Annotated in this window: 93 protein-coding genes and 1 tRNA gene (2 of these 94 cut by a window edge); 43 read left to right on the top strand and 51 right to left on the bottom strand. The window is 51.5% G+C overall.

Annotation, left to right across the window (positions count from 1 at the left end; all coding sequences use genetic code 11):
- Both BUF15_RS10250 and BUF15_RS10245 read left to right on the top strand, forming a co-directional pair.
- A protein-coding gene (locus tag BUF15_RS10250) for a cytochrome-c peroxidase (RefSeq protein ID WP_073613370.1) crosses the window boundary here: on the top strand, positions 1–1,038 show its 3' portion. It extends 33 nt beyond the left edge of the window; 1,038 of the gene's 1,071 nt are visible here — the last part of the coding sequence; the start codon falls outside the window, past its left edge; the stop codon is at positions 1,036–1,038.
- A gap of 77 nt (positions 1,039–1,115) precedes the next feature.
- Positions 1,116–1,886, top strand: a complete 771-nt coding sequence (locus BUF15_RS10245; protein ID WP_073613369.1) for a formate dehydrogenase accessory protein FdhE — start codon at positions 1,116–1,118, stop codon at positions 1,884–1,886.
- A gap of 56 nt (positions 1,887–1,942) precedes the next feature.
- Here BUF15_RS10245 and BUF15_RS10240 read toward each other — a convergent pair whose 3' ends face one another.
- Positions 1,943–4,168 carry a hypothetical protein gene (locus tag BUF15_RS10240; RefSeq protein ID WP_073613368.1) on the bottom strand — a complete coding sequence of 742 codons (2,226 nt, stop codon included), beginning with the start codon at positions 4,166–4,168 and terminating at the stop codon, positions 1,943–1,945.
- Positions 4,169–4,763: 595 nt separating this feature from the next.
- Here BUF15_RS10240 and BUF15_RS10235 point away from each other — a divergent pair.
- From BUF15_RS10235 to BUF15_RS10195, 9 genes are all read left to right on the top strand, one after another.
- Positions 4,764–6,650 (top strand): hybrid sensor histidine kinase/response regulator, encoded by a 1,887-nt coding sequence (locus tag BUF15_RS10235; RefSeq protein ID WP_159441280.1) that lies wholly within the window; start codon positions 4,764–4,766, stop codon positions 6,648–6,650.
- A gap of 496 nt (positions 6,651–7,146) precedes the next feature.
- A complete protein-coding gene (locus tag BUF15_RS10230; RefSeq protein WP_159441279.1) occupies positions 7,147–10,095 on the top strand; it encodes a PAS domain-containing protein in 2,949 nt (982 codons plus the stop codon).
- On the top strand, positions 10,088–11,464 hold the full coding sequence (locus tag BUF15_RS10225; protein ID WP_073613365.1) for a sigma-54-dependent transcriptional regulator: 1,377 nt from the start codon (positions 10,088–10,090) through the stop codon (positions 11,462–11,464). Before BUF15_RS10230 ends, BUF15_RS10225 begins: the two co-directional genes overlap by 8 nt.
- 391 nt (positions 11,465–11,855) lie before the next feature.
- Positions 11,856–12,275 (top strand): hypothetical protein, encoded by a 420-nt coding sequence (locus BUF15_RS10220; protein WP_143170685.1) that lies wholly within the window; start codon positions 11,856–11,858, stop codon positions 12,273–12,275.
- A gap of 5 nt (positions 12,276–12,280) precedes the next feature.
- Positions 12,281–13,777 carry a chemotaxis protein CheW gene (locus tag BUF15_RS10215; RefSeq protein ID WP_073613363.1) on the top strand — a complete coding sequence of 499 codons (1,497 nt, stop codon included), beginning with the start codon at positions 12,281–12,283 and terminating at the stop codon, positions 13,775–13,777.
- A gap of 52 nt (positions 13,778–13,829) precedes the next feature.
- Positions 13,830–16,553 (top strand): PAS domain-containing protein, encoded by a 2,724-nt coding sequence (locus BUF15_RS10210; RefSeq protein WP_073613362.1) that lies wholly within the window; start codon positions 13,830–13,832, stop codon positions 16,551–16,553.
- Positions 16,554–16,586: 33 nt separating this feature from the next.
- Positions 16,587–17,168 carry a GNAT family N-acetyltransferase gene (locus BUF15_RS10205; RefSeq protein ID WP_234981154.1) on the top strand — a complete coding sequence of 194 codons (582 nt, stop codon included), beginning with the start codon at positions 16,587–16,589 and terminating at the stop codon, positions 17,166–17,168.
- The gene (locus BUF15_RS10200; RefSeq protein ID WP_073613361.1) at positions 17,161–18,192 is read left to right on the top strand and encodes a histone deacetylase family protein; all 1,032 of its coding nucleotides are present in this window, start codon (positions 17,161–17,163) and stop codon (positions 18,190–18,192) included. Before BUF15_RS10205 ends, BUF15_RS10200 begins: the two co-directional genes overlap by 8 nt.
- A gap of 7 nt (positions 18,193–18,199) precedes the next feature.
- On the top strand, positions 18,200–18,637 hold the full coding sequence (locus tag BUF15_RS10195; RefSeq protein WP_073613360.1) for a YkgJ family cysteine cluster protein: 438 nt from the start codon (positions 18,200–18,202) through the stop codon (positions 18,635–18,637).
- A 122-nt stretch (positions 18,638–18,759) separates the two neighbouring features.
- On the opposite strand, the gene BUF15_RS10190 is transcribed toward BUF15_RS10195, so the two are convergent.
- The 4 genes from BUF15_RS10190 to BUF15_RS10175 form a co-directional block, all read right to left on the bottom strand.
- Complete coding sequence (locus tag BUF15_RS10190) at positions 18,760–19,410, bottom strand: response regulator (RefSeq protein WP_084553834.1); 651 nt, start codon at positions 19,408–19,410, stop codon at positions 18,760–18,762.
- Positions 19,407–21,605 (bottom strand): ATP-binding protein, encoded by a 2,199-nt coding sequence (locus BUF15_RS10185; protein WP_073613359.1) that lies wholly within the window; start codon positions 21,603–21,605, stop codon positions 19,407–19,409. The genes BUF15_RS10190 and BUF15_RS10185 overlap by 4 nt, the downstream gene beginning before the upstream one ends.
- Positions 21,602–22,636 (bottom strand): BMP family lipoprotein, encoded by a 1,035-nt coding sequence (locus tag BUF15_RS10180; RefSeq protein ID WP_073613358.1) that lies wholly within the window; start codon positions 22,634–22,636, stop codon positions 21,602–21,604. Before BUF15_RS10180 ends, BUF15_RS10185 begins: the two co-directional genes overlap by 4 nt.
- Positions 22,637–22,699: 63 nt before the next feature.
- Positions 22,700–23,725 carry a BMP family lipoprotein gene (locus BUF15_RS10175; protein WP_084553832.1) on the bottom strand — a complete coding sequence of 342 codons (1,026 nt, stop codon included), beginning with the start codon at positions 23,723–23,725 and terminating at the stop codon, positions 22,700–22,702.
- A 1,100-nt stretch (positions 23,726–24,825) separates the two neighbouring features.
- Here BUF15_RS10175 and fusA point away from each other — a divergent pair.
- The 6 genes from fusA (at position 24,826) to BUF15_RS10145 (ending at position 32,009) form a co-directional block, all read left to right on the top strand.
- On the top strand, positions 24,826–26,907 hold the full coding sequence (gene fusA, locus BUF15_RS10170; RefSeq protein ID WP_073613357.1) for an elongation factor G: 2,082 nt from the start codon (positions 24,826–24,828) through the stop codon (positions 26,905–26,907).
- A gap of 114 nt (positions 26,908–27,021) precedes the next feature.
- Complete coding sequence (locus BUF15_RS10165) at positions 27,022–27,717, top strand: P-loop NTPase family protein (protein WP_073613356.1); 696 nt, start codon at positions 27,022–27,024, stop codon at positions 27,715–27,717.
- A gap of 101 nt (positions 27,718–27,818) precedes the next feature.
- Complete coding sequence (gene hisA, locus BUF15_RS10160) at positions 27,819–28,583, top strand: phosphoribosylformimino-5-aminoimidazole carboxamide ribotide isomerase (protein ID WP_073613355.1); 765 nt, start codon at positions 27,819–27,821, stop codon at positions 28,581–28,583.
- A gap of 216 nt (positions 28,584–28,799) precedes the next feature.
- Positions 28,800–29,660 (top strand): HDOD domain-containing protein, encoded by an 861-nt coding sequence (locus tag BUF15_RS10155; RefSeq protein WP_073613411.1) that lies wholly within the window; start codon positions 28,800–28,802, stop codon positions 29,658–29,660.
- A gap of 118 nt (positions 29,661–29,778) precedes the next feature.
- Positions 29,779–30,699, top strand: a complete 921-nt coding sequence (locus tag BUF15_RS10150) for an MBL fold metallo-hydrolase (protein WP_073613354.1) — start codon at positions 29,779–29,781, stop codon at positions 30,697–30,699.
- A gap of 149 nt (positions 30,700–30,848) precedes the next feature.
- Positions 30,849–32,009: an MFS transporter gene (locus BUF15_RS10145; RefSeq protein ID WP_073613353.1), complete on the top strand. Its 1,161-nt coding sequence runs from the start codon at positions 30,849–30,851 to the stop codon at positions 32,007–32,009.
- A gap of 12 nt (positions 32,010–32,021) precedes the next feature.
- Here BUF15_RS10145 and BUF15_RS10140 read toward each other — a convergent pair whose 3' ends face one another.
- Positions 32,022–32,912 (bottom strand): ribonuclease H-like domain-containing protein, encoded by an 891-nt coding sequence (locus BUF15_RS10140; protein WP_234981153.1) that lies wholly within the window; start codon positions 32,910–32,912, stop codon positions 32,022–32,024.
- Between the two features lie 99 nt (positions 32,913–33,011).
- On the bottom strand, positions 33,012–34,829 hold the full coding sequence (locus BUF15_RS10135) for a DEAD/DEAH box helicase (protein WP_073613352.1): 1,818 nt from the start codon (positions 34,827–34,829) through the stop codon (positions 33,012–33,014).
- Positions 34,830–35,687: 858 nt separating this feature from the next.
- On the opposite strand from BUF15_RS10135, the gene BUF15_RS10130 reads away from it, so the two are divergent.
- Positions 35,688–36,104: a nuclear transport factor 2 family protein gene (locus tag BUF15_RS10130; RefSeq protein ID WP_073613409.1), complete on the top strand. Its 417-nt coding sequence runs from the start codon at positions 35,688–35,690 to the stop codon at positions 36,102–36,104.
- An 86-nt stretch (positions 36,105–36,190) separates the two neighbouring features.
- On the opposite strand, the gene arfB is transcribed toward BUF15_RS10130, so the two are convergent.
- Positions 36,191–36,601: an alternative ribosome rescue aminoacyl-tRNA hydrolase ArfB gene (gene arfB, locus BUF15_RS10125; protein WP_073613351.1), complete on the bottom strand. Its 411-nt coding sequence runs from the start codon at positions 36,599–36,601 to the stop codon at positions 36,191–36,193.
- A 294-nt stretch (positions 36,602–36,895) separates the two neighbouring features.
- On the opposite strand from arfB, the gene BUF15_RS10120 reads away from it, so the two are divergent.
- On the top strand, positions 36,896–38,056 hold the full coding sequence (locus BUF15_RS10120; protein WP_073613350.1) for a S1C family serine protease: 1,161 nt from the start codon (positions 36,896–36,898) through the stop codon (positions 38,054–38,056).
- 90 nt (positions 38,057–38,146) lie between these two features.
- On the opposite strand, the gene pyk is transcribed toward BUF15_RS10120, so the two are convergent.
- The gene (gene pyk, locus BUF15_RS10115) at positions 38,147–39,892 is read right to left on the bottom strand and encodes a pyruvate kinase (protein ID WP_073613349.1); all 1,746 of its coding nucleotides are present in this window, start codon (positions 39,890–39,892) and stop codon (positions 38,147–38,149) included.
- Positions 39,893–40,387: 495 nt separating this feature from the next.
- Here pyk and BUF15_RS10105 point away from each other — a divergent pair, with 495 nt between their 5' ends.
- Positions 40,388–40,816: an FKBP-type peptidyl-prolyl cis-trans isomerase gene (locus BUF15_RS10105; protein ID WP_073613347.1), complete on the top strand. Its 429-nt coding sequence runs from the start codon at positions 40,388–40,390 to the stop codon at positions 40,814–40,816.
- A gap of 88 nt (positions 40,817–40,904) precedes the next feature.
- Here BUF15_RS10105 and BUF15_RS10100 read toward each other — a convergent pair whose 3' ends face one another.
- Positions 40,905–42,434 (bottom strand): B12-binding domain-containing radical SAM protein, encoded by a 1,530-nt coding sequence (locus tag BUF15_RS10100; protein WP_200802365.1) that lies wholly within the window; start codon positions 42,432–42,434, stop codon positions 40,905–40,907.
- Positions 42,435–42,854: 420 nt separating this feature from the next.
- Here BUF15_RS10100 and BUF15_RS10095 point away from each other — a divergent pair, with 420 nt between their 5' ends.
- The 3 genes from BUF15_RS10095 (at position 42,855) to pdxH (ending at position 46,885) form a co-directional block, all read left to right on the top strand.
- Positions 42,855–44,954, top strand: coding sequence for a response regulator (locus tag BUF15_RS10095; protein WP_073613346.1), 2,100 nt, complete (start codon positions 42,855–42,857; stop codon positions 44,952–44,954).
- A gap of 291 nt (positions 44,955–45,245) precedes the next feature.
- Positions 45,246–46,175, top strand: coding sequence for a Tim44 domain-containing protein (locus tag BUF15_RS10090; protein WP_073613407.1), 930 nt, complete (start codon positions 45,246–45,248; stop codon positions 46,173–46,175).
- A 62-nt stretch (positions 46,176–46,237) separates the two neighbouring features.
- The gene (pdxH, locus tag BUF15_RS10085; protein WP_073613345.1) at positions 46,238–46,885 is read left to right on the top strand and encodes a pyridoxamine 5'-phosphate oxidase; all 648 of its coding nucleotides are present in this window, start codon (positions 46,238–46,240) and stop codon (positions 46,883–46,885) included.
- A 122-nt stretch (positions 46,886–47,007) separates the two neighbouring features.
- Here pdxH and BUF15_RS10080 read toward each other — a convergent pair whose 3' ends face one another.
- The 5 genes from BUF15_RS10080 to BUF15_RS10060 form a co-directional block, all read right to left on the bottom strand.
- Complete coding sequence (locus BUF15_RS10080; RefSeq protein WP_073613344.1) at positions 47,008–49,809, bottom strand: hybrid sensor histidine kinase/response regulator; 2,802 nt, start codon at positions 49,807–49,809, stop codon at positions 47,008–47,010.
- Entirely contained in the window at positions 49,799–50,395 is a 597-nt protein-coding gene (locus tag BUF15_RS10075) for a DUF1638 domain-containing protein (protein WP_073613343.1), read from the bottom strand. The genes BUF15_RS10080 and BUF15_RS10075 overlap by 11 nt, the downstream gene beginning before the upstream one ends.
- Positions 50,392–51,414, bottom strand: a complete 1,023-nt coding sequence (locus tag BUF15_RS10070; RefSeq protein ID WP_073613342.1) for a uroporphyrinogen decarboxylase family protein — start codon at positions 51,412–51,414, stop codon at positions 50,392–50,394. Before BUF15_RS10070 ends, BUF15_RS10075 begins: the two co-directional genes overlap by 4 nt.
- The gene (locus BUF15_RS10065) at positions 51,411–52,112 is read right to left on the bottom strand and encodes a cobalamin B12-binding domain-containing protein (protein WP_200802364.1); all 702 of its coding nucleotides are present in this window, start codon (positions 52,110–52,112) and stop codon (positions 51,411–51,413) included. Before BUF15_RS10065 ends, BUF15_RS10070 begins: the two co-directional genes overlap by 4 nt.
- Positions 52,113–52,225: 113 nt before the next feature.
- On the bottom strand, positions 52,226–53,401 hold the full coding sequence (locus BUF15_RS10060; RefSeq protein WP_073613341.1) for an RtcB family protein: 1,176 nt from the start codon (positions 53,399–53,401) through the stop codon (positions 52,226–52,228).
- 209 nt (positions 53,402–53,610) lie between these two features.
- On the opposite strand from BUF15_RS10060, the gene BUF15_RS10055 reads away from it, so the two are divergent.
- On the top strand, positions 53,611–54,141 hold the full coding sequence (locus BUF15_RS10055) for a hypothetical protein (RefSeq protein ID WP_073613340.1): 531 nt from the start codon (positions 53,611–53,613) through the stop codon (positions 54,139–54,141).
- A 179-nt stretch (positions 54,142–54,320) separates the two neighbouring features.
- Here BUF15_RS10055 and BUF15_RS10050 read toward each other — a convergent pair whose 3' ends face one another.
- Positions 54,321–55,331: an undecaprenyl-diphosphate phosphatase gene (locus BUF15_RS10050; protein ID WP_234981151.1), complete on the bottom strand. Its 1,011-nt coding sequence runs from the start codon at positions 55,329–55,331 to the stop codon at positions 54,321–54,323.
- Between the two features lie 355 nt (positions 55,332–55,686).
- Between BUF15_RS10050 and BUF15_RS10045 the strand changes: the two genes are divergently transcribed.
- Positions 55,687–56,625: an ornithine carbamoyltransferase gene (locus tag BUF15_RS10045; protein ID WP_073613339.1), complete on the top strand. Its 939-nt coding sequence runs from the start codon at positions 55,687–55,689 to the stop codon at positions 56,623–56,625.
- A 177-nt stretch (positions 56,626–56,802) separates the two neighbouring features.
- Here the strand turns inward: BUF15_RS10045 and BUF15_RS10040 are convergent, their stop codons facing one another.
- Together BUF15_RS10040 and BUF15_RS10035 are read right to left on the bottom strand one after the other, a co-directional pair.
- Positions 56,803–58,215 carry a GTPase/DUF3482 domain-containing protein gene (locus BUF15_RS10040; protein ID WP_073613338.1) on the bottom strand — a complete coding sequence of 471 codons (1,413 nt, stop codon included), beginning with the start codon at positions 58,213–58,215 and terminating at the stop codon, positions 56,803–56,805.
- Positions 58,212–59,777, bottom strand: a complete 1,566-nt coding sequence (locus tag BUF15_RS10035) for a DUF2868 domain-containing protein (protein ID WP_073613337.1) — start codon at positions 59,775–59,777, stop codon at positions 58,212–58,214. Before BUF15_RS10035 ends, BUF15_RS10040 begins: the two co-directional genes overlap by 4 nt.
- Positions 59,778–59,896: 119 nt before the next feature.
- Between BUF15_RS10035 and BUF15_RS10030 the strand changes: the two genes are divergently transcribed.
- A complete protein-coding gene (locus BUF15_RS10030) occupies positions 59,897–60,679 on the top strand; it encodes an MBOAT family protein (RefSeq protein WP_073613336.1) in 783 nt (260 codons plus the stop codon).
- A gap of 443 nt (positions 60,680–61,122) precedes the next feature.
- Positions 61,123–62,883, top strand: a complete 1,761-nt coding sequence (locus BUF15_RS10025) for a sulfatase-like hydrolase/transferase (protein ID WP_159441278.1) — start codon at positions 61,123–61,125, stop codon at positions 62,881–62,883.
- A 261-nt stretch (positions 62,884–63,144) separates the two neighbouring features.
- Here the strand turns inward: BUF15_RS10025 and BUF15_RS10020 are convergent, their stop codons facing one another.
- The 3 genes from BUF15_RS10020 to BUF15_RS10010 all read right to left on the bottom strand — a co-directional run bounded on the left by BUF15_RS10020 (position 63,145) and on the right by BUF15_RS10010 (position 65,442).
- Positions 63,145–63,720: a uridine kinase family protein gene (locus tag BUF15_RS10020; protein WP_073613335.1), complete on the bottom strand. Its 576-nt coding sequence runs from the start codon at positions 63,718–63,720 to the stop codon at positions 63,145–63,147.
- Positions 63,721–64,006: 286 nt separating this feature from the next.
- Positions 64,007–64,654: an RluA family pseudouridine synthase gene (locus BUF15_RS10015; protein WP_234981150.1), complete on the bottom strand. Its 648-nt coding sequence runs from the start codon at positions 64,652–64,654 to the stop codon at positions 64,007–64,009.
- Complete coding sequence (locus tag BUF15_RS10010) at positions 64,645–65,442, bottom strand: hypothetical protein (RefSeq protein ID WP_073613334.1); 798 nt, start codon at positions 65,440–65,442, stop codon at positions 64,645–64,647. Before BUF15_RS10010 ends, BUF15_RS10015 begins: the two co-directional genes overlap by 10 nt.
- A 135-nt stretch (positions 65,443–65,577) precedes the next feature.
- Between BUF15_RS10010 and BUF15_RS10005 the strand changes: the two genes are divergently transcribed.
- Positions 65,578–66,585 carry a serine/threonine protein kinase gene (locus BUF15_RS10005; RefSeq protein ID WP_073613333.1) on the top strand — a complete coding sequence of 336 codons (1,008 nt, stop codon included), beginning with the start codon at positions 65,578–65,580 and terminating at the stop codon, positions 66,583–66,585.
- A gap of 239 nt (positions 66,586–66,824) precedes the next feature.
- Here the strand turns inward: BUF15_RS10005 and BUF15_RS10000 are convergent, their stop codons facing one another.
- Entirely contained in the window at positions 66,825–67,628 is an 804-nt protein-coding gene (locus tag BUF15_RS10000) for a spermine/spermidine synthase domain-containing protein (RefSeq protein ID WP_073613332.1), read from the bottom strand.
- 209 nt (positions 67,629–67,837) lie between these two features.
- On the opposite strand from BUF15_RS10000, the gene BUF15_RS09995 reads away from it, so the two are divergent.
- Complete coding sequence (locus tag BUF15_RS09995) at positions 67,838–68,227, top strand: response regulator (protein WP_143170681.1); 390 nt, start codon at positions 67,838–67,840, stop codon at positions 68,225–68,227.
- 64 nt (positions 68,228–68,291) lie between these two features.
- On the opposite strand, the gene BUF15_RS09990 is transcribed toward BUF15_RS09995, so the two are convergent.
- Positions 68,292–69,698, bottom strand: coding sequence for an MATE family efflux transporter (locus BUF15_RS09990; protein WP_073613330.1), 1,407 nt, complete (start codon positions 69,696–69,698; stop codon positions 68,292–68,294).
- 194 nt (positions 69,699–69,892) lie between these two features.
- Here BUF15_RS09990 and BUF15_RS09985 point away from each other — a divergent pair, with 194 nt between their 5' ends.
- Positions 69,893–70,825: a nitroreductase family protein gene (locus tag BUF15_RS09985; protein WP_073613402.1), complete on the top strand. Its 933-nt coding sequence runs from the start codon at positions 69,893–69,895 to the stop codon at positions 70,823–70,825.
- Positions 70,825–71,223, top strand: coding sequence for a RapZ C-terminal domain-containing protein (locus BUF15_RS09980; RefSeq protein ID WP_073613329.1), 399 nt, complete (start codon positions 70,825–70,827; stop codon positions 71,221–71,223). Before BUF15_RS09985 ends, BUF15_RS09980 begins: the two co-directional genes overlap by 1 nt.
- Positions 71,224–71,306: 83 nt before the next feature.
- On the opposite strand, the gene BUF15_RS09975 is transcribed toward BUF15_RS09980, so the two are convergent.
- Entirely contained in the window at positions 71,307–72,155 is an 849-nt protein-coding gene (locus tag BUF15_RS09975; protein ID WP_073613328.1) for a GGDEF domain-containing protein, read from the bottom strand.
- 495 nt (positions 72,156–72,650) lie between these two features.
- Here BUF15_RS09975 and BUF15_RS09970 point away from each other — a divergent pair, with 495 nt between their 5' ends.
- A complete protein-coding gene (locus BUF15_RS09970; RefSeq protein WP_073613327.1) occupies positions 72,651–73,109 on the top strand; it encodes a periplasmic heavy metal sensor in 459 nt (152 codons plus the stop codon).
- Between the two features lie 101 nt (positions 73,110–73,210).
- Here BUF15_RS09970 and BUF15_RS09965 read toward each other — a convergent pair whose 3' ends face one another.
- Positions 73,211–74,353, bottom strand: coding sequence for a glycerate kinase (locus tag BUF15_RS09965; RefSeq protein ID WP_073613326.1), 1,143 nt, complete (start codon positions 74,351–74,353; stop codon positions 73,211–73,213).
- Positions 74,354–74,677: 324 nt separating this feature from the next.
- Between BUF15_RS09965 and BUF15_RS09960 the strand changes: the two genes are divergently transcribed.
- Genes BUF15_RS09960 through BUF15_RS09945 form a run of 4 tightly spaced genes read left to right on the top strand, consistent with a single transcriptional unit; the run spans position 74,678 to position 77,847 of the window.
- On the top strand, positions 74,678–75,640 hold the full coding sequence (locus BUF15_RS09960; RefSeq protein ID WP_073613325.1) for an ABC transporter substrate-binding protein: 963 nt from the start codon (positions 74,678–74,680) through the stop codon (positions 75,638–75,640).
- Positions 75,641–75,655: 15 nt separating this feature from the next.
- Entirely contained in the window at positions 75,656–76,543 is an 888-nt protein-coding gene (locus BUF15_RS09955; RefSeq protein WP_073613324.1) for an ABC transporter permease, read from the top strand.
- The gene (locus tag BUF15_RS09950) at positions 76,540–77,334 is read left to right on the top strand and encodes an ABC transporter ATP-binding protein (protein ID WP_073613323.1); all 795 of its coding nucleotides are present in this window, start codon (positions 76,540–76,542) and stop codon (positions 77,332–77,334) included. Before BUF15_RS09955 ends, BUF15_RS09950 begins: the two co-directional genes overlap by 4 nt.
- 12 nt (positions 77,335–77,346) lie before the next feature.
- Entirely contained in the window at positions 77,347–77,847 is a 501-nt protein-coding gene (locus BUF15_RS09945; protein WP_073613322.1) for a YehS family protein, read from the top strand.
- Positions 77,848–77,912: 65 nt separating this feature from the next.
- Here BUF15_RS09945 and BUF15_RS09940 read toward each other — a convergent pair.
- The 13 genes from BUF15_RS09940 to BUF15_RS09880 all read right to left on the bottom strand — a co-directional run bounded on the left by BUF15_RS09940 (position 77,913) and on the right by BUF15_RS09880 (position 92,111).
- Positions 77,913–77,987: transfer RNA gene (locus BUF15_RS09940), tRNA-Gly, on the bottom strand.
- Positions 77,988–78,586: 599 nt separating this feature from the next.
- Positions 78,587–79,624, bottom strand: a complete 1,038-nt coding sequence (locus tag BUF15_RS09935; RefSeq protein ID WP_073613321.1) for an aldose epimerase family protein — start codon at positions 79,622–79,624, stop codon at positions 78,587–78,589.
- 311 nt (positions 79,625–79,935) lie between these two features.
- Complete coding sequence (locus BUF15_RS09930) at positions 79,936–82,068, bottom strand: FAD-dependent oxidoreductase (RefSeq protein WP_084553821.1); 2,133 nt, start codon at positions 82,066–82,068, stop codon at positions 79,936–79,938.
- A 20-nt stretch (positions 82,069–82,088) separates the two neighbouring features.
- Positions 82,089–82,664, bottom strand: a complete 576-nt coding sequence (locus tag BUF15_RS09925) for an electron transport complex protein RnfA (protein WP_073613319.1) — start codon at positions 82,662–82,664, stop codon at positions 82,089–82,091.
- 12 nt (positions 82,665–82,676) lie between these two features.
- On the bottom strand, positions 82,677–83,294 hold the full coding sequence (gene rsxE, locus BUF15_RS09920) for an electron transport complex subunit RsxE (RefSeq protein ID WP_073613318.1): 618 nt from the start codon (positions 83,292–83,294) through the stop codon (positions 82,677–82,679).
- Positions 83,295–83,309: 15 nt separating this feature from the next.
- The gene (locus tag BUF15_RS09915) at positions 83,310–83,897 is read right to left on the bottom strand and encodes an RnfABCDGE type electron transport complex subunit G (protein WP_073613317.1); all 588 of its coding nucleotides are present in this window, start codon (positions 83,895–83,897) and stop codon (positions 83,310–83,312) included.
- Positions 83,890–84,885 carry an RnfABCDGE type electron transport complex subunit D gene (locus BUF15_RS09910; RefSeq protein WP_084553819.1) on the bottom strand — a complete coding sequence of 332 codons (996 nt, stop codon included), beginning with the start codon at positions 84,883–84,885 and terminating at the stop codon, positions 83,890–83,892. The genes BUF15_RS09915 and BUF15_RS09910 overlap by 8 nt, the downstream gene beginning before the upstream one ends.
- On the bottom strand, positions 84,885–86,201 hold the full coding sequence (locus BUF15_RS09905; RefSeq protein WP_073613316.1) for a 4Fe-4S dicluster domain-containing protein: 1,317 nt from the start codon (positions 86,199–86,201) through the stop codon (positions 84,885–84,887). The genes BUF15_RS09910 and BUF15_RS09905 overlap by 1 nt, the downstream gene beginning before the upstream one ends.
- Positions 86,202–86,211: 10 nt before the next feature.
- Positions 86,212–86,841 (bottom strand): cytochrome c3 family protein, encoded by a 630-nt coding sequence (locus BUF15_RS09900; protein WP_073613315.1) that lies wholly within the window; start codon positions 86,839–86,841, stop codon positions 86,212–86,214.
- A complete protein-coding gene (locus BUF15_RS09895; protein ID WP_073613314.1) occupies positions 86,831–87,334 on the bottom strand; it encodes a hypothetical protein in 504 nt (167 codons plus the stop codon). Before BUF15_RS09895 ends, BUF15_RS09900 begins: the two co-directional genes overlap by 11 nt.
- 675 nt (positions 87,335–88,009) lie before the next feature.
- Positions 88,010–89,524 (bottom strand): xylulokinase, encoded by a 1,515-nt coding sequence (gene xylB, locus BUF15_RS09890; protein ID WP_200802363.1) that lies wholly within the window; start codon positions 89,522–89,524, stop codon positions 88,010–88,012.
- Positions 89,525–89,559: 35 nt separating this feature from the next.
- Entirely contained in the window at positions 89,560–90,867 is a 1,308-nt protein-coding gene (gene xylA / locus BUF15_RS09885) for a xylose isomerase (RefSeq protein WP_073613313.1), read from the bottom strand.
- 32 nt (positions 90,868–90,899) lie between these two features.
- Positions 90,900–92,111, bottom strand: coding sequence for an ROK family transcriptional regulator (locus BUF15_RS09880; protein WP_073613312.1), 1,212 nt, complete (start codon positions 92,109–92,111; stop codon positions 90,900–90,902).
- 376 nt (positions 92,112–92,487) lie between these two features.
- On the opposite strand from BUF15_RS09880, the gene BUF15_RS09875 reads away from it, so the two are divergent.
- From BUF15_RS09875 to BUF15_RS09865, 4 genes are read left to right on the top strand one after another with little or no spacing between them, the layout of a single operon-like run.
- Entirely contained in the window at positions 92,488–93,552 is a 1,065-nt protein-coding gene (locus tag BUF15_RS09875; RefSeq protein WP_073613311.1) for a substrate-binding domain-containing protein, read from the top strand.
- Positions 93,552–93,698, top strand: coding sequence for a hypothetical protein (locus BUF15_RS27105; protein WP_159441277.1), 147 nt, complete (start codon positions 93,552–93,554; stop codon positions 93,696–93,698). Before BUF15_RS09875 ends, BUF15_RS27105 begins: the two co-directional genes overlap by 1 nt.
- Positions 93,673–95,214 carry a sugar ABC transporter ATP-binding protein gene (locus BUF15_RS09870; RefSeq protein WP_073613310.1) on the top strand — a complete coding sequence of 514 codons (1,542 nt, stop codon included), beginning with the start codon at positions 93,673–93,675 and terminating at the stop codon, positions 95,212–95,214. The genes BUF15_RS27105 and BUF15_RS09870 overlap by 26 nt, the downstream gene beginning before the upstream one ends.
- Entirely contained in the window at positions 95,214–96,413 is a 1,200-nt protein-coding gene (locus BUF15_RS09865; protein WP_073613309.1) for a sugar ABC transporter permease, read from the top strand. The genes BUF15_RS09870 and BUF15_RS09865 overlap by 1 nt, the downstream gene beginning before the upstream one ends.
- A 159-nt stretch (positions 96,414–96,572) precedes the next feature.
- Here BUF15_RS09865 and BUF15_RS09860 read toward each other — a convergent pair whose 3' ends face one another.
- From BUF15_RS09860 to BUF15_RS09850, 3 genes are all read right to left on the bottom strand, one after another.
- Positions 96,573–97,100 carry a hypothetical protein gene (locus tag BUF15_RS09860; RefSeq protein ID WP_073613308.1) on the bottom strand — a complete coding sequence of 176 codons (528 nt, stop codon included), beginning with the start codon at positions 97,098–97,100 and terminating at the stop codon, positions 96,573–96,575.
- A gap of 178 nt (positions 97,101–97,278) precedes the next feature.
- Positions 97,279–97,956, bottom strand: coding sequence for a spermidine synthase (locus BUF15_RS09855; protein WP_073613307.1), 678 nt, complete (start codon positions 97,954–97,956; stop codon positions 97,279–97,281).
- Positions 97,957–98,011: 55 nt separating this feature from the next.
- A complete protein-coding gene (locus tag BUF15_RS09850; protein ID WP_073613306.1) occupies positions 98,012–99,367 on the bottom strand; it encodes a DEAD/DEAH box helicase in 1,356 nt (451 codons plus the stop codon).
- Between the two features lie 295 nt (positions 99,368–99,662).
- On the opposite strand from BUF15_RS09850, the gene BUF15_RS09845 reads away from it, so the two are divergent.
- Both BUF15_RS09845 and BUF15_RS09840 read left to right on the top strand, forming a co-directional pair.
- Positions 99,663–100,571, top strand: coding sequence for a radical SAM protein (locus BUF15_RS09845; RefSeq protein ID WP_073613305.1), 909 nt, complete (start codon positions 99,663–99,665; stop codon positions 100,569–100,571).
- A gap of 27 nt (positions 100,572–100,598) precedes the next feature.
- Entirely contained in the window at positions 100,599–102,176 is a 1,578-nt protein-coding gene (locus tag BUF15_RS09840; RefSeq protein WP_073613304.1) for an NAD(P)/FAD-dependent oxidoreductase, read from the top strand.
- Between the two features lie 19 nt (positions 102,177–102,195).
- Here the strand turns inward: BUF15_RS09840 and BUF15_RS09835 are convergent, their stop codons facing one another.
- The 6 genes from BUF15_RS09835 to BUF15_RS09810 form a co-directional block, all read right to left on the bottom strand.
- Positions 102,196–103,797, bottom strand: coding sequence for a 4Fe-4S binding protein (locus BUF15_RS09835; RefSeq protein ID WP_073613303.1), 1,602 nt, complete (start codon positions 103,795–103,797; stop codon positions 102,196–102,198).
- Positions 103,797–104,714: a DUF362 domain-containing protein gene (locus BUF15_RS09830; RefSeq protein ID WP_073613302.1), complete on the bottom strand. Its 918-nt coding sequence runs from the start codon at positions 104,712–104,714 to the stop codon at positions 103,797–103,799. Before BUF15_RS09830 ends, BUF15_RS09835 begins: the two co-directional genes overlap by 1 nt.
- A 231-nt stretch (positions 104,715–104,945) precedes the next feature.
- The gene (locus BUF15_RS09825; RefSeq protein ID WP_073613301.1) at positions 104,946–107,396 is read right to left on the bottom strand and encodes a PEP/pyruvate-binding domain-containing protein; all 2,451 of its coding nucleotides are present in this window, start codon (positions 107,394–107,396) and stop codon (positions 104,946–104,948) included.
- On the bottom strand, positions 107,396–107,953 hold the full coding sequence (locus BUF15_RS09820) for a hypothetical protein (RefSeq protein WP_073613300.1): 558 nt from the start codon (positions 107,951–107,953) through the stop codon (positions 107,396–107,398). Before BUF15_RS09820 ends, BUF15_RS09825 begins: the two co-directional genes overlap by 1 nt.
- Before the next feature lie 56 nt (positions 107,954–108,009).
- Positions 108,010–109,122: a sulfite exporter TauE/SafE family protein gene (locus BUF15_RS09815; protein WP_073613399.1), complete on the bottom strand. Its 1,113-nt coding sequence runs from the start codon at positions 109,120–109,122 to the stop codon at positions 108,010–108,012.
- Positions 109,123–109,757: 635 nt separating this feature from the next.
- Positions 109,758–111,626 (bottom strand): ATP-binding protein, encoded by a 1,869-nt coding sequence (locus BUF15_RS09810; protein ID WP_073613299.1) that lies wholly within the window; start codon positions 111,624–111,626, stop codon positions 109,758–109,760.
- A gap of 334 nt (positions 111,627–111,960) precedes the next feature.
- Between BUF15_RS09810 and BUF15_RS09805 the strand changes: the two genes are divergently transcribed.
- A complete protein-coding gene (locus BUF15_RS09805) occupies positions 111,961–112,722 on the top strand; it encodes a substrate-binding periplasmic protein (RefSeq protein WP_073613298.1) in 762 nt (253 codons plus the stop codon).
- Positions 112,723–112,872: 150 nt separating this feature from the next.
- Here the strand turns inward: BUF15_RS09805 and ppnP are convergent, their stop codons facing one another.
- The 4 genes from ppnP to BUF15_RS09785 all read right to left on the bottom strand — a co-directional run.
- Positions 112,873–113,184 carry a pyrimidine/purine nucleoside phosphorylase gene (gene ppnP, locus BUF15_RS09800; protein WP_073613297.1) on the bottom strand — a complete coding sequence of 104 codons (312 nt, stop codon included), beginning with the start codon at positions 113,182–113,184 and terminating at the stop codon, positions 112,873–112,875.
- 219 nt (positions 113,185–113,403) lie between these two features.
- Positions 113,404–113,742: a hypothetical protein gene (locus BUF15_RS09795; protein WP_073613296.1), complete on the bottom strand. Its 339-nt coding sequence runs from the start codon at positions 113,740–113,742 to the stop codon at positions 113,404–113,406.
- An 87-nt stretch (positions 113,743–113,829) separates the two neighbouring features.
- On the bottom strand, positions 113,830–115,230 hold the full coding sequence (locus tag BUF15_RS09790; RefSeq protein ID WP_073613295.1) for a hypothetical protein: 1,401 nt from the start codon (positions 115,228–115,230) through the stop codon (positions 113,830–113,832).
- A gap of 99 nt (positions 115,231–115,329) precedes the next feature.
- Positions 115,330–115,343, bottom strand: the 3' portion of a protein-coding gene (locus BUF15_RS09785; RefSeq protein WP_073613294.1) for a hypothetical protein. The gene runs 727 nt beyond the window's last position; only the last 14 of its 741 coding nucleotides appear in the window; the start codon falls outside the window, past its right edge; it ends in the stop codon at positions 115,330–115,332.

Genomic DNA, 115,343 nt, shown 5'->3' with positions numbered 1-115,343 from the left:
GCGACTATTTGTTCGATGCTAATGCCGATTTGCGGTGTGGCAGGTGAGCTGGAGCCGTTTTTCGGAATTGAGGCAGATGCGAAAAACCCGCAGCTATCTGCAAAAATCGAACTTGGCAGAAAGTTGTTCTTTGATCGGAGACTTTCGGGCGACGGTACCATGAGCTGTTCCACCTGCCATGATCCCAATCAGGGATTCAGTGACGGTCTGGCTATTTCGCTCAGTTATCCGACAACCCGCAATTGGCGCAATTCCCCCACCCTCTATAATGTTGGCTTGCAAAAGCTGCTTTTTCATGACGGCCGGGTTGCAACACTTGAAGAACAGGCACTTTTTCCAATGATGTCCGCCTTTGAAATGAACCAGAATCTGGACTTTCTGGAAGAGGAGATCCGTGCCGTCCCCGAGTATGTTGCCGACTTCAAGACTGTCTTCGGCGATGATGACACTTCGCGTGAGCGGATCGCCATGGCGATTGCCGCCTTTGAGCGGACCATTGTTTCCGGCAATGCGCCGCTCGACCGGTTTTTAACTGGTGAGAAAAATGCGCTTTCTCCAGAGGCGCAAAAAGGGTATGAGCTGTTTATCGGCAAGGGTAACTGCATCGAATGCCATAATGGTGTCAATCTTAGCGATGGTGGGTTCCATGTTCTGCAGGTGCCGGAAAATGTTGAGCAGGAAAGAGATCCGAGAGTCGCGGCTACCCGACGTTTTGTAGCAAAGCTCAATCATTATGAAGACTTTCGCAATCTTGAAGAAGATCCGGGCAGATACCTGATCACCAAAAACAAAGCCGACTGGAAGGCATTCAAGACCCCTACATTGAGGGAGATCGCAGCCACTGGCCCGTATATGCATAACGGCACTTTCGCCACCCTTGCCGAGGTGATTGAGTTTATTAATGCTGGCGGCGGCAATGATACGAGTGAACTTGAGCCTCTTCAGCTTACTGCGGATGAAAAAGAGCAGTTGAGACTCTTCCTGGAAGAAGGGTTGACCGGTGTACAGCAGAAATTTATTTATCCAAAAATCTATTGACTCGCGCGTTCACGGGATGTGCTGGTCAGGCTTTCGCCATATGGAGCCGTGTAAAATCGACACTATCAAGGAGCATTATGACTATTGATGTACAGAAACTTATAGAGGAACGACCGCATCTCAAAGACCCGCTGCAGTTGTACGCCAGATGGCAGCATTTTCAGGAATCAGTGGCTGAGTATCTGCCAAAAGAGCGATCAGCGTTGTCTGCCGAAGAGTCAAAGGCATATCCACGGGCGAACGCGAGTGATATTTTTCAATTGTTTGTCAAAATTTTCGAGTTGCCTGCTGAAGAATTCGTTCCTCTTCAGAAGGCACTGGAGAATGGGGATGTGGATTTCATGCGGTTACCTCTCGGCGATGTTCCGGAAATTCCCTCATTGGCATGCTCTGATGATGAACTGGCCAGAGTGCTGTTTCTTTTTGCCAGGCCCTTTTTCCAGAATTTGAGGACGAGTTACCCCTTGGATGGCGGGCAATGGGAGAATGGACGCTGTCCGCTCTGCTCGGCCCAGGCTGCACTGGCTTCCATTGTCGAGGGACCAAAACGGCATCTCCACTGCTCTTTCTGCTCCACTTTCGGTACATACCGGTTCACCGGTTGCCCGAACTGCGGAAACACTGACTCTACTCAGCTGACCACGATTGAATCGGAAGATGAGCCCGGTTGCCGGGTCATTACCTGCGATGGCTGTCACACCTACGTCAAAGTGATCGAGCATCCAATGTTGAAGAAAATGGGTATTGATCTGGCCGACATGGCGAGTCTGCCGCTTGATATTGTGGCCCAGGATAAAGGCTTTACCCGCACGGTACCTAATCCCATCAGCCTGATAAAAATGGCGTAGTTATCTTTCTTTACACAGCGCGCCATGCTTTTTCGCATGGCGCGCTGATGAGAGCATTACTTCTTTGCCGGTGGTGCTGGTGGCTGAGCTGGCTGCTCAATCGTTTTTTCTGCAGTTGATTGCTGCTGCAGCATAGAAATTCCTTTTATAATATAGCCTTTTTGCCAGGCGAAACCTACCGCGATGAAGAGTAGAAGAAGAAAGAGCCAGGACTTCCATCGGGGCTTCTTTTCGGCAAACGGATCGATTAATGATCGTTCGGAGCCTTTTGGCAGTTCGGCAAGCCGGGTGAGGGTGGCGCCGAAGGGGATGTTGATTCCCGCCTTGGTGTTCACTGCCCAACCGTTGGCATCGAGCATCGGTCCGAGGTTTCTCTGCCGTAGTTTCAGATAGGCGATGAGCATGGATGGCCCTGAGATGGCCAGTATCACCCCACCGATGGCCAGCGGCATCTGCCATATGGGGAGGGAGAGAAAGACTCCGAAGATTGAGGCGATGGCCGTGCCGATAGCGCCTATCGCAAGGCCGATTGCGGCAAAGATACCGGCAAATTTGGCCACATCAAAGGGAGCGGCCGGTGCTGCTTTCGGATCTTTTGCCTTGGCTCCCATATCGGTGATACCGGCTCCGGCCTGGCTATCCACGGCCTTGTCTTTGGCGGCGGCGAATTTCTCGATCTGCTCGCCGATCATACGGGTAATCCGTTTATAGGGGGACCAGAAAGCCTGTCTCACACTGATCGGATGGTCGACGATCTTGATGATGGTTGCATCCCAGTCATTACCCTGACAGTCATAAAACACGCCGTTCCGCCCGACCATCAGGTTATCGGAGTCACCGCCGGTAAAGGCGGCGGCGATGACCATCTTCTCGGCACTGTTCCGACGCTGGCAGTTCAGATAGGCCAGGTAGGTCCGGCCGAGGTTGGCCATGGCGCTGTGAGTGGTTGCATCCTGAACCTTGATACACAGTTCGCAGGCCCTGCCATCGATATAGAGGGTTCCCGCCTGGAAGACCGCTTTGTCACGTTTACTGTAGAAATCGGAAAACGAGACAAAATTGCGCAGTAGCCGGTAGAGGTCGCGGTTGAAGTGGACCAGCTGGACCACCTTGGCCATATCGGCAATTTGCTCGGCCGGAGCGAGATCTTCCTCTATCAGCTCTTTCAGTGCCTGACGGCCGGGACCTGCCAGAATTTCCTGCACTCGTTCGATACCTAAAGCGTCAACTTCGACACCCGCTTTGCTGCTCTGCCAGGACTCGTAAGGGGCAAAGGTTGTCTTTATTTTCTGCCATTGTTCTTTTTCGAGAGCGTCTATCGTACCGAAAAGTGGTTCAATCACCAATGCGCTCAGGGTGGCGATGTCTGCAGCCCAGGCCGGGTTGAGTCCATCCCGGAGCGGTAACGGCTGTGATGCCCTGATATGGGCAAGAGGAAAGCTCTCGATCTCTGAGGTCGCTTGGGTGAGGTCCCCGGCAGCAAGAGTCTCGTACGTTGAGAGTGACGGGTTCATCGGGGTGGCGGCGCCGGGATCAAAGGCGGCAAGCCCAGCACGGAGGAAATAATCGTCAATCTTGCTGCGAATTCGGGTAAAGACCGTTGCAGCTAGCTGGGTATTATCGCCAAAAGGTAGATTCTCTGCGTTACCAGTGCCTTCCACCCACCAGGCAGCATAGGCGCTGGCGGCAGAAAAAAAAGTCTCGATCCGTTCAAGAGATATGCCGGGTGTGTTGCTTCGGTCGGGCTCGCTGCCCACTGAGGACATTATTTCCTCAATCAGCTGACGTGTTGCGTCATCTGCGGCGGTGTCGGGGCTAATGATGCCGTCGCCGTTGAAGCGGGCAGCAATCAGCAGGCTATCACACTGAGCAACATCGTCTATGGAGATGCTGTCACCATCGCCTTTGCCGAGCATTGTAAGGAGCTTTCTGGCGGAGGCAAGCAAATGGCGCCCTTCATCATGCTGGTCATTGATGGCAGCAAGGGGCAGGGAATCCGTGCCGGCCATAAAGCTGCCCAGGTTGGCAAGTATGGTACTGATCCAGTTGACCGCGGCCAGAATTTCCTGGACCCGGACCCGGCCGTCACCGTCGCTGTCCAACATCGCAAGGGTCTTCGTATCGAACTCCAAACCATTCACCGGGCAGCTCAGTGCCGCCCAGAGCTTCTGGTCGAGTGTTCCCAGATTTCGTATATCTTCTTCTCTTTCAAGGCGGACCTGATCAAACCCACCCAGACGATGGAACCGCCATCGATGTGCAGTACCGGATGTTTTTTCCATGCACTAAATCTCCCATTGAGTATGAAACACCAGTCAGGCAAGATGAGTAGACGACTACCGATTGGCAGTTGCATAATAAAATCCTGCCAATAGTCATTCTTAAAATAACATTTGATATTGATTTTACGACAAAAAAGTATGCGGCGCGTCGTGTGGTCAGACGAAATTCCTCATTTTGTTCAGTCGGTGAGACGATTGTAATGGGGAAAGAAATATGGAGTGTATTGTCATTTCAGGCAGTCTGGGATTTTGGAGGGCTAAGGTCTGTTGCTGGTTGGAAAATGTCTGTTGTCCTCTTGCAGATTCTCTATAAACGAGTTCTGGCAGGGTGATTACCTCAGTGCTTGTGTCATACGACGGAATGCGGAGTTTCTCCTTGAAAAAACACGAGCGATCCTCCAAAATGAAGAGATTAAACATTAGGAAATGACGGCGATATTCTCATCATTGCTTAATGATCTGGAGGATTGCTGCCAAAGGGACTTATCATATGGTACAGCGACCGGGTTTTGGTGTGGTCTTATTGTTATTTTGCTTTGCAACCTTCTTCTGGCTATCCATATCAGTGTCAGGGGGAGTTTTGTGGACGGTTTTGTTGTCTCATCTTACGCCCGTTTTGGTAGCGTGGAGCGAGTTTTTTGGGGGGCTTGTCGATCGTGAGCTGTCGATCCACAGTGGTTTCGGCGCCATGGCAGTGCCGGTGGGGTCTTGTCTGTTCGTTTTTTTTTCCATAAGGGAAATGTTGCGGGCTGATACCGGCCCGGAAATATCTGCACCACTCTGTATTGAGAGCGGGGGGGAGGGTGCGGGTCAGAATGGACTGTCGTATTCCGTGGGCAGCGATAAAAATGATGGTGACCCAAAACGGCAAGAGGGGGTGAGCCAAAGAGAGGCAGAACTTGAGAAAAAGGTAGCGGAACTGGAGGCGCAGCTTGAAGAGCGTAAACAGGTGGAGATTGCACTGCGTGACAGTGAGTGGAAGTTCAGAACGCTCGTTGAAAACCTCAATATTGGTGTTTTCCGTAATACTGTCGAAGGGGGGCGCATTGTCCAGACCAACACAGCTATGGCCAAAATATTTGGCTATGACTCAGTGCAGGATTTCTATGGGATATCCGTAACCGAGCTCTATCTGGATATGGTGGACCGCCAGAAGTTTCTTGAGGAAATGCGGACCAATGGGTTTGTGAAGGACCGGCTTATCGCCATGCGCAAAAAAGATGGTACTCCTATCTGGTGTTCAGTGACGGCCGTGGCCCATTACGACAGTGAGGGCCGGATGGAGTGCAGCGACGGTGTTCTGGAGGATGTGACTGAGCGGAAACGGTTGGAAGAGCAATTGCGCCATTCACAGAAAATGGAAGCAATTGGGACGCTTACTGGCGGTATAGCTCACGATTTCAATAATATGCTCACCGCTATCCTGGGCTATGCCAACCTGCTCAAGCTGAAAGTTGTAGAAGATCCGATCCTGAATAACTACGTGGAGCAGATTCTGACCTCTTCGGAAAAAGCCGCTCATCTCACTAAAAGCCTGCTCGCTTTTTCCAGAAAACAGATCATCAATCCCCGACCAGTCAATCTCAACGAGGTAGTTAGCGGGGTAGAAAAACTGCTGATGCGGGTAATTGGTGAAGATATCGAGTTTAAGACCATCCTTGCCGATCGTGATTTGGTGGTAATGGCCGACAGTGGCCAGATGGAACAAATCCTTCTCAATCTGGCAACCAACGCTCGCGATGCTATGGATGATGGCGGTAGGCTGATTATAGAAACGAGCTTGGCCGGGGTGATCCCCCAGCGCGGTGGCCTTCCGAATACGCTCGAGCCCGGTAACTATGCTGTTATTTCTGTTTCCGATACGGGTGGTGGCATGGATGAGGCTATGTGCCAACGCATTTTTGAACCGTTCTATACCACCAAGGAGATGGGGCGCGGCACAGGGCTCGGCCTGTCAATTGTCTATGGTATTATCCGCCAGCATCGTGGAGACATCCAGGTCTACAGCGAACCTGGTGCTGGTACGACCTTCAAGATATACTTGCCGATCGCCGAACAATCGGCAGGAATATCTGATGAGGCAATGGTAGAAACACCGCTTGTTGGAGGAAATGAAACTATTCTCGTGGCTGAGGATAACGATGACGTCCGTAACCTGATGTGCTCGATGCTTCAACAGTTTGGTTATACTGTGATCGAGGCGGTTGATGGTGAGGACGCGGTCGAGAAGTTCAGCCGGCATATCGATGAGGTAGATCTGTTGCTGCTTGATGTGGTTATGCCCCGGATGAACGGCAAAGAGTGTCTGGATAAAATACGCGCGATGAACGACAGGGTGCCGGTGATATTCTCAAGCGGTTATACTGCGGATATTATCCATGCCAAAGGTATCCACGAGGAGGGTGCGGGTTTCATCCAGAAACCGGTTCAGCCCCAGGCTATGTTGTCGCTTATTCGTGAAATCCTGCAGGATGCGGGATAGCCTATATCGAGCAGCAAAACAACGTTTTCCTTCCAATAAATCGTATTTCTTCGGCAGCATAAGCAACCTTGCGGCTGCCTATTTTTTCCATGATATCGAGTACGTTCTCTCTTATGGAGGACATGTATTTTCTTTGCTGACCATCAGGGCTTTATGGGGGAGGTTGGCAATGGTGTCACTTTTTGTGATTCTGAGAGAAAATTTGCCTTTTCTAACTCGATTGGGATATCCTGAAAGATCATGTGGGCACGTGTGAAAAGCCAAAAGAAAATCCCACAGAGTAGTATGAATTTGTCAGCCGAGGTAGTATGTTCATGAGATCGAGGTCACATAGTTGCGTCCATTAATTTCCAGGAGAGCGCTGTGTAGATACTCAAGAAAATAATCGGATCTATAGTAGTTGGCAATTATGTTGAACGTTTCCCAAGCGGGTGCAGTGGTAGTTTCTCCAGATCACACTCGAAACCCCGCAGCCCATACTTGTCGAAGTGGCATTGTGCTACTGACAGCCGCAGGAAAAGTGTTTTGGTGCGATAAGCCCGCCGCAGATATCTTCGGTCGTGATGTGACTGGTTGTGTATGGGCTGAGCTGCTTGAGAAAATGATGATTGCCTCGCAGGAGGCAGAAATCGGCAGATGCCTCCCAAAAAATATCAGTGACGTCCTCCACCCACTTACTGCAAAGATACTATTATCTGGCAGATCTCTTCATCCTATGGATGTGGATATTTCGCTTGCTCCCATACCGGAAGAAAACGGTACGGTCAAGCAGGTAGTCCTGACACTTACTCCCGCCACATCGATGAGAGGCCTGGCCGTTTCCTCCCCCAATACTCCTGTTGGAAGAGAATTGGGCCGGTCCGATGCACATCGGAGCATTCTTTATGAGGGTATTCTTCGGATCACTGGCACAGGTGTGCTGAGCATTGATCGTGGGGGCTTTGTTATTTACCTCAACCGAGAGGCTGGTGAACTGCTGACGATCAGCCCGGATATTGAATTGCCCCGAAAATTGATGAACCTGTTGCCTGAGGACGTGGGACAGAAATGGCTGGAGGCGATAAGGTTTGTTTTTCATTACAGATGTGACAACAGTTTTATCGAGAGTTGGGGGGCACGGCACTTCCAGATTGATCTGGGGCCGGTATTCGGCCCGGATGGAAGCGTCGAAAGTGTTGTTGCAGCGGTCCGGGATGTAACGGGGCAGTGGCTATCGGAGATTCGGTATCGGGAACTATTCCGGCAAACGGAGCGCGGTGTACTGATCTGTGAGTCCCATGACGATGGTCTCACCTTCACAATCAAGGATTTGAACAGTGCAGCACAAAAAATCTGTGACACTACCAGGGAAAAAGGCGTGGGGCAGAGCGTTTTTGAGATTATGCCTGGTATTGAAAATTCCGGATTGCCTGAAGCAATGGGTCGGGTCTACAAAACAACGTCAGAAGAGCATATGCCGTCCTTTTTTGAGGGCGTTTCCGGCGGGCGAATGTGGCTGGATTTTTCGATCTTTACTCTGCCTAACAGGGAACTGGTTGTTACCTTCGAAGATATAACGGTCAAATACAAAACTGAGCAGATTCTTCGACGAAGCAAAGAAGAATGGGAAAAGACATTTGATGCCTTGAGCGATATTGTCACTATCCAGGATCGGCATATGCGGATAATCCGCGCCAACCGGGCGGCTCGAACGATGTTTGACCTGTCTTTCAACGATCTGATCGGGAACAGATGCTACGAGGTTTTTCAGGGCTATTCCCAGCCATGCGAGGGATGCCCGGTTCTCAATACCTGTGAGGATTGCAGCACACATAGTGGTCTCATCTATAATGAAAAACTCTCCAAGACGTTTGATGTTCATTCCTCACCGATATTTGATGAGCAGGGCCAACTCAAATGGCTGGTGCAGATAGCCCGGGATGTTACGCAGACCCTCCAGCAGGAAGCAGAACGCCGCCTGTTGTCGGCTGCTATTGAGCAGGCGTCGGAAAGTGTTGTCATAACTGACCTTGACGGTATGCAGCAGTACGTGAACCCCGCCTTTTGTGAAACAACGGGTTATACCCGGGAGGAGGCTATAGGGCAGACCGCCGGGATTTTGCAGAGCGGGGTCCATGACAGGGAGTTCTATTCCAAAATGTGGAATACCCTATTGGCTGGCAAGGTATGGCGCGGTCGTTTAACAAATCGGAAAAAAAATGGCATCCTTTTTAAGGAGGACGCGACAATATCCCCTGTTGTTGACGGTTCTGGAAAAATCACCAATTACATCGCCTTAAAGCGAGATATAACCAGGGAAGATTCTCTCGAAAAACAGCTCCAGCATGCGATGAAAATGGAGGCCATTGGTACTCTTGCTGGAGGTATTGCACATGATTTCAATAATATACTTTCAGCTGTTATCGGTTATGGGTATATCGCGAAGGGGAAACTGGAGAAAGACAACCCGGTTCAGGAAGATCTTGATCAGATACTGTTGGGTGGCGACCGGGCGACTGATCTGGTCAAGCAGATATTGACCTTTGCCCGTCAGGAAACCCAGGACCGGTTTCGTCCTCTTTTGCTGCAGTATATTGTCAAGGAAGTCCTGAAGCTGATGAGATCCTCCCTCCCTGCAACCATCAGGCTCAATCATTTTATTGATGGTTCCTGCGGGCCGATTATGGCTGACAGCAGTCAGGTGCACCAACTGCTGATGAACCTTTTAACCAACGCTAAACAGTCTATCGGTGCGGAGCACGGAGAGATTACAATCCGCTTGACACAGCATCAAAAAATAGTGGATGGGCTCGTTGGGATGACTGGGGCGTATCTGCATCTTTCTGTTGAGGATACCGGTTGCGGTATGGAGCCCAAACAGCTGGAACGAATTTTCGATCCGTTTTTTACTACACGTGCCAAGGAGCATGGGACCGGCCTGGGGCTCTCTGTCGTACATGGTATAGTAAAAAAACATAACGGCGAGATTGATGTTACAAGCACGCCGGGGAAGGGGACAGTATTTGATGTCTATTTCAATGTGGCTAAATCCGATCCTGCAGATATTCAGGAAATTCATGGGCCCGAGAGCCGCGGCAGTGAAAGGATCATGTTGATTGATGATGAGGAAGTGGTTGGTAAAGTGCATGAGCGGATGCTCAGTAAACTCGGTTACCGTGTAACGTTGTTCAATAGTAGTCTGGAGGCCGTCAAAACTTTTCGCGATAACCCCAAGTGCTGTGACCTGGTAGTTACGGATATGACCATGCCGAATATGACAGGAGCAGAACTCGCCCGTGAGATGCTGTCGTTACGGCCGGATCTGCCAATTATTGTTGTGACTGGCTACAGTGAAGCCATGGATACGGAAAAGGCTGCCCGGATAGGTATTCGTCATTTGTTAATGAAGCCTGTTGATAGGGTGGATTTTTCCTTAAGGGTTAAGGAGGCACTACGAGGTGGCTGACATTCTTATAGTCGATGACGACAAGTTCCTCGCTGATATGCTGGCCGGTCAGATGGTTGCTTCAAACCATACGGCTACGTGTGTACATACTTTGCAGGATGGCCTGGCAGAGGTGAGGGGTGGCTCATTTGATGTCGTTCTTCTGGATGTGCAGCTTCCTGACGGTAACGGCCTCGATGAGGTCGGTTACTTCAAGCATGCACGCTCAGAACCTGAGATTATTATTATCACGGGTCAGGGAGAAGCCGATGGCGCGGAGAAAGCGATTGTCAGCGGTGCCTGGTGTTATATAGAAAAGCCTCATGTGATAAGGGAGTTATCTCTTCATTTGACCCGGGCTCTGCAATACCGGCAGGAGAAACGCAAGGTGTTTGAGGTGCCGGTAGCGTTGAAGCGGAAAAACATCATAGGCAGCAGCCGTGCCATCAGCGAATGCCTGGATCAGGTGGCCAGGGCAGCATCATCTGATGTGAGCGTGCTGGTGAACGGTGCCACCGGTACGGGCAAGGAGTTGTTTGCCAAGGCTATTCATGAAAACAGTGCGCGGGCCGATAAAAATTTTGTGGTTGTCGACTGTGCCGCCTTACCCGAGTCACTCATCGAGAGCACTCTGTTTGGTCATGTGAAAGGCGCGTTCACCAATGCCGACCGTGATCAGGATGGTCTTGTCAAACACGCCGACGGGGGAACGCTTTTTCTCGATGAGGTAGGTGAGTTGCCGCTTGCTATGCAGAAAACATTTCTCAGATTACTGCAGGAGCACGAGTACCGGCCGATAGGCTCTTCGCGTCAGTTGTATAGTAACTTTCGGCTGGTGGCGGCTACGAATCGCGATCTTTCGCAGTGGGTGCGTGAAGGGAGGTTTCGGGAAGATCTGCTATTTCGGCTGCAGGCTTTTACTATCAAGCTTCCCTCACTTCTGGAGCGGCGAGAAGACATTCGTGAGCTTGTTCTCTATTATATAAGCCGGTTGTGTGATAGGTATGGGGTTGAAAATAAAGGGGTTGCTGCAGATTTTATTGAGGCACTCTCCTTATACGACTGGCCGGGAAACGTACGTGAACTGTTTCAGATAATCGAACAGGTTTTTCTCAATCCTTTTCTCGGGCCAACCTGTTTTGCCGTTCATCTTCCGGACAAATTCCGAGTTCTCCAGGCGCGAGCCGGCGTATCGGTGAAAAAGCCTCCCCATAGTGTGGCTGAGGCTATTCCATCCTGGCGTCAATATAAAGAAACATGCGAGAAGGAGTACCTTGTAAAGCTCAAGGAGTACTCGCATGGTAATATCTCGCAATCATGCAGAACCGCAGGTTTATCCCGGACACGTTATTATCAGTTGCTGCAGAAGCATGGCCTGAGTGTCGACTGAGCCAGCAATATCCTGATGAAAATGACTCGACGTTAGCCAGGAGAATTCCGGGCGAGTTTCCATTGCGTTATGTGGAAATTTTGCTGCAATCTGTCCTTAGTGCTCCTCTATTTCGTTTTACTCACTTTTCCCGTTTTTCCAGACGCTATCTCCTTCTGCATAACTGTCAACTTTTGTGGACATGTCCACAAAGGTTAACAATTTTTGTGGTACTCATTTGAGAGGTCTCAGTGGGATATTTCGCTGTGGCCATATGAAATACAGTGCTTTCTTGTTGAACTGACGCTGCTTTCCATTCTGGCATATTTTCTGCTTATTCTCTATTCCAAGACCCTGTTGTTCAAAATGTTATTCACGTTTGTGTGCAATCATTAACTATATAATCATTTTTATGAACGCATTTTTCTACTCACTCCATGAGGCTCTATGCCGGAACGACTGCAAGTATTTCACCTGTCCACAGCGTTGTCTGTCGGCGCTCAGAAATATTGAGTTGTTAAAGGATATGGTAGTTCTTCATGGCAGTATGTATTCGCTTCTGCCTATCAACTTTCGACCGCAGAGCGGTGATCTGATGATTCTCTTTGCCGCCAACTGGCATGAACTCGAGCAGATGATCGCTATGCAGGATATTTTCGATTCGTTCCGAGTTGTTTTGATTCTCGGAGGTGACGAGTATCTCAGTGATTCCAGGTATCATCAGCTCAGACCAAGGTTTACGTCTTCAATGGACATGAACTTTATTGAGCTTGAATCGGTAGTTAACAAAATGATGCTGGTGTCCCCGGATGCCAACACGCAACAGAGGTAAAACCCATGTCACAGGAACAACTCTTCGCTTCATTCATGCTTGACGTGGATTTGGGTTTGGAAATAGCCCTTCTTGCTGGAAATGTAGTGGAAGCAACACCCGTGCAGGGTGTCATCAGACCATTGCCGGGCAGTGTGCCGTTTGTTGAAGGTATCATGCAGTTGCGTGATAAATTTGTGCCTATCGTCAATCTGAAGAAACGGTTTGGTCTTGGCCAGACCGGTTACAGTGGCGAGCCAAAGATTGCTGTCGTACAGCTCTACGATCAGTTGCTCGGACTGATGGTAGACGATATTCGGGAGGTCTTCCGGGCTGAGCCAGAGGCTATCAGCCCTGTCAACCCGATTCTGCAAGGGGGTGACAAAGTCATATCTGCGATAATTCAGCTCGAAAAAGGAAAACGAACAGCAGAATTGCTCGATCTTAAAAACCTTTTCAGTAAAGGGATGGATGATCTTGAGCAGAGCGGGGTCGCTGACCAGACAGCTTTGCCGCGCAAAGAGATCACCTGGTCAAGGTTCGTTGTTTTTCGCTGCTGTGGGCAGGAGTATGGGGTGCCGGTGAAGTACGCGCAGGAAATTACCTTTCTGACAGATATTGATGAAATGTTCCGCAGTGGTCTTCTTGAAGGAGCACTCAATCTTCGTGGAAGAACTGTGCCGGTGATGAATGCAGCCCATCTGCTGGCACCAGACAAGGAGGCTGAAGCCCAAAATCTGGAGGATTGCCGGATACTGGTGATGGCGTCCGAGGAATGCTGTTTTGGTTTGATTGTTGAGGATGTTAGGGAAATTCTCTCCGTCGATAACGATGAAATTCTTGCTATGCCCCAAGGGCAGGAAAGTAATCTGACGGGCATTTATCAGCGACCATCGGGGAGTGATGTACTGTTGCTGGATATGCCAAGTCTCGTGTGTGCCCAGATAGACGATCTGAAGTCGATGTCGCGCCTGAAGAATGGCACTGAGGTCGGGGCAACCCAATTGCGGCAACCTTCCGCCACAACCCACCATCTCATTACGGAAAATTGTTATCTGATCTTCAATGTCGACAAGCATTTCGCTATTGAATTGAAAGACGTTCGGGAGATCATCGAAAATAGGAGATTGTTGAATATCCCTGGCAATGGCGGTTTCCGATCAGGCGTTATCAATCTGCGCGGGGAGATTGTGCCGGTGATCAACCTGAGAAAATTCTATAATTTTTCCGATGCCACTAACGGGCGTGATCAGGGCTCACGACTGATCATTTGCCGTGAGCACGACCGTACCGTGGCGTTGGAAGTCGACTCTATTGTCACAATCTACAAACAGGAGAAATACTACTCGACACCCTCATTGCATCCGAAAATGGCTCCTCGTGCGGATACGCTAGATCGCCTTATCGAATTTGAGGGAAGTGACTCGACAATCGAGCATGTATTGGTGGTCAATATTTACAATCTGATCCGCAATCATATGGGAATTGCGGATGATCACGAAACGAATTCCAAAAAACAGTAGCAGTTTTATTCTTTATTTAAAAAAAACAACTGGTTAAAACGCGAGGGAAAAGATGGAAAAAAATGGTTCAAATACTACCGATACGATAATGGGTAATTCATGTCTTAACCTGCTGATGGAGCCGAGTTTCATCGTTGATGACAGCCGCGTTATTTCCTGGGCAAACGCAGCATTTCTCAATACTTTTGGGCTTACTGAGGAGTCGACTGTCGGTCGGATGACCTGTGAGGAGGCTTGTCCTACCAATCTCTGCGGTACGAAAGACTGTCCGGTGGATAAGTCCGGTCGGATGAACAAGGCGGTTGAGACGGAGGTGGTATATAAAGACAGGAATGGTGCGATAAAATATCTCTCCTCAAAAGCCAAGCCGGTCAATGGAAAAGGAAGCGGGACTTTCGTTACCATGAGCGATATAACCGCGGTGAAAAAGACAGAGGCACATCTTCGGCAGCTCTCAAAAGATCTGGAGGTAATTCCAACCCCGATTCTGGAAATAGACACGACCTTTACCATTACCTTTATCAATGCAGCCGGTGCGGCAGTGGCGGGACTCTCGTCTGAAGAGCTCCTTGGCAAGAAGTGTTATGATATTTTCAGGACGCCTCATTGTCGCACGGAGAAGTGTGCCTGCGGGCGGGCGATGAAAACCGACTCGGTCGTTACGGAGCAGACCATTGCCAGGCCACGTGAAGGGCTGATCATTCCGATTAAATATACAGGTGCCCCCATTAAGGATGGCAAAGGCAACATCATGGGGGCGGTTGAATATGTCCTTGACATGAGCCAGGAAGTCCAGCAGAAGCAGGCTGCCGACGAAAAGATTGAAAATCTCAATACTATCCCGACGCCTATCATGGCAGTCGATACGGATTTCAACATCACGTTCATGAACCCGGCAGGGGCCGCTGTGGTTGGATCAACTCCGGATGAGGTGATGGGGAGAAAGTGTTATGACCTCTTTAAAACCCCCCATTGCCGTACGGAAAAATGTGCCTGTGGCCGGGCCATGAAAACCGATTCAGTGGTGACGGAACAGACAATTGCCCGCCCTGCCGATGGGGTGATTATCCCGATCAAATACACTGGAGCACCTATCAAGGATGCCAAGGGAAATATCAAGGGCGCGCTGGAATATGTTCTCGATATGACCGAAGAGCTCAAGCAGAAGCAAGCAGCTGATGAGAAGATTGAAAACCTCAATACCATCCCGACGCCGATCATGGCCGTGGATACCGAGTTCAACGTAACCTTCATGAACCCGGCTGGGGCTGCTGTAGTGGGTTCTACTCCGGATGAGGTAAAGGGCAGAAAGTGCTATGATCTTTTTAAAACTCCGCATTGCCGTACGGAAAAATGTGCGGTAGGCAGGGCAATGCGTACTGATTCGGTAGTGACCGAACAGACAATAGCCCGCCCGGCTGAAGGTGTGGTCATCCCGATCAAATATACCGGCGCCCCGATCAAGGACGCTAAAGGAAATATCAAGGGCGCTCTTGAGTATGTCCTTGATATGACAGAGGAGATAAAGCAAAAACAGGCCGCGGATGAGAAAATTGAGAATCTCAACACTATTCCGACACCCATCATGGCCATTGACACCGACCATACCATAACTTTCATGAATCCGGCCGGTGCCGCCGTTCTGGGTTCCACCCCTGATGAGGTGGTCGGCAGGAAATGCTACGACCTGTTTAAAACCGAACACTGCCGGACGGCAAATTGTGCCTGCACCCAGGCAATGCGTACCGATTCGGTGGTTACTGAACGCACGGTGGCGAACTTGAGTGGTGGCAAAGCTATCCCGATCAAATATACCGGCTCACCCATCAAGGATGCCAAGGGCAATATCAAGGGAGCGCTTGAATACATTATTGACGAAACCGCTGAAAAGGAGGTCGAGAATCTGATCTCCAAAGCGGTGAATGAGGTTGACGACCTGGTGTCTGTATCCAAGCGGCAGATGGACGAGGCTAATGGTCAGGTAGAGGCGATGAACCGGCTTATTGACGAGGAGGTGCGGCGTCTCGATGGTTCCATGAAAACAATAAGAAACATGGTGGATAGTTCAGGTGAGATGTTGACCCTTTCCACAGAATCGAGCCGGCTTGCGGCCAACCTGGCTCGAGAGGCGGAAACAGGCAAATCGGCAGGGAAAGATGCTGAGCAGAAACTTGTCGACATAAATGCCACCATGAAAAAGAATAACGAGATGGTGACCGAGCTGGTGAGTCAGCTCGAGAAGATTTCAGGTTTTGTTGATATTATCAAAGAAATAGCCTCCCAGACGAATCTGCTCGCCTTTAATGCGGCTATCGAGGCTGCCCGTGCCGGTGATGCGGGGCGCGGCTTTGCTGTGGTTGCTGATGAGGTTCGAAAACTTGCGGAGAACAGCTCGAGGTCTGCCATTGACATCTCCAACATCGTCAAGAATGTTGAACGGGAATCACGTCAGACCATTAATGCCATGCAGGATGGAATGAACAAGCTGAATGAAGGCGGGCGGGTTATCAACACCGCTCTGGAGGCGATGGAGACCATCTCAAAAGGGATCGTCTCCATCTCGGGCTCGGTTGAAAATCTGAGCAGCAAGGCGGACGGGTTGAGCCGAAGTGGTCGTGAGGTGATGGAAGAAATTGAAAGCATCGCTGTCTCGTCAAAAGAGAACCAGAAGTCGACGAAAGCCGTAGATACATCCCTTAGCAGCACAGTTCAGGCTCTTGACAGACTGGTGCAGTCAACGAGGAGCTTGCAGGAAACGGTCAGTAGTCTCTCATAATAAAAGAAGCATCATACGCCGCGTTCGCGGCGTATGATCATTAGAATATCCATGACAATTTTCGGTAATACCATAAAGACTCCAAGACTCGTTCTGCGCAAAGTGGATGAGGAGGATATTCCTCTTCTTGTCGACTGGAGCAACAGTGAGGTCGCTCACGGTGAGTATCTTACACCGGATCGCATAAGTGTGGAGCAATGCCGTAAGGAACATCTTGCTGGCATGCACTGGAATGAGCAGAAAAGAGCCTTTATAATCGAAGTAAAAAACGGGCTGCCGATCGGAACTATCCACTACTGGATTCGTCCGGAGCAGCACCACTGCGGGGTTATGGCTCTGAAAATCGCCGAGCAGCAATATCGCTCTAATGGATACGGCACCGAGGCTCAGAAATATATCATCATTCACCTTATGCAGCGGGTAAAGCTGGCGGCAGTAGAGATGTACACCGACATCGACAATATTTCCCAGCAGCGCTGTCTGCACAAGTTGGGTTTCGAGCTGGTAAAATCCCTTCAGTATGCAGATGGCGGGGTAAAACGTACCGGACATCTCTACCGGCTTGACGCTGAGCATTTCCGCAATACACCCATGTATCATTTTCATTATGAATAACCGCCTTGGCTTACTGTTTGATGAGCGCTACCTGCGCCATAAGACGGTAAAACGATCATTGGAGAATCCGGAACGGATCCGCTCGCTGAACGAGACCGTACAGCACCGGTATGATGGCAGGTTTGCTGTATTCACCCCTCGCGAGGCATCAAGGGAGGAGGTGGAAGCTGTGCATTCGCGCTTTTATCTTGATCAAATCCGTGAGCATGCGGCTAACCCAGATCCTTACTCGTATGATCCCGATACGTACCTGATGGAGGAATCGCTCTACATCGCCGGGCTGGCTGCGGGTGGCTGTCTTACCCTTGCCGATGAGATCCTGAGTGGCAATATCGACTGTGGTTACGCTCTGGTACGCCCTCCCGGGCACCATGCTGAAGCGGGTCGGGGGATGGGGTTTTGTGTCATGAACAATGTTGGCATAACGGCCAACTATCTGCGTTCAAAATACCAGTTACATCGCATATTGGTTCTCGATTTCGATGTGCATCATGGTAATGGAACCCAGGACATTTTTTATGAGACTGATGAGGTGCTGTTTGTTTCGCTCCATCAGCGAGACCTTTTTCCCTCAACAGGCAAAACACGAGAGACCGGACGCGACGCGGGTAGCGGATATACCTTTAATATTGAGGTGCATCCTCAATTTGGCGATTCGGAATATATCTATCTGGTCGGCCGTTTGCTGCAAGGGATTGTCGAGCAGTACATGCCGCAGATAATTCTGGTATCAGCGGGTTATGACGGTCATCGGGACGATCCGATTAGCGCGACATCCCTGACGACTGGTTGGTATGGGACTGTTGCGACGATGCTGCAGCAGTATGCGGCAGAGGTGTGCGATGGTCGCTTGCTGTTTGTTCTTGAAGGCGGTTATAATCCGGAAGCATTGCAGGATGGGGTGTTGGCCACTCTTGATAGCCTGCTTGCACCACGCATCTCAAGGGTTGGTGTTCCCTACTCTGAGCGGGCAGATGTCGTGTTGAGAGACCACCCACTAAAAAATCGCTGGAATATATTGTGAGAATATCATGACAAGCACCAGGCTTGAGCAGGGAATACTCAACACAATCTTTCATGAGTGCAGACAGTGCGGTACTTGCTGCCGGAAATACCGTAAAATCGCATTACGTGAAGAAGAGGTGCCATTTATCGAAAAAATGGGTGGGCATGTTGGGGTGGATTTGAATATGAAGGCAATCTTCGAGAAAGGTCTTGAGGAGGCGAGCCGTGAGGCAAGAGCAAGCGGCAAAATGTATATGATTCACCCGGATGATAAGGGGTGTGTTTTTCTTATGCGACTCAATGGGCAGTACCGTTGCAAAATCTATAATTATAGACCTAAGACATGCCGGGGATTTCGTTGCAATATGGCGGATGACAGCTTTCTTTCCCTCTTTGGTTCCGACGCTACTTCCTTGCTGGGTCAGGATTCGTTTGGACAGCCTGTAGACCGGAAGTCACGATAGGCGCGTTAATCTTGAACCTGTGGCATGCAATTGTTGTTATTGACATGCTGGAGTGTTGGCTCTTTTCTTCTTATAGAATTTCCCTACAGGCAGTGGATTATTTCCGACTTATTCCATCGTGTTTATGTGTCAGTCTGGAAGGCTTTTTCCAGGCACTCCGGGCAAATGCCATGGGAAAAATTGGCTTGGGTGTGGGTACGGATATAGGTCTCCAGTTTTTTCCAGGCACCTTTCTCATCCTTTATTTTCTTGCAATAGGAACAGATGGGCAGTAATCCCCGCAAGGTATCCACTTCGGCCAGGGCTCCATTCAATTTGGTAATGAGCCGCTCCTGGGCAACGACCAGTCGTCTCAGGCGGAGGTGAGTGGAGACCCGGGAAAGCACCTCTTCCTGACGAAAGGGTTTCGAAATATAATCGACACCACCACTCTGAAAGCCACTGACGATATCTTCCACCTCTTTTTTGGCCGTGACGAAAATAACGGGGATCTCCCTGGTCCTCTCGTCGGCTTTGAGCTCTCTACAGGTTTCAAACCCGTTCATACCGGGCATCATCACATCCAGGAGAATGAGATCGGGTCGACTGTGCCGAGCGATTTTAATGGCCGTCTCCCCGTTGGTGGCAATGCTGAGGTCATAGCCTTCCGCTTCGAGGAAAGCCAGCATGACGTCGATATTCGCGGTGTTGTCATCAACAACCAGAATTCTGGCAGACTCCAGATCCTCGAAGCCGAGAACCGTATCGCCAATGTGGTGCAGGTCATTTGTCATATGGTTTCCGTCGCCTGGAGAAGCGTTACGATTTCAGGCAGTTCATAGAGTTCAAGATGCCTGCGGAACTGCGCGGTGAAAGCACTGCTTACCCCGGGAGTTGCGGCGAGCTCTTTTGCGAGTTCTCTCAGTTGGCTGATTTTGCCAAATTCTGCAGCAGATAACAATCGATCGTGGAGGCCTTGAGGCAGTTGCAGCTTTTCTTTGTGGCTGATCTGGCTGTTTGCATGTTCCAGGCTGTCGCCGCCCAAGGCATCATATTGCAACGGTAGGCCCAAGACTGAGGCCATGCACTTGAAAACCTGACGGATATCGAGAGGTTTAATGATAATGCCCTCTATTCCCATCAGCTCCTGGGTTTCACTTGCCGAGTCAAAAGCTGCGGCGGTGATCATGACAATGGGCGGGGCTTGGTCGCCATAGATCCGTTGGATATTCTTGATGGTTTCTGCTCCATCCATTTTTGGCATATAGCGATCCATGAAGATGATGTCCGGTCGATTTTGCTGTAACGCTTTCAAGGCTTCCAGGCCGTTATCCGCTTCTGTAGTGGCAACATCGGCCTTGTTGAGCAGATGGGCCAACATGGCCCGGCTCAGTTTATCATCATCGACGATCAGGGCGGTAAGCGGTGTATCCGATAGCAATCCCTTGATTCTATCCTGCTGGGTTTCTGCCGGCAAGGACGATTTGTCGGCTGGTGGGAGTACCAGATCAAAGCAGAATCGGCAACCGTTTGGCTCGTTGGCGAGCACCTCAAGACGGCTGCCCATCATTTCCAGAAATTTGATGGTAATTGACAGGCCGAGACCGGTGCCCTCTTTACCACTGTTGCTGCTCATTTCCGAAAAGGGCTCGAAGATCTGTTCACGGTGAGCTTCTGGAATGCCCGGGCCTGTATCTTCGATACAGAACCGGTAGCGGTCGGCGTCTTCCCGAATCACGCGGAGCACAACGCCTCCTTTGTTGGTGAACTTCACCGCGTTTCCGAGCAGGTTGATGAGGATTTGCCGCAGTTTCCCTGCATCGGCGATAACAGGAATGGCCTGTTGGGTGTCGATGCCGACCACCTGCCAGGTGAGGCTCTTGTCGGTGCAACGCAGCTCGAAGAGGCTGGCCATATTCCGTAGCAAGAGGCAGAGATCGAAGCTTGCCGGTTTCAATTCCATTCTGCCCGCCTCGATCTTTGAGAGATCGAGGATGTCGTTGATGATCCCGAGAAGGTGACTGCCTCCCTTATCGATAGCCTCGACCGACTTTCGCACCTGGCCATCCAGATCATTGCGGCTCTGAAGAATCTGCGCATAGCCCAGGATAGCGTTTAGCGGGGTGCGGATTTCGTGGCTCATATTAGCGATAAAATTGCTTTTATACTGGTTAGCGCGCTCCGCAGCCTCTTTGGCTGTGTTAAGGTCTTCTTCAGCCTTTTCCCGGATGGCTATTTCCTGTTCCAGTCGGCGGTTGGTTCTGGCAAGGTCGGCGGTGCGTTCATCCACCTTGTTTTCGAGATCCTGATAGAGCTGTTTGAGGTTGTTACTCATGACGTTGAAACCCCTGGCCAGATCCCCGATCTCATCCCCTCGCTGTGCGATCTTCGTTTCGTGAAATTCACCCTTGGCTAGATGCTGCACCACTTCAGAAAGATGGATCACTGGCGAGACAAAGGCATAGGAGAGGTAAATGTTGATGCTTATGCCGACCAGCAGGAGCAGGACCAGAACCCCGATGCCCAACCGGATAATATAGGCTTGGATCTCTTTTTCGACGGATGCAAGCTCCAACCCTATCTCAACTTTGCCGAGGAGGTTGTCTTCGCTGACAATGGGCGTTTCGATGATGAGGATGTCGTCTCCGACTCGCCGTTTCTTTTTCTCTATTGGCTTGCCGCGTACGGTTGCATCGACCTGAACAAGAGATTTGCCGTTGGAATCATAAATTTCGCAGAATGCAACGCCTTCTGCCTCTTCCACGTTGCGGGCAACTTCCTGAACGATGAAAAAGCTGTACTTTTCAATGGGCGTCGCCGAGAACTGGGCCACCAGATTGGCCAGGGCCAGCCCCTGACTCTTAATCTCGTTTTCCAGCCGCTCTCGTTCGCGGGATAGGAAAAAAGCGCATACAATGACGATGCAGACAAGCAGCACAAGGAGGGTGCCGAGGATGATTCGTGGCTTGAGCCGGGCGCCAATGGTCATGTTCCGGTACCATTTTGAGTGGTCACGGTAGAGTCCAGATAGTTGAGGACCTTGATCCTGCCGGCGATTATTTCGGCTTTGATCTCATCAAGCCGTCGAAGCACGTTTGGCGGGATGAGATTACGGGTGAATTTCATGTCACTCAACCCGATGCCGTGTTCCTTTAATCCATAGGTTTTCACGCCTGGAATAAATTTGCCGGTTACTATTTTGTTGACCTCACTGTATGTGACGATGTCGAGCCGTTTCATCATACTGGTGAGAATGTGGCCTTTTGCCAGATGGTCCTGGTCGGAGTCGACGCCTATGGCGAATCGGTCTGAATCCTCGGCGGCCTGCAGGGCCCCGTTGCCGGTCAGACCTGCGGCGACATACAGGATGTCAACACCAGCACCGTAAGCGGCCATTGCACGTTCATGTCCGACAGATGGCTGTCGAAAACCAGAAAAATCAGGAGCCTTGGTGACGAATTCTTCCCTGACATCGACCTTCGGATTGATATACATTACTCCCTGCCGGTAGCCTTCCCGGAAAACGTGCATGATCGGAATGTCGACCCCGCCAAGAAAACCGACCTTTCCGGACTTGGTCATCATGCCGGCAAGCGCTCCTACCAGGAAGGAGCCTTCATGGACGGAATAGATAATGGAGGCCACGTTGGGCAGGTCCGGCAGCTCTGCGTCTTGCAGAATGAAATAGCGGTCCGGATAGCGGGTGGCGTATTTTTTCACCAGATCTTTCAGGTAGAAGCCGTTGGCCACAATAATTTTTGCCCCTTTATCGATCAGACGCTGCATGGAAAGTTCAAATCCGGTATCGGATTTTTCACTGTCCTCAAGGATGAGATTCAGATCAAACTCTTGTTTTGCCTTGATCATTCCTGCGTAGGTCATGTCGTTGAAGCTCTGGTCGCCAAGCCCTGATACCCCTATCAGCAGCCCAAGTGTTGGCTTCTCTTGTGCTGAAACGAAAATACCCGGCAGCACCATGATGAGAAGAAGGCTTACTATGAGAAAGAAAGTTCTATGCATTGAAAATTCCTATATATCAACTGGACAATTGTCCTGTGGTCTTCAGTTGGTCACCATCTTTATTTACATGGTATCTGGAATCTGTATCTTACCTGAGATGAGATCTTTTTCGGCTTGATGAAGTGTTGCCATGATCTCGTCACTTACCAGCTGCCTGGTAAAACGCATTGGGGAGAGACTCACCCCGCCATTTTTTAAACCGTAATGGGTGACTCCGGCGGTGAAGCTGTTGTTCATGATTTTCTCGATTTCCAGGTAGGTGGACTGGTCCAGTCGTTTCATCATGCTGGTCAGTACATATCCTTTGGCCATGTGATCTTGGTCAGCATCAACTCCGATCACCAGCTTTTTCTGCTCACGTGCAGCCTGGATAACACCGTTACCGGTGAGGCCCGCCACCGAAAAAATTATTTCAACACCGTTTTGGTACATTTCCGTGGCGAGTGCATATCCCTGGGATGGATTGGTAAAACCGGAGTAATCCCCGGCAGGGGAAACAAAGGTGTTGGTGATGGTGACCGTTTCCGAGACGCTTTTAGCGCCCCGGCTGAAGCCATCAAGAAAACTGTGGATGACCGGGAGGTCAACCCCGCCGATAAAACCTATTGAGCCAGTGGTGGCAACCGAAGCGGCCAGAATTCCGGCCAGATAGGAGCCTTCTTCATGGGCAAAGGATGTCGAGGCGACATTGGCAAAGCCTTCAATGGGGAAGTCATTGACGATAAACAGTATCTTGGGGAATTTCGGGCTATATTCCATTACCAGATTGCCGAGACCGGCCCCGTTGGCGACGATAACCTGGGCACCCAGATCAATCAGGCTTTGCATCCCTTTGATCTGGGATGCATGGGTTCCTTCGGTTTCCTGGACGATAAGATTGAAGTTATAGAGCTGCTGTGCTTTGCCGAGGCCGGCCATGGCCATGTCGTTGTAGGACTGATCACCGAGACCGCCAGCTCCTGCAAGTAGCCCAATGGTGTTGATTGTGGCGCTGCCAGCCGGAATTCCAGCCAAAAGAAACAGGAGAACGATGCCAATTCCAAGAGGTAGATTATTGGGTTTAGAAGAGCGGGTGGCAATGATGTTCACAGGACCTCCTGTACAAAAAGATCAATTGGTAGAGGGAGATGCAACACTCTGGTTGCTTTGTTGCAGAACTGATTGGAGTGACTAAAAAATGTTAATGAAAATTATAAATCTAAAGTTATCATGATACATCTGCTATCGCAAGGAACAGCAGGTGAAGCCAGCAAACTATTATCGGCAGCTTGCCTGGCTATGCTATTTCCGTAGGCGGCATTATCGGTAATGACCAGGGAAGATTCCTTGTAACAGACATGTGAAGGGATCAATTAGTCTTCAATATACTCAGCTGAGAAATATAGCTTTGATCCCTCCAGACTTCCTTCCGGCAAGGTCCGGGCTCTTTCTTATGCAGTCTCGATTTGGCAAAGCTAACCTGAAATAAGAAAAATGATTTTCTTTTCATGTTGATTTAGTGTGATTTTCTGCTTGCGTCCCTGATGGGGAATGGTTATCAAAATAGTACCGAAGATGATGGGCTTCTCCTGGCTGGCAGGGCTATTTGTCTGTCATGGCGGGACCTTATATAAGGGGTCCTGATAACGGAAGAATTGTGCGGGTCGGAATGGGCTTTTTTTTATTGGTTGTTACTAGCGATACAACATGCCTGATGCGGAGGAGAGAAAACGTCAGACGATGCGTTTTTTTTCTGGCTTTTCGGCTTGGTCTGATGTAATGTGCCCGGTTTTCTGAGGAACTTTTTATGTCTTGGGTGTGGAATGCAGCCCGAGATATGTGATTTTCTGAAGAGTATCCAGCTCCCTACCTGTGATTTGCAGTACATATTTCTTCGGTGCAGGTGGTGAGTGAGCGGGAACGTCCCCGGTAGAAAAGGGACATGATGAAAGTATTCAAATCCTGAAAGTGATACGCATTAAATTCAGTTGAATACGGAGTTGCAGGGAGCTGTGGCTCCTTATTTTTTTGTTGGGTTCGCAAAAAACCACGAGAACCGACGGTTCGGCAGTACAACGGGTTGATGTGGTGAGTCTCTCCTTTGGAGGTGTTAAGACTTTTTGCGTGATCACCATTTATTTCATTACCCAGGTTGAGTGACAGTGGGGCCGGGAAAATCCGGTGTGCAGAGTTGGTAGAGGAAAGCAACCATGAAAGATTTATCGAAAGTACGTAATATTGGTATCAGTGCCCATATCGATTCGGGAAAAACTACCCTGACCGAGCGTATCCTGTTTTATACCAACAGGATTCATGCTATCCATGAGGTTCGCGGCAAAGACGGTGTTGGCGCCAAGATGGACTCCATGGAGCTGGAAAAGGAGCGTGGCATTACTATCCAGTCAGCCGCCACGTACTGTTCCTGGAAAGATATCAATATCAATATCATCGACACCCCCGGCCACGTTGACTTCACCGTTGAGGTTGAGCGCGCCCTGCGGGTTCTGGACGGTGCTATCCTGGTACTCTGCTCTGTTGGCGGTGTTCAGTCCCAGTCCATTACCGTTAACCGGCAGATGACCCGGTACAACGTTCCGCGTATCGCCTTCATCAACAAGTGCGACCGTACCGGTGCCAATCCGTACAAAGTTACCAAGCAGCTGCGCGAAAAACTTGAGCTGAATGCTCACATGCTGCAGATGCCGATCGGTCTTGAGAGCGATCTGCAGGGCATGGTCGATTTGATCACCATGAAGGCCATTTATTTTGATGGCGATAACGGTGAGAAGATTCGTGAAGAAGCGATTCCGGCTGAGATGGCGGATGAGGCTCAGGAGAAACGTGAGGCCCTGCTCGAGGAAATCTCCATGTTCTCTGAGGAGCTGATGGAAGCTCTACTGGAAGGCGGCGATGTCGACATCCAGATTATCTACGACGCAATTCGTAAAGGCACCCTGGCTCTTGAGTTCACTCCGGTTATGATGGGTTCTGCCTACAAAAACAAGGGCGTTCAGAAGCTGCTTGATGCTGTTGAGCTTTTCCTGCCATGCCCGACTGACGTTACCAATCATGCACTTGACCTCAACAAGAGCGAGGAAGAGTTCGCAGTAACCAACAATCCGGCAGATCCGCTGGTCGCATTGGCGTTTAAATTGGAAGATGGCCGTTACGGTCAGCTGACCTATATCCGTACCTACCAGGGCACTCTCACCAAGGGTGACACCGTTTACAACAGCCGTACCGGCAAAAAAGTAAAGATCGGCCGTCTCTGCCGGATGCATTCGGACGAGATGGAAGAAATCGATTCTTGCGGATCCGGTGATATCGTGGCGTTGTTCGGCATCGACTGTGCTTCCGGTGATACCTTCTGCGACGAGAAGATTTCCTGCTCCATGACCTCCATGCATATCCCCGAGCCGGTTATCTCTCTGGCTATTATCCCGGTGGACAACAAGGCCCAGGTCAATATGTCGAAGGCGCTTAACCGCTTCACAAAAGAGGATCCGACCTTCCGTTCCTTTGTCGATAAGGAAACCGGTGAGACCATCATTTCGGGAATGGGTGAACTGCACCTTGAAGTGTATATCGAGAGGATGAAGCGTGAGTACAAGGCTGAGGTTGAAGCCGGTGCACCGCGGGTTGCCTATCGTGAAGCAATCTCCCAGCGGGCCGAGTTCAACTACACCCACAAGAAACAGACAGGTGGTTCCGGCCAGTACGGTCGTGTCGCCGGTTTCATGGAGCCGCTTGAAGAGGGTGAATTTGAATTTGTCGACGCCATCGTGGGCGGTGTCATTCCCCGCGAGTTTATCAGCTCCTGTGAAAAGGGCTTTCAGAAATCAGTTGCCAAGGGTTCTCTCATCGGTGCACCGATCACCGGGGTCAAGGTTACCATCAACGACGGTGCCTTCCATGCGGTCGACTCCTCCGATGTCGCTTTCCAGCTGGCCTCCATCGGTGCCTTCAAAGAGGGCTACATGAAGGCCAAGCCGCAGATTCTTGAGCCGATCATGAAGGTGGCAGTCGAAGGTCCTTCAGAGTTCCAGGGTGCCGTCATGGGTTCCATCAACCAGCGTCGTGGTATGATTATCGGTTCCATGGAAGAGGGGCTCTACACCGTGATCGAGGCAGAGGTACCGCTCTCAGAGATGTTCGGTTACTCCACCGTGCTCCGTTCCCTTACCCAGGGTAAAGCCGAATTCACCATGGAATTCGCGAGTTTCAAACCGGTTCCAAAGGGTGTTTCCGAAGAGCTTGTCAAAGCCTATCAGGCAGAGCAGAAGAACAACTAGTTGCTTCTCGCTTCGGAACATACTACAAAGAATATCACGGGCGCATATCTTGCGCCCGATGCGGGCAGCATCAATTGATGCTTGCCGACAAGACATATAATGAGGTGATTTGCCATGGCAGACAACGATTTGGTAGTCAATAACCCGCTGAAGGCGCTTGGTCTTGAGAAAAAGACCAAGGATGGAATCCGCAGCATGGGTCTGGTAATGTCCAGAGCCGGACTTGGCAAGACCGCGATACTGGTTCAGTTCGCATTGGACTGCATGCTGCTGGGCAACAAGGTGCTGCATGTCAGTATCGGCCAGTCCGTGGATAAGACCCGCAACTGGTATGATGACATCCTCTCACTCTTGACTGACGGTGAGAAAGTTGAGGCTATCCCTGAGGTCATGAAAAACAGGATGATCATGACTTTCAATGAGACCTCTTTTTCCAGGGCCAAGTTCCAGGAACGTCTTGATGATCTGGTCAAGCAGGAAATCTTCAAGCCTGAGTGTCTTATTATCGATGGGTTTGATTTTGCTTCTGCTGATCGTGCAGCCGTGAAAGAGATGCGCGAATTCATGGAGAACAGCGGTCTGAAAATGATCTGGTTTTCCGCGGTTCGTCACCGTGAAGACAACCGTAAGAGCGCCGATGGTGTTCCCGCTCCCTGTCATGAGATTGACGATCTGTTCGATACCATATTGCTGATTAATCCCCAGGGCGAAGAGATGAACCTGGAGATTCTTAAATGTGACGAGTGTACAGTCGATCCCGGCACCAAACTGAAACTCGATCCGTCCACCCTGCTTATCCAGAAAAAATAGGCAGCAGACGACACTTACCGGCGCATAGCATTACAAGCGGTCAGGTTGAAAACGGGATATCCACCTTGAGGTGGTTGTCCCGTTTTTTTTTGAAGGAAGCTATGAAATTTCGACCTTGTATTGATCTCCACGAAGGCAAAGTGAAGCAGATTGTCGGCTCGTCACTTTCTGATGAAAATCCCGGACAACTGCGAACAAATTTTACCGCCGAAAAACCCTCATCCTGGTTTGCGGAGTTGTACCGAAATGACAACCTGACCGGCGGCCATATCATTAAGCTCGGTCCTGGCAATGACGAGGCGGCGCGCGAGGCGCTTGCCGCCTGGCCGGGTGGTTTGCAACTCGGTGGAGGTATCACGGCAGAGAACGCTCGCGAGTGGCTTGCTGCCGGCGCTTCCCATGTCATTGTCACCTCCTATGTCTTTTCTGATGGCAAGATTGACCGAGGGCATCTGGGCAAGCTGGTGCAGGCGGTGGGTAAAGAGCGACTGGTACTCGATCTGAGTTGCCGACGGCGTGGCGACAGGTATTATATCGTCACCGACCGCTGGCAAAAATTTACTGAGGTGGAGATTGTTCCGGCTGTGCTCGAAGACCTGGCTCGCTGCTCTGATGAATTTCTTATTCATGCCGCTGATGTTGAGGGGAAATGTGCGGGCATCGAGGAGGAACTGGTGGTAAAACTGGCAGAGTGGTCACCATTGCCGACCACTTACGCAGGTGGAGTGCGTGACCTTGATGATCTTGCTTTGATCCGTGATCTTGGTAAAGGACGACTTGACGCAACCGTCGGCAGCGCCCTGGATATTTTTGGTGGTACGACCCTCTCTTATACGGATGCTGTGAATTTCTGTCGGGTCAGCTGATTGACTATTCACGATAATCATTGAGCAAGGGCCGGCGGCTTCTTGACCTGCCGTCCATCTTTCGATACAATGCGTATGAAGTGAAAAGGTTGGCTGGATGTTATTGAAATTTTAGTGCCTTACAGATTGTTTTGTTTGTGGAGAACATAGCAATAATCTGAGAAAGGAATGTCTTCCCCTTCGTTGGGGTTTTTGGCTCTTGAGGGATATGAATTGATGAGCTTTGATAAAGATAAACAGCGTAAGGATATTGAGCGGTTCATCCAGAAAATGCCGAGTCTCTCGACGACGGTCGGCAAGGTTATGGAGATTTGCAGCCGCACTGATGCTTCGCCAAACGAGTTGAACAAAGTTATTTCACTTGACCCGGTATTGACGGGTCAAGTGTTGAAACTGATTAACTCTGCCTACTACTCGCTGGTTACCAAAATTACCTCGCTGACCCGGGCCATTACGATGCTGGGGATGAATACAGTGAAGAATATGGCGTTGAGTACTGCCATTATCCGCACCGTGGCAGGTACCAAGAAATCTCGAGCCTTGCCAACCACCCGATTCTGGGCGCACACCATCGGGGCCGGGGTCAGTGCCAAGTTGCTTGCCGGAATTAAAGAAGTGCCGGTGATGGAGCGTGAAGAGCTGTTTGTGGCTGGTTTGCTCCATGATCTTGGCAAGATACCCTTCGGCGATGAGTATATCGAGGTGCTGACTATTGCTAAGAAAGAACAAGCGCCATTAATTGAGGTCGAAAGGGATATCATGGGCATAGATCATCAGGAAGTGGGGTTGATGATTGCCGAAAAGTGGAAGTTGAATGAGGTGATATCAACCTGCATTGGAAAGCATCACAATGTCGATGATTTGAGCGGTCCTCTGGCGAAGCAGGTGGCCTTTGTGGCACTCGGTAATATCTATACCAACATTCTTGATATCGGCTTTGCCGGAAACCCGTTTCCCTCAGAGGTGGAAATGGAGCATCTCCTTAAGGTGCTCGAGATCAGTGCCGAGGATTTCGGTCATATCGGTGAAGGTGTCCAGGCAGAAATCCATAAAGCTGAAATATTCTTACAGATTTGACCGATTCGTTCTGGGGGTGGAAGGGTATTGGAAACAGGAGGGCGAACTTACGGGCAGTCAATGGCCCGTCCGGCTCTGCCCTAATCGCATAACCAGCACTGATTGAAATGGGAGCAAGATGAAAGTCCGGTTTTGGGGCGTCCGCGGATCAATTCCCTGTCCGGGGCCGAACACCCAGAAGTATGGTGGGAACAGCGCCTGCATTGAGTTGCGGGTAGGTGAAAATGACCGGCTGATCATCGTTGATGCCGGCTCTGGTATACGCGATCTGGGAACTTTCCTCTTAAAAAATGATCTCCCCAAGGGGCCGATCAGCACCTCGATCTTTCTCTCCCATACTCATTGGGATCACATCATGGGATTTCCATACTTTACACCCATTTATATCCCCGGTACAAAACTGAAAGTTTACGGACCAGTTACCTTTGAGGATGACCCACTGGAAGACGTCGTGGGTGGCCAGATGAAGTATCGCTATTTCCCTGTAAATATGGGTGAATTGGCTTCTGATATCGAATATATCAGATTGAGCGAGGCCCCCAGTATCGATCTGGGCGATGGGCTTACGGTGGTCACCAAGCTGATCAATCACCCCATCACAGCCCTTGGCTATCGTTTTGAGCATGCTGGAAAAAAGGTGTGCACCTGTTACGATACCGAACCGTTCCGCAATCTCTTTATCACCGACCCGAATCATCCCGATTACGACGAGGCAATGGCCTATGAAGGGGAAGAGGTCGCAAAAGAGCAGAATATGATGTTAGAGGAGTTTTATCGGGATGCGGATCTCTTGGTGCACGACTGCCAGTATACCGAAGAAGAATACAATAACGGTAAAATCGGTTGGGGCCATTCCACGTTCGAACATGCCATCGCCTCGGCGAGTCGGGCCGGAGTGAAGAAACTGGCGATGTTCCATCACGATCCCGAGCGGACTGATGCCCAGATCGATGAGTTGGCCAAGGAATACTGTCAGCCTGGAAGATACGGGGATATCGAAGTGTTTTTTGCCCGCGAAGGCGAATTGATCACTCTGTAAATCTGTCGGGGCACGTGCTGCCCTGACAGATTTTCTGATTCATTATCCATTTACATGTACTGCGAACAGCACCTTTCTGAAGGTATTGCCCGGTGGGTTCCCCCTGGGAGATCCTGCTGTCTGGCCGCCGTTCTGGCTGGAATTCACTCATGTCACAGAACCTTAAGATTCTCTTTGGCTTAACCCTTGTTCATTTTATCGGGGACTTTTACGGATCTTTTGTCAGTCCCCTGTTTCCCGTCTTTGTCGACAAGCTTGGTCTCAGTCTGACCCAGATCGGTGTTATTGCCGGTGTCATGCGGCTGCTGGCCTTTATCGTTCAGCCGACAGTAGGCTATTTTGCTGACAGGTACCCAACCCGACGCTTTATTTTCACTGGGCTGTCACTGGTGGTAATCTGCATTCCGCTTTGCGGTGTGGCCCAGAACTTCTGGATGCTCCTGGCCTGCGTGGCCATGGGCTCGATTGGCTCCTCCATGTTTCACCCTTCGGTCACTGGTATGGTGCCAGTGTATGCCGGGAGTAGAGCCGGATTCGCCATGTCGGTGTTCAACACCGGAGGAACCCTTGCTTTTGGACTCGGACCACTCTTTATTACCTGGTATGTGGCAACTTTTGGTCTTGAGCGAATGCCTGCCACCATGCTGGTAGGCCTTCTGGGTCTTGGCTATCTGGCGCGAATTATCCCAAGACCTGAAAGCGAAGGGCTGCAACGTTTCGGTTTTCTGGGGGCATTGAAGGAAAGCCTTGGCGATGTCTGGAAGACGGTAGCCTTGATCTGGCTGGTGATGTTTTTGCGGGCTTTGGTTGGTCAGGCATTTCTGACCTTTATGCCGGTTCATTATGTCCAGCAAGGATTTACAGTGGTCGAGGCGGGAGTAATCTACTCCCTCTTTGTGGTGGCGGGCACCGCAAGCGGGCTTCTTGCCGGCCATATGTCGGATAGGATTGGCTTCAAGCCTGTCTTTCTCTTCTGCTATCTAGGAATGGCGCCGACCCTCTGGCTGCTGCTCCAGACAGGAGGTAACTGGGCCTATCCAGCTGCATTTCTGGCGGGTGCTTTCGTGCTGGCACCGTTGCCGCTGGGCGTGTCAATGGCGCAGAAACTTGCCCCGAAAGGACGATCAATGGTCGCCAGCCTGATGATGGGCTTTGCTTACGGCCTGGGTGGTATCGTTTCCCCTGTGGTCGGCCACTTTGCCGATATTTACGGTATACCCAGGGTGCTCGGGGTTCTTATCTTCATTCCTCTTCTGACCTTGCCGGTCATAGCACTCTTTCCCCGTGTCGGTCAGCGAACAGGCCGATGAGAGCGGGGGCACTTACACCCCATACCGCCGTTTCACCCGCTCCACGCACACCGGATCAGCCTGAAATGGTAATCTGGGTAACAATGGTCGGGGAAGTTTTAATTCCTTGGCAAAAGGTGTCTGAGCGATGTTGATATTGTAGGCCTCGATCATGAGCTGTTCGAGGTTTACAGTATCTTCGATGTTATAAGCGAGCAGTGTCTCCAACGCTTTATGGTCATTGTAGTTTTCATATTCCTTCCAGAGCAGTACGGCAAAATATCCATCCACGCCATCCAGATCGCCACGGTCGATGCCCAACATCTTCTCGCATCCTTTCAGGCCGCCTTTAAAACCAAGGCGAGCCAGGACATAGCGCAAATCGATTTGGGCCTGGTTCAGGGTGATGCGAAAATACCGCTCGAGAAACGGCACGTCAAAGGACTTGCCGTTATAGCTGACCAGAACAGTATAGTTGCAGATGTCGTCGACGAACTGCTCCAGATTGTCACCATTGACGTAGTATTTTACTTCCCTGCCGTCATAGAGGGCAATGGTGGTTAAGTCGGCATCTTCGCCAAGCCCAGTGGTCTCTATATCGATATATGCGGTTGTTTCGCGATACTGAGGGAATATCCTCCATTGCTCATGAGAGGGTAGGCGGCTGGTGAAGAAGGATGGGTCGTTATTCAGGGCTTTGCCAGACTCGGCCAACAGCTTTGTTATTTCGATCCGGCTACTGTTTGGCAGTCGCAGGGAGAGCAGTTCGTGCCATTTGTCCCAGCTGGTAATGCCTGCATCCCAGAGGCGCTTTTCGGTGGCGGCACCTATTCCGGGTATATGGCAGAAGGTGTTTTCGAGCATAGAAACAAGGGTGAAATTGAAGAGAATAGCAAAATTGTCTGAATAAACGTATTCCCTCAAAATATTATATTCTCAGGGTGAACACTTTTCAGGACATCTTCATTTAAAAAAAGCAGGGCGGGACGATGTTTTCCATCGCTCCGCCCTGTGATAGTTTGGTTACTTGTAGGCGGGTTGGGCAGAAGACCTGGACTTGCCCGGGCCTTTGCGCTGTACGCTTTTCATTGGTTTTTGCCCTTTTGATGCACCGTTTTTTCCTGAACGGTCGAATTTGCGCGGTGTGTCCTGCGTCGCCTCTTCGTCTCTTCGGACTCGCATCGGTCGTCCATTGATACGGGCACCATGGAGCAGGCGCAGGACCTGATGCGGCATGCCATAGGGGAGGTCAACCGTGCTGTATTCTTCAAAGATGTTGATTCGGCCAATATGGTCGCTGCTGATGTCTGCCTCATTGGCAATGGCGCCAACAATGTTGCCGGGCTTAACCCCGTGCACTTCGCCTACTTCAATGCGGTAGCGATCCATGCCTTCCTCTGGTGGCAAGCCAACATGGCGGCCTTTGCGCGGACGCTGTTCAGTACTCCGTTTTTGGCTTACGTCAGTTCTTTCAGTTCTTTCTCGACGAATCTGGCGACGAGGTTCCTCGGGCAACAGTAGCGGTGTCTTGCCTTGGGCCATCTTGGCCAGGGCAGCGGCGACCAATTCGGCAGAGGTGCCGTTTTCACTGCAATAGTCGTTGATTAACCCGGCAAAGAAAGAGCAGTCGGTGGATAGCGTCTCGCTGATGGTATTTTTGTATGCGGCAATTCGTTTGGCATTTATCTCGGCGACCGTAGGCAGTGCCATCTGCTCAATTTTCTGACGGGTGGCACGCTCGATGGATTTGAGCATGGTGCGTTCACGAGGGGTGAGGAAAAGAATGGCACGGCCCTGGCGGCCTGCCCGTCCTGTTCTACCGATTCGGTGAATATACGCCTCGGTATCAAACGGAATATCAAAGTTCACTACATGGCTTACCCGCTCAACATCAAGGCCGCGGGCTGCGACATCGGTGGCGATGAGAATGTCGAGTTTGCCGCTTTTCAGCTGTTCAACAGTGCGGAGACGCTGGCTTTGAGCGATGTCACCGTTTAAGGCGGCTACCGAGTGGCCGAGCTCTGAGATATATTCGGCCAGTTCTACAGTCTGCATTTTGGTGCGGACAAAGACCAGCATACCGTCAACGGTTTCCGCTTCGAGTATCTTGGCAAGTGCCTCACGCTTGGCATTGAAACCGTTGGTGGTGAGGTAATGTTGGCTGATGGTTGCGGCGGTGGCGGTTTTATTCTTTATGGTGATTTCAACCGGGTTGTTCAAATGGGTAGCGGCGATCCGGCGGATTGAATCTGGCATGGTGGCGGAAAAAAGAGCGATCTGACGTTCTTTCGGAGCCTGCTCAAGGACCCACTCAACGTCTTCGAGAAAGCCCATTTTCAGCATCTCATCTGCCTCGTCAAGGACGATGGAGCGGATGGTGGAGAGTTTGAGGCTGCCACGGCGGATATGATCCATTACTCTGCCCGGGGTGCCCACAACAACGTGGACACCGAGATGAAGTTGTTGCAACTGTCCGGCGTATTCCTGGCCACCGAAAATGGGCAGTACGCGAAGATTATTGAGATTGGCGCCGTAGCTTTTAAACGCCTCGCTTACCTGGATGGCGAGCTCGCGGGTCGGAGCAAGTACCAGAATCTGGGGCGTGGCTTTTTTTGTGGGTTTGAGCTGATTCAAGAGTGGCAGGGCAAAAGCGGCAGTTTTGCCGGTGCCGGTCTGGGCCTGGCCGACAACATCGTTTCCGGCCAGGACATGGGGAATCATTTTCGCCTGAATAGGCGTAGGCTCGGTGTAGCCGGCGCTATTCAGCGCACGAAGCAGGGGTTCGATCAGACCGAGTTCAGAGAAGTCGGTAACCATTTCGGCAACAAAATCTTGTGACATGATACATCCTGTAAAATACAACGGGTTGATCCCAGAGGAGAGACGAGCAAACGACATCTGCAAGGGGAAGGGGAGGCGGTCGTCCTGCTTTCAGGACAAGGCGAACGTGCGCGCATGTTCCGCCTAAATGTGTCTCTCCAGATCTCTGCAAGACAGTTTACAAAAAACAGTAAACTGACAATGGGGCAACCTGCAATCGGCTGATGGCTGTTTTTCCGGGACAAGCTGAAGTGGATAAAGCCGTATCAACGATGCAAGGGTGTTTCATGTTCCTGGTCCGACACTCACGATAAACATCATACAATACCAAATCATTGTTTTTGTGACAATCAAATTCTTTGGTGGAGGCAAAAGACCAGGGTCTTAAAGGTGTTTAAGGGGAAAACGGCGTGGATGCGGCGCGCCTGTCAACCATGAAAGTGATCGTTTATGGGATATTGTGGGCGAGTGAAGCAGCAATTTCAACAGGGGAAATGTCGGTTGGGGGGATGATACGTAAACCGACCTTCCTGCATGGAAAGCCAATGAGATACTGGCAAATGCTCATGTGTTTTTGTGGTTTTTCATGAAATCCGCAGAAAATACTTGCAAAGAAATGCCTGACATGTGAACTTTAACAGAGATTCATATGTAATGCAGGTATGATAGGCACTCATTCAGACGTTGATGGAGCGGGTTGTTTCGCGCATTATGAATGTGAGGCGATTCTCTTCAATTAAACAGTTGTTATAGTGTAGACAGGGTTGTCTTGATGCACGTTGTGCTCTGCAACTCTGAAACACAGGTATGGTTATGGGTACGAGCCACGAACACTGTCAGGATTGTGATCCGGCCGGGTTGACCAATGGGAGCCGGCATATGACTGGAGAGGAAAAACGCACCATAATTGAAGCGTATGTTCATGCCTTTAATGCGTTTGACGTTGAGGGAATGGTCGCTTATCTTCACCCTGATGCCCGATGTATTACCATTGTCGATGGCGTTGTGACCTGCAGCGTCGAAGGCATAGATTATGTCCGCTCGCACGAACTTGCCGAGAGTGCTCGTTGTTCTTCCAGAAAGAAAACGGTCATGGAATGTTATGAAAGGGGCGAGCAGGTTGTGCTGGAACTGAGCTATAGTTGTGTCCTGGCCGCCGATCAGGCCGGTGGTCTCAAGTCAGGCGACACCGTGACTCTGGAAGGGATTGCCGAAGTGACGTTTATCGACGAGAAAGTCTCAGAAGTGGCGGAAATATTTTCTGCCCCGCAACTGCAACGAAAAACCCGCAAGTAGTCCATCTTGTATTTTCTGTGCAGCGTGGTGTTCATCCTGCAATTTCGTTTCAGATTTCCACTTTCCCGAAGTTTACACAAGTAGGGTTAGTCGACCTTTTTTCGCATTGCCTTGATCATGCCGCGTTTGGTTTTGCTCTCCAGTCGTTTGGTTTTGGCGGCTCTTGAAGGTCGTGTCGGTCTTCTTTTTTTCTGCTCAACTGTGACACTGCGCACGATTTCAACAAGCCTTCGCAGGCCGTCCTCCCGATTCTGTTCCTGACTGCGAAACTGTTGGGCCTTGATGATGATGCAGCCTTCGGAGGTGAGTCGCGTGTCATGTAAGAGCAGCAGTCTTTCCTTGATATGTGGCGGCAGGGACGAGGCGCGGATGTCAAAACGCAAATGTATCGCGCTGGCAACTTTATTGACATTCTGGCCACCCGCACCCTGAGCCCGGATAGCGGTGATCTCCACTTCCTGCTCTGGGATGGTTATATGAGGCGTGATCTCTAACATTGTTGATACAATAATTCTCAAATTTGCATTGAGGTGAAGAACTGAGCTTCACCGTGTTGATAAATCGGTAAGCACAACATGTTGTTTTCGGCTAATGGATAAACAGTATGTAATGATAGTACTTCATTATAATTAATTAATGAACCTGAAAAGAGTTGGAGAGACATATCGGCTTCACATGAAATCAAAAGGTTAGAAAGCTTGTAATTGGGTTTTCGTTGCATTTTTAAAAAGCAACAATATATTCGGATAGGGAATGCACCAAATATCACGGCTTGGCTGACGGAGGAAATAATGGCTTTAAAAAAAATTCGATGTCCGAAATGTGGGCACGAACAGCATATGGGTAAAGAGTGTGAGGCATGTGGTGTCATCTATGCGCGTTATAAACTCGCCCAAAATCGATTGCAGGAAGAACAGGTAGCAAAAGAAGAGGCACGGAAAAAACAGTCCGGAAGGATGTGGTCCATCGTCCAGTCGCTGGTGTTGGTGCTGCTTACTGCTGGGGGCACGTATTACTACATGAATTCCAATCGTCAGCCCGCTGTCGCACCGGTCAGTTCTGAAAAGGTCGCTGTTGCGCCTGAGCCAGCTGCAGAAAGTCCGACCAGGGTGGAAACGGCGCAACGACCTCTCGCACCGAAAAATGTTGTCGAAAACGTGAAGAATAGTGGCCCCATGACCATTGAAGAGGCGCGTCAGGCCACGGTTTCCATCGAGACTCCATGGGGTTCTGGATCCGGTTTTTTCGTGAGCGATAACTTTATCGTCACCAATCGCCATGTGGTGCAGATGGACGAGAACCTGCTTGTCGAATTTCGCCATAAGGTGGAGAAAACGCGCGAACTGGTCGAGCTCGAAAAACAGAAGATTCGCGATATGCGGGCGCGTCTTCGTGAGACCAAGCATGTACCTACCCGCGGCCAGCTTGAAATTATAATCGGTGAGAGTGAGCGGAATCTCAACACCATTATGCCACAACTCGAAGACGCTGAGCGGCGATTGGCCAAACTTGAAGAGAAACTGAGGCCTGACGATGTCAAAATCATCCTGGCCGATGGTACAAGCCAAGTCGCTAATTTCCTGCTCATAAGTGACAGGCATGACCTTGCTCTGATGTCGATCTATGTCAATGATGTCAAGCATCTGAGCAGGCCACCGGAGAACTCCAGGATCCAGCAGGGAGATAAGGTTTTCACCATCGGCAGCCCGGTGGGTCTTCGCAATACTGTAACCTCGGGCGTTTTTTCCGGCTACCGAAAGGACTCGAAAGACGGCAGCCTTTTTCTCCAGACCGATGCGCCCATCAATCCCGGCAACAGCGGTGGGCCGCTTATTGATGAAAACGGCTATGTTCGCGGTGTGAACACCATGATCCTGCAAGATACCGAAGGCATTGGCTTTGCCATCCCCATTGATACGGTTTTTGAGGAGTTCGGTTCCGCAATCTATTAATTGAAACTAACAGAGTTTTTGGGGAGAATGAGTGAAGGCCGCAGACTGACAGTCTGCGGCCTTCACTGTTTTCAGGTGGGGAGGCGGCTTTTACTGTCCCCGCAAACTGCCGTAGCAGATCTGGCCAGTCGACCCGTCAATGGTAACGGTCTGACCGTTTTCAAAAATTTTCGTGGCATTGGTGACGTTGCAGATGACGGGAATTTCCAGCTCCCTGCCAATTATGGCGGCGTGCGAGGTCAGGCCTGGTTGTTCGGCAATAATGCCGCGTACCCTGGTCAGGTTGTCCAGCATGCTGTGGTCGGTACCATCCAGCACGACAATGGCGTTTTGGGGTATGTCTTTCCAGTCTTCTTCTGAGAGAATGACCCGCACCTCGCCATCTGTCATTGTTGTGCCGATACCCTGGCCGGTGAAGCAGACATCGGCAACTGTATGGACTTTGAGCATATTGGTAGTCCCCTTGGTCTGGATAGGCAGGCCAGCGGTAATAACCACCAGGTCGCCGTTCTGTACCAGCTCGGCCTGGGTCGCGGCATGAATGGACATGTCCAGTTGCTCGTCCATACTGGTGGCCGGGGCTGAAAGCAGCGGCATGACCCCGCGGACCAGCTGGAGCTGGCGAACGGTGGTGATATTGGGACTTACCGCAATGATTGGTGCCTTTGGCCGGTAGCGGGCGACCATCCTGGCAGTAGAGCCTGAGCTGGTGGTGGCGATAATTGCCGCCGCCTCAAGATCGGCGGCAGTAGCGCAGCTGGCATAGGAGATGGCGTCGGTGACCACGGCCCGGCGATGCCGCAACCCATTGGCGAGAATGTCGTCATAATCGAGTGATGATTCGGAAATAGCCGCGCAACGGGTCAGAAATCGGATGGCCGCCAGAGGATTGTGGCCCACGGCCGTTTCTGCCGAAAGCATTACTGCGTCGGTACCGTCGAAAATGGCATTGGTCACGTCGCTGGCCTCGGCCCGGGTGGGGGAGGGGTTGACGATCATCGACTCCAGCATCTGGGTGGCGGTGATGACCGGTTTTCCGGCGAGGTTGGCTGCACGGATCAATCGTTTCTGGATTACCGGTACCTCTTCGGCTGGCATCTCCACACCAAGATCGCCGCGGGCGACCATCAAACCATCGGCAGCTTTCAGAATCCTGTCAATATTTTCGACTCCCTGGCGGTTTTCAATCTTGGCGATAATTGCCTGTTGTCCGCCGTTGTCCTCGATAATCCTGCGTACTGCCCAGACATCGTCCGCCTGGCGGACAAAGGATGCGGCAATGAAGTCGACACCCTGCTGCACACCGAATGCGATATCCGCCTCATCCTCTTCAGAGAGAGAGGGCAGATTGACGGCCAGGCCGGGCAGGGCGACCCGCTTGCGACTGCTTAATTTGCCGCCTGCGACCACCCTGGTTTTTACCTCGTTGCCATCTATCGCGGTTACTTCAAGCAGAAGCTTGCCGTCGTCGAGCAGCACCTTGCAGCCGAGTGTGACATCTCTGGCAAAACCTGGATAATTGATGCCGATGCGGCCCGTTGCCGGGTCCTCTGGTGTGGGGCAGATGGTCAGCTCCTGGCCATTGACCAGGTCGACGGCTTCTTTCATCTCCTGTACTTGCATTTCCGGACCACGGGTATCGAGTAGAATGGCGGTGTCGGAGGAGGCATGCTGCCGTGCCTCCTTGACCAGCTGTATGAGGCGGAGATGACTGTCCCGGTCGCCATGGGAGAGGTTGATGCGGGCGACGTTCATGCCTGCGGCGATGAACTCCACCAGTTGATCGGCGGTCTGGCACTGGGGCCCGAGGGTGGCAATGATTTTCGTCTTGTTCATGGTGTCTCTGTTGCAAATGGCATAAAAAATGTCGGTCTCGAAAAAAACGAGGGATCGGTACGCTTAGCCGTTGGTATCGATGCGGCGGAAGGTGGGCAAACGGCCACGTTTCTGGATACTCAGAAAATTACTACAGTGGTCTCAAAAGAAAAAGGGGAAATATCGCTTTGTGGTTTTTGCCGAAAATGGTTTTTCAAGACATCTCTGTCTTTTCTGAAATATACAAGAAGGGCTATACGGAGAATGTTTGCGGTGAGGATGGATATCGATCTTTTCGTATGGTTTTGTTGCACGCAGGCTTCTCTGTGCTATAGTGCAAAGTTCATGTTTCTCTACAAACGAGTGTGTGAACATGAATCGGTTATCGCAGACAGTAAGCTGATCCTATTGGATGGTTTGCCGTAAGCATGGATTATGGACGAAACATTCGGGGTGCTGATGTGGGCAGCCCGTAAACCAATACAGCCGAGGAGATTCCCGGCAAGAGGAGTAACAATGGCGCAGGTAAAAAATGGAGATACAGTTAAGGTGCACTACACCGGAACCCTGGAAGACGGTTCTGTGTTCGACAGCTCGGAAGGTCGTGACCCTCTGGAGTTCAAGGTCGGTAGCGGACAGGTGATCGTTGGTTTTGATGAGGCTGTCACCGGTATGGCAGTGGGCGAGAAAAAAACGGTAATGATTCCCTGCAGCAAAGCCTATGGCGAACTTCAGGAAGATCTGGTTATGACCGTGCCGCAGGCCCAGGTACCGCCGGACCTCAAACTCGAGGTGGGCATGCTCCTTGAAGTGGGCGGGACAAACGGTGAGGTCTTGCGGGTTAAGGTGATCGACATAACTCCAGATTCTGTCATGCTCGATGCCAATCCTCCACTGGCCGGCAAGGACCTGACCTTTGCCCTGGAACTGGTGGGCATAAACTGATCTAATCAAGGCCGTGATGTGGTGAAAACCCCGGTTACGCAAACTGCGTTTCCGGGGTTTTGCTTTTTTACGCGAACAGAAATGGCTGTTACTGCCTGATCAGTCGGGGCATAAAGAAGGGCGCGTGATTAGAAGTGAAATGAATGGGATCATTTTGCAGAATGCTATGGATGACCGGCTCCCGCTTGAATTCACTCTCAAGAAAGCGGCGGATTTCTCTCCGGTTCCAACCGCGGGGGTGGTGAAAATCGCAGTAGATGGAAAGGTCTCCCTCATAAAAATCAGATATTTGCAGTTCATCAATCTCACGGCTGCCGATAGGCAGGTTGAAGATAGCAAGGTTGAGGAAATGGATTTCGTGGTGGTGTTGCCTGACGAAATCGAAGGTCTGGCGGGCCTCAGTCAGCGATTCTCCGGGAGTGCCAAAAAGCAGATAAATATAGGTGCCGATCCCCGCCTTGGCGAGCGCCTCCAGCACCTGGGCAACAAGTTGCAGATCAATACCCTTGTTCATCCGGTCGAGAATCTCCTGGCTCCCGGATTCCAGGCCCAGTTTTAACATAACGCAGCCGGATCGCCTGAGGCGTCGACAGAACTGCGGATCGGCCAGTTCCTTGGTGAAACGGACAAAACCGTACCATGGCACCCCCAGCGGTGAGTCGGCAAGTAGATGAAGCATTGCCGGACTGATGGCGTTATCCAGAAAGTGGACAAGTGATGGCTGGTTGTCACGAATCAGTTGCTCCAGTTCAGTCATTGCCATATCGGGGGTGACGGGATGGTAGCGGTTTCTTTCACTGGTTTCCGGGCAAAAGGAACATTTTCGCCAGAAACAGCCGGTCGAAGCGGCATAGGGGAGAATAAAACCTGGAGCCAGATAGCTGTAACGCCTGAAATCGGAATAGTCGGGGGATACGCGTCGTACTGGTAGCGAACCGGTCAGTAATTCAACGAGTTGTTCTTCGCCGGGGCCTGCTATCATGTAATCCACCAGCTCGTCGAACGGGTTGTGCCAACCGGGGCTCTGCAGCCAGGTGGTGACCAGTCCTCCCCCGAGAATCAGGATGATGTTGGGAAATTCTTTTCTTAGAAAACCGAGGATGGCAAAGGTACAGAGGGCCTGACTGAGGTAGTTGAGGGAGATACCGATATGGGTCGGCGAAGTTTCGGCAACTTCATCTCGCAGTCTTTTCTCGAAAAAGGAAAAAAAGAGGTTCTCCTGAAAATTTCTAGCCTGTTGCAGCAGATCATCACTTTTTAAGGGTGAGAGGTATGGATCCTGATAGTTGGCAAGTGAGATCTGGATATTTTGGGTATTGCCGCAATTTTCCAGAAAACGGTTGATATCGGCAACCGCTCGTATGTACTTGTCCGGGTTTTCGTAGGTTGCAGTTTCATTCAGACTTGCAAGATGGCGGTGGCGGTTTTTCGCAGCTCGCCGGGACCAGGTATCATTGGTCGCTATTTCTCGATCTATGAGGTACGAGAGTCCCTCGATGTTAAAGTCGCAGACACTGCAGGAACAGCCGTGGGCACGGAGAGTTGCAGCGAGAAGCGGAAGGCCGGCTGGCGGTTCCGCGGGCTTGGCTTGTGGTGGGTGAAGAAGGAGGATGTGCATGGTGTGTTCGGTCGGCGCGCGGGCTGGTTGGTTTGGCTGCGTACAATTTGCCGGATGTTTTGGGCGTTTCAACACTGTACATTTGATCGCAGCATCTTTTGTTACAGCAAAAACGTCCGGAAGAGAACCATAGGTAGCACCAGGAGAAGGGAAGCGCAAGCGCAATGCGAAATCCCTACCAGCGAAATGGCTTCAAGCAGAAGGCGGAATATGTTCTCTTTCAGGCCGAGTTTGACATTCGGAAGAATCGGACGATATACTGATGTTGAGTGTGTTTTACCAAATAAGAAGTGGATAGACCCGACTGTTTTGACGAAGGTTTTCAAGACAAGGGTATTAGAATTCACCGCGGACAGCTTTTTTCCCAAAAAAAAACGGGCGGCAGGTCGCAAGTGCGCTAACCTGCCGGAGCAATACTCTATGCAGCAAGACAAACCGGTTGTTCTGACCATTGACGATGATCCGGCGATCCGCCTTGGGTTTCGCTCCTATCTGGAGGATTGCGGTTATGTCGTGTTGGAAGCCGATAACGGCAGGGCCGGACTTGAGGTGTGGCGGAACAATCCTGTCGACCTGATCCTTGTCGATCTGCATATGGAAGAGCTGGATGGTTTATCGGTTTTATCTGAGGTGCGTAGACAGGATAATGATCTGCCGGTGCTGGTTGTCTCCGGTGGCGGAGGAATCAACGATGTTGTCGAGGCACTGCGCCTTGGCGCCAACGATTATATTTTAAAGCCGGTCTATGATATGTCGATCCTGCTCCATGCCATTGAAAAAGGGCTTGAGCGGGCGCGTCTCATTCGGGAAAACAAAAATTACCAGCAACGGCTTGAAGCAGAGGTTTCCGAAAAGACCGAAGCGCTCAGCAGTCTCTACAGCCGCCTCCAGAGCGTAGTTGAGTCGACAAAAAAACTGATTGGCTGTGGCGAGATCAATGAAAGCGGCCCAATGATCCTGCGGGAATTTGGCTACCATCTGAAAGCTGAGGGTGGTTCATTGTACGAAGTCGGTACAGATCAGCTCCGTTGTATATACAGTCTCGATAAGGGCCATGCGGCATCGACGCTGGTTATGCCTTTACCGAGCGGTACTGTCCTGTCCCAGGCCCTGGGAGCCAGTGAACCTTTTATCATCGAAAATACCGATTGCCAGGATTGGCCGAACAGCGGTTGGTCCGGGTATTCCAGCCCCTCCTGTATCGTCTTTCCACTCTGGGACAGAAAAGGTAGAATTTTCGCTATCATAACGCTCCATAATCCGGTACACGGTTCATTTGCCGCCCATGATCGGGAGATAGGCGCGATCCTCGCTTCGTATGTTTCGGAGGCCCTGCAGACGGGTGCCGCGGTGGCTACCATGAAACGGCAGGAAGAGCGAATGATCCAATCGCAGAAACTCGAAGCGATTGGCACGCTGGCTGGGGGCATTGCCCATGATTTTAATAATATTCTCTCGGCCATCGTCGGTTATACCGACTTGAGTCTTTTTTCAGAAGAACTGTCAGGCCCCCTGAAGCGAAACCTCGAACAGGTCAAAAAGGCCAGCCAGCGGGCACGCGATCTGGTTCACCAGATCCTCTCCTTTTCACGGCTTGAGGAATCGCAGGAGTCGGTCATCGATATTGTCCCCATCGTAAAAGAGGCGCTCAAGCTGCTGCGGGCTTCCATTCCGGCATCCATTACCATCGAACGGGACGTGGTCGAAGGAATTGGGCTGATCAAGGCCGATCCCAGCCGTATCCATCAGGTGTTGATGAACCTCTGTACCAATGCTGCCCACGCCATGCAGGAAAAGGGTGGAACATTACGGGTCGAGCTGGACAAGGTGGAGCCGAATGACCAGGGCTTTAGTCATTTAGGTGGTCAACGCTGTATACGGCTCAGGGTTGCCGATACCGGCACAGGAATACCTGCCGAGGCGCTAGCCAGAATTTTCGACCCCTATTACACCACCAAGCAGAAGGGGGAGGGTACCGGACTCGGGCTGGCCATGGTCCAGGGTATTGTCCGCGGAGCTGGAGGTGCGGTCAATGTGGAGAGCGAGGTCGGTCGTGGCAGCGTATTCGATGTCTACTTTCCGCTGGTCGAAACCCCGGCGGAGTCGGTTCAGCAGCCGGTCGATTTTGTTATGCCCATGGGCAACGAATGTATCCTTTTTGTGGACGACGAGGAGACTCTGGCGGAAATGGCTGGCGAAATGCTGAGAAAACTCGGGTACCAAGTAAAAATTATGACAAGCGGGATTGATGCTTTGCAATTGATCGAAGCGTCGCAGGAACACTATGATCTGGTAATCACCGACCAGACGATGCCGAATATTTCCGGGCTTGATCTGGCCCGTTCTATCGTGGCGCTCCATCCCGGGGTGCCGATAATCCTCTATTCCGGCTATTCAGCTGCTATCAGTGCAGATGAAGCAAGGGAAATCGGTATCAAAAAGGTACTGATGAAGCCACTCAGCATGACCTTGCTGAGTCAAACCGTTCGCCAGATTCTCGATGAAAAAAAGAGAGAATAGCCTGGATCACCATCATTTTCCCTTCCCGGCCTTGTCTGGCGGGTATTCATACTTACTGTGATTGACGTTGTCCGGCGAATACGTTGAGCCCTGATGAACAATCCGGGTTAATGCCGGGTGGCAATGGAGATCCTGGTCGATTTCCCATGACAAGGTTAACTCTGCCTGCTACATTCCCTTGTTTTCATGGGTTGATGCAGGCTCGGCAGTCCTTCCAGCAGTTGGAAAAGATTGACCCGCAACCTGCAGGTTGAAAACCGACACTACAAACTTTTGGACAAAAAACTCACAATGAACCTGTATCGAAAAATTACCCCTGTTCTGCTCATTCTGATTGCCCTCCTATTCTCTGGTGCGACTGTGCTCACTTATAGCGCAGATGCCCGGTCCATGGGTGGTGGCAAGTCGTTTCGCTCGACACCTTATAAAGCTCCGGCTCAGAAATCGACACCGTATAAGAGTACACCGTCACAGCAAAGCGGCAGCTTTGGCAGAGGGCTCGCCGGCGGGCTGCTCGGTGGCGCGCTCGGTGGTATGCTTTTTGGTTCCATGTTCGGTATGGGTGGCAGCGGTATGGGGATCCTGCCGCTTCTGCTGCTGGGCGGGGTAGGTTACTATCTCTATCGTAAGTTCACTCAGGGGGCGAGATCCGGCTATTCCCAACAGGGAGGTCAGTTTGGTGGTTTTCCAGGCCAGTCTCCCGGTCCCCGGCCGATGAATACCGACGTGATGAGAGATGTGCCGCCACCACCGCCAGGCTCGCCAATGTCTGTTGAAGAGGGATTTGCGGAGATTCGACACAATGATCCCGGTTTTGATCCGGCCTATTTCAAGGAAATTGCTTCCGATGTCTTCTTTCAGGTGCAGGCTGGTTGGATGCGACGGGACCTCGATTCCTATCGCCATCTGCTGGGCGACCAGCTGGCTGAAGAATATGCCGGTCATTTTGATGATATGCGAAAGAGAGGTGTGATCAATAAACTCGAATCAATCGCCATCCGTGGTGTAGAGATCAGCGATGCCGGCAGCACCGGAACCGAGGATTTTGTGACCGTCCGTTTTACTGCCAATCTACTTGACTATACTGTGAGCGATACAACCGGCGAACTGGTTGAAGGCTCCATGACCACCCCGGTTAAATTTGCCGAGGAGTGGACCTGGGCCCGTCCATTACGGACCGATGACTGGAAGCTGGAAGGGATCAAGGTGGTTAACGGCTGATTTTGTCGGCGTATGGTAGAGAGTCCATGCGCCGAAAGTTTTTGTGAAAGAAAGGTGCAGAAGTGGATTTAAGTCAGTTTCGCAGAGATTATCTGCTGGGCGGGTTATCGCGTAAGGATCTCAATCCCGATCCCCAGAAGCAGTTCAGCCTGTGGTTTGAGCAGGCCCGTAATACAACTGCCATTCCCGATCCTACCGCCATGACTCTGGCAACGGTGGGGCCAAACGGCCAGCCGAGTCAACGGACCGTGTTGCTCAAATATTACGATGAAAAAGGCTACGTGTTCTTCACCAATTTTGAGAGCAGAAAGGCGCGCGAGATGAAGGAAAACAGCCGTGTCAGTCTGCTGTTTGTCTGGCTGGACCTTGAGCGTCAGGTCCAGATCAACGGGATCTCAGAGCGGATCTCTACTGCCGAGTCGGCAAAGTATTTCATGACCCGACCAAAAGAGAGCCAGATTGCCGCCTGGGTATCAAGCCAAAGCCATACGCTCAGTTCCCGGCAGATTCTGTTGCAGAAATTCCAGGAGATGAAGACAAAAATCGGTGAAGGAAAGGTGCCGCTGCCCTCGTTCTGGGGCGGATACCGGGTTGTACCGGAAGAGATCGAATTCTGGCAGGGTCGAAAAAGCCGTCTGCATGACCGTTTTCTCTATACCCGGTCAGACAGCGCTCCATCGGGCTGGGCGATTGAACGTCTGGCTCCGTAAAGAGGCAGTGACGATTGAGAGCAAGCAGAGAGCCATGCCATTGCGGCATGGCTCTCGTCGTTTGTACAGGAAAATCTGTGGACAGCCCGGACAGGGTAAACAGCTGGTGCGTCTCCTGCCGATTATTTCAGTACATCACGTATTTTTTCAGCTAGCTCTTTTTTGGTAAACGGTTTCTGCAGAAAAGAGACGCCCTGGTCGAGAACGCCTTGATCGGCGATGATATTGGCCGTGTAGCCTGACATGAAAAAATATCGTATTTCCGGTCGCAGGCTGAGGATTCGTTCAGCCAGCTCCCGTCCATTCATCTCGGGCATGATCAGGTCGGTCAGCAGCAGATCAATTTTCTGATCCGAATTTTCCACGAGGCTGATCGCTTCTTCGGGTGTTGTTGCGGCGATGACAGTATACCCAAGGCGCCCAAGGAGGATGGTGGTCATTTTCAGGATCGCTTCCTCGTTTTCTACCAGTAATATGGTTTCGTTACCTCCTACCACCTGCTCTTCTGTATTCAGGTTTGTTATCTTTGTGATGTCCGTAAACCTTGGCAGGTAGAGGGTGAAGGTGGTGCCTTTTCCTGGCTCGCTGTAGGCATTGATAAATCCCTCGTTCTGACGCACAGCGCCGTAAACCGTGGCAAGACCAAGGCCGGTTCCCTCGCCGACGAGCTTGGTGGTAAAGAACGGCTCAAAGATACGGGGAAGGATCTCTTTTGGGATGCCGCAACCGTTGTCGCTCACCGAGATCCGCACATAATCTCCTGGGGAAAACCCTGGAAATGAGTGACTGTAGGTATTGTCGAGAAATATGTTTTTTGTCTCCACGCTGATATTGCCGATACCGCCGATGGCATCTCTCGCGTTGACGCAGAGATTGGCCAATATCTGGTCAATCTGGGTCGGGTCTATTTTGATCGGCCAGAGATTGGCACCGGGCAGCCAGTGGAGGGCAATATTCTCGCCGATCAGTCTTCTGAGCATTTTTAACGTGCCTTCGATGGTCTCGTTGAGATCGACAACTTTAGGGGCAATGGTTTGTTTGCGGGCAAAGGCCAGCAGTTGTCTGGTAATATCGGCTGAGTGGAGCGACGCTTTGTAGATTTGCTGCATGGCATGATATAGCGGCAGGGTTGGATCCAGTTCCTCCAGGGCCATTTCTGTATAACCCTGGATCACGCTCAACATATTATTGAAATCGTGGGCCACACCTCCGGCCAACTGGCCGACAGCCTCCATTTTTTGGGATTGCCGCAATTGCCGCTCAAGCTCAAGTTTCTCGTTTTCGGCTTTTTTCTGTTGGGAGATGTCCTGAATGACGCCGTCGATTTTCAGGGCATTGCCTGCTGCATCCCGTTCTACTTCAGCAATCGATCTGATGATGCGGGAGGGTGGCCCTGATATTGGATGAATTTCAAACTCAAGATTGTACGGGATTCCCCGTTCGATCAGGTCTTCGAGCGCTTGATGAACCCGCTCCCTTTCAAGAATACAGCTTTCCACCTGATCAACGGTGAAGTCCTTGCTTTCCGGATCAAAACCATAGATACTTTTGGCCTGATCGGAGCCCCAGAAGGTCTGGGTGGCGATGTTATATTCCCAGTTGCCAACTTTACCGAGTCGCTGCGCGCTCTTATAACGCTTTTCGCTTTCTTTCAGGGAGTTTTCCGCCTGTTTTCGTTCTGTGATGTCACGGGCGATGCCGAGGACGCCGATTGGGACTCCATGAGCGTCATATACCGGGGTTTTGATGGTTTCCAGGAGACAGTGGTAGCCATCTTCCGCAAAAGTGACAGACTCCTCGTTGATGCACGGTCGCCCCTCGTACAGGGCGTTTTGGTCGTGGGCGCGAAAAAAATCTGCGAGATCCGCATCGACAAAATCGTAATCGGTCTTCCCGAGAATATCAGCTTCCCTGGCACCAAAAAAACGTTCAAAGGTCCGGTTACAGCTGAGGTAGACGCCATTGAGGTCTTTGAGCCAGATCAGATCCGGGATGGTGTCAATGAGCGTGCGATAATGGGCCAGCGCTTCAATAAGTGCTGTTTCTGTTCGTTTCCTCTCCGTGATATCTCGAAGGAAGACGATGATCTCTTTGTTCTCACTGTCGGGGCGTAGTTGCGCATTTATCTCAACTGCCAGCATGTCGCCATTCTTTTGCCGGTGAGTAGTTTCAAACCGGAGTCTTTTTCCAGCAAGAATGTTGCGCACATTGGCCTCAATTTCTTTCGGCGTTTGAGTGATATCGAGCTGGGCAATGTCAAGACCAATCAGTTCGTTGCGGGCAAAACCACTCATCTCACAGTAGGCGTCGTTGACCTCAATGAGCTGGCCTTTGGCATCGACGCACCAGAAGCCATCCATCGCTGTCTGCAGAATAATCTGGGAGCGCATCTCGCTCTCCTGCAACTGTCTGGTCCTCTGTTCGACAAGCTCCTCCATGTTTCTGTAGAGATAGGAGTTTTTCAGTACCAGCGACAAAATGCCTGAGATGTCCTGCAGGGCCTCGAGAATATGCCGGGAACCTGGTGCATCCATCAGATCAAGGAGCAGCAGTAGACCGACCGATTCACCACCTACCTGGAGCGGGACGGCGAAAGACTGCTGCAGATCCAGCTTTAACAGCCAGTAGCCGGCCTCTCCCTTGCCTTGTTCGATAAGCGTCGCCCTCTCGAATTGGCCAGCGCATTCAACCAGACGTGCTATTTCGTCTTGCTTGAAGAGTTCACCTTTTCGTTCCGGACAGGCAGCAAGAAACTGGTAGCTGCCATTATGATTTCTTTCACACAGGGCCACGATCCGGGTTCCGATGATTTCACGAATCTGGGTGGTGATATGCCTGGCGCATTGGTTGATATCCGAGGCGTATGCGAGAATGTTATTGATCAGGTCGTTTTTGAGTGTGAAAAGTGGCCAGTCAGGATTCATCGGTATCTCCTTGTGCCATCCGATTAATGGCGTCTTTCACAGCCTGTCTGAGCTGGCCAAGTGTCACAGGGAGAACACCTATCGGCATATCGAAAAATTCGGCTATATTATTGAGCGTATCCTGGGGAACCGGGATGAGTCCGGTATCGAGATAGAGAAGTTTTCGCTGATTTTCCTTCATGAATTCACGGGCCAGGTCCCGATCGGTAAATCCCAGTTCCTTTTCAAAAACCTCATGCCATCGCTCTGTCCACTCCGGCAGGAAAAGAAAGGTTTTACTGTTACGGCAGGTGCGGTACTCCTCTGTGCCAAGCAAAAGATGGCCGCAGTTGACACCGTTGACTTTTGCACAATGTGGCCCTTCGGCGGTTTCCCGCATATGGGCATGGCAATCACCATAGACCAGCAGGCAGGACCGGTCGGGCCTGTCTGCAATCTCTTTATCGATTGCTTCACGCATCTTTTCGGGATGCATATGGAGCATCGAGTCGAGAAAGACCAATTCGGCCTCTGGATAGTCTTTTGCGAGCAGCTCTTCAATTTCCCGGCGAAGGACCGAGCAGCAGATGACGGTGAGAGGCTTCATATCGTTGTATTGAAGTTGCGTATTGCCAGGGCGATGGCCTGAAGCAGTTCCGGTGGGGTGGCAAATGGGATATCAGCATTGGCGGTTGCGAAGATGAAACATGGGTCCTCTTTGCGGTCTTCGAGTATCTCGTGGACTTTTTTCATGATCGTTTCCGATTTGACACGTGCAAGGGTAATACCATTGAGATTGCCAAGGATGAGTCGCTCAGGACCAAGATGAGCACGGGCTTCGGTAAGGGAATCTCTATGGTCGAGGGCAAAACCCGCGACATGAGGTAATGAAGCATACTCGCTGAGGCCGGATGCCATGGGATTGCCGCCGTGATGAAAGACGATCGGTCCTTCAACCATGGAAAATGATCTGGCCAGCGCCGGCAGGATAATCTCTTTGATGAGGTGTGGGTAGAGTATCCTGGGGTTGGTAAACATCGTCGGTACACCGATAAACGATGCACCGTCAGCTAGCAGGGCATTGGCCATGGCCGCAAAATGGCTGGTTGTCTTCTCCATGATGTGTGCCGCTTTATCCGGTGCGAAAAGCAGGGTTTCCAACCACTGGTCGATACCGAGAATAATGGCCGGCAGATCGACGGGCGCGGTAAGCAGAGTGCAGATCGGGGTGCTGCCATCGTATTTGCCAGAGAGTAGTCTGGTGCTTTCCCGGAAGTAACAAAGGCTTGGATGGTTGTCGATATCCGGAGCCTGCTGCTCGATAAATTCGTCGGCAGATCGGAAGGCGGGCTTTTTGACGTTTGGTGGATTGTTCGGCAAAAAAATCAGCTCACTACCGAAGGCCTCGGCTTCCAGGGAAAGAGCGAAAGGGGCAAAGAGGATGTCCGGTGCACAAAGCGCCATGACCGCTTCCTGTCCCTCGACGTAGCGATATGGCTGTCGATAATATTCGGTGAGCGGGCAGCCGGTGAGTCGTGCGCCATACAGGCTCAGGGTGAGGGTGAATGGCCGTTGCTGTTGTGGTTGCTGCCGAAGGGCAAGGAGCACCCTTTCCTTGGAGTTCATGTATTCTCCAGGCCTGAAAGTTCTGCCATGAGTCGCGGGGTATCGACGGCACTTGAGGCGGTGCCGTCGCCTCCCAACTCTGCCACCAGTTCCGGCCTGATCCTGAAGATCGCGCCGCCAACTGCCAGCTTGATTTTCCCCGTAAGACCCCGCCGATCGATCTCCTTGCGAATGGTAAGAATGTTCTCGGCGGTGGTGAGCATCATGGCCGATACTCCGATGATCTTCGCCTGGTGCTTGACTGCGACATCGACAAAGGTTTCTGCTGGTACGTCGTTGCCAAGATCGATCACTTTCCAGCCGCTGGTCTTCAGAAAAATAGCCACAAGTTTTCTTCCCAGGGAATGGTAATCGTCCTCGACATTGCCGAGCACGACTGGTCCCAGAGTCTCCGGTACGACTTCTTCGGCCTGGGCTGCCTTTAAAAGGACGTCTTCAGCGATTTTACCGGCCATATAACCGGCGGCGAGACTGATTTCCTCTGCCATCCAGAGCTTGCCGATCTCATCGAGAGTGGGTTCAAGCAGATGGCGAATGGTCTCCCGCCAATGAAAGCGGCCGGCCCAGTCTTCAAGGAGAACCATTGCCTGCTGGCGATTGCCGGCGAGGATGTGTCGGAGGAGTTCTTCGCGGGTGCTGACGATATCCATAATTAGAGGCGTGAACTTGAAGATTATCGGTGAGGCACTACCTGACACATGAAGTATCTCATGGGATCCTTTATGGAGTCAAGGTACGGTGAGAAAAGAGTGGTACAAAAGACAAGATGGCCGCTCACGTCATATCACACGAGCGGCCATTTGATGTGGTCTTACCCTTTTATCACGGCGAGGGGGCGGAGGGTGGTGACCGGAGTGATGAGGTCTGTCTGGCGAGATATGACTTCTTCGATGTTTTTATAGGCTCCTGAGGCTTCTTCGAGATCTCTTTTACCGCGAATGGCGTGGATGATTTTCTGCTTCTCCAACAGAGCGATCTCCTTTTGCAGATCGAGCTGGCGCTGGGCTTGTTTGCGGCCCAGTGTTCGGCCGGCGCCATGTGAACAGGATGAAAAGCTTTCTTCATTTCCTTTTCCCCGAACTATATAGCTGGTGGTACCCTGTGAACCGGGAATGATACCTATCTGATCTCTGCCTGCTCGGGTGGCACCTTTACGGTGAACCATCACCTCTTTGCCGAAATGGTATTCGAGTGCGGCATAATTATGGGCCACATTGATCATCTCACCAAAACTGACCGGGGCACAACACTGCTGCACTGCATCAATGACCCGCGCCATCATCAGGGCCCGATTCGCCAGGGCAAAATCGACGCAATACTGCATCTCAGCAAGATAGAGGCCGCCTTCGGGGGAGTCGACGGGCAGATAGGCCAGCTGCCACTGGGAGGGGATGAGCATGCCCAACCGTTTGTTGCGCTCTTCGGCAACCTTATTGTAGTGGTTGGCCACCTTGTAGCCGATATTGCGGCTACCCGAGTGGATCATCAGCCATATATAACCATGTTCATCCTGCTGGATTTCAATGAAATGGTTGCCGCCGCCAAGCGTTCCCACCTGATACCTGCCGCTTTCGTACTCTCGGGAGACAATTGGCAGATCGCGCACTGTCATGCCGTCTGGTGGCTTCGGCATATGGGCGGGTGACTGGGCTTTTTTGTGATGCTTGAAACCAAGGGGTATTTGTAAGCGAATAGCGGCCAGGATGTTTTTCAAGGTGTTGCGATCCACCTCGGTGAGTGACGTCCTCACCGAGCACATCCCGCAACCGATATCAACTCCGACCGCATTGGGAATGACGATTCCGTCAGTGGCGGCGACGCCGCCGATGGGCATACCATAGCCGACATGGGCGTCGGGCATAATCGCGACATGGCTGTGGATACCCGGCAGATTAGCAAGATTCTTTGCCTGCTGGAGGGTGTCCGGATCAAGATCTGGCAACCAGAGTTTGATCGGTTTCTTTTCGGTTTTGATGGTCTTTTCCATGGTTGCAGCAGATATCGGCAAGAGTGATGTTGTGATGTTGACGCATGACCGTGATGATGTAATCGTACACCAAAGTGGTGGATGGATGAAGCAACTATTATTGCCGAGAGGTACACGTTTATAAAAAGCAGTTTCACTTACTTAGTAAAAAGCGATAAACTCTCAACAGGACCTGAGCATTCTGGACATACAACGGGATGGAGGGCAATATGCGAAAGATGAGAAGCGACCGAGGCGCCTTTTATAGGCGCTGGCCTTTGTTTATCGTGTTTGCGGTGTTGATGGCGGCTTTTACGCTGGTTGTCGTTGAGGCGGAAAGTGACATCATCCTAACCGTCGTCGGACCAAGAAACACCCCATCAATAAGCTATACCGGACTGCGGATCAAGGCTTTGCCACAGAATTCATTTTCCACCTTTGATCAGTGGGACAGGAAACATCGAAGGTACACCGGGGTAGGGGTACTGACACTCTTGGAAGATATCGGCTATGCCAGCGACTCCAGTCAGGTGGAAGTCATTAGCCGCAATAATCATAGGGTCAGTATTGATCTGAGCGATATTCGCCGATATGGGCATATCTTTTCCTACAGGATGGATGACAGCGATTATGCAGATATACCCGAAGATAACAAAGGGCCAGTGGCCATTGCCGTAAAAACTGATAACCTGGGTGAACGGGAGCGGCAACGGATAAGCGATCAGGTCGTATGGTGGATTGAGAAAATCATTGTCAGGTGATACTCCAAAGCAATTGTCAACGAAGCACTAGAAAATACAATCTGCGTAAATGTAAAAGCCGCTCTGTTCAAGGACTGGAACAGGCGGCTTTTTTTGTTGATGATATGTCTTTTCAGTTCGTCAGGAGCATTCGGTAACAGGTTGTTAACATGCTTGGTGGAATCTTGAACAATCTTCCATCAGATAACATTTGTGATTAAGAGGCCTCCAGCGACGAAGGCCAGAGCAACCCGGTAATAGCCGAAAATGGCCAGGCTGTGGTTGTTGAGGTAGGAAACCATCCATTTGATGGAAATTACTGCGGCGATAAAAGCAAAGACCAAGCCGATGGCAAGGGAATAGGGGTCAAAGGTCTGCAGCATAATCTCCCCGTGTTTGATACCGTCATAGCAGGTTGCAGCTCCCAGGGTGATAACTCCGAGAAGAAAGCTGAACTCGACCGCTGCAGGCAGACTCAAACCGACCAGCACACCCCCGACAATCGTCACGAGGCTGCGGCTGACTCCCGGCCACATGGCGATACATTGGGCTGTGCCGATGATAAGTGCCATTTTCCAGGTTAGCTCATCGAGGGTACAACCAACCCTCTGGGTCGTGGTTCTTTTTTGGCGAGAGGTGACAGCGAGAATCGCCACACCACCTGCCAGCCAGCCGGCCACTACCGGCCAGGGCCCAAAGAGGTAAGTCTTGATGATTGAATTGAACAGCAGGCCGATAACAGCAGCTGGCAGAAAGCCCACAACGACATTGATAAACATCCTTAACCCTGCAGGATTGCGGCCAAGCAGCCCTTGCACCATTTGCCTCACCCTGCCAAAATAGAGGCCAAGCACGGCAATTATCGCTCCCGCCTGGATGCAGATGGCATAAGCGTCTGCCGCTGTTTTGTTGTTTTCCTGCTCGACTGGTGAAAGCTTCGAGTTTTCTCCAATGCCCATGATCCGTTCAGCCATGAGCAGATGGCCGGTTGAACTGACCGGCAGGTATTCTGTTAAACCTTCCACCACTCCAAGGACAATTGCCTGGCCGATGGTCATGGTGTGTTTGGCAGGAATGCTGTCTTCGCTGAATGCGATCTTTGCAGTGAATGTTACGAGGAGAATGGCAAGCAGTAGATGGATAAGTGGCTGTCGTCGAAGAATCATCAGTTTGTGTAGATATTTGAAGTTGAAAAATGTTTTCAGACTCATACCTTCTTTTGGGCAAAAAAGTCTATTTAAAAATCGTTTTTTAAATCAGTTTGTGTCTGGTACGGATGTGTCTCATGCTTGGTTTTATCTCTGGTAGTTGTCGAGATGCATGTCTGTCTCAGAGAAAACCCTCCCACTGTATTGACGCTATTTGCCGCTTTGTCAAATCAGCCTGATGGGGCCAGCAAAGTACGGTCGCAACGTATAATTACAATTTGATATTCTCTGCTATGCATGGTTTATATATATTTTGTTGACGGGACGCGGAGGTTTCTAGCCATCCTATGGCACTGCTATTCCTCTAGTTTGACCGTGGAAATAACATCAACCTCTTTAAATATTTTTTTGTAGAGTTATGAATACGAATAAAAGAAACGTGAAGCACCTGATCGACTGGAATGACTGGAGTGATCAGGAAGTGAAGGAAGTTCTCGATTTTGCCAGCAGAATTAAGCACAACCGCTGGAGTTATCAGGGGTATATGACGGGAAAAACGCTGGTTATGCTCTTCCAGAAAACGTCTACCAGAACCAGGATTTCCTTTGAAGCCAGTATGACGGAAATGGGTGGGCATGCGATCTTTCTGGATTGGATGACCAGTAACTTCAAGCTCTCAAAAATCAGCTATGAGACCGCCTACCTTTCCAGAAATGCAGCCATCATCATGGCTCGTGTCAAGGAACATAAGGATTTACTGGAGATGAAGAGCACCGCATCCGTTCCCCTGATCAACGGGTGCTGCAATATGTATCATCCCTGTCAGGCGATGGCAGATATGCTGACGATTCATGAGGATCGGGGCAGTCTCGAAGGTGCAAAGCTTACCTATATCGGTGTTCATAATAACGTCGTGAATTCCCTGATGTCGGCCTCGGCAGCCTTGGGAGTTGAACTGACCCTGGTCTGCCCGATCTCTGATGAGAGTGAGGTGGATCAGACCAGCAAAGCAAAGCTGAAGTCGAAAGGACTCTTAATCGAAACCCTCGATGTGAAAGAGGCCGTGAGAACAGCTGAGTATGTGTATACCGACACCTGGATCAATATGGAATTCTTTGACAACCCTGAATACAAAGCATTCAAGGATGAAAGAATTGCCACCATGATGCCTTTTCAGATTAATCGGGAACTCTTAAAAGATTCGAAAGCCAAGATCATGCATGATATGCCGATCCATCCGGGCTTTGAAATCGCCGAAGATTGTGTGGATGATCCACGATCCATTATCTATGATCAGGCGGAAAATCGCCTGGAAGCACAAAAAGCGATCATGGTCTATTTATTGGAAAAAATGTGATTCCTTGAGGATCCAGGGGCTTTGATCTCTGGTTCCTCAATAAGCAAACCAAACCCTCTCCGGTGCTTGCTGCACATCGTTGGTGTGCAGCTATCTCTTTGACATCCCCTGAAATAGATCGGTTGTATCTCTTCGGCAATTTTTTCTCATCACACCAAAACACAGACCGCTAAAGCTCTACTCATGATGAGATATTTCCTTCAGGGTCTCTGAAAGGATTCTTGCAAGTTGTTCACCAGATTCACGTATGGCTTGTTCCCGTTGTTCGGTAACAGCGGAAAAATAGGCTTTGCAGATTCGCAGGTGACCCGCCGGCCACTTGCCGGTATAGACTTCCGATGTTGTCGCGGGTTCGGGCAAAAGGGTCTGGTAATCCCGTCGGCCGTGGGCCCAGTTGATGGTGTGGCGATAGAATAAGAGGCCACGATTGATGAGAATGAGCAGCAGGTTGATATTGGCGGCTGGGCCGATTTTCACATTCTCGCCGCCGATTTTCATACCGAGCAGATTCTTGGCGGATGTACTCAATTTTCTACCGCCCATGATGGCGCCCAGTGCTCCGGCCGCTCCGCCGATTCCGGTAAAAATTCCAAAAGAGAGACCGGCGGTGAGTAGATCAAGCTTGGCGCCTACCACCGCCCCGCCAAGGGCGCTGGCTATGGCCACCTGCGTCTGGCTGAGGCCGAGCAGGTGCCAGGTCCGTTCGCTGAACAGGTCTTCGTTCAGCAGCGATTGGGGTGGCAGGGTGTATTGAAAGATATGGTGCTTGTAGAGGGCCCTGATTCTCTCGTGCGCCTTTTGCTCCTTGTCCGCAAGGGTCTGGCGATAACTGGCGGCGAGTCGGGTTTCCAGGGCGGTGGCATCGCCTCCATCCGGTAGATCGCCACTCACCGAATACTGCAAACAGTCATTGATCATTGCCAGCAGAATATCGACCGTAGCGCTGTTGCGAGCCGCCCAGTCGGCCTTGAAGGCCCGGACCACCTCGTCTAAGGTTGACTGCCAGTCCTGGTCGATGGATTTCAGTGTTTCGAGCAGCAGGATTCGCTCGGCGTAGGTGGCACGGTGGGCATTAAAAACCCGATTGGAATTGAAATTTTTCCGGAATTCGACTTTCCAATTTTCCAGCTGGCTGCTCTCTTCTTCCTTGCAGTTGATGATCGCCATTCGTGGCCGGCCGGTCAGTCGTAAGATCTCCATTTCGGCTTTGTCCACGTTGCGCACTGGCCGTGATCCATCTACCACATAGATGATGCCCGCACCACGCTCGATGGGTAACAACAACTCAACATCGTCACGAAGCTCTTGAACATCCTTGAATTTTTCGCGGAAACGCTTGACGGGATCCCTGCCTTCCGCAGCGATCATCCGCATTTCTGCCACCACGCGAGAGGGATTTTGAAAGCCGGGAGTATCGGTGAAGCGCAGCATCTCACGGCCATCGATCACGACGGGGAAGGTACGGCACTCGGTAGTTTCACCCGGGATGGCGCTGACCCTGACCGAATCGTCCTCGGCAAGGGTCGATAGCACCGACGATTTCCCCTCATTGGGATGACCCAGTATGGCGATTTCCGGAACAGTCGTCATGATGTCCTCTCATGGATGAGTTCTCGGGTAGTGAGTTGCGGGTCACCTAAAGCAGCCATTTTCTCACGCCAGATCCGGCTTTGGGACGGGTCTGTGACCAGGGTGAGTGCATTTTCTGCATCTGGTTTGCCCACCAGCCGGAGCATGATCGGCAACTTGCCGATCCGCGAGCGCATCTCGCGTACAAAGGACTGGAAGCTGACAAGCGGTGGCATCCACGCTTCCATGATGATGACTATTGCCACGGCTTGTTCCACCTGCTCTGCAGCCAGCCGGGCCAGCAGCTGCTGGTCACTATCGTAGTCGATCATAAACCGATGGCTCTGTGTAATCCTGAAACCTTCAGAAGCCATAATTCTTGCAAGGGTTTCAGGCTGACAACTGTCGAAGATTTCATCTGGCAACAATGCGATCACCGGTTCTAAAGTAATATCCGTGGCATGATCCGAAGTGGCAGGGGAGTGAGGTGTCATCTTTCCTGCGGTCTGCGGAGTAGTTTCCGGTAACGCCTGACTGGAGACTGTTGGGGTCTGCATCCGTCGCAATACCTGCCTGGCCGCAAGCGAGCTGAAAATCGGATGGTTGTAAATCCGCCGCTCTTTTTGTAAACCCATGCCAAGCAGCAAGAGCCGCAGTAAAAGTCCGTAAAACACCACAGAGAGCAGCAGAAACGGCCACCAGGAGATGAGATCCGGGGTCTGCAGGCTACTGATCCCTTCTTTCAAAATGATATGTGAACCTTCGATTTCGGCAAGGGTCGGATAACCGGTTCCCTCGGGAAGAAGCCAGGACCAGGGCAGGGCCATCCAGGAGATGAAGCTGTGGAGTGACTGGGTAGAGAACTGCAGGGTCGATTGCCAGCCAAAGGCGATGTCGCTCACTGTTATCTTGAAAAAGGTCGCCGCAAGCAATCCCAGGTTGAAACAGATGGACGCCAGTTGAATGATTGTAAACAGCGGCCAGAAGAAAAGGGATGGGTATATTGCTGCAGCTGACCGCATCCGGCCAATGTTCGCCTCAGCTGCCAATCGCTTTTCTCCGGAGAGGTGACTGGTGGTGCGGCGAGAAAGCCTGACAATAAGACCAAGGGCAAAGGTGCCGAGGGCTCTGATAATAAGCGAATGTGGGATTGCGCGCAGACCGAGCTGGATGAGTCCGGCTCTGGCAAAAAGGAGAGCGGCGAGTATGAGCTGGCTGAAGACAAAAAGTACCAGAAAGTGGAGAACATTGACCGGGGTAGCTCCTGAATAACTGAAAAATGCCAGGCCAACGCCCGCACCGCTCATCAACCCAAAAAATATCAGCAGAAGGCAAAGCAGGGAGTGTGCTTCTTGGAAAAGCGCTCCAGGGAGAGGCTGTGGATCACCACCATGCTTTTTTCTGCGGGCTGCAAGCCAGAGAGCAAGCAGAGATGGTGCAGGTTGATCTTTTAATGTAGCTCCGCCCTCATCGAGGAGGATCTGCCGGTCACGCTCGTGCAGTTCTTCCCCGGCCATCTCACTGTCCTGCTGGAAAAAATATTCCAGGTCCATGATATCGTAATATTTCCATGTGCTGTTCATGGGGGCTACTATACCAGAACTGTTCGCACCTTTCCGCTGTTATTGCGCATTTGGTTGTTCCCTGTTACAGCTTGCAGAGGTCCGGCAGCCCGGGAAAACGAAATTTGAAATATGGAGGTATGATACAGATGAGCGGAGAATGGCAGATGACCTGCTGGTACCTGATTGTGCTGATACCAGTGGCGCAGCTGGCCAAGATGGGCAGTTTGTGGAGGGCAGGTGTTCGTCGTCCTTTTGCGATGGTTGGATGCTCATTTTTCTGGGCACCGTGGTTATCTCTGCCGAGTTGGGAGAAGCGGACGAGGCTGGAAGCGGGGCAGTCAAAACACCGGTTGCTCCTCGTGTCGTGCGGGCAGCTGGCAGCTATTACTGCGGTGTACGTTTTCTTTATCCCGATGATTCGCGCTTTCCCTTTATGGCTACAGTCGTATCTGGCTATTGTGCCGTTTTGGCTCCTGCTGGAAGCCCTTGGCGGACTTTGCCGCCTGCTGTGGCTCCCATCTGGTCGGCTGGTGCCAACCATCAATAACCGGCCCTGGCAGGCAAAGCATCTTGCAGATTTCTGGGGGAGACGCTGGAACCGGCTTATTGGCGACTGGCTGCATCAGGTGGTCTTTATGCCGTTGAGACGCCAACCAAATACTGCAATGTTTGCGACGTTTCTGGTTTCAGGCATCATTCATGAACTGCTGGTAAGTTTGCCGTTCATGCTCGTCTATGGAAAAAGTATATGGGGCTTGATGACCGGCTATTTCCTCATCCAGTATCTGGCAATACGCATTGAGCGCTGGTTGCAGCTCTCTGCGTTTGGCAAAAGGATGCTGCTGTGGATTGCGGTGCTATTGCCTGTGCCCCTGGTGCTGAATTGCGGCACATTACACATTTTTCACTTGGGCGGATGAGTGTGGATTGGGATGGCTTGTTACAACGTCGTGATCCGATGTTACAGATTCAGTTTTTCGGTTCAAGCGCGGCCTGGCAGTTTGTATGATTATGAATTTGTTACGCGGAGGAAAGCAGTATCGGACATCGTCAGCGTGAGAAATGGAGTAAATTTTCCTTCGCATGCCGATCCTAATACTGAAACACCTGCACGCATAACATCAGCTGCTCCAGCAGATTACTAGTGAAGCATTCAAGAACGCTCAATCTGGCAATCGATTTTCCTGGGATGCCTATCCCTTACTTGCCCCTGTACAATTGTTTGTTAACTGACATATAATATTGACACAAACCGTGCCGGAAGATGTGCTCATAGTTCTGAACAAAATGACCAGCAGAATTACTTGTTCACGGCGACGTAGTCGCCATGAGCTGGACCATCACAAACAAAGGAGCCAAGTCAATGACGCCTGAAGCGATGAAAAAGGATAACGCGACAAGTTGCAACCTGATAGGCGTCGCTTCGATTGCGGCGATCCTACTTACCGGCCTCCTGTCCGGCAACCAAAGTGCCTTCGCGCAAGCTGTCAAATCCAAGATCATCCATGACGCCGAGTATTACATCCTCGATGTGCAGCACGGCGAGCGTTGGGCGGTCGAAGACAAGGAACTCGATACCAAACTGGCCGAGCTTCGCAATAAATTCGGCACAACGCCCAATATCATTCATATCATGTGGGACGACACCGCGGTCGGTGAGGTCGGCATTCCCGCCCTTCAGAAGGTGCGCGGCTTCGAGACGCCGCAGATAAACCGCCTCGCCGCCGAAGGCATCAACTTCATGCGGATGTATACCGAGCCGTCCTGCACGCCCAGCCGCGGAGCAGTGTTGACCGGGCGGCACCCTGTACGCAATGGCATGTATAACGTGGGCTTCCCCTATGAATACGGCGGGCTGCCGGCCTCCGAAGTCACGATGGGAGACGTATTGTCTAAGGCGGGCTACGCAACGGCGTTTTTTGGCAAGTGGCACCTGGGTGACATTGAATCAAGCTACGCGACCAAGCGGGGCTTTGATGAGGCCCTATGGACGCCGTACAACCAGGTGCCGAGTCTGTACAACCCGCAGGGGCAGATGTTTGCGCTGGCGCCGGCGGTCTTGTACCCCGAGATGTTCGGCAAGGATCCTTATGACATAGACCCGGGTTGGCGGCCGACAGGGTTCGTTTTTGCCCTGGAGGGCATGAAGGGTGGTCCTGTGCGTGAATTCGGCCGAGCGCCGAATCACGACGACTACATGAAGATCGACGAAGAGTCCCAGAAGCGGACCATGGCCTTCATCCGGAAAAGTGTGGAGGCAAAGAAACCGTTCTATGTCGCCTACTGGCCGATGATGACTTCTTTCCTCGGCTTCCCGGACCGATTGACCGCCTCCGGCGGGGTACTACAGGAAGCCTTTGCCCATTTCGATGGCTGGATCGGCGAATTGATGGATGAGTTAAAAAAGCTTGGTATTGCGGAAAACACGCTCGTCGTTTTGATGGCTGACAATGGCCCCATGACGCACAACGGCCCCCCCGGCATGGTCGAGACCCTTTACCGGGGGGGAAAGGGCGACTACCTTGAAGGGGGCGTGCGCGTGCCGGCGATGGCCTGGTGGCCGGGCACGATTGCTCCCGGTCAGGTCGTCGGCGACATCATCCACGAGACCGACCTGTTCACGACATTTGCGCACCTGGGCGGCGCGATGGACAATATCCCGACCGACCGCATCATTGACGGCATCGATCAGACAGCGTTGTTGCTCAAGGGCGACACGTTCAGCCGGCGTGACTACGTCTTCATTTACACCGGCCCGATTCTGGCCGCGCAGGTAAAAGGACGCTACAAGCGCGCTTGGGTGGGCGAAAAACCGGGCCTGTCAGGGGCAGCCTTTTATGACCTCTACACCGACCCGCGCGAAGCAAGCCCCAAGATGATTCCCATGTTTCCCGCCAAGGGGATGTTCAACATTATGAGAGCGCGTCACGAACTGTGGATGATCAAGTACCCGAACACGCCGGAGGCCCGCGGCTTCCCGCTTACCGGCATCGAGAACGCACGCCCGGAAACCGAGGCAGCGGGACGGTGGCGTGTCGATCCGGCAAAGCTCCCATTCGATCCGCACGAGTTCATCAAACAGCTGAAGGGATGGGAGGGCATCGAGTTTGATAGGGCTGAATGACTTGAGGAATAATCGACAAGCTGATTAAGCTGATGGTCGCCATGCGGCACCCTCAGCTTATCGGCAGCGTCATTATTGCCACTTGCAATAGCGAATCTCTGTACTATCACCTCAGGGGTATCTTACTGCTGATATTCTTTCATTCACAACCGCATTTCAGGTTTCGACAAAGGATGCAGTGAGCCTGAACTTTTGTTAAGTCTGGTGGCCGACTACACGCCACTGTCAAACGGGCAGCAACGTGTTGACAAGAGAGTGGTTTCAGTCATTTCGACGGACAAACGAGTATTGCCATTTTCTCTTCAGGAACAAATGCCATGTGGCTTGTTCCTTATAGGGTTCGACAAATCGTTTGTATTTTACAAATTCAAAAGGTTCTATTTCTTCGGATACAGCAACTGACTGCTTTCTTTTTAATAGATCAGCTTCGCGCCGGATACACCTTAGGTAGCTATCATTGGTGTAAATAAACGCAGATAGCTGAGTATACGGTAGCAATGCTGCATGCATTGAGTGTAGCCCATCAAGTATTAAAACATCACAAAGGGGAAGCATTGTTGGCTCAATTGCTTTCCGGCCTGTGGAATGGTCATAAGGGAAGAAGGTGATATGTTGTCCTTTGCTGAACTTGGCTAATTGAACTTTGATCGCGTTAAAATCATAGGCTTCAGGTTGATATCCACTGATCCCACAAGCAATACGCTCGTCCCTGTTCATCATGAAAGAGTCAAGGGTAACATGATCTGAGGATACACCTCGTGATCTTAAAGCATTTGCTATGGATGCTGAAAGGTATGACTTTCCTAAATCGGCTGCACCGCAAATAGCCACAATCATGGGGGTATCGGTTTTCCGGCATTTTACTATTGCACGGGCAATTTCATGTTCTAGCGGCATCGCGTAGGCGTGGCATCAAAGAGTTCTAGGGATTTGCGGTTTCGATTTCCTCCGTATCATATTTTGGGAAATGTTGCTCCATTTTGGAGCTAAGGCTTGACTGATACCACGCCCCACTGTCAATACCCGTAGAGACATTCCCAACTCTGGTGATCTGCAAAAAATACGTTAAATCTGAAAACTCGTTGTGGATGGGCTTCTTTTCAAGTGAGGCACCTGGAAAGTATCAGAAAAGGGGGACGGAGGTAAACGTCAGGCGATCACCAGTTTGCGGATGGTTGAAGACCAGCTTGCTCGCATGGAGCAGCATCGGGTCGCCGTCTTTTCCGGAACCATAGAGGCTGTCGCCGACAATGGCACAGCCAAGGCCGAGTGGGTGCGATGCATGGAGTCGAAGTTGGTGGGTGCGGCCTGTGAGCGGCAGAAATCGGACTCTGGTGCGGTTGCCTTCGTGCGTTAGTCGTTGCCAGATTGTTGAGCCCATCTTGCCGTGAACTGGGTCATATACTTGGTACGGGCGATTGTCGATATCGAGCCGGAAGGGGAGATGGATCTCACCCTGTTCGTTTTCTATGACACCTTCAAGAAGGGCGATATATTCTTTTTTCACTTCGCGCCCGGCAAACTGCAACGAGAGGTGGCGATGGGCTTCGCGACTGATGGCAAAGACCATCAGTCCTGTGGTGAACATATCCAGCCTGTGCACCGATGGCTGGTCGATCATGGCCGGATAACGCTTTTGCAGCCTTTTGGTCACACAGTCCTGTTTGTCGGGTCCTCGTCCTGGCACGGAGAGTAATCCGCCTGGCTTGTTGATGACCACAATCTCGGCGTCGTCATAGACGATATCGATGTCTGAATCGTTCATTTGCATACATTACCACTTCTGGTCGCCCCGCAAAGCAGGTGGCCGAGTATTGGCTGGCATTTCTCCCGGCAGGAAGGGTAAAACCGGCCGTGGTGCCGACTCTCTGAACGATTGCTCTTGCCCCAGAAGAACTCGGCGATCGAAATCGGCGTAAGTTGCATGGTTGCGGCCTGGTGGAGCAGTTTCGGTGCGCAGCAATCACCGGTGCCGGTGGGAACACCTCCTTTTTCTATATAGGCCGAAAAAAGGGTGGTTGTCTGGCCGTGAAAGTTGGTCAGTCTGTAGATACCATGCAGTTTCTGCATCAGTCCGCGCGACATGGTTCGTCGTTTCTGCCTGAGTTCCAACCATTCCTGGCTGTGTGGTGTCAATGTATCAAGTTTTCGGCCGAGAGCCTTTATCGCTTTTTCTTCGCTATCATTGACGGCGGAAAATTCAGTCATGTCAAAGAGGGGTGGTGCCCAGCCGGAAACCCGCCAGATACTGTTATACTGGCCGGAAAAGGCGCGCAGAATGACAGGGGTGTCGTGTTTGTCGCGGCATTCAAGGACGCCAAACATCTTGCCACGGGCTGGTCCGAAGAGGTAGTCTGTCGAGAGTTGTGGATCTGGATCACCCTCCGGTTGCAGATCAATGGTTTCATGACGCTCGAAAAGGTGCATCAGTTCCAGGCAATGCGCATGGGCCGCGCCGGAGGGCAGGGCGTGAATACAGTTGCAGCGGCGGCAAAAGCCGGAGGCGGAAAACTGATTACCGTCGGAAAGGTTGTCGGCGTAAGGGCTAGGATCGCACATGAAAATCGTTGGTGTGAGGGTGTGGTTAGCCGTGTTTTTACCCTGTTTGCCGTGAAATAGCCAGTATAAGCGGTATGCAATAATAATTGTGGTCTTGCCCGGAAAAGTGGGAACAAAGGCCAGGAGCTATAGAAAATGCAGACAGACGATATAGATGAGGAAAATGTCTTTCAGGATCTTGGTCCGGATATGGTGCTCAGTCTGGTTGAGCGATCACTTAATGTTTCACTCACCAATCTCTTTCGGCCACTGAACAGCTATATTAATCGCGTCTATGAGCTGCAGAAGGATGATGGTGGTGGCCTGATCGTCAAATTTTATCGGCCCGGCCGCTGGACAGGCGATGCTCTTCAAGAGGAGCATGACTTTCTCTTGGAGCTGGCCGGGGAGGAAATCCCGGTCATTGCCCCGCTGAAATTCCCTGACAGTACCACTCTGGGGTTGTTCGAAGGGGTGCATTTCGCCGTATTTCCTAAGCGCGGCGGTCGTAGTGTCGATGAGTTCGATGAGGACCAGTGGCTGCAGCTTGGTCGTTTGTTGGGGCGGGTTCATCTTATCGGCGAAAACCGGTCAGCCACATATCGTCCGGTCATGTCTCCCAGCGCCTCAACCCGTCAACAGCTGGACTATCTGCTGGCCGGTTCAGTGGTGCCCGAAGAGGTGAAGAATCCTCTTAAGCGAGCGGTTGAGGAGATTATTGCCGAAACCGAACCGCTTTTTGCCGGTCAGCGACAAATCAGGATCCATGGTGATTGCCACTTTGCCAATATTATTTACCGGCCTGGGGAGTCTTTCTATCTCATCGACTTTGACGATATGGTGATGGGGCCGCCGGTGCAGGATATCTGGATGCTGCTGCCGGGCACGCTTGATGAGGCTTTCGTGGAGATGGATATTCTCCTTGAGGGCTACGAGACATTCCGGCCCTTTGATCGCCGAAGTTTTAAGCTGATTGAACCGCTTCGGGCCATGCGTTTTGTTCACTACATGGCCTGGTGTGCTCATCAGGTGGCCGCCGACGGTCATACCCGGGTGCTTGAGGATTTTGGTACCCAGTCCTACTGGCAAAAGGAAATTGCAGATCTTCACGATCAGCTGGAACGGATTCGCGAAGGCTACATGCCACTGGGCAATATGCTGTAAGTGGGAAGGGCGGTTGATGGAATTTTTTTTTGACTACCCCTGATTCTCAGCCTGATAAGGTTAGGTGAGAGGTGAGAGGCGTGACATATTGGGGAGTGGCCACTCAACAGAATCTCTCCTACTTTCATATTGCTGGAACGAGCACTAGCATTTCATGCAGGCGCTCCTCACTCCTTTCTCCTTATCCATCACTTCATGTAGCTGAGTTTTCGGGGTAATTAGATTTTTTTGAAGGTTTCCTATAAAGAAAAAAGACGTGCCAATCGCTGTCCAATACTCAGGTTGTGGCGCATCGCCACCTTGACCATCTGCGGAAAGTCGATGTGGTAGTGTTTTTCGAGCTGAAGCAGCTGTTCTTTGCCCCGACAGATGCGCCGCCAATCTGGTTGATGGTGTGAACGGATGGAAATAACATTGCCTCGTTCGGGCACTGGCAGCAGCAGCCCGCCGGGCAGAATGGGAGCGAGTTCCGCATCGAAGTCCTGGGCGGGACGCGTCCCACCGCTCCAAAGATTTGAGATGAGAAGTCCGCCGGACGCGAGGAATGTGGCGCAGCTCCGAATAAACGGTTCGGCGTAGATGTGGGTAGCCATGCCAGTTTCATCAAAGGCGTCCAGCAAAATCATATCATATTCGATTTCCGGTTCGGCTACTTCAAAAAAACGGTTGCCATCCAGGCAGTGGACACGAATCGCATGGCTTGTGGGTAGTTGAAAGTACCCCTTTGCCAGCTTGATGATTCTTTCGGAGTTATCGACCGCATCGATCACGCATGTTGGAAAATGGTGATGGAGAAAACGAACAAGTGATCCGGCTCCCAGCCCGATCAGCAGCACACGTTCGATTTTTCGGGCGAGCAGTAAGGAAAACATCATGTAGTGTGTGTAGGGCAGCAGCAGGAGATGCGGAGCGTGCAGGGCCATCCGTGACTGCAGGTATTGGCCGCCGAAATAGAGCGAGCGAGTGCCTTTCCCGTCAAGAATTTCCACCAGCCGGTTTTCACAGAACTCCCGGTAGACGGATATATGCTGGCTGTCGGTCATGGTGTTTGGTTCCATGGTCACGGTATTAAAGTTTCAGCACACCATAACATGCCGGGAAAAAAGAGCAAAGTGTACTGATTTCAGGGCGGCCAAGTTTTCCAAGCAATTCCCTTGACGTTGCTTTAAATTATCTGGCATACTTGAACATATAGAGATGGGCACAAGCTTGGCTGCTAACGAGTTCAAACACATTTCCGAGGTCACAGCGATTGTCTGAGAACGAAAGCAAAGGAAAAGTCCTTGTTATGGACGATGAGGACATGGTTGGTGAGATAGTCTGTCAGATGATGATGCATCTGGGCTATGACGCAACGCATGTGAAGGATGGCAAGGTCGCAGTGGATGAATATGTCCGCAGGTTCCAGAATGGAAATCCCTTTGATCTGGTCATCATGGATCTGACCATTCCGGGTGGCATGGGCGGCAAGGAGGCGGTGATGGAGATTCTGGCTGTTGATCCTTCAGCCAAAGTCCTGGTCTCAAGCGGCTACTCCACCGATCCCATCATGACCAATTTTGGCGAGTATGGTTTTGTTGGTGTTATTAACAAACCCTTTGATCTTGCTTCCATCCAACAAACACTCGAGTCGTTCTGCTGATATTCATTACAACCATAATCCGACCTGGGCGCGAGACAAACGCGTTCTGGCCGGATTATCTTTTTCAGGCCTCCCCTTCGGCCGTTATTTCCCGTTCAATCACCAGCATTTTCTGCCATTTACCTGTCCTGTAGCGTCCAGCGGAAAGTACAAACAAGATACCGACAAATAGCAGGACGCAGAGCCATGCGCCATTAATGCCCATGTGGAAACGGGTGATGCCGAAATAGACCGGCAGCACCAGAAATGTGAAGGACGACACACCCACTGAAAGCATGAGGAAGCGGGTGTCGCCCGCACCCTTCAAGGCTCCGCTGAAAATCATGTAGAGGGCGTCCATCAGTATATACGCGGCGACGATGCGCAAAAGCCCAATGCTAATTTCGCTGATCTCGGCAACAGAACCAGCGGGCACCGCATGGAGAAATGGGATAAGGATTGTCTCGGGAAAGAAGATGAATCCAAGATCAATCAGCAGGATATAGAGCAGCAGCAGGTGAACGGCGCTCCAGACTGCACGTTTGGCATTGGCGGGCCTTGAACGGCCCAAGGCCTGACCGACCATGACGCTCACACCCTGGGAAACGCCCATAGACGGCATAAAGGCCAGAGCATTGATGGAAATGACGATATTGGTTGCTGCAAGTTCCAGAGTGCCGATGCGGCCCACCAAGAGAATAAAGAGGGTGAAAGCCAGAATATCCAGGGTGAACTGGAGTGAACCCGGCACCCCGTAACGTAAGAGACGAAGAAACAGCTGGGTATCGAAACTCCTGTTTTTGAGGATGCCAAAGCGCTGGTTGTGGTCTCGGGTAAAGATGAGCAGGGTGAGCAGCAGCGAGCTGACTCCCCAGGCGCTCACCGTCGAGATGCCGGCCCCGGCAATTCCGAGTTCAGGCAATCCCCACCTGCCGTAGATGAGGGCATAATCGAGCGGAATATTGACGATGACCGAGATGAAGGTAATTATCATCACCGGCCGGGTGATTCCCCGTCCGGTAAAGAAGGTTGCCAGGGTGTTTGACGCCACATGCAGCATACCTCCCTTGCAGAGAATGGAGAAATAGACCTCCTCAAGTTCACGTACTGCGGGATCATGTCCGGCAAAAGCAAAGACCTTGTCGGTGGCAAATAGCGCCAGTGTCCAGAAGATCACCCCCGAAAAGAGAGTAAACCAGATGGATTGCCAGAGCACACTGCCGATGCGGTCATTGGCACCGCTGCCGTAATACTGGGCAATGAACACTCCTGCATAGCTACCGATACCGCCCAGGAATGCCATAAAGAGATAGGCCGAAATGGAAGCGGGAACTGCGGCCGAGATCGCCTCAATACTGTAATTGCTGAGAAAGGCCCGATCTGTGAACTCCATGGCGGTAGTGGCCGACATGCTGAGCACAAGGGGCAGGCAGACATGGAGTACTTCGCCATAGGCGTACCGTTTTTTCCATTGCAGAAGGAAAGGGCTCATGGCGTTTGGCTGGTCCTGGAAAGAGAGATGGTGGTTGACGTTGGGGCGTTCAGCATAGATAACGTGGCAGTTATCCTCCGGAACTTGTTAATACTTCACAGGACGGGTATTGTGTAGCATTATTTGCAAAAGAGAGGGAAAATGCGGGGGATGTGGTATGTTGGATGAGGACCGCGGAGCGAAAAGAAGAAAAAATGGTTGTTATAGACACGGAAAAATGCAACGGCTGCGGATTGTGTACTACGGTGTGTCCGCATCGACTGCTGCAGATACAGGATGATCTGGCCGGAACAGTTGATGGCGACTGCATGGGGTGTGGCCACTGTCAGGCGGTTTGTCCGACCGGGGCTATAGAGGTTGAAGGGCTTGCTGGCGCTCTTGGGCTGCAGCGGCTAACTGAGAGCTTTCAAGCTATCCAGCCGGGTGAATATGATGGCTCTGACCTGGTGAGGCTGATGCGTTCCCGCCGTTCTTGCCGGAGCTATACTGCGGAAAAGGTGGAACTTGCCTTGCTGGAAGATCTGGTGCGGATCGGCACTACAGCGCCGTCCGGCACCAACAGCCAGTCCTGGAATTTTGTCATTTTGCCAGAGCGGGCAGATGTTGAGGTCCTTGGTGATTTGACTGCCGATTTCTTCCGGCAGTTGAACAATCAGGCGAAGAATCCTCTCTATCGTTTTCTGGCCCGACTTTTTGCCGGAGACGCTTTGGGTAACTATTATCGCAGCCATTACGCATCGGTGGCGGAGGCGCTGAGGGAGTGGGATGAGATGGGGATTGACCGGCTCTTTCACGGGGCTACAGCGGCGATCCTTGTTACCGGCAAGCGGGCTGCCAGTTGTCCCGGCGAGGATGCGCTGCTTGCCAGCCAGAATATCCTGCTTGCCGCTCATGCCATGGGGCTTGGCAGTTGCCTGATCGGGTATGTGGTCGAAGCGATGCGGCGAAGCGGCAGGATGCGGCAGATGATGGCGATACCTGCCGATGAAGAGATATACAGTGTGATCGGCCTGGGCTACCCGGCCATTCGTTACAGGCAGGTTGCTGGTCGGCGACCGGTGCGGCCGAGAGTGCTGCATTTGGGTTCAACACAATCAGCCGCAGCCAAAGGAGAGTCAGGTAGGTGATGAAAACCCAGAATGGACCGGAACAGTTCGAAGTCGAGCTTTTTTCGTTTGGCTTCAAATACGGAACACCGGAGGACGCAAACCTTGTTTTTGATGTTCGTTTCCTTCCCAACCCCTACTGGGAGGAGGGAATGCGCCATCTCACCGGTCGTGATGGTGCGGTTGCCGACTATGTTCTTACAAGCGTAAAAGGGAAAGAATTTCTTGCTTACCTGGCGCCTTTGCTCAGGTTTCTCATCAAAGCCAATCGTGAGGCGGGAAAGGCTGGTTTGCGTATCGGCATCGGCTGTACCGGCGGCCATCATCGTTCCGTGGCTGTGGTTGAACAACTCGGCCAGTTGTTGGCTGATGATTCATTTGTTCTTCGTTTCTTCCACCGGGATATTGATAAAGAGTAACACTCCTCATTCTACCCGTTTTTTTCAGGGTATCCTTTTGGCAAGAATTCCTAAATTTTTTCGCCTTAGGGGCGACACGCGATTTACGCCTGATCTAAATGATCACTTTCAGTTCCTAAGGCAATGTCGCTCCAACTGACGACCTTGTTGCGTCCGGTCCGCTTGGCATGATAGAGCGCTTTATCGGCCCGGTCGACAAAATATTCCAAGGTATCTCCTGGCTTAAAGGCTGTGACGCCAATGGAAACAGTGACTGTGATGGGCATGGTGGGCGATATTTTACGGGTGAAATCCTGGCGGATCCGCTCTGCGAATGTGGCAGCTGTCTTTTCTGTTGTGTCCGGCAGGAGAATGATGAACTCTTCTCCGCCCCAGCGGGCAGGGATGTCGTATGGCCGGCAATTGGTGCGCAGATGGGAGGCAGTGAGACGCAAAATCTCATCACCTATGCGGTGGCCGTGGGTGTCGTTGACGTTTTTGAAATGATCGAGATCGAGAAAGATGAGGGCCAGCGGTGTATTTTTTCGTTCTATCCTGGCCAGTTCATCTTCAAATTCGTCGGTGAAATACCGGCGGTTACTGAGTCCGGTGAGCGGGTCGAGGATCGACATCATCTTCAACTCCTCGATCAGTTTTTGTACCTCTTCATCCTTGTGATGGCGAACGGTGCCCAGTATGCCGAAAAGACATCCGAAAATAAAGGGATGGGCAAGAAATATCCACTGGATGGGAGTGGCAATAACGGTCTGGGTAATCAGGGTGATATCCCGAGAATCGATGAAAAGGGCCTGGAACAGAGTGCTGGCGAGGGGAATTGGCAACCCCCAGAGAATGCCAAACCATATATAGATGTTATGGAAGGGGTTATAGCTGTACGAGGATCTTGTCGCGGCCAAGAATTCACGTACCTGTTCAGCGAGAGTGTGTGACATGTCTGTTTGGTGGGTGGATTACTAGGCAAGAATGCGGGGGAACGACAGCTTCCGGTCTTCTGAAGGGGCGTTGGATAATAGTAAATACAACGTGTTTGGCCAAGATAGCCTGAAAACATGTACCGTCCAATTTAGCAGGAACATGATGGAGAAACAAGGTTTTCCACGATGAATGCGTATCGGCAGGTGATGAATTGGTGACTATCGGGCTGGTTATCGTAAGAAAGCAGGGATGGTGAAGCTGATCGAACAGGATGGCGGGGTGGGGAAAAGGTATCCACTCTCGATGATATGGGTGGGTAAAAAGTATCCAGCTTGCATGGCGTTCTCGGAGGGTTTGTCAGTGTTGGAATTTTAAAACTTATTATTACAGTATGTTATAGTTATTGTTCGTGATGGCATATCCTTTGCTAAACTATATGCAAGAGTTGACACGGTAACCTGAAGCTGTCAAGTTGGCAGTTGAGCCGATAACATCACCAAAGGAGTAACATCATGAAAAAGCAAATTATAGCAGTAGTTTTGATTTCCGGTCTGGCCATGGCAACCGCAGCTTCCGCAAATTGGGGTCGTGGCGGTGGACGGGCTGGCTATAACGGTTACTGCCCGATGGTACAGGGGCAAGCGTTTCAGCAGGTGGATCCGGCGGTACAGGAGAAAATGGATAAATTCTACCTGGAAACCCAGGACCTTCGCAAGCAGATGGTTGTCAAGCAAGCTGAGCGAAGAGCCTTGATGCAGGGACAGAATCCCGATCCGGCCGTTGCTTCCAAACTTGCCGGGGAGCTTTTTGACTTGCGTACCGCCATGCAGGAAAAAGCAGTAGCCGCAGGAGTCGATCAGTATGTCGGTCCCAGGATGATGGGCAACAACTTTGGCGGAGGCAGGGGCCCTGGCATGGGTCCGAATGGTGGTGGTCGTGGCGGTAGAATGATGGGCGGCCCTAACTATTAAATAGTACCCTCTCATTTTCTCCTTTGCTCCTCTCTGCTCCCATCGGCTACTCCCAAGCCGGTGGGAGCTTTTTGCTTTCTGTGTTTCTGGTACCTCTTTGATCAGAACCATCTGGTGTTAGCCATAAACAGGCGAACAGTCTGTTCGGTGGTGTTGACAAGCAGGGAACTGCTGTCCCGCATTGCCGATTCGAGAGCCATTGGTCGCTGGCATATTGAAAAAACAGCTGTTATGCCGATGTCATGCAGCTCATCAATCCTCTCACCGATTCCACCGCAAATGGCAATACAGGGGATTCCCATTTCCTTTGCAATACGGGCAACGCCTGCCGGTGCCTTATCGAATTTGGTCTGAAAATCGATTTGGCCCTCACCGGTGATGACGAGGTCGGCTCCATGGCATGCATTTCGAAGCTGCACGAGTTCCATCACCACATCAATGCCTTTCTCAAGTCGTGCCCCAAGAAAGGCGAAAAGGCCGGCGCCGAGGCCTCCAGCGGCCCCCCCACCCGGCATGGTGGCTACGTCTTTACCGAGATCACGGAGAATCACGCCGGCGAGATTTTCCAGTCCTTTGTCCAGTAACCTGACCTCCTCAAGAGAAGCGCCTTTCTGCGGCGAGTAGACGTGGGATGCTCCGTCAAGACCAAACAGGGGATTGGTGACATCGCAAATCCCGGAAAAATCAATCTTCGTCAATCTGTGATCCGCTCCGGATGTGTCTATCGTGTGAATACTTTGCAGAGATTTGCCAATGGGGGGAAGTTCTGTTCCGGAAATATCTGAGAATGTATACCCGAGGGCGGCAGCCATGCCAATACCTCCATCGCAAGTGGCGCTGCCACCAAGACCGATGATGATGCGGGTGGCACCCCTATCCAGGGCGGCCAGAATCAGTTCGCCTGTTCCGTAAGTGGAGGTTTCCATCGGGTTGCGCTGTTCGTCCGGCAAGAGTGCCAGGCCACTGGCTTTGGCCATTTCAATAATAGCTACCCCTGTTTCACGAATATAACCGAAGAAAGCATCGCATCGTTTCATGCGGGGGCCGTGAACGGCCACCTGGATCAGTTCGCCTTTGAGCGCTTCGGTCATCACTTCGGTAAACCCGTCGCCACCATCGGCGACAGGCACGGAGACCACCTCACAGGCTGGCAAGGCGGCGTGTATGCCTTTGCGCATAGCATTTGCTGCGTCAATGGCTGAAAGACTTCCCTTGAAGGCGTTGGGTGCGACGACAATTTTCATGGTAATGAATGAGTTGTTGTTTGAGATCTAAGGGGTCTGTATTGCTGATACGGTGCTTTTGTATATCATACGTTGAATGACTTTTACAGGGTGTTGAATATATCATCTCCCCGCTGATGAAAAACGCATGAGAGGGTCGATTCGGCTACTGGCACTTGAGTGCTGGCGGGTTAGGCACGAAAAGCAACGTTGACCTGATGCGCAGAATCGGCTAGATGTCTGATGTCGTAGGAAAGTTGGAAGTCGGTCGAGTGTCCCGTTCGAAATACGCGTAACGGGGAGACGTGGCCAAGTAAATACTCTCAGTCGAAGGAGACGACAACAATGAAACGAATCATGATAGCGGCCCTGATGTTGGTCTGTCTGGCTGTTCAAGGAGCCAGTGCCCAAACCTATACCATTTCCGTCAATCAGTTTGTCGAGCATCCGGCTCTTGACGCGGTCCTGAAAGGCTTTCAGGACTACCTGAAGGAAAAGGGCGTCGATGTGAAATATAACGTCCATAATGCCCAGGCGAATATGGGCACCGCCACCCAGATTGCCAAGCAGATGATCGGCGAAAAGCCCGATCTGCTGATGGCTATTGCTACCCCTTCTGCCCAGGCCGTAGCTCAGGCTGATAACAAGGCACCGGCTGACATGCAGCGTCCGTTTCTTTTTACCGCAGTCACCGATCCGGTCGCTGCCGGACTGGTCAAGGATATCAACGCTCCGGGTGGCCTGATCACTGGTGTTTCCGACCTGTTGCCGCTCGACAAGCATATCGAGATGGTGCTCACCTATATGCCAAACATCAAGAGACTTGGCATCCTCTACAATGCGGGTGAGGCAAATTCAAAGGCCAATGTGGAAGGTATTAAAAAGCTTGGTGCGGAGAAAGGTTTTGAAGTTGTCGAGGCAACTGCCTCCAAGACCGCCGACGTCTATCAGGCAGCCAAAAGCCTGGTAGGCCGGGTTGATGCGGTTTTTATTCCCACTGATAACACCATCGTTTCCGCTCTGGAGTCTGTTTTGAAGGTGGGTGTTGAGTCCAAACTGCCGATCTTTGCCGCTGATGTTGATTCAGTCGAGCGAGGTTGTATCGCCGCCATGGGTTTTGATTATTACAAGCATGGCTACCAGACAGGCGCCATGGCTGAGCGCATCTTGAAAGGTGAAAAGCCGGCCGAGATGGCTGTTGAATTCCAGACCGATCTGCAGCTCTATATCAATAAGAAATACTCTGCATTGATGGGCGTGACTCCTCCTGAATCACTGCTGGAAAAAGCTACCAAGATTTACGAATAACGAGGCAATACCGTAATGACGCTTTATGCAGCGCTTGGTGCCGTAGAACAGGGACTTGTCTACGGCATCATGGTTATCGGGGTCTACCTGACCTTTCGTATTCTCGATTTTCCCGATCTGACGGTTGACGGAAGCCTGCCGCTTGGTGCGGCGATTTCGGCGGTGGCCATCACCAATGGAGTGAATCCCTACCTTTCGTTGGTGTTGGCCCTGGCGGGCGGAGTTATGGCGGGCATGGTTACCGCCGTGCTGAACACCAAGTTCAGAATTCTCCATCTGCTGGCCTCGATTCTCACAATGATCGCGCTTTACTCTATCAATATCCGAATCATGTCGGGGCCCAACGTGGCGCTTCTCGGGGTGGAGACGGTGTTTGATTCAGTGACCGGTGTCGGGGTGCCGTCGCAGTACGCCGGCATCCTGGTCTTCGGTGGTTTTGCGCTCTTGGTGGTGGGCTTTATTGTCTGGTTTCTTGGAACAGAACTCGGCCAAGCCGTGTTGGCCACCGGTGATAATCCCAAGATGATCACCAGCCTTGGTGTCAACACCCACACGATCATTATTCTGGGAGTGGGGATGTCCAACGGGCTGGTGGCGCTCTCCGGGGCACTTGTGGCCCAGAATCAGGGGGCAGCCGATGTCGGAATGGGGATTGGAACCATCGTCGCCGGTTTGGCTTCGGTAATCATTGGTGAGACGGTTTTCGGTGATAAGACCATCGCTCGCGCCTTTATCGCCGCGCTGCTCGGTTCGGTGCTCTACAGGCTGGCTATTGCCCTGGCGCTCGGTATGGAGTTCGGCTCGTTCAAGTTTAACCCCAGCGACCTGAACCTCATTACCGCCGTTCTGGTCATCTGTGCACTGATCACACCTAATATCAAAAAGAGACTCATCAAACGGTGATTTCCTTAAAGAATATCAAGAAATACTTCCATAAAGGGAGCGTCAACGAAGTCTTCGCCTTAAACGATATCAATCTGGAGATAGGGGAAGGGGAGTTCGTCACGGTTATCGGTTCCAACGGGGCCGGGAAATCGACGCTTTTGAACTGTATCGCCGGCTCGTTTCTGCCAGATTCAGGTTCCATCACCATCAATAACTGTGATGTGACCGCCTGGCCGGAATATAAACGGGCCAAGTTCATCTCCCGCGTGTTTCAGGATCCGCTGCTCGGAACCTGCCCATCCGCCACTATCCAGCAGAACATGGCGCTTGCCATTCGCCGGGGGATGTCACGCGGGCTGGCTCCTGGGGTGAAGACGAAGGATAAGCCTTTTTTCCGTGAGCAGCTCAAACACTTGGGGCTTGGCCTCGAAGACCGGGTGATGGATATTGTAGGGTTACTCTCCGGCGGTCAGCGGCAGGCGCTGACCATGCTGATGGCCACCATGGTCAGGCCGGAGGTGTTGCTGCTCGATGAGCATATCGCGGCGCTCGACCCCAAGACAGCCAACCAGATACTTAGTCTCACCCGCGATATCGTGGCAGAACAGAACCTCACTACCCTGATGATCACCCACAACATGAAGCATGCCATAGCCTTTGGCAGTCGGCTGATCATGCTGCATCAGGGCCGGATTATTCTCGACGTGCGAGGCGAAGAAAAGATGCAGCTGACCGTTAAGGATCTGCTGGCACAGTTTTACCGGTCCCAGGGCGAAGAACTGGCTAACGATTCGCTGCTCTTGGGCTGATAGGAGATATCCTTGAATAACAACGATATATTACGACGTGTCCGCTATATCTTCGATATGGATGATTCTCGGATGATGACCGTCTTCAGCTCAACGGGCTACAAGGTGACGCGGGCCCAGATCAGTGACTGGCTGAAAAAGGATGATGATCCAGCCTTTAAAGCTTGTGATGACAAACAGCTCGCTATCTTCTTGAATGGCTTCATCAATGACAGACGTGGAAAAAAAGAGGGTGAGCAGCCGCAGCCGGAGAAACGGCTGAACAATAACATCATTTTCAGAAAGCTGCGGATTGCCCTTAATTTGCGAGATGAAGATGTCCTGGAACTTCTTGAGCTGGCAAATTTTCGTTTGAGTAAGCATGAACTCAGTGCTTTTTTTCGCAAGGAAGATCACAAACATTACATGCGTTGCAAAGACCAAGTACTTCGTAGATTTTTGCAGGGATTGCAGATTCGGCATCGAGGAGAGCCGGATGGTGCGGAGGACGGGTCAGAAGGTTGGTGTCGATAACCCTCCAGATGGCAATGACTAGAAAAGAAAAAGGCGACCCGTTTTAGGGGTCGCCTTTTTGTATTTGGAGCGGGAAACGAGATTCGAACTCGCGACTTCAACCTTGGCAAGGTTGCACTCTACCACTGAGTTATTCCCGCGCTGTTGCCTTGCTGTGGGGCGATTATTTACCAAACCCGGTATTTGAAGTCAACAACTCTTTTACTCAAATTTCATTTCCTCTCTCGTATTTCCTTTTCCCGCATTGCCTGGAATAAGTATTTTTGAAATTTTCATATGAGAACAGGCTGTTTTTCCTGGCTGTGATAGGCGGAAAAAGGTGTCTCTGCTCCTGGGCCAAGTCTGTCGACTGCTTTATGTAACATGTTGATATTTGTTGTTTATGGTCATTGTTCTCCCATTGTCTCCTTGGGGATTGCAAGGTTAGGTCTTTGTCTGTACTTGGTATCCCGTAGATGCTAATGATGGGTCAGTTGTTTCGCCCGCGCTTTTCGGCTTTTTCTTATGGTCCGTGTGGTGCTCAATAACATTCAGAAGGAGATGGTATGAACAGGATACTGGTGTTGATGGTATGTGGTCTGATTTTTTCGCTTGGGGTAGCTCAGGCGGCATATCATCATGCAGGTGAAACCGATTCCGATACCGTGCTGGAGGTCTATCCGGCACTTGCGGGAACAAAGCTGGACAGTTGTAGCCTTTGTATGGGGGGAGCCGCAGATCAGCAGGCTGCCCATTTTTTTCAGACAACATCGAAGGAAAAAACAGTGGTGTGGCTGTATTGTTCGCCTGCCTTGAGGATCGGTGAGGGAAACTCCGGCTGATTAACGGCATCGGGGAAATGTTGGGTCTCCAGGCAGAGCCCTCCCCATTTGGGATAACGTGTGTTGTTTTTGCCGGCGATCTGCAAGGCTGTAAGGTGGGTGCCGTCGTAGAGTTGGATACCCGGTTTGGTGGTAGAGATTTTCAGAGTCCGCCCAGACTTTGGATCGTGCAGTTTTGCGGCGGGGCGCAGGATGCCGGGTATGCCGCTTACCACATAGTTGACATCATAGCCTGACACGAGATCAGGGTGATTGGGATTAATGGCCGCAAGAGAGTTGAAATCGAAGGGTGTTCCGGCGACCGGGAGGATCCGGCCGGTGGGCAGCAGGGCGTTGTCAGATTCGGTTATTGTATTTGCATAAATGTGCAGCTGTTGGCCGCAGATGTCGCCTGAATCATGACCAGCAAGATTGAAATAGCTATGCTGGGTGATGGAGACGGGTGTGTCCTGGTCGCTGATAGCGGTGATGTCGAATACAAGAGTGTTATCGGCAGATAAGCGGTAGATGACAACCGCATCAAGGTTGCCGGGATATCCGCCCTCTCCATCCGGAGATCGTCGTGTAAGCCGCAGGCAGAAATCTTTTTGGTCGATATAGGGCTCAGCCTGCCAGCGGTGTGTATGGAAGCCGTGAAAGCCGCCATGCAGGTGATTTGGGGGCTCGTTGGCGTCAAGGTGCCTGGTGACGCCGTTTAAGGTGAATTGCGCGCCTTGTATACGATTGGCAAAACGGCCGACGATAGCTCCCATATAGGCAGGATTCGGGATGTAGCCCGCGAGGCTGTCATAACCGAGGACTACATCGGCGGAGCCATTGCGACCCGGAGTGTGCAATTCACTGATGATCCCACCGTAATCAAGAATTTTGACCAGCATGCCGCTGTCATTCTGTAAGGTAAAGGCTGTTATCTCCTGGTCTGCGATTGTCCCGAAAGATGTGGCAGTAATGGGCATGGGTAGGTCCTGATAGCAAATATTGAACTGCGTTTGGCTCTGTATGAATGTAACCTGTTCGTTAGGATATAGCTGTTACAGCGGCAAGGAATTTTTGTCAAATCGGAAAATCCGCAAGGGGAATAAACAACGGGAAAGAGCAGAAGTGTAATCGGGAGAAGGTTTTGCCGGAAAAAGAGGTGTTACGAACCTTTGGACGAGTATTCCACAGTACAGAACCCATGCTGGATAATCCAACATGGGTTCTGTGGCTGTTCTTTGAATGGAAACTGTTTCAGGTCATTCGTATTCGCTTCGCATTGCAGGGTCTATCATGCTGCCGGTGCTGTTTCCTTCTTCTCAACGATGTGCGGCTCGTTGGGGCAGGATTTGGCAATACGGAGTTGATCCTGAGGCAGATCGCTCTGATCGTAGCAGTAGATGCCGCAGTTCAGACAGCGGCTGGCCTCTTTCTGGCACTGCTCTTCAGTGATTGTTCGTTCAACCTCACTGAAGGTGCCCATACGTTCGGCCAACGGAATCATCGGTTTTATCGCTTTGGTCGGTGTGGGGATAACATTCACCAGCGAATCCACCAGGGCTGGTGCCATCATCTCACGCTGCCGGTCCTCGATGGGTGGGATCTTACCTTCTGTCACATAATAATGGATTGAGCGGGCGGCGAATCGTCCGCCGGCGATCGCTTCGACAAGAAGACGTGGACCTGTATAGCAATCACCACCAGCGAAGACGCCGGGGAGGTTGGTCTCAAGAGTCTCTTCATTTGCCTGGATCGTATGGTAACGGGTTTTCTCCAGACCGTCTGCCTCGATGATACCATCAAGGTTGCAGGCCTGGCCAACGGCCTGGATAACGACGTCACAGTCCAGTATTTCGTCGGACCCCTCTACCGGCAGTACCTCGGGCATGCCGCCGGCGGAGTCACGCAGTGTCACTTCCTGCACTTCGATGCCGGTCAGTTGGCCGTTTTCTCCGACAAAGCGCACCGGAGACACCAGGCAGCGCATGATCACGCCTTCTGTTTCAGCATCGTGGATCTCGTGGGCGTTGGCTTCCATCATATCCCGTGAGAATCGGAAGATCAGCAGCACACTTTCTGCACCGATACGAAGGGCGGATCGGGCACAGTCCATGGCTACGTTTCCTGCACCGATGACCACAACCCGCTTGCCCTTGATAATCTCCTCGGCGGTATGGAAACGCCGCAGATATTGGATGCCGCTGTAAATGCCGTTGAGCTCCTTGCCTTCCAGTGGAAGCAGGCGGCCAAACCAGCAGCCAATGGCCAGGTAGACGGCATCAAAGCCAACAGCTTTCAACGAACGGATAGTGATATCCCGACCGAGTTTAACCCCGGTGTGGGCCTTTACGCCCAGTTCCAGTACTCCATCGATATCCCATTGGTATTGCTCTTCCGACAATCGGTAATCAGGGATGCCATAGAAAGGCATGCCGCCAAGCTTTGGCATCATTTCAAAAATCTCAACCTCGTGGCCGAGGCGTCTGAGGTAGTAGGCTGCTGTCAAACCTGATGGTCCACCACCAACAATCGCGATTTTAAAACCTGTATCGGCAGCGATAGGAACCTGGAGCCGCTTGCCGCTGGTTCTTTCCCAGTCGGCGACAAAACGTTTAATGGCATTGATTGCCAGAGGGTCGTCCTGGGTGGTACGCCGGCATTCAGTGGCACACAACTCCGGACAGACACGACCTGTAGCTGTCGGCAGCGGATTGCGATCTTTGACAGTCATCAATGCCGCGCCATATTCACCGCGGCGGGCATGAGCCAGATATTTGGGGATATTGATCTGGGCCGGACACCGTTGACGGCATGGCGACAGACACTGGGTGTATTGATTCCAGTGAAGAATTTTGGTCTTTTCACCCACAAGAGAGATAATCCCTTTGGGACAGGCGGCGACACAGCTTCCGCAACCCACACAGCGTTCCGGATCAAATATCGGTAGACCACTGTCAGGGTTCAGTCGGATGGCGGAGAAACGACAGGCACGCATGCAGGAACCGAGGCCGAGGCAGCCGTTTTCGCATCGGATATACCCATGATAGAGCTGAAGGGCGGCTCGGCAGTCCTGCAGACCCGAGTAATGGAACTTGCGGGCTGCCCGGTAGCCTCCTTCGCAGGTGGCACAGGCAAGGGTCGGCTCGGCACCTGTGACATCGTAGCCGAGAAACGCACCGATGGCTTCAGCGGTTTCACTGCCGCCGACCACACAGGAGTTGACTTCAATCTTTCCCTTGACCATCGCTTCGGCAGCAGAGCTGCAACCTGCCTGGCCGCAGCCCCCGCAGTTGGCACCCGGCAGCAGGTCTGTTACCGCTTCTATCCGTGGATCTTCCTCCACGACAAAGACTTTCGCTGCTATGCCAAGGATAATAGCCGCCACGAAGGCGATCCCGACAAGCAGGACTATTGGCGCAATCACAATTACTCTCCTTCTATTCCTTAAGAGGCCATTCCCTTGAAGCCCATAAAGGCAAGGGCCATGATACCGGCGGTTACCAGGGCGATGGAAGTACCCTGCATGCTTTTCGGTACTGCCGAGATCAGGAGCCGTTCACGAATGCCGGCGAACAGGATCAATGCCAGGCCATAGCCGATGGCACTGAAACTGGAGAAGACCATCATCTCGGAAAATGGCAGCTCTTTCTTGGCGATAAGCAGGGCAACACCCATAACGGCGCAGTTGGTGGTGATCAGCGGAAGATAGACGCCGAGAGCATTATAGAGCGTTCGACTCTTCTTCTTCAAAATGATTTCTACAAGCTGAACAAGCGAGGCGATAATCAAAATAAAGGTCAGCGTCTGCAGAAACTGAAGGCCGTAGGGCTTCAGCACGAAGGTGAAGACGGACCAGGTGAATAGAGAGGCAAGGGACGTGACAAAGAGGATTGCCGCGGCCATGCCGATTGCTGTTTCCAGTTTCTTCGAAACGCCTAAAAACGGGCAGTTGCCGAGATACTGGGCCAGCAGGATATTGTTGACGAAGGTGGCCGAGATGGCTAGAAAAAAGAGATCCATAAGAACGTTCCTTTACCCCTGGATAAATTTCTCGCCGCGCCAGCGGGAGAAGAGATTCTGAAGAGCGAGCAGGGTGCCGATAGTGACAAATGCACCGGGAGCAGTGACGAGAAAGGACATCGGTTCAAACCATTCCCCGAAAACAGGCATACCAAACCAGGTGCCGGCCCCCAATATTTCCCTGATTGAGCCGATGAGCGTAAGGGATATGGCATAGCCGGTACCAACACTCAAGCCATCCACCATGGAAATAAATGGCGGATTCTTGGAGGCAAAGCCTTCTGCTCGACCAAGAACGATGCAATTCACCACGATCAGGGGAATATAGATTCCGAGCTGTTCTGAAAGTGGGAAAAAGTAGGCCTTCATCAGGATTTCGACAATGGAAACCAGGGTGGCGATAATAACAATGTAGGATGCAATGCGTACCTTGGCGGGGATGATATTACGCATGCTCGAGATCGCACCGCTGGAGAGCATCACGACAAAGCCGGTGGCGACTCCCATGCCGAGCCCGTTTTCCGCCGACATGGTCACGGCCAGTGACGGACATAAACCGAGTACCAGGCGAAACGGTGGTATCCGTTTCCACAGGCCGGCGGTCAATGTGGGAAGAAATTTCTGTGCCATGCTATTTGAATCCTTTTATAATTTTGCGATGCGTTGCAGAATCTCAGCCTTTTTCAGGCGTATGAAATCAAGTACCTCGTTGGTGCCTTTGACAGCTGCCCGGGAAGTGGTCGAGGCGCCGCTGATCGAGTCAATTATTCCGCCATCGGCGGTTACCGCTATCGGCTCATCGATCGGTAAACCGTTCCATTGCCGACGAAAGGCGATCTCCTCGATGCGGGCGCCGAGGCCGGGAGTCTCGCTGTGGCTCACCACTTCCATGCCGGTCTGGCGTTCGTTGATAAGATCTATACCGACCATGATCTTCAGGTCTCCGCCGAACCCCCCTTTGCCGACCGCTTCGACCGCCAGTGCGGAGACCTTGTCACCTTCACGGGTGAAGAAGACCGGCACATCACCGGTCTCGGTAGGGATGATCACTTTATTTTTCAGGACTTCCTTTGCAGGCTTGTTGAACAATCGCTCCAGGGCCGGCCCGCGAACGTAGAAGTCAGTCTGCTCCTGGATTTTTGGCCCGAGCTGAACATTGGCCAGCGTAAGTGCGGCGGAGCAGAACCCTGCAATGAGGGAAAGCACCACCACCATGCGTGTAATCTCAGACATTTTCAGCTCCTTTGACTTTTGGTTTGATCATGTCAAGAAGGGGGGCGGCGAGGCCGGCCAGCAGCACTGCGAAGACCATACCGTCGACATGCTTTGAATAGCCACGGATGAATATCAGCAGGATGCCTGCCAGGAGGCCGTACAGAAAGAGGGGCAGTTTATTTACCGGTGAGTTGGTATGGTCGGTGAGCAGAAAAAGTCCCATAAAGACCGTTCCGCCGCTCAAGAGATAAAACAAGGGTGAGGCGAACTGCGTTGGGGCATAGAGGTGGAAGATCCCGGCGGTGGCGAAGACACCGATGAAGAAACCGGCCGGAGCCTGCCACTGGATTTCCCGGAGCATCAGCAGAAACAGTCCGCCCACCAGCAGAAAGAGCACCATGCCTTCGGCGGTGCCGGCAACCTGGCGACCGATGAGCAGGTCAAGCCAGTTATAGTGTGATTCGGCAGACGCACCGAGAGACTTCAGTAATCTGAGGGGCTCGATCATGGTGACCGGCCAGTCCAGATCTTTCAGGGCGCCGGTGTAGTCCATACGCGCGGGCCAGGAAAGCTGCAGGACAGCGACCGCGAGCACGGCCGGCTGGGCCGGATAGGCGCCGACGCCACCGAAAAATTTCTTACCCACAACCACCATGAAAAAGCAGCCGATAAGGATGAGCCACCAGGGGGCATTCACAGGCAGCATAAAGGCCAGCAACAGAGCCAGACTGACGCTAGACCAGTTGGAGGTGAGATCCCGTGACGGCGCCAGCTTTTCAGCCACCAGATCGATGATGACTGAGAAACCAACACAAAGGGAAAAGACCCGAAGGGCGGCAGGGCCGAAATAGTAGAGACTCGCCGCCATGGCGGGAAGGAGAGCAATAACCCAGCGTTGATAGATTGAAGCCAATCCGGTTCCCAAGCGGAAATGAGGGCCGACTGCCACATCGAGCATGCGCTTGTCTGTGGCCGGAGTGTCGTTGTACATTTTTATTTCTTGCATTATTCGCCTCCCGACATCCAGGTGTGTCGCTCACCGTGGACCATGTCATGATTGCAGAAATGGAGGAGTTGGACAATGGGCCGTTCCGCCGGGCAGACGCTGGCGCAGAGGCCGCACTCGTAACAGGCTTCCGGATGCAGTTCCCTTGCAGATTCAAGCTGGCCGAATTCGATCATGCGGTTGACCAGATGTACCTGAATGTTGACTGGGCAGACCCGTGCGCATCGACCGCAGTTGATGCAGGGGGCAATGGCATCGAAGGGGGATACGTCGCCTGCAATAAGATGGATACCGTTGTTATAGGTTAACGGTGTCTGGTCTGAATACTGGGCATAACCCGTCATGGGGCCCCCGACCACTGTCCGGGTAAAATCGGTAATCTTAAGTCCCTGGCTGGCAAGAACATGCTTGATCGTGCTGCCCAGCGGGAAGCGGACAGTTATGGCTTTTTCGATTGTTGAACCGCTGATAGTGATGCACTTCTGGGTAAGAGGCGAAATGCCGTCCAGCGCGTCAACAATGGCCAGCAGATATTCAACATCGAGCACGGCGATGCCATGATTTCGGTAGTTATCACGGTTGGGGATCCTCCGGCCAAGCACCTGCGCCACGACTTCACGTTCAATGCGGGCATAATAGCTGGGTGGAAGAAAAAACAGTTCGGCAAGACCGGCAAACGTCTTATCAGCGAGCGACCGGAGGTGATCAGGAATCGTGAGGCAGATACGGGCAGCAGGCATAAAGGAGCGAATGCGCTTCAAGCCTTCGGCAACTTTCTTTGCATTCTGTTCAAGGAGCAACTGGGAGGTGAGGATGGTGGTTTCTGGTCGAACACCTGTGATAACCACGGTCTCGATGGCTGGCAGATCCCGCATTTCTTCTTCGCCCCATTCACGTCCGGACAAGGTCCAGGGAGGGGCGACACCGGCGGAACGCATTCTGTCCATGGCTGCATCTAGGTTACCAGTGGTGATGGGACCCTCGAAAATTTCATTGGGAGCCAGCGGCGCTCCTCCGTCGTTTTCAATGACGATGGCCGGAGAGTGGACAGACTGCGCGGTCCAGACCGTGGTGATATCTTTCACCGTACCGCTAATGGAGGCGATAACACTATTGCCGTTTCGTGAGGCGCCGATAGCCTGACCTTTACGGACAATGTCTCCGGCTTTTACTGTCGGGAAATAGTGTATCCGGCCAGGGTAATCCAGCGGTATAGTCACATGATCCGGATCGTCAACCTGACGGATGACTGGGTCATGGGCTGGTGTTCCGGGCAGCATCGGTTTGTTTTGGAACAGGTTCAACAGTCGTTGCATGACAACATTCTCATCGTAAATGGCAGGCGCCGCACACTACTTTTCCGTCCGCTCCGGAGAATCTGGCCGGGGCGTTTTCCAGATGGCAGGAGGTGCAGTTGGTGTGGTAGGCCTCGGAAACAGACCGGGGGGCATGGCACCCCTGGCAGGTGTGGGCTTCTATGTCCAGGTATTCATCGTGCTCCAGCATCTCCGGAGAAAAGCTGTCGTCATGACACTCTGTGCAGTTGACGAGGGGGGTCGTGCTCGGCTGGCTGCCGGGGTGGCAGGTGCGGCATGAGTCGGGCTTGGCATCTTCCATTACCTGGTGACACCTGGAGCAGTCTCGACTGTGTATGTCTTTTAAGTTGTCATGCTCGAAATCATCAGCTTTGACATCCGCATCGTGACACTCGGTGCAGGCTATTGCCTGTGTTGCGGAGTAAAGATCGTGGTGGCACTGGGCGCATGAATCTGCAGACTGGCTGTGCTTTCCATGGTCGAAAAGCACGGCACCAGCCGTGCTTTGAAAGAACAAACGATGTGTATCTGTCTTTTTGCCGTCTGCCAGGCAACCGATGATGGCTCCAGCTACGGCGACAATCAGTACGATTGTCAATGATCGGGTCCAGTTTCGACGGACCCGGACGTTACCACTCATGGCTATCCCTTAAAATGAGTCGTTCATTGTCCTCTTCATTCATCTCGTACCAGCGGCATGAACGACGAACGCAGCTGATAAGCTCCAACCGCTTTGAGTTGGAAACCGAGACGTGAATCTTAATGAGTTTGCACTGCTGTCCGTCACAGACACGCTTGCATTTTTCCTCTTTACATACACGACCCACTTCGATGAAGGAGACGTGGCAATGAGGGCACCTTACATCAGTGATTTCCTCATCCTTTTCAATGTGAATCGAGCTTTCCTGTTCTAACACATTGAGGTATGCCGCGACCTTACTTGTTCCGATCTGGCCCTCGTTGTTGACGATCTCAAAAACAGCCTGGTCGCCCTCGTTGAGACCTGTCCCGCACTGGGGGCACCAGCAGGTCAAGTATGTATCCTGTTTAATTTTCCCTCGCTTCATCAAGGGCTGGGACTCCCAGATTTCTTCTTCCCAGCTGGCCGGCAAATCAGAACCTTTGTCTTTCATGAGGAACTCCGTAGGTGCATTTTTAATCTTGTGGTGGGTGGCGGATTCCGTTAGCAGAAACATGAAAAAGGCATATCAACGGTCCTCATAACGAACTTCTTTTCAGGGAGGTGCATGACAATGCGAGACAGAAAAGAAAAACTATACACTGAGGTTTCCTGAAAAAAGGGGCGATGATATCCAATTCCTGGCTGCAAATCAACTTTTTTTTCGAATTTATCTAATTGCATTCAACAGATATACCACATATGTCACATTTGTAAAAGGTGTGGAATCTGCGAAAGTGTACGATTTTGTCATTTATTGTGTATGGTGATTTAACATTATGTAATGTTTGGCAATGTCTAATTTTTGCTTCTTTTGGTGTTCAACCTTGTTTCCTATATGGAATCTCTTGTGGTGGGTTTCGCAGGTGCGAAGAGATAGTGCATTCGGGAGATTAACAGATTTTCGTTTGAGGAAAGTTGAATTTGTCCAGCAAGAAATGAAACCAAGTTTAGTTCTGGAAAGTGTTAGGCGTGTTATTGGTGACACAGGCAAAAATGGTGTGTGAAATGGAACACTTTTGGAAAAATCTGACCAGCAGGTCCCGGCTGGTCAGATTTTTTTCAGTCATGAGGGGGATGCTGAAAAAAATAGGTGGGCGACGAAAGGGATATTACTGGTCGGTCAGGTTTAACTGTTGATGCGTCGTAACTCACCTTCAAGTTGTTGATACCTTGAATATATGTCACCATATTGCTGCCTGCGGCCTTCGTCCGGTTGACAACGGCTCTCCTGATCAAGCTTGATAAAACGATCGCAGATCTCACCAAGGGTTGCCTTGCTGCCTTGTGTCGTTTCGTGGCACCACATTGCCTGCAGGGCACTACCGAGGGCCCCCGCTTCAGTGGTGAGTGGTGAGACGACTGGGGTTCCGAAAACATCGGCTACTATCTGGCGCCAGACCGGACTTTTGGCACCGCCACCGACCAGGCGGATTTCGTTCGGTGCAATAGCGTTTCGTTCAAGGACCTCCATGCCGTAGCGCAAGCCGAAGGTGACGCCTTCCATGGCGGCTCTGCAGAGATTGGCTTTGGTGAAGTTGGTGGTGCTCATACCGTGCAAGGTCGCCGAACCGTTGGGAAGAGCCGGAGTGCGTTCCCCATTGAAAAAAGGCAGCAGTAGAATTCCGCCGCTACCGACATGGGAAGCGGCGATGGTTTGAGTAAACTCCTTAAGGCTCAGGCCAAACAGATTGCGTACCAGTTCTGTTGCCACGGTGACGTTCATCGTGCATACCAGTGGCAGCCAGCCGCCGCTTGACGAACAGAAGGCGGCCAGCTCGCCCCGGCTGTCGATGACCGGGGTGTTGCTGTGGGCGTAGATGGTACCAGAGGTGCCTAAACTCGCGGTTACTACACCTGGGCTGACGTTGCCGGTACCGATCGCTGCCATCATATTGTCGCCGCCACCGGACGAGATGAGTACGTCACTTGGGATGTTCCATTTCGCGGCCAGCTCAGGACGGATGCGACCGGCTGGCTGGTGTGGGTCGCGAAGAGGCGGCAGCATTGCCAGCAAATCATTTTCTGGGTCGATTGCCGAAAGTGCAAACTGCGACCACTGTCTGTTGCGAACATCATAAAAGGCGGTGCCCGAGGCGTCGCCATGTTCTGCTGAGAATTCGCCGCTCAGCCAGTAATTGAGGTAGTCGTGCGGCAGAAGGATCGTATGCAGTCGTCGGTAGTTTTCTGGCTCGTTTTCCTTCAGCCACAGGATCTTTGAGGCGGTAAAGCCTGCCGCGATCGTATTGCCAATGGCAGCGATGGTTGCTTCTTCGCCGCCCAGCCGCTCCGTAATCGTCGTGCATTGGGGTACGGTTTCGGTATCGCACCACAACTTGGCCGGGCGAATGACCTGCCCGTCGCGGTCGAGTGGCACAAAACCATGTTGCTGGCCGGAGACGCCGATAGCTTTGACCTGGCCGTCTTTCACTAGGCGAAGAGACTGGGAAAGTGCCGATTCCAGGGCTGTTTCAAGCGCGGTGACCCAGACAGCCGGGTCCTGTTCGCGACCGCCGCGCTCGTTTTCCATCAGGGTGTGTGGGCTGCTGTTTTCAGCAATAACCTTACCGAGGCTGCGGCTCACTACTACGACTTTGCAACCCTGGGTGCCGGAATCGATACCGATATACAACTGGTCTGCCATTGTTGTTTCCTTTACGCGTTGTGTACTTTTCTTGCTTAGATGTAGCAGTTCAGCAGGTTTTCGAGATACTCCTGACGTCCGCTCATTAACTTTGGCTCGCCGTTTTCGAGTATCCATTTTTCCAGCATGTCGAAATCCGCCTTGCCGTCGCGGATGGTCTTGCCGATACCGCTTTCGTAGCTGCTGTAACGTTTGGCTATACAATCGTTGAGTTTGCCGTCGCTGATGATTTTATCGGCTACGAGGAGGCCACGGGCAAAGGTGTCCATGCCGCCAATATGGGCGTGAAACAGGTCTTCGAGATCGGTGGAGCCGCGGCGCAGCTTGGCGTCGAAGTTGAGGCCACCGCGGCCGATACCGCCATGTTGGAGCAGAACCAGCATTGCCTGGGTGGTTTCGTAGAGATCGGTGGGGAACTGGTCGGTGTCCCAGCCCAGCAACAGGTCGCCGCGGTTGACGTCGATTGAACCCAGTTTGCCGGCGCTGGCCGCTACAGTCAGTTCATGAGCGAAGGTGTGGCCCGCAAGGGTTGCATGGTTGGCCTCGATATTGAGCTTGAAATGGTCTATCAGGCCATAAGCTCTGAGAAAGCCGAGGACGGTGCCGGCGTCGAAGTCGTACTGGTGCTTGGTGGGTTCCTTTGGCTTAGGTTCGATAAGGAACTGACCGGTAAAACCTATTTTTTTGGCATAATCGACCGCCATGTGCAGAAATGTCGCCAGGTTTTCCTGCTCCTTTTTCATGTCGGTGTTGAGAAGCGTCTCGTAACCTTCGCGGCCGCCCCAGAAAACATAACCGTCCCCGCCAAGTTCTTTGGTTGCGTCCATGGCGTGTTTGACCTGGGCGGCAGCATAGGCGAAGACGTGTGCGTTGGGGTTGGTAGATGCGCCATGGGTAAAACGGGGATTGCTGAAAAGGTTGGCCGTGCCCCACAACAGCTTGACACCGGTTTCCTTTTGCAGTTCTCCAGCGAGTTTTACGATCTCCTCGAGATTCTTGCAGGACTGGGCAAAAGTCTCACCTTCAGGTGCGATATCGCGGTCATGAAAGCAGTAATATTGCATGCCGATTTTCTGGCAGAACTCGAAGGCGGCCCGGATGGTCATTCGTGCTCGTTCCATCGGATCATTTGCGCCGCTCCAGCTGCGGGAATGGACGGCAGAGCCGAAAATGTCCTGGCCTGTGCCGAGAAAGGTATGCCAGCAGGACACCGCAAAGCGCAAATGCTCGGCCATGGTTTTACCGGCAACCATGCGTTCGGCGTCGTAGTACCTGAAGCTGAAAGGATCGGTGGCTTCGGGGCCCTGGTATCGGATGGTGGGGATATTGTCAAAGAAGTTCATATGCTCTCCAGTGGTATGTGATTGTGTAACCCTCAGTCTGTGGTGAGTTCGCTGACAGGGGATTTATAAAGTTCCTGCAGGGCCAGGGAGCCGGCGCCTCTGGCCCATTGCTCGTCTGTCCATTCTTTTACAAAAACCAGGTCGTCGATAGAGCCGCACATCTCAGGTGTGTTGTTGGCGAGTGCCGCTTTGAAAGGTTCCAGCAAGTGGCGGCCAGCTTTTACCGATGTGCCGGTAACGATGATGCGGGAGGGATTGAACAGCGCCACCAGATGGGAGGCGCCGCGCCCGAGAATGGTTCCGGCCTGGTTGAAAATGTCGATGATGATCTTGTTATTGCTCTTGAGTTCGGCAACGAGAGAATCAAAGGTGATTGCTTCGATATCGGCGGGTTGCCATTTCCCTGCGGCGGCTGCAGCTTTCGCATCCCGTATGAGTGAGATCATTCCGGCAAACGATTCGACGCAGCCCTTTTTGCCGCAACGGCAAAGCGGGCCGTCGGGGATGATGATGTTGTGGCCGAATTCTCCGGCGATTCCTTCGGCGCCTCGGTAGATGTGACCGTTGATAACGATGCCGAGGCCGACACCGTTTAAGAGTGTTACCACCAGGAAGTTGTCGATTCCTTTCCCTTCCCCGAACCAGCGTTCCGCAGCTGCGAGCGTGTTGGAGCTGTTGTCGATAAAGCAGGGGAGGCCCAGTCGTGCTTCTATCCGGTCCCTCAGGTTGACGTTTTCCCAGCCGTAGTTGGGGAGAAAACGAATAATACCGCTGTTGGTATAAACCGGACCAGGTACGCCGATTCCGACCCCGGAGATGCGATCGCGGGCAAAGTTGCCCTCCCACATACAGGTCTGGACGGTGGTAACCATCAGTTCGGTGATCTCGTCGACGCTGTAATGGCGATTCTCGAGTGGTTGGCTGGTATTGGCGATGATATCCGCTTCGAGATTCATGATGACGACGTTGATTTCCATGATCGAGAGGTTGACTCCAACCACATAGGCGCCGTCCGGATTAAGGCCGAGAAGTTTAGGGCGGCGGCCGCCCTCGTACTCGCCGGACTGCTTCTCGATTATGAGTCCTTCCTTGATGAGTTCTGCGGTGATGCCGGTGACCGAGGCTTTGCTGAGGCCAGATTCGGCCGCAAGTTCCACCCGCGAGACAAGACCGGCGGTGCGGATAATTTGGATGATTTTGGCGCGATTGATAGCTCGCATGAGATCGCGCACCGGCATTGGCATGGGACAACTCCTGGAAGCGTTAGTTGATTCGCAAAATGACCCGATGAGTCACGGGATAGCTGGTTTATTCAATAATTGAATTAATTGGTCAAAGTCAATGAAAAAGTGTAGCTCGATGAATAAATGGTACGAAGCGACTGGCGTAATAGGTTGTGAAGTCTTCCCGTTGAGTCGGTCAAATGATTTTAATATTCCGTGTTATTCTGAAAAAAATGCTATAGAAACTACGTTTCCGTCACAAAATGATTGACATGCATTCATTGTTATGGCAATTGCTCTGTTAATAATTCACAAAATGAATTAAGCCTGATTGTGTCCTGTTGAGAGTTGTTTTGTCAGTAATCGAACCAGAAAACAAGCAAAGGAGGAGACGTAGATGAAAGGTAAACTTTTCGGTCTGTTTATGGCACCCCTGATGGCTGCGGCCATTGCCATGCCGGCATTTGGTGCCGACAAACCCATCAAGATCGGTCTGTCCATATCCGACTTCGAGACAGAGCGCTGGCCCGTGGAAGAGGCCATCATGAAGAAGCTGGCTGCCGATCAGGGCGCTGAGCTGATTTCCCAGCAAGCCAATCATGATCCCAAACTGCAGAACGATCAGATCCAGAACATGATCCTGCAGGGCGTGGACGTGATTATTATCATTGCTGAGGACGGCGCCGCTGCAGCTTCTGCGGTTGAAGAAGCCGGCCGTGACGGCATCCCCTGTATTGCCTATGACCGTCTGGTGAAAAGCGATAAGTTGGCCGCCTACATCTCCTTTGATAACGTTGAAGTCGGTCGTACCCAAGCTCGCGGCGTGCTCGATAAAGTCAACAAAGGCAACTTTGCACTGCTTGGCGGCAGCCCTACTGACAATAACGCCATCCTGTTCCGCAAAGGTCAGATGGAAGTATTGCAGCCGCTGATAGACAAGGGCGACATCAAGGTCGTTGCTGATCAGTGGGTAGAGAACTGGGCTCCGGCCAATGCCACCAAAATCATGGAGAACATCCTGACTGCTGAAGCCAATAAAATCGATGCCGTTGTTGCTTCCAATGACGGAACCGCCCTTGGCGCCCTGCAGGCCATGAAAGCCCAAGGCCTTGCCGGTAAGGTGCCCATTTCCGGCCAGGATGCCACCGCCGCCGGCTGCAAATCCATCGTCGAGAACGAGCTGACCATGACCGTCTATAAAGACGTCCGCCTGCTCTCCCCGATGGCAATCGACATGGCCATCAAGTTCGCAAAGAAAGAGCCGGTTGAAGGGTTGAAAGATTTCACTCTTGAAGAGCTGACTCTTGACAAGAGTCTCTCCGGTTCCGTTCCCTGTAAATTCCTGAAAGTTGTCGGCGTCAACAAAGACAACGTCTATGAAGAGGTTGTCAAGTCTGGTTTCCAGAAATATGACGATATCTACAAGGATATCCCGGAAGACCAGCGTCCGCCGAGAATCTGATGCTTGACGAAAACCCGGCCCGTCACAACTTTGACGAGCCGGGTTTTCTTTTTTTTTTGAGTGAATCGGCCGGAAAAGAGAACGTGGTTGCCGGCCGGCAACAACCAACAGGTTGCGCACGTGGAAAAACCTATTCTGCAATTTGAAAGTGTTACCAAGACCTTTCCGGGTGTTATCGCGCTGAACAATATTTCGTTTTCGGTGGACCGGGGCGAGATACTTGGCATCTGCGGTGAGAATGGAGCAGGCAAGTCGACGCTCATGAAAATTCTTGCCGGGGTACACCCCCGTGATACCTATACCGGTGAGGTATTCTATGAGGGTGAGCCGCTTAACTTCTCGGCCGGAGCTATTCAGCAGGCCCGGGAGATGGGGATCGCCATTGTCCATCAGGAGCTGGCGCTGGTCCAGCAGATGACTGTTGGCGAGAATATCTTTCTCGGCCGTGAACCCGGCAACAAGGCCGTCATTAACTGGCATCAGCTCTATTCCGAAACTCAGCATATCCTTGACCGTTATCAGATCGATCTGCCCATCGGCAAGCCGGTATCGACCCTTGGCGTCGGCAGGCAGCAGATGGTGGAGATAGCCCGGGCGCTGAGCGAAAAGGCGAAAATCCTGATTCTAGACGAGCCAACTTCGGCTCTTGCCGATCAGGAAGTTCAGGTACTGATGCGCATTCTGCGTACTTTGAAAGAGCAGGGTGTCACGTGCATTTACATTTCCCATAAGTTGGAAGAAGTATTTGAGATTACTGACCGTGTTACCGTTTTCCGTGACGGTGAGGTGGTTGGGACAAAGGTCACTGCCGAGACGAGCACCGATGAGATCATCGCTATGATGGTAGGCCGGCAGATGACCGAACGTTTTCCCGAGGCAAAGCGGCAGCCGAAAGAGGTGGTGCTAGAGGTCAGAAACCTTTCGGCCGATTGGGAACACTCACCTGGAAAACCGATGCTTTCCGACATCTCGTTTTCTGTGCGGGCCGGTGAGATTCTTGGTGTGGCCGGGCTTATGGGTTCCGGCCGCAGTGAACTTGTGACAACGCTTTTTGGTGAATGCGGGCGCATCACCGGCGGCACGATTCGCATGAAGGGTAAACCAATCAAGGTTGGTTCGGCACGGGACGCCATGCGCCATGGCATCAGTTTGATCCCGGAGGATCGTAAACGGCAGGGTTTGGTGCTTGGACAATCGATTTTGAAAAATATCTCGCTTGCCAATATGGACCAGTTTGCCGGATTTGGCTCGATCAACAAACATGCAGAGCTCAACGCCAGCGAAAAGATGGCCCGTGACCTGTCGGTTAAGGCACCGACTCTGCACGCCATCGTCAGTTCGCTTTCGGGTGGCAATCAGCAGAAGGTAGTCATCGGCAAATGGCTGATGTCCGATCCTACCGTGCTGATTCTCGATGAACCGACCCGTGGTATCGATGTTGGCGCCAAATATGAAATTTACAAGCTCATGAACAAGCTGGCCGCCGAAGGGGTGGCGATCATCATGGTGAGTTCGGAGCTCCCGGAAGTATTGGGGATGAGTGATCGTATCCTGGTAATGCATGAAGGGTGTGTCGGCGGAATCGTCGAGCGCGACAAGGCAACGCAGGAAAAACTGATGGCCCTGGCAACGGGCATGACGACAGCTGCTGAGGAATTGTGATGGTATCGAAGACGCTTTCCAATATTATTCGTAACAATCTGCAGACCTACACCATGATTCTGGCGTTGGTCTTTATCTGGCTTCTCTTTGGCTTCATGACGGATTGGATTTTTTTCAGCCCACGAAACCTCTCGAACCTGTTCCGCCAGATGACCATCGTCTCATTTCTTTCCATTGGCATGGTGATGGTTATTGTCACCGGTAATATCGACCTCTCGGTCGGCTCGAGTGTCGGGTTGGTGAGTGCAGTTACCGCATGGCTGCAGGCGATCTTTCTTCCGCCGCTCCTGCAGCAGTGGTTTCCCGGTATTTCCATGCTGGCACAGGGTACGTTTATCACCTGTACCACTATTCTGTTTGGTTTGGTGGTGGGCGGTTTAATTGGCGTGATTCAGGGCTGGGCGATCGCCTATCTCGGTATTCCGGCTTTTATCGTGACTCTTGGCGGCATGCTGGTCTTTCGGGGTGGGGTGCTCGGCATCACCCAGGGCAAAACCATCGTCCCCATCGAAGACAGTTTCCGGCTTATCGCCCAGGGCTATCTTCCAAACAGTCTCGGCTATGCGGTGGGGTTCCTGTCGGTGGGGGCACTTTTTTTCTGGCTTTTTTATAACCGTAAACAGAAGGCCAGTTACGGGATCACTTTGCGTCCCTTTGGTGTGGATCTGGCTCAGACGCTGCTGTTCTCCGGTATCATCATGGCGTTTGTCTACTTGATGAACAGTTACCGCGGCATCCCCAATCCGGTGCTGTTGATGGTAGTGGTAGCGCTTATCTTCACCTATATTACCGGTAATACCCGGCTTGGCCGTTATGCCTATGCCCTTGGCGGTAATGCTGAGGCTACGCGGCTTTCGGGCGTCAACACCAAGGCCAATGTGTTCCAGGTATTTGTGCTGATGGGGCTTCTGGCCGGAGTTTCCGGTATCGTCTTGACTGGCTATGTTGCGGCGGGCACCACCAGCGGTGGCGTTAACTATGAGCTTGAGGCCATTGCAGCTTGTGTTATCGGCGGGACTTCCCTTATGGGGGGGAGCGGCTCAATTGCCGGCGCGCTGGTCGGCTCATTGATTATGGCAAGCCTCTTAAATGGAATGAGCGTTATGAACATGCCGGCTTTCTGGCAGTTTATTATCCGCGGGTTGGTTCTGGTATTGGCGGTCTATATGGACGTTGTGACCAAGAAACGGCGCGGCTGATTGAGGGAAAGCAGCTTTTTGGCAATGCAAAAAGGCGGGCAGAGTGAGTGTACTTAGCCCGCCTTTTCAAATCTGTACGGTTGTTTTTCAAAACGATAAATGATTGTTGGAAAAATGCAAAAAGATAGATTGGCGTAGCTGCTGCTATCTCCAAATTCCCTATTCATTCTCAGAAGTACCAAACAACATACGCTTGAGACTGCCATCACCAAGAACGTGATCAATCTCTTCGAATGCAATCATAGGGATGAGCACGAGTAACATCACCACACTTGGCGCCAAATGTTGCAGCCAAGGCCGGCCTAAGAATTCAGTAATGATTGCGGAGGCTGCCTGCCCATGCACCACTCCGACTATCAATTCCTCAATTGCTGTAAGCACCAACAGAAATAGCAGCATCACCAGTGACTTTCGGACAATTCTGTAGAGCAGGTTGCCAGGCTTCAATCGGACTCCGACTTTAATTGCCTTGCCGATCAGTATGAATTTTCCGAGAATAAGTGCCTTGACCAGAGCTGTGCCGAGCGGCAAAAGCTGCACATTATCTGTACGCAGCACAGCTGTCCCATACAGCAGCAAGGCGCTGAAACAGACCCACAGGTACAAACTGATAGCTGCATAAGCACGCATTTCCTTCATAAAACGGTGCCTGATACTACTTTTATCACGCGCATTCTCAGAACGCATCTCTCTTATCCTCGCTAAAGTGGGCTAAGCAACCTGCTCAAGACCAGGCCATAATCAACACCCTGAAGTGCATCGAGATTTCCTGGTGTCTGTAACATGCCATTAAAATAGATCAAATCAAGATCTCAAAACTTAATCAATGATCTTCACCCTGTTTAAAGTTGGATTTGACGAGAGATTAAGAGATTTTTTTCGCCAACCAAATCGTATGTCGTCGTCCTTTACCGGTTTTTCGGGCTCGTACGGAAAGCGTTTCGGTTGTAAATTTGCACTTTTCCAATCTGCTGGTAAAGCCTTTATCAGGCCCATATGACCATACTGCCAGTATGCCATTTGGCCGCAATGCCGAAAAGGCACTTTTCAGGCCAGTGATAGTATAGAGGCTGTCGTTGGTATCTCGGGTCAACCCCTCAGGTCCGTTGTCGACGTCCAGCAGTATTGCATCCCAGAATGCTTCTTTTTCTCTGATGAATGTCGCTATATCGCCCTCAAGAACTGAAACTCGTGGGTCGTCAAGAGGTCTTCCGGCAAGATGACCAAGGTGTTCCCTGTTCCAGCGTACCACCGCCGGTACCAGCTCGCACACCGAGAGCCGTGCTTCAGGCTGAGAGTGGGCCAGCGCGGCCGCGAGGGTATAGCCCATACCAAGACCGCCGATGAGCATTTTCACTTCGGACAGGTGTTGCAACCGCTTGCAGGTCAGTTCTGCCAGCGCCTCTTCAGAGCCATGCAGGCGACTGTTCATCAGTTCGGTGGTGGCGGTTCGAATCGAAAACTCCGTGCCCCGCCGACGAAGAATAACCTCTCCCTCGCCTCCGGGAATTTCCGCCCGGTCGATCTCCTGCCAGGGTATCATCTGTTTCTCCTGGAGTGATGAATGCTCAGTGTATGCTGAATGCTGCTTCTCATGATCATTTTCTACGTTTTTTACGCGCTGTTTTTTTGGGGTAAGATGACCCATCCTGTGGTGTACCACTCCAGCGCGGCTTTTTGTGAACTTTTTTAGTCTGCCGTTTTGAATCAACGGTTGGACTATGGTCGTCAGCTGCTGTTGGTGATTGTATCGGCCCAGTTTTTTTTGGTTTTTTAGGCTTTTTAGGGTGCGGTTTCTTCAGCTGGGTAAGAGGTACGCTATGGGTAGGAATATAGCCGGATGCAACTTCGCGGACCAGAAGTTGGCCGAGAAGTGTCTCGATAGACGAGAGCAGGGTGACCTCATCTGCACTGACAAGGGAAATTGCCACCCCGTCGAGCCCGGCCCGGCCCGTACGACCAATACGATGAATGTAATCTTCCGCAACTTTTGGCAGATCAACATTGATCACGTGTGAGAGTTCGCTGATGTCGAGCCCCCGCGAGGCGATATCGGTAGCGACCAGGACGCGAATAGTCTTTGTCGTAAACTCTTGGAGAGCTTTTGTGCGTGCCCCCTGGCTCTTGTCCCCATGAATTGCAAGAGCCGATATTCCAGCTCCATTTAATCTTTTTGCCAGCTGGTCTGCGCCATTCTTGGTGCGGCAAAAAACCAGCACCTGATCCCAGTCATTGTTTTTGAGGAGATGGCAGAGCAGCGCCGGTTTCTTCGATTTGTCGACCTCGTAAATGAACTGTTTCACACTCCTGGCGGCTGAGTTCGACGGGCTCGCTTCTATATGAACGGGTTTGTGCAGCAGTGTGGTCGCAAGCGTATGGATTTCAGCTGAAAAAGTGGCTGAAAAGAGCAGACTCTGTCTTTTTTTGGGCAGCAGGCTCAAGATCGTGCGAATATCGTCAAGGAACCCAAGGTCGAGCATCCGGTCCGCTTCATCAAGTACCAGCATCTCGACGTGTGAAAAATGTACTGCGTTTTGACGGAAAAGATCGAGTAAGCGTCCCGGTGTCGCAACCAGAATGTCAAGCCCAGGCCGGAGTTTCATCATCTGTGGATTGATTTTTACCCCACCGTAAACAACCCCCGACGTGAGTGGCAGATGCTTTCCATAGGCAGCCACCGATTCGGCAACCTGCACGGCGAGTTCGCGGGTAGGCACCAATATCAGGGCGCGGATATGGTTTGGATGAACCTTTGCTCCTTTTACGAGTCGTTGCAGTAGCGGTAAGGTGAAACCGGCCGTTTTGCCCGTTCCCGTCTGTGCCGCACCCATTACATCCCTGCCGGAGAGAACAGCTGGGATTGCTTTCATTTGAATCGGGGTTGGGGTGGAATACCCTTTTTCGGCAAGGGCTCGAAGTAGAGGTGCAATGAGAGAAAGGGCTGAGAAGGACATTGTTGTATCACTATGAAGAATTCAAGATTTCAAAAAAGGACACATGGTGTGCTCATCGAGAAACGCAGTCTGCTGTGCGCCGGACTATACCAGCCTTACCAGCATACTCAATACATATCATATAAGCTGGTCGAGGTTGCAAGCCTCGTATTCAGACTGGAAGTCTGCGACCACCGGGATTTACAATAAGGAATTCCTCGGGTAAAAGCATTGCACAAGAATGACACATGGGCGGAAGAAAGCAGTTGCTCCTGCCCTACCTTGAAGCCATCTACACAGTCCGTAATTGAAACAGATGCGAAAAATAGCTTTTGGATATTCAACAAGATGCAACATCAAATGTTGTCATTGTGTTGCAACAGAAGACATGCCGGATGTGAGCAAAATGGAACTCGCACAGGCTCAAGAGATAATAATTGAGATGGCAGCAGCCGGTGTTTCTGGCATAAGTTTTACCGCTGGTGAACCTTTTATCTATTTTCAAGATCTGTTGGAGCTGGTGGCTCTTTGCAGCCGCTTAAAGATGTATACCAGGATCGTTACCAACAGTTATTGGGCGAAAAGCCCTGAGCAGGCCCTTGAGCATGTCCTGAGTCTTAAACAGTTCGGACTCTGCCAACTGCGTTTAAGCTATAGCAGATGGCATCAGCAGCATGTATCTCGGGAAAATGTACTGAATGCAGCCCGGGCCTGCAAGGTGGCAGGAATTTCGTATTTCGTCTCTTTTGTGACGGATTTTTCGAACGAGGATGATTCATACGAACAATTTTTGCGCGACAATATCCTGATGTTTTTCCCGGAACCTGTTATTTATGCAGGCCGGGCCGAATCTTTTGGTCGGGATGCGATCTTTACAGATTATCAGGATAATCGTTGCGCCATGAATCCCTATCTGACTCCTGATCTCACCATGTATGCATGCTGTGATGCCGGAAGCCACTTTAAAACGACCGATTTTTTTAAGCTGGGCAGTCTCAAAAACGAATCTATCAAACAGCTTTTTGAAAAGAGCGAATCATGCCAATTGTTCAACGCTATCCGCTCCCTGGGTATAACTACTATCGCATCGTTTGCAGGATTTAAGGCGCGGGACATCGTCACTTACCGGAAATGTGAGTTGTGCAGGCAGTTATTCGACTCTCCTGAAATGTTGAAGAAACTCAAGATTGCAGCCGAGGGAGAGCTTCAGCAATGGACCAGATAACCACCCTGACAGAGACAGGAGACCTCTTTGAATTTACTCCTGAATAACCTGCTCATTCCCATCGAACTGGACGGGATGGACGAATATGTGCGAGCGGCGGCAAAAGAGCTGGAAATAGCTGCCACGGAGCTATGTATAACTGACATATTGAGTAAATCTCTTGATATGCGCAACAAAGAGCAGTTCTGTTATGCGCTGACCGTTGTGGTACGGGTTCCTGACAGCTATCCGAACAAACAGAAATTTCCTCTTTTTATCCCAAGTCTCCAGCCGGACAGAGCTGGAGCTTTCATGCCGGACAGGCCGATAGTGGTCGGTTTCGGCCCCGCAGGCATGTTTGCAGCACTTGAGCTTATTGCCCATGGGATCAAACCTCTCATCTTTGAACGAGGGAAAAAGATAGAAGAACGTTCTATCGATGTGCAAAGATTTATCAGAGAAAGAGAACTCAATCCCGAATCTAATATTCAGTTCGGGGAAGGCGGAGCTGGGTCATACTCCGATGGCAAGCTGTTTTCCAGAAGAAATCAAAACACCAGCTATGTGAGTCGGGTGCTGGATACCTTTATCAAATTTGGCGCACCAAAAGAAATCGGTTACATCAGTAAACCCCATCTGGGTACCGACGTACTCTGCAAAATCGTTCGAAATATCAGGAACTATATTCTTGCAAAAGGTGGAGAGATTTTTTACAGCTCGAAAATGACCGACATCATGATAGAAGAGGATACAGCTATCGGCATAGTGGTCAACGGGGACCAGGAATATCTCTCCTCAAACATCTATCTCGCTTCAGGGCATTCAGCGCGTGACACCTACGAGATGCTTCATAAAAAAGGTGTTGCTCTTGAACAGCGGCAGATTGCTGTCGGAGTGAGAATTGAGCATCCTGTCGAAACCATCAACCTGATGCGTTATGGCAATAAGTATGCACAATTCTCCGGTCTCGGAGCTGCCACCTACTCTCTGAACTATACCAATAAGAAACTCCGCCGGGGGGCTTACACCTTCTGCATGTGCCCTGGTGGTGAGGTCATCAATGCGTCTTCAGAGCATGGTATGTCGGTTGTCAACGGGATGAGCTATTCGCGCAGATCTTCACCGTTCTCTAACGCGGCGATGGTGGTCACCTGCCACACCACAGATTATCCATCTTCCAACCCACTAGCCGGCATTAAGTTTCAAGAGGCCATTGAACGAGCGGCCTTTATCGCCGGTGGAGGCAACTGGAGAGTGCCCGCCCAGAATCTATTGAATTTTTTAGGTGAGACAAGCTCGACTGTTTTGCCTGACAATTCTTTTAAGATGGGTACCGCTCATGCTGACATGAAGGAGATTCTGCCCGGTTTTGTGACAGAGCAGCTTCTGGCCGCATTCAGTTCCTGGAAGAAAGAAGTTCCACAATTTTTTTCAGATCAGGCGATTCTGCTTGGCACGGAAACCAGGACGTCTTCTCCTGTGAGAATAGTCCGTAACGACCAGTACCAATCAGTCAATATCAAAAACCTGTACCCGATTGGCGAAGGCTCGGGCTATACCGGAGGGATAACGAGTTCTGCTGCGGATGCGGCGCGGACGGTTGAACAACACCTTTCACGAGATTGAGGCAGCTTGTAACAATCTGTCAGCTTCCGTAGAAATCTTCTGGCCGAGGGAGCTGGTGTTCAGGATTCCGGTGTTCCCCGCCGCTGGTGACAAAGATGCCTGGCAGACCGGGTAGGGGGCATTTATATTCACAGATTCCGCAACCGATACAAAGATCATCAACGATATAGGGCTGCTTGACGGTCACTTGTGCCCCGTCACTGTTTATCACTGTCGCTTCGCGAAACTGGATAGCCTTCACCGGGGTCGGGCAATGCTCCTCACACACCATGCAGGGAATCCCCTTGGCGTGCGGCAGGCACAGGTCCCGATCAAACCAGGCGTTGCCGATTTTCATCAGATGTTTTTCCTGCCTCGTCAGCTGGCGAATTGCCCCGGTAGGACAGACCTGACCGCAGAGTGTGCAGTTGAATTCGCAATATCCTGTGCGGGCGGCAAGCTTCGGAGTGAAGATCGCATCAAGTCCGCCCTCAAGAAATGTCGGTTGCAGGCCGTTGCCGATACATACCTGAATACATTCGGCACAACGTACACACCTGCCGACGAATTCGTCTTCCGGCAGAGCACCGGGAGGACGGATGAGCAATGGATCGCTCCACTTGTCGAGCCCATGCACCTCTTTGATGGAAGGCAGTACCATCGCTGAAGCGACTGCCCCTATGAACTGGCGTCGCGACAGGCCACGAATTGTTGATGTTTGTTTCGGTTGTGAAAAGCCAAAGCGGATTACCCTACGTGGGCAGCGAACCTGACATTCAAGGCAGAGATTGCAGCGCGACATATCAATGTCACGATTTTCATTGATCGCTCCCATTCGGCAGAGCGATGAACAGACACGACATTTCCCGCATTCCTTATCACCGCCCCGACTGCGCATGAGGCCATAGCGGCTCAAAAGGCCGAACATTGCGCCCAATGGGCAGATATTCCGACAGAAAAAACGTTTCTGAGCCATCTCAAGGAGCATGACTCCGCCCAGAATGGCAAAGGAGAAAAAAGCGAGTTGAAAATATTTGCGTTCAGCCGGTAATATTGTCTCCTTCAACCAGCTGTAAATCGGTTCGGTGATGTTGTTCACCGCATCAGGGGCATGAAGATAGGTAAAGGTGAACACCGATTCCGTCATGCCATGCGCAGCCGGGTAGAAGGCCTGGGCCAGACCTCGTACCAAAATGGAAAACGGGTCAACATAACCGGCCACATGAAAACCGCAAAATGCCAGCAAGAGCGTGACGATAAAGAGCCATAACCCAAGACGGGGAAATAGTGTGTTTTTTCCTGCTCTGTCGCTTTTTACGCCATGCCGGCAAACATCAAGCAAAGACCCCATGGGGCAGAACCAGCCGCAGAAGGCCCGCCCCACAACCAGCGCCAGCAGAAGAACTGCAATCGCCGGCACCATAAGGGCAATAACAACCTTACTGGCAAGCATCACCGTTGCCGCCAAAAACGGATCCAGCCGAAAGAGGATGTTGACCGCATAGGCCATATCATCAGCGCCGCTGTAATCAGTGTGGATAAAGAGGAAAAGAAAAAGCCCAAGAAACAGTAACTGGCTCAGTCTGCGCAACAGCAGTCGGTTCTGGAGGGGGCGTTTGTTGGACGGATTTTTCGCAGTCATCAGAGCTGGAATTCCTGAATCCGCATCTTCGCGGGATCCATCTCGCCAAGTCCCATGGCGTGAGCGGCGACTGTAGAATCTATTTCTTCGGGCTTGAGGCCAAAGAGGGTTGTGGCGTAGGCATCTGCCGCTACCGGATCTGTGGAGGCAATCACGGTGTCGCGGATCTCGACATCATCCTCATTCCCACCCTGCGGACCGTTTCGCATGAGGAGGCGGGTGGCATCGACCACGGTGAGTGTCGGTCGAATTACGGTTGCGAGATCAGCCAGTTTCTGGCCGAGGTTGAAGTGCAGGCTGCCCCTTCGACCACCAATCACCCCCATCGCATTTTTCAGGCCGAGGGTAAGGCGACTGAGCCCATGGTGCTTGGCCACCGGAACATTGATGTAGACATCGGCCTCCAGGGCATCTCGATAGATTTCCCATTGGGACAACGATTTACCGTTTTTTATATCAACCGGCACAAACTTTCTCTGATCGATATGCAGAAGGCGCACCCGCTTGTCGCCGATAGCCGCGACACCATCCTGTATGCCGCTGTTGACGTAGCAGCGGCGTTTTTCATTGCAGGTGTGATCAAAAATCTTCACTTCACCGGCACCAGCATCAAGTGCCAGTTTAGCGAGTTGTACCACCACTATCGGATGGCTGTTCGCTCCCTGGGCAACATTTCTGTCCCAGCCGATGTTCGGTTTGATGACAACCTTGTCACCGTTTTTTATGAATGCTCCCGGCCATCCCAGAGTCTCAAGAGCCTTGGTGACCAGTATATCGTACGACTTGCCGGTTACAACAACGAGTTTGGGTGTATTCTCAATGGCGAACGCGCTGGTTGCATCCCACAAAGGAACCGGCAGGCCGAGACCCGCAGACCAGGCCATAGCCTCCAACAGGAATTGACGTCTGTTTTTCATATTGATCATCCTCTCGTATCAAGCGATGCAATACTTTGCAGCTATCCAGCATAACATTTTACGGCAGTCAGTTCTGTTTCATTATCTAACTATTCTATGACGCTTTATTGCATTTTGAAATGCCGTTTTTACGGGCTAGGCATATATTCCTGGAAATAATCAGGAGGACCACAATAGGTTGGAAAAGAGGTCGCTTTCTGGTGGCCGGCCTGCTTTTTGGGTAGAGTCGGTCTACTTACGGGAGGGTGATGATTTCATATTGGCAAAAGCGATGAATCTTTCTGCTTCCTCTGCCGCATGCTCACTTCCGGTCATGCGCATGTCCATCATCCGCGTTTCTGCCAGTAGCAGACCCAGGCGGGTGAGGGCCTGCCGGGTTGCAGGGAGAGCGTGTCGTGAAAAATTGGCGTCGAGCATATCACCCCGGCAGCACGTTTCAAAACCGAAGGCGGTGAGAACCTGATCGATGAATTCCAGCCGGAACAGCCGTTGCTGATGCGCGGCACCACCCCCTTTAAAACGAAAATTGATATAGTTGGTTGAATCCTGCTCGCCGCAGATCGTATCGACAATGGAAAAATGGTAGCCGAAACGGATATTCAGATGCAGATATTCTTTAGCGGCAATAGCGTAGCTGGCGAGCAGCCGCGAGTCGAGTGAAAAAATTCCACCGCTTGCCTGGTCAAATCCCTCCCAATCCACATGATGCTGGCGTGTGTCCCAGTAAATTCTCGGATCTGCCATTCCTTGCCACAGAGCCCGCATGGGCAGGCTCGAAAGCTCCTCGAGGGTAATCGTGTCGTCAGGTGAAGATGTTTTACTGTTATCGAGATCAAGAACGTACATAACGAGCGGCAAATCGGTCGCGAGTTTTCGTGCGGCTCCCAAGCCTCTGCCTTTTTTACCAACCAGGCTGAACATCTCCCGGACACTTTTTTCATGACAGAAGCGGACAATATCATGAAGCGAACGACAATGTTCCGGGGTAAATGTTTCGCCGTCAGGGTCGGTCAAACCTAGCTGGGTGGTGCGGGCTGTAAGCGCTGTATATTTTTCTGTTGGAAATTCATTGTCAACGCTCTTTTTGCCTGATTGTAGCATGGCATTGACACAGCCATTGAAAATCCTGCCGGAAGCGGCGTCAACGGTGACAATCTGGTCCGCTGTGAGTTCGACCATGTCGCCGACCAGAACAGGGATGCCCCTTTCGCGGGCCACTGAGGCAAAATGACTGGCCCTGCTCCCATTTGCGGCAATGACGCCGACCATGCGGTCAAGAAACTGCGATAATGAGGGCCGAAGTGTCGGGGTGCAGACCACTGAACCTCTAGGGATATCAAGAAAAGTTTTACCTGTGGGCGCGAAAAACACGGGGCCGCAGGAAATGCCGGGTGCGGCGCAATGGAGATCGCGGTAAAGCAGGTTTTCGAGGTCGACCTCTGCGACCATCGCCGGTGGCGGATCCTTCTTCTGGAGGAGGGGGCGACTCTGGAGAACCGTCAAGCCGCTCTCGTCGAGCGCCCATTCGATATCCTGCGGGCAGCCGAAAAAGTATTCCAGTTGCAAACCCCATAGTCTGAGCTGCTCAAGTTCGGCTGCGGTTAACAGGGTATTGCCTGAAGTGAATGGTGCCCTCTGGTTATTGCGGATAAGATGATATTTTTCCGGGGTACGGGAGCCGTCAACCAGTCCCTCTGCCAGCCCCTCCACTGCGTATATCCCCAGCCGTTCCTCGCTTGCCTGAGTTGCCGGGTCGAGGGTGTACATGACTCCCGATGCTCGTGGCGAAATCATGGGAACTACCAGGGCCGCCATGGTGGTGTCACTGTCGCTTAGGCCGTGACGGATGCGGTAGCTCATTGCCCGTGGACAATATTTTCCGGCGATCACTTGTTTATAGGCCGCGACAACGTCCTCAGGAAGCACTTCAAGTTCACTGGCATATTGGCCGGCGAACGACACGCTACCGTCTTCGGCCAGGGCACTGGAGCGAACAGCTAGCAAGGTGACTGGTCCCAGCCCTTGAAGAGCGAGATCTATCTCTTTAACGATATCTGCAGGAATCTTACAGGCAAGGATCAGCTCTTGCAATTCGCCGGCGATACGAATGATCGTCTGGTGGTCGTCAGCATGGAGTTGCTCGAAGCGTTGGATAAGCTCGTCTTGCAGATGATTTTCGGAAATAACATGGTGAAAACTGTTTGCGGTAATGACAAAGCCGCGCGGTATGATGATGCCTGAGCGTCCTGCGGCTGAAAGATTCGCCGCTTTTCCGCCTGCAAGTTCGGGGTGGCTGGCTGCCTGCTGAAGTGGCAGTACATAGGGTGGATTGGCACTGACACCCGATGGCATCAGCAGTTCCCGTATCTGTGCTGCCAGCAGGGTGTGGCTGTCAGGCAGCTTCGCATATAGAGGATTCATGGCAGAGAGATGGGCTGCCATGGAACCGACGATGTCGATTATTTGTTCCGAGAGCTTACTGATCAGCAACGAATCAGCAGGGTTATGACCGGAGATATGGGATTCAAGGTCGGCCAGGAGGTCAAGGGCCTGACCATCAAGTTGCAGGATGGTTCTAAAGGACTGATATCTCTCACGCAACTGTTCGCCTGGGGCAAATACGCTCTTGAGCCAGTGTCGCCAGCGTCTCCGGATATCATTATACCCCTTGGCGGTGTTCATCAGGACTGTTGAAGTTGTTGCCCCACCAGCCGGGCCTTGGTTGTTCTATACCAGGTCATGCGGCCCATTATTGCTGAATAGAGCATTCGGGTAGCAATATAGACGAGCAGAAAAGACGGAAAATACTCAACCGTATTGCCAAGAAAGGGCAGATGAAAGGGCAGTTCCAGCGGTGCATCGACAAAACGCAGACTCAACCAGGCCAGGGCAAAGGGCATGGGCCAGATCGAGACGCAAAAAATGGCGGCGCCTAACGAGAATGAGTGGCCGAAGGCATCGAGGCCCTGCTTGTTGACCGCCTTAAAGCTTTCTTTGTCGCCGAGCTTCAGTGCGGTTTCGGATAGCTCATGGTTGTGATCCATCTTGGCCTGCATTTTTCGAATGTATTTCTTGTTGATGAAGGTCACCAGACTGGCTGACAGGTCACCGAGAAGAATACAGTAGAGTGCAAGGATAACCGTGCCGAGAAGGTATCCCGCCGATGCTGAAGGCAACCATCTGAAGGGTGCTATCAGCCAGGGATCAAGGAGAAGAAGAGCAGAGGTTATGGTGTTCATATCGAAGCTCCGGGCGCAAGGCCCGGAGCCATCCGGGGCACGAGGCCAATGTAAAATTAACCAAATATCCGGTAGTTGAAAAATCCTCGCAACACATAATCAATACCGACATAGAGCGCCAGGACGATAAACAAGCGCTTTAAGAGGATATCGGAGAAGTATTTTGAGGTTCTCGGTCCGATAACAGATCCGAGAGCGATGCCGGCAAGCTCAATACCGATCAGTACCCAGTCAAACTGCACACCTTTGGAAATGAGGGTAATGATACTGGTAATCATGCTGATCAGTACTGCCAGAGCAGAGGTGCCTGCTGCGAGATACATCGGCAGTTCGGCAACGCTGGTCAAAAACGGAACAAGCAGGAAGCCGCCGCCTACGCCAAGGAACGCAGCGATAGCAGAAATGACGATGCCACCAAGGAACGGGATCAGGGGGTTGAATTTGAATTCAACACCATAGAAGGTGAACTTGATGGAGGTGATCGATATCTCGGTAACTTTAACGCCCATTGCGGCGGTGTCGACTTTTTCACCACTCTTCTGTTTCTTCACGGAAGCCTCGAAAGCTGCGGCGGCCGCCTTGGCTTTCTTCTTGCTGGCCTGTCCGGCAGCGGAAGTCTCGTAAAACAGATAGATGCCAAGAGCAAGAACAAACAGACCGAAATATCCCTGGTACTGGGAAAAGGAGATCTTGCCGGCACTGAGGGTAACGGAGCCCCAGGCACCGAGAATGGAGCCAACACCAAGGGAGACAGCCAGGGGCACCACGAGGCGTCCCATCCGGTAATAGTTGAACGAGGAAATGAGGGCGGATAAGCCAACAAGATACTGGTTGGAACCACGGATAGAGTCGGTAACAGCCTTGTTCAGTGCCGGGGTGGTCTCTTTAAAGGATTTGGCATAGCCGCCAAGACCGAAGATGCTCATATGGCCAACGCCTGCCATAACACCGCCAAAGGCGCCAACTGTACTGAAAATCCAGCCAACCCACACTGCCCAGCAGAAAGCCAGGATCATGTTGACCTGGGGAGCGCCGGGGATACCGAGAAATCCAGCAGGTTTGGACGGGTCTATCTGACCTGGCTCAGTGCCTTGTGGAGCAGACGCGATAGCATCCTGCAGTTTTCCGGCCCAGGCGGGTTCCAGCCACATACTGACGGCGAGCGTCATGCACGCCGCAAAGAGGAATAAACGATGGTTTTTTTTCACAACAGCCTCCAGAGGTTAAGGATAATATTTCTTTATGAGCGTGACACTCGAACTTCTCAATTGATCGTATTTTCCTGCAATGCCCTCCTCTTAACGTAGATTTTGTTGACACGTTCAAGGCGCATTACTGCTCTTTAAAGTGTATTCTATAGTTTGTGAGGACATAAAAGCAAACTCTGTGCCAAAGATGAATACGCCTTTCGTTCATATTTCTTCGCACATTTTTCTTTGTAGGGATTTGAGCAATTGGCTACGCTATTTCGTAGAAAAACAATGCGTTGGTATGCGTAATTGGTGGTGATGGAATGTGCTGACGTTGGCCCTGGCAGCATCAGTGGCTCTGAAATAATGAGGATACACAAAATACGGAAGGGGGAATGTGCAACATTTTCGATGCGCCACTATCCTGACGACCTCTGGCTATGAATCCAGAGCCTGCTGTTAATGTGGCCGCAATAGAATGGTTGCACTGCAGCAGCTATGTTGCAGCATGTTGTGGCGATCCTTCAAGAGAGGCAGGATCTGAAGCCGAAGTGTTATAAACGAAACGGCCAAGGTTCGGGATATCTGCCGGCAGCTGGTGTGGGATGGACAATTCATCCTTTATCCTGATCCAGTATCTCCCTGACCTTTTTCCCCAGAGTGGTTCTGGTATAAGGTTTCTCGATGAACTTGACATCAGCATCAAGTACCCCATGATGGGCGATGATGTTTGCAGTGTATCCGGAAGTGAAAAGTACTTTTAATTCCGGATCAAACGTCAGAAGGTGCGTGAAAAGTTCTTGTCCGTTCATGTCCGGCATAATAACATCGGATATGATCAGATTGATATTTCCAGTATGCTTTCTGACCAGCTCGATCGCTTCGTTCGGCAAAGCAGCGGTCAGGACACTGTAACCCAGCCGTTCAAGCATAGTTTTGGCCATTTCCAGAACCCTGGGATCGTCTTCAATCAGCAGAATAGTCTCATCTCCCTGCAAATCTGGGGATGAAAGGTTCTCCTTCATAACCGGTTCATCATTTCCGCAGTAGCGCGGTAGATATATTTTCACAGTGGTACCTTGTCCTTGCTCACTGTAAACGTTGATAAAACCATTGTTCTGTTTGACGATGCCATAAACGGTGGCCATACCGAGGCCGGTTCCCTCACCGACCGACTTCGTGGTGAAGAAGGGTTCAAAGAGATGATCCAGCGTTTCTCTGTCCATGCCGCAGCCAGTATCGCTGATAATCAATTGGGCATACTCACCGGGGATTGCTTCCCGGTTGTTCTGGCAGTAGTTTTCGTCGATAGTAACGCGTTCGGTTGCAATCAGCAGTTGGCCTGTTCCATCGATGGCATCTCGGGCATTTATGCAGAGGTTGGCGAGGATTTGATCGATTTGCGACTGATCCATATAAATTGGCCAGAGCTCTTCGGCAGGCTTCCAGACAAGGTTGATATCTTCACCGATAAGGCGCTTCAGCATTTTCAGCATGCCGGATACCACCTCGTTGAGATTGAGTGTCTGGGGAGCAATGGGTTGATTGCGGGCAAAGGCCAGTAGTTGCCGGGTGAGATTGGCAGAACGCATGGCTGCCTTTTCAATCTCCATCAGATCAGTATGGAGGAGTTGGGGCGATTCAATATCATCCTTGGCCAGTTCAAGGTAACCAAGGATGACGCCCAGCATATTATTGAAATCGTGGGCTACACCGCCGGCTAATCGGCCTACGGACTCCATTTTCTGGGCCTGGACGAGCTGTTCCTGCAATTGCACCCGTTCTGCTTCGGCTTCGGTGATCTTTCGAACCTCGTTTTGCAGGTTTTCATGCATGAGGTTAATCGCGGCGGAGGCATTATCCAGTTCGTCGTTTTTGCTTGGCGTGCGTTTTTTTCTGTTCAATCGAAAAGGGCCGCTGGAAATGTCTGCGGCTACTCGTGTTGCATGGTCTGCCAGGTCGATCAGGTGACGTGTTACCAGACGTTGGAATAGAGTGAGGATAAAGATTGAGACCAGGAACGTTTTCAAGCCGTTGCCAATAAAAATTATGACAGCTTTCCGAATGAGACGGCTATAGACAGTATCCAGGCTGGCGACAACCTGCAGAGTGCCTATGGTAAGCTGTTTTCCCTGATAGTTGTATGGGATAGGGATTTCCATCTCAATGGTATTGTGTGAAGTTCGATCGCCGCCTGACCATGAATGCTGATCGTCGACATACACCTTCAGAAATTCCATATCCCGAATTTGCAGAATGCTGTCGATGATGATGCGGATCCCCTGGGTATCGAAGGTCCATATGGAATGGCTCAATGAGTTGATCTGGGTTGTTTTGATTTCATCAAGTTGATGCTGGAGGTCGCCTAGCTCTTTACGGTAGTCAAAAAGGAGTTGGGATGCGGTAGTCAACACGGTGATAGCAGTGCTGAAGGCAACAGTCAGGATCATAAGCCTTCGTGCAATGGGACTATGGCTGAACATGAAAACCTCCTGAGTTGATGAAGGGCATTTCTGATCCTTTTAAAAGTAATAGCATGGAACGTGTTGGTAGGTATAGCGATTTCTGGACGGAGGTGAAACGGGGCCGTCAATGATCTCTGCCAGGATGATCTTCTCTGGATTATTATGCGTTCCGGGAACATTTCAGGCCTGGTGGCTCGACTTGTTATCAGGGGATATTTCAGCTAAGCTTTCAGGTGTATCACGTGAAGTGAACATCAGGTTGGTCAAAAGCTATTAAAAGGAACGGGAAGGGGTTTGCGAATTTAGGCAGTAGGCTTTTCAAGCATATCACTCTCTCAAAAGAGGAGGCGACATGGAACGAGAATCGAAGCCGAAAAATTATATCCTGCGGTGGTTGATGACCATTATGATCCTCGTTGTAGCTCCCTGCGCTTCACTCGCCGAAGATACAACAATTCCGATTGAATATGTGTACCCCGACCAGTCGGTCTGGACAACCAAAACAGATGCTAAGGGCGTGTTGGAAAATCCCCTGCTTCATCTTGCCAAGGCGCTCTTTTCTGAGCTGCATCTTGAATGGAATGCGAAACCCTATCCGGCAGGTCGGATGTTTGAAAGACTAGAGCAGGGCACGTCGAACTTTTCTATCCTTGTAAGAGCACCAAGACTTGCGGAAAGCTGCATTTTCAGCAAAAAACCTGTGGTATTCACTGAACTACGGGTGTACCGCAAAGGTGCTTCACCAGCCATTACGGAAAAAACAGACCTGAGAGGCAAAAGCGTGATCGTCATTCGCGGTTATTCCTATGGGGGGATCGGCAAATTTCTTCGTGATCCTGCAAACAATATTGCGGTTAATGAAGCACTTCGGCATGAGGCCGCCTTTCAAATGCTCGAATATGGGCGAGCAGAGTATCTCATTGATTATACAGGGCCATCTGAGGAAATACTGATTGCTCAGCCGATTTCTGATATTGCTCATGATGTGCTCGACAGGCTGGATGTTTTTCTGGTCCTGTCAAAAAACTATCCCGATGCGGAAAACATGATGGAGCGCATGGAGAAGGCGGTGGCTTCAATTGATGTAGGCCAATGGGGGCTGCAAAGGCCTTGATGCGGTTTTTGGGCTAGGCTGCAGTATGGCAATGCATCCCAGGGCATATTTCCCTGGGATGCATTAGCATCTGTCCCCTGATCCGACCTGAATTCGTTGTGTGCACTTTTTGCGGTCGACGTCAGGAGAACATACTGATGTGGGTGTGAACTATTTCAAGAAGCTGCAGCAGTAATCGGTTATTTCCCGGACTTTCAGCTGAAAAGATGCGTTAGCTGGAACGGTAAAGTTTTCGCCTCCTTTGATGGTTTGCCAATCGGCGCCTGGCAAGAGTACCTCAAGATTGCCGGAGATGATCTCCATCAGCTCTTTATCCACTGTATTGAATGTGAATTCTCCCGGCAGCATGATACCGAGTGTTTTGCGGGAGCCGTCCGGAAAAATAACAGTTCTGCTGGTTACTTTGCCGTCAAAATAGATGTTTGCCTTTTGGACAACTGTGACATTATCAAACTGTGACATGATAAAATCCTTTTAAAAGATGTGTTTGGAATGCATTGCAACAGAAATGTGTTGGACTGGCGGGCTCGATTCTTGTATTGAACTGTTCCTTTCAAGCCGGGATTCGGAATGTAAATGGAACTGCCGAAAAAATCAGCAATGAAGAGAGCAGGGTCTTAAAAAAAATGGTGAGGGCTGCTTTGGCGCGGTTTTACGTCTGGTATAAAGATGAGATGTTTTTTATTGCGCATTGCCTGCCATCTGACGAGTCCTGATGGCTTTACAATAGATATTCTGGGCCCTGTTCATGGCATCCTGTGCCTGGCGTGCAACTCGATACGCTTCGAGAGATTTATCGTTGTTCCAGAGATTTTTCGCATTATCCAGTAGGTCGGCAGAGACTTCCAGTTGAGATTTCATACCAAACGGGTGAAAAGGGCGGCTGCGGGCCCAGTCCAGACGCCCTTCGACATCGATAATGGCATCTTCGTAATACTCCTCAAGATGTTCCCTGCGGGCAAACTGAATGAGATAATGGAAAATGATGGCAAGACATCCAACCGCAAGAATATATGTCATGGCGATATCTCCAGTGCATATGCCGGTCTTGCCAAACACAGCAGGAAACGGCAGCGTATATTTTGGGGCTTGTATTCAATGTACCTACTACTCAATATGCTCGATCTTCTTGAACCAGGCCATAAATTCTGCATCAATTGTGTCTATTGATTGACCCATATGTTTTTCAATGATGGCCACACTTTCCTTGGCCGGGGGCATCGGGCGTCCGCCGGGTGTCAGTTGCTGCAGATCCTGGTAGATAGCTTTCAGCTTACCATTTTCCTGCAAATAGAGGGTGAAATACCGTGCTGTCGCCAGCATAGTGGCCATCTGTTCGGCAGGTGGAGACTCATCATCGGTCTCATGCTGTAGATCTTTAGCCAGTTCATATTGTTCAAAGGCAAACCAGTTACTGGTGACGACCTGCTTGATGGTTGGCCGGATGTCACGATTTCTCCGCATCAGTTCGATGAGTACCTTGCCTCGCCAGTTTGGCAACCCGATGACACTATTGCCGTCAAACTTTGCGACCTCATACAGACTTGCCATGCCTTCATCGAGCCACTGCGGTGCATCGCCAAAATGTGAACGGATGGCAAGGTGGAAAAACTCATGCATGATCGTGCCGATCTGAAAACCGTCCGGTATGGCTACAAGTACCGACATGTCGTCACGAAAGGAGTAGCCGAACGTGGCACGGCTCACTTTTAAACCGTGCAGCTCCAGAGCCAGATCAACCAGTTCTTCAGAATAGGGCACCATATAAACCGTAACATAAGACCCTGGCAGGGAAATTCCATATTGCTGCTCAAGAAAATCAAGATACTTTTCAAGATAGCTAGCCATTTTATTGAGTGTTTCAGGGGATTGCCCAGAATGTGAAGCAAAAATGAACCGTTCGAAAGGAACAACAGTGAATTTTTTCACCCTGGCCTGGGTGGCCTCTGCGGCGAGATCGGGATTTCCCAAAGGGATGAGCCGTGCCTCCATCTCCTCTTTGGGGATTTCCGCTACCCGGTAGGCGGGATAGGTGTTGAAGGTCTCGTCCCTTCCCACCCAGTAATAGGTTTTACCGCTGGCTCTGGACGACGCCCCGATAAGGCTGGCAATAATCTCGACCGACCCGGCCAGGTTATTTTCAGGCAAAGGGTCGGGATCGGTCGCCCGACAGAGATTGAGTTCTTTTCGTATCAGGATATTGGCCGGTTCCGACAGTGCGTATCGATAGAGCATCCATTCCAGAACATCTCCGCCCCAAATGCGAAGCTCGGTAACCCTGCAGCCGCTTGTTCCGAGCATATAATCGACATGGGCCCTCCGGCCATAGAGTTCCTCGCGGTAACGGATGAGATGGGTGTAGGCATCCAGATATCGCCCCTCAGTCCAGGATTTTTGGCCCAGCTGGAAATCATCCTCACCAATTGCAGACAACGGAAACATGGTCAAAAGAACCCAAAAGCAGACACCAGAGAAGGTCAATTGGGAAAATAGCCATTTTCTAGACATTTTTCTCCTCCTTTGGTTCAGTGACCTTGTATCTGCTTCAGTGTATGCATTCATTGCAGAATAGGTCTTTTACCTGTACTAGAGATGCTCCCCGCCAAACTACTTTTTACTGC

Source organism: Desulfopila aestuarii DSM 18488 (genome assembly GCF_900143695.1).
Taxonomy (GTDB): domain Bacteria; phylum Desulfobacterota; class Desulfobulbia; order Desulfobulbales; family Desulfocapsaceae; genus Desulfopila; species Desulfopila aestuarii.
Note: the sequence above shows the minus strand (reverse complement) of the source record. Positions and strands in the feature narration are given on the sequence as shown.

Excerpts from the sequence above, each read along its gene's own strand:
- BUF15_RS10245 (WP_073613369.1), top strand. The coding sequence starts at position 1,116 with ATGACTATTGATGTACAGAAACTTATAGAGGAACGACCGCATCTCAAA.
- BUF15_RS10240 (WP_073613368.1), bottom strand. The coding sequence starts at position 4,168 with ATGGAAAAAACATCCGGTACTGCACATCGATGGCGGTTCCATCGTCTG.
- BUF15_RS10220 (WP_143170685.1), top strand. The coding sequence starts at position 11,856 with ATGAACGCATTTTTCTACTCACTCCATGAGGCTCTATGCCGGAACGAC.
- BUF15_RS10215 (WP_073613363.1), top strand. The coding sequence starts at position 12,281 with ATGTCACAGGAACAACTCTTCGCTTCATTCATGCTTGACGTGGATTTG.
- BUF15_RS10210 (WP_073613362.1), top strand. The coding sequence starts at position 13,830 with ATGGAAAAAAATGGTTCAAATACTACCGATACGATAATGGGTAATTCA.
- BUF15_RS10205 (WP_234981154.1), top strand. The coding sequence starts at position 16,587 with ATGATCATTAGAATATCCATGACAATTTTCGGTAATACCATAAAGACT.
- BUF15_RS10200 (WP_073613361.1), top strand. The coding sequence starts at position 17,161 with ATGAATAACCGCCTTGGCTTACTGTTTGATGAGCGCTACCTGCGCCAT.
- BUF15_RS10195 (WP_073613360.1), top strand. The coding sequence starts at position 18,200 with ATGACAAGCACCAGGCTTGAGCAGGGAATACTCAACACAATCTTTCAT.
- BUF15_RS10190 (WP_084553834.1), bottom strand. The coding sequence starts at position 19,410 with ATGACAAATGACCTGCACCACATTGGCGATACGGTTCTCGGCTTCGAG.
- BUF15_RS10185 (WP_073613359.1), bottom strand. The coding sequence starts at position 21,605 with ATGACCATTGGCGCCCGGCTCAAGCCACGAATCATCCTCGGCACCCTC.
- BUF15_RS10180 (WP_073613358.1), bottom strand. The coding sequence starts at position 22,636 with ATGCATAGAACTTTCTTTCTCATAGTAAGCCTTCTTCTCATCATGGTG.
- fusA (WP_073613357.1), top strand. The coding sequence starts at position 24,826 with ATGAAAGATTTATCGAAAGTACGTAATATTGGTATCAGTGCCCATATC.
- BUF15_RS10165 (WP_073613356.1), top strand. The coding sequence starts at position 27,022 with ATGGCAGACAACGATTTGGTAGTCAATAACCCGCTGAAGGCGCTTGGT.
- hisA (WP_073613355.1), top strand. The coding sequence starts at position 27,819 with ATGAAATTTCGACCTTGTATTGATCTCCACGAAGGCAAAGTGAAGCAG.
- BUF15_RS10155 (WP_073613411.1), top strand. The coding sequence starts at position 28,800 with ATGAGCTTTGATAAAGATAAACAGCGTAAGGATATTGAGCGGTTCATC.
- BUF15_RS10150 (WP_073613354.1), top strand. The coding sequence starts at position 29,779 with ATGAAAGTCCGGTTTTGGGGCGTCCGCGGATCAATTCCCTGTCCGGGG.
- BUF15_RS10145 (WP_073613353.1), top strand. The coding sequence starts at position 30,849 with ATGTCACAGAACCTTAAGATTCTCTTTGGCTTAACCCTTGTTCATTTT.
- BUF15_RS10135 (WP_073613352.1), bottom strand. The coding sequence starts at position 34,829 with ATGTCACAAGATTTTGTTGCCGAAATGGTTACCGACTTCTCTGAACTC.
- BUF15_RS10130 (WP_073613409.1), top strand. The coding sequence starts at position 35,688 with ATGACTGGAGAGGAAAAACGCACCATAATTGAAGCGTATGTTCATGCC.
- arfB (WP_073613351.1), bottom strand. The coding sequence starts at position 36,601 with ATGTTAGAGATCACGCCTCATATAACCATCCCAGAGCAGGAAGTGGAG.
- BUF15_RS10120 (WP_073613350.1), top strand. The coding sequence starts at position 36,896 with ATGGCTTTAAAAAAAATTCGATGTCCGAAATGTGGGCACGAACAGCAT.
- pyk (WP_073613349.1), bottom strand. The coding sequence starts at position 39,892 with ATGAACAAGACGAAAATCATTGCCACCCTCGGGCCCCAGTGCCAGACC.
- BUF15_RS10105 (WP_073613347.1), top strand. The coding sequence starts at position 40,388 with ATGGCGCAGGTAAAAAATGGAGATACAGTTAAGGTGCACTACACCGGA.
- BUF15_RS10100 (WP_200802365.1), bottom strand. The coding sequence starts at position 42,434 with ATGCACATCCTCCTTCTTCACCCACCACAAGCCAAGCCCGCGGAACCG.
- BUF15_RS10095 (WP_073613346.1), top strand. The coding sequence starts at position 42,855 with ATGCAGCAAGACAAACCGGTTGTTCTGACCATTGACGATGATCCGGCG.
- BUF15_RS10090 (WP_073613407.1), top strand. The coding sequence starts at position 45,246 with ATGAACCTGTATCGAAAAATTACCCCTGTTCTGCTCATTCTGATTGCC.
- BUF15_RS10080 (WP_073613344.1), bottom strand. The coding sequence starts at position 49,809 with ATGAATCCTGACTGGCCACTTTTCACACTCAAAAACGACCTGATCAAT.
- BUF15_RS10075 (WP_073613343.1), bottom strand. The coding sequence starts at position 50,395 with ATGAAGCCTCTCACCGTCATCTGCTGCTCGGTCCTTCGCCGGGAAATT.
- BUF15_RS10070 (WP_073613342.1), bottom strand. The coding sequence starts at position 51,414 with ATGAACTCCAAGGAAAGGGTGCTCCTTGCCCTTCGGCAGCAACCACAA.
- BUF15_RS10060 (WP_073613341.1), bottom strand. The coding sequence starts at position 53,401 with ATGGAAAAGACCATCAAAACCGAAAAGAAACCGATCAAACTCTGGTTG.
- BUF15_RS10055 (WP_073613340.1), top strand. The coding sequence starts at position 53,611 with ATGCGAAAGATGAGAAGCGACCGAGGCGCCTTTTATAGGCGCTGGCCT.
- BUF15_RS10050 (WP_234981151.1), bottom strand. The coding sequence starts at position 55,331 with ATGAGTCTGAAAACATTTTTCAACTTCAAATATCTACACAAACTGATG.
- BUF15_RS10045 (WP_073613339.1), top strand. The coding sequence starts at position 55,687 with ATGAATACGAATAAAAGAAACGTGAAGCACCTGATCGACTGGAATGAC.
- BUF15_RS10040 (WP_073613338.1), bottom strand. The coding sequence starts at position 58,215 with ATGACGACTGTTCCGGAAATCGCCATACTGGGTCATCCCAATGAGGGG.
- BUF15_RS10035 (WP_073613337.1), bottom strand. The coding sequence starts at position 59,777 with ATGAACAGCACATGGAAATATTACGATATCATGGACCTGGAATATTTT.
- BUF15_RS10030 (WP_073613336.1), top strand. The coding sequence starts at position 59,897 with ATGATACAGATGAGCGGAGAATGGCAGATGACCTGCTGGTACCTGATT.
- BUF15_RS10025 (WP_159441278.1), top strand. The coding sequence starts at position 61,123 with ATGACGCCTGAAGCGATGAAAAAGGATAACGCGACAAGTTGCAACCTG.
- BUF15_RS10020 (WP_073613335.1), bottom strand. The coding sequence starts at position 63,720 with ATGATTGTGGCTATTTGCGGTGCAGCCGATTTAGGAAAGTCATACCTT.
- BUF15_RS10015 (WP_234981150.1), bottom strand. The coding sequence starts at position 64,654 with ATGCAAATGAACGATTCAGACATCGATATCGTCTATGACGACGCCGAG.
- BUF15_RS10010 (WP_073613334.1), bottom strand. The coding sequence starts at position 65,442 with ATGTGCGATCCTAGCCCTTACGCCGACAACCTTTCCGACGGTAATCAG.
- BUF15_RS10005 (WP_073613333.1), top strand. The coding sequence starts at position 65,578 with ATGCAGACAGACGATATAGATGAGGAAAATGTCTTTCAGGATCTTGGT.
- BUF15_RS10000 (WP_073613332.1), bottom strand. The coding sequence starts at position 67,628 with ATGACCGACAGCCAGCATATATCCGTCTACCGGGAGTTCTGTGAAAAC.
- BUF15_RS09990 (WP_073613330.1), bottom strand. The coding sequence starts at position 69,698 with ATGAGCCCTTTCCTTCTGCAATGGAAAAAACGGTACGCCTATGGCGAA.
- BUF15_RS09985 (WP_073613402.1), top strand. The coding sequence starts at position 69,893 with ATGGTTGTTATAGACACGGAAAAATGCAACGGCTGCGGATTGTGTACT.
- BUF15_RS09980 (WP_073613329.1), top strand. The coding sequence starts at position 70,825 with ATGAAAACCCAGAATGGACCGGAACAGTTCGAAGTCGAGCTTTTTTCG.
- BUF15_RS09975 (WP_073613328.1), bottom strand. The coding sequence starts at position 72,155 with ATGTCACACACTCTCGCTGAACAGGTACGTGAATTCTTGGCCGCGACA.
- BUF15_RS09970 (WP_073613327.1), top strand. The coding sequence starts at position 72,651 with ATGAAAAAGCAAATTATAGCAGTAGTTTTGATTTCCGGTCTGGCCATG.
- BUF15_RS09965 (WP_073613326.1), bottom strand. The coding sequence starts at position 74,353 with ATGAAAATTGTCGTCGCACCCAACGCCTTCAAGGGAAGTCTTTCAGCC.
- BUF15_RS09960 (WP_073613325.1), top strand. The coding sequence starts at position 74,678 with ATGAAACGAATCATGATAGCGGCCCTGATGTTGGTCTGTCTGGCTGTT.
- BUF15_RS09955 (WP_073613324.1), top strand. The coding sequence starts at position 75,656 with ATGACGCTTTATGCAGCGCTTGGTGCCGTAGAACAGGGACTTGTCTAC.
- BUF15_RS09935 (WP_073613321.1), bottom strand. The coding sequence starts at position 79,624 with ATGCCCATTACTGCCACATCTTTCGGGACAATCGCAGACCAGGAGATA.
- BUF15_RS09925 (WP_073613319.1), bottom strand. The coding sequence starts at position 82,664 with ATGGATCTCTTTTTTCTAGCCATCTCGGCCACCTTCGTCAACAATATC.
- rsxE (WP_073613318.1), bottom strand. The coding sequence starts at position 83,294 with ATGGCACAGAAATTTCTTCCCACATTGACCGCCGGCCTGTGGAAACGG.
- BUF15_RS09915 (WP_073613317.1), bottom strand. The coding sequence starts at position 83,897 with ATGTCTGAGATTACACGCATGGTGGTGGTGCTTTCCCTCATTGCAGGG.
- BUF15_RS09910 (WP_084553819.1), bottom strand. The coding sequence starts at position 84,885 with ATGCAAGAAATAAAAATGTACAACGACACTCCGGCCACAGACAAGCGC.
- BUF15_RS09905 (WP_073613316.1), bottom strand. The coding sequence starts at position 86,201 with ATGCAACGACTGTTGAACCTGTTCCAAAACAAACCGATGCTGCCCGGA.
- BUF15_RS09900 (WP_073613315.1), bottom strand. The coding sequence starts at position 86,841 with ATGAGTGGTAACGTCCGGGTCCGTCGAAACTGGACCCGATCATTGACA.
- BUF15_RS09895 (WP_073613314.1), bottom strand. The coding sequence starts at position 87,334 with ATGAAAGACAAAGGTTCTGATTTGCCGGCCAGCTGGGAAGAAGAAATC.
- xylB (WP_200802363.1), bottom strand. The coding sequence starts at position 89,524 with ATGGCAGACCAGTTGTATATCGGTATCGATTCCGGCACCCAGGGTTGC.
- xylA (WP_073613313.1), bottom strand. The coding sequence starts at position 90,867 with ATGAACTTCTTTGACAATATCCCCACCATCCGATACCAGGGCCCCGAA.
- BUF15_RS09880 (WP_073613312.1), bottom strand. The coding sequence starts at position 92,111 with ATGCCAATGCCGGTGCGCGATCTCATGCGAGCTATCAATCGCGCCAAA.
- BUF15_RS09875 (WP_073613311.1), top strand. The coding sequence starts at position 92,488 with ATGAAAGGTAAACTTTTCGGTCTGTTTATGGCACCCCTGATGGCTGCG.
- BUF15_RS27105 (WP_159441277.1), top strand. The coding sequence starts at position 93,552 with ATGCTTGACGAAAACCCGGCCCGTCACAACTTTGACGAGCCGGGTTTT.
- BUF15_RS09865 (WP_073613309.1), top strand. The coding sequence starts at position 95,214 with ATGGTATCGAAGACGCTTTCCAATATTATTCGTAACAATCTGCAGACC.
- BUF15_RS09860 (WP_073613308.1), bottom strand. The coding sequence starts at position 97,100 with ATGCGTTCTGAGAATGCGCGTGATAAAAGTAGTATCAGGCACCGTTTT.
- BUF15_RS09855 (WP_073613307.1), bottom strand. The coding sequence starts at position 97,956 with ATGATACCCTGGCAGGAGATCGACCGGGCGGAAATTCCCGGAGGCGAG.
- BUF15_RS09850 (WP_073613306.1), bottom strand. The coding sequence starts at position 99,367 with ATGTCCTTCTCAGCCCTTTCTCTCATTGCACCTCTACTTCGAGCCCTT.
- BUF15_RS09845 (WP_073613305.1), top strand. The coding sequence starts at position 99,663 with ATGCGAAAAATAGCTTTTGGATATTCAACAAGATGCAACATCAAATGT.
- BUF15_RS09835 (WP_073613303.1), bottom strand. The coding sequence starts at position 103,797 with ATGACTGCGAAAAATCCGTCCAACAAACGCCCCCTCCAGAACCGACTG.
- BUF15_RS09830 (WP_073613302.1), bottom strand. The coding sequence starts at position 104,714 with ATGAAAAACAGACGTCAATTCCTGTTGGAGGCTATGGCCTGGTCTGCG.
- BUF15_RS09825 (WP_073613301.1), bottom strand. The coding sequence starts at position 107,396 with ATGAACACCGCCAAGGGGTATAATGATATCCGGAGACGCTGGCGACAC.
- BUF15_RS09820 (WP_073613300.1), bottom strand. The coding sequence starts at position 107,953 with ATGAACACCATAACCTCTGCTCTTCTTCTCCTTGATCCCTGGCTGATA.
- BUF15_RS09815 (WP_073613399.1), bottom strand. The coding sequence starts at position 109,122 with ATGACGCTCGCCGTCAGTATGTGGCTGGAACCCGCCTGGGCCGGAAAA.
- BUF15_RS09810 (WP_073613299.1), bottom strand. The coding sequence starts at position 111,626 with ATGTTCAGCCATAGTCCCATTGCACGAAGGCTTATGATCCTGACTGTT.
- BUF15_RS09805 (WP_073613298.1), top strand. The coding sequence starts at position 111,961 with ATGGAACGAGAATCGAAGCCGAAAAATTATATCCTGCGGTGGTTGATG.
- ppnP (WP_073613297.1), bottom strand. The coding sequence starts at position 113,184 with ATGTCACAGTTTGATAATGTCACAGTTGTCCAAAAGGCAAACATCTAT.
- BUF15_RS09795 (WP_073613296.1), bottom strand. The coding sequence starts at position 113,742 with ATGACATATATTCTTGCGGTTGGATGTCTTGCCATCATTTTCCATTAT.
- BUF15_RS09790 (WP_073613295.1), bottom strand. The coding sequence starts at position 115,230 with ATGTCTAGAAAATGGCTATTTTCCCAATTGACCTTCTCTGGTGTCTGC.